General features: G+C 51.0%; 112 protein-coding genes, 1 tRNA gene and 1 pseudogene (1 of these 114 running past the window's edge). 40 read left to right on the top strand and 74 right to left on the bottom strand.

Annotated elements, in window-relative coordinates; genetic code table 11:
* Nucleotides 1-949 carry the 5' portion of a serine hydrolase gene (locus PSE_RS12985; RefSeq protein ID WP_208997932.1) on the bottom strand. 263 nt of this gene lie to the left of the window's left edge, so 949 of the gene's 1,212 nt are visible here — the first part of the coding sequence; it begins with the start codon at nt 947-949; its stop codon lies beyond the left edge, outside the window.
* Nucleotides 950-2,149: 1,200 nt separating this feature from the next.
* Nucleotides 2,150-2,617: a CreA family protein gene (locus tag PSE_RS12980; RefSeq protein WP_371260877.1), complete on the bottom strand. Its 468-nt coding sequence runs from the start codon at nt 2,615-2,617 to the stop codon at nt 2,150-2,152.
* A 262-nt stretch (nt 2,618-2,879) separates the two neighbouring features.
* Here PSE_RS12980 and PSE_RS12975 point away from each other — a divergent pair, with 262 nt between their 5' ends.
* Complete coding sequence (locus PSE_RS12975) at nt 2,880-3,935, top strand: DUF2865 domain-containing protein (protein ID WP_041768448.1); 1,056 nt, start codon at nt 2,880-2,882, stop codon at nt 3,933-3,935.
* Here the strand turns inward: PSE_RS12975 and gltX are convergent.
* The 9 genes from gltX to rpiA form a co-directional block, all read right to left on the bottom strand.
* Nucleotides 3,898-5,262, bottom strand: a complete 1,365-nt coding sequence (gene gltX / locus PSE_RS12970) for a glutamate--tRNA ligase (RefSeq protein ID WP_014285273.1) — start codon at nt 5,260-5,262, stop codon at nt 3,898-3,900. The genes PSE_RS12975 and gltX overlap by 38 nt on opposite strands.
* A 111-nt stretch (nt 5,263-5,373) precedes the next feature.
* Nucleotides 5,374-6,594, bottom strand: coding sequence for an MFS transporter (locus PSE_RS12965; protein WP_014285272.1), 1,221 nt, complete (start codon nt 6,592-6,594; stop codon nt 5,374-5,376).
* Nucleotides 6,595-6,711: 117 nt separating this feature from the next.
* Nucleotides 6,712-8,379 carry an NAD+ synthase gene (locus PSE_RS12960; protein WP_086003617.1) on the bottom strand — a complete coding sequence of 556 codons (1,668 nt, stop codon included), beginning with the start codon at nt 8,377-8,379 and terminating at the stop codon, nt 6,712-6,714.
* Between the two features lie 154 nt (nt 8,380-8,533).
* Nucleotides 8,534-9,058, bottom strand: a complete 525-nt coding sequence (locus PSE_RS12955) for a response regulator (RefSeq protein ID WP_208608700.1) — start codon at nt 9,056-9,058, stop codon at nt 8,534-8,536.
* A gap of 165 nt (nt 9,059-9,223) precedes the next feature.
* Nucleotides 9,224-10,594 (bottom strand): class II 3-deoxy-7-phosphoheptulonate synthase, encoded by a 1,371-nt coding sequence (locus PSE_RS12950; protein ID WP_008551873.1) that lies wholly within the window; start codon nt 10,592-10,594, stop codon nt 9,224-9,226.
* A gap of 353 nt (nt 10,595-10,947) precedes the next feature.
* The gene (locus tag PSE_RS12945) at nt 10,948-11,574 is read right to left on the bottom strand and encodes a gamma-glutamylcyclotransferase family protein (RefSeq protein WP_014285270.1); all 627 of its coding nucleotides are present in this window, start codon (nt 11,572-11,574) and stop codon (nt 10,948-10,950) included.
* A gap of 99 nt (nt 11,575-11,673) precedes the next feature.
* Nucleotides 11,674-13,053 (bottom strand): glutathione-disulfide reductase, encoded by a 1,380-nt coding sequence (gor, locus tag PSE_RS12940; RefSeq protein WP_008551890.1) that lies wholly within the window; start codon nt 13,051-13,053, stop codon nt 11,674-11,676.
* A 165-nt stretch (nt 13,054-13,218) separates the two neighbouring features.
* The gene (locus tag PSE_RS12935; RefSeq protein ID WP_008551909.1) at nt 13,219-13,734 is read right to left on the bottom strand and encodes a DUF2059 domain-containing protein; all 516 of its coding nucleotides are present in this window, start codon (nt 13,732-13,734) and stop codon (nt 13,219-13,221) included.
* Between the two features lie 54 nt (nt 13,735-13,788).
* Nucleotides 13,789-14,478, bottom strand: a complete 690-nt coding sequence (gene rpiA, locus PSE_RS12930; protein ID WP_008551913.1) for a ribose-5-phosphate isomerase RpiA — start codon at nt 14,476-14,478, stop codon at nt 13,789-13,791.
* A gap of 238 nt (nt 14,479-14,716) precedes the next feature.
* On the opposite strand from rpiA, the gene PSE_RS12925 reads away from it, so the two are divergent.
* The 4 genes from PSE_RS12925 to PSE_RS12910 all read left to right on the top strand — a co-directional run bounded on the left by PSE_RS12925 (nt 14,717) and on the right by PSE_RS12910 (nt 17,564).
* The gene (locus PSE_RS12925) at nt 14,717-15,400 is read left to right on the top strand and encodes an HAD-IA family hydrolase (protein ID WP_041768445.1); all 684 of its coding nucleotides are present in this window, start codon (nt 14,717-14,719) and stop codon (nt 15,398-15,400) included.
* A gap of 248 nt (nt 15,401-15,648) precedes the next feature.
* Nucleotides 15,649-16,926, top strand: coding sequence for an MFS transporter (locus PSE_RS12920; RefSeq protein ID WP_014285268.1), 1,278 nt, complete (start codon nt 15,649-15,651; stop codon nt 16,924-16,926).
* Nucleotides 16,927-17,072: 146 nt separating this feature from the next.
* A tRNA-Val gene (locus tag PSE_RS12915) sits at nt 17,073-17,148 on the top strand.
* Nucleotides 17,149-17,381: 233 nt separating this feature from the next.
* Nucleotides 17,382-17,564, top strand: a complete 183-nt coding sequence (locus PSE_RS12910; RefSeq protein ID WP_008551766.1) for a hypothetical protein — start codon at nt 17,382-17,384, stop codon at nt 17,562-17,564.
* Nucleotides 17,565-17,659: 95 nt separating this feature from the next.
* On the opposite strand, the gene trpB is transcribed toward PSE_RS12910, so the two are convergent.
* From trpB to PSE_RS12870, 8 genes are all read right to left on the bottom strand, one after another.
* Nucleotides 17,660-18,877: a tryptophan synthase subunit beta gene (gene trpB / locus PSE_RS12905; protein WP_014285267.1), complete on the bottom strand. Its 1,218-nt coding sequence runs from the start codon at nt 18,875-18,877 to the stop codon at nt 17,660-17,662.
* A gap of 705 nt (nt 18,878-19,582) precedes the next feature.
* A complete protein-coding gene (locus PSE_RS12900; protein ID WP_014285266.1) occupies nt 19,583-21,166 on the bottom strand; it encodes an ABC transporter substrate-binding protein in 1,584 nt (527 codons plus the stop codon).
* Between the two features lie 428 nt (nt 21,167-21,594).
* Entirely contained in the window at nt 21,595-22,422 is an 828-nt protein-coding gene (locus PSE_RS12895) for a dipeptide ABC transporter ATP-binding protein (protein ID WP_008551751.1), read from the bottom strand.
* Nucleotides 22,422-23,264 carry an ABC transporter ATP-binding protein gene (locus PSE_RS12890; protein WP_014285265.1) on the bottom strand — a complete coding sequence of 281 codons (843 nt, stop codon included), beginning with the start codon at nt 23,262-23,264 and terminating at the stop codon, nt 22,422-22,424. Before PSE_RS12890 ends, PSE_RS12895 begins: the two co-directional genes overlap by 1 nt.
* 2 nt (nt 23,265-23,266) lie before the next feature.
* On the bottom strand, nt 23,267-24,166 hold the full coding sequence (locus PSE_RS12885; protein WP_014285264.1) for an ABC transporter permease subunit: 900 nt from the start codon (nt 24,164-24,166) through the stop codon (nt 23,267-23,269).
* A 3-nt stretch (nt 24,167-24,169) separates the two neighbouring features.
* Nucleotides 24,170-25,180, bottom strand: a complete 1,011-nt coding sequence (locus PSE_RS12880; protein ID WP_014285263.1) for an ABC transporter permease subunit — start codon at nt 25,178-25,180, stop codon at nt 24,170-24,172.
* A 127-nt stretch (nt 25,181-25,307) separates the two neighbouring features.
* Nucleotides 25,308-26,897 carry an ABC transporter substrate-binding protein gene (locus PSE_RS12875; protein ID WP_305809550.1) on the bottom strand — a complete coding sequence of 530 codons (1,590 nt, stop codon included), beginning with the start codon at nt 26,895-26,897 and terminating at the stop codon, nt 25,308-25,310.
* A 586-nt stretch (nt 26,898-27,483) separates the two neighbouring features.
* A complete protein-coding gene (locus PSE_RS12870; protein WP_014285261.1) occupies nt 27,484-27,927 on the bottom strand; it encodes a MerR family DNA-binding transcriptional regulator in 444 nt (147 codons plus the stop codon).
* Nucleotides 27,928-28,378: 451 nt separating this feature from the next.
* Between PSE_RS12870 and PSE_RS12865 the strand changes: the two genes are divergently transcribed.
* A complete protein-coding gene (locus tag PSE_RS12865) occupies nt 28,379-28,591 on the top strand; it encodes a SlyX family protein (RefSeq protein WP_008551763.1) in 213 nt (70 codons plus the stop codon).
* A gap of 263 nt (nt 28,592-28,854) precedes the next feature.
* On the top strand, nt 28,855-29,535 hold the full coding sequence (locus tag PSE_RS12860; protein ID WP_008551859.1) for a GntR family transcriptional regulator: 681 nt from the start codon (nt 28,855-28,857) through the stop codon (nt 29,533-29,535).
* Between the two features lie 49 nt (nt 29,536-29,584).
* On the opposite strand, the gene PSE_RS12855 is transcribed toward PSE_RS12860, so the two are convergent.
* The 40 genes from PSE_RS12855 to motA form a co-directional block, all read right to left on the bottom strand.
* Nucleotides 29,585-29,920, bottom strand: coding sequence for a hypothetical protein (locus PSE_RS12855; protein WP_208997931.1), 336 nt, complete (start codon nt 29,918-29,920; stop codon nt 29,585-29,587).
* Between the two features lie 22 nt (nt 29,921-29,942).
* Nucleotides 29,943-30,434 carry a flagellar basal body-associated FliL family protein gene (locus tag PSE_RS12850; RefSeq protein ID WP_014285260.1) on the bottom strand — a complete coding sequence of 164 codons (492 nt, stop codon included), beginning with the start codon at nt 30,432-30,434 and terminating at the stop codon, nt 29,943-29,945.
* 6 nt (nt 30,435-30,440) lie between these two features.
* A complete protein-coding gene (locus PSE_RS26720; protein WP_014285259.1) occupies nt 30,441-30,893 on the bottom strand; it encodes a hypothetical protein in 453 nt (150 codons plus the stop codon).
* Nucleotides 30,894-31,376, bottom strand: coding sequence for a rod-binding protein (locus PSE_RS12840; protein ID WP_014285258.1), 483 nt, complete (start codon nt 31,374-31,376; stop codon nt 30,894-30,896).
* A gap of 61 nt (nt 31,377-31,437) precedes the next feature.
* The gene (locus PSE_RS12835; protein ID WP_014285257.1) at nt 31,438-31,842 is read right to left on the bottom strand and encodes a hypothetical protein; all 405 of its coding nucleotides are present in this window, start codon (nt 31,840-31,842) and stop codon (nt 31,438-31,440) included.
* Between the two features lie 3 nt (nt 31,843-31,845).
* A complete protein-coding gene (locus tag PSE_RS12830) occupies nt 31,846-32,601 on the bottom strand; it encodes a flagellar biosynthetic protein FliR (RefSeq protein WP_037037899.1) in 756 nt (251 codons plus the stop codon).
* Nucleotides 32,598-34,679 (bottom strand): flagellar biosynthesis protein FlhA, encoded by a 2,082-nt coding sequence (flhA, locus tag PSE_RS12825; protein WP_014285255.1) that lies wholly within the window; start codon nt 34,677-34,679, stop codon nt 32,598-32,600. The genes PSE_RS12830 and flhA overlap by 4 nt, the downstream gene beginning before the upstream one ends.
* Before the next feature lie 145 nt (nt 34,680-34,824).
* Nucleotides 34,825-35,091 (bottom strand): flagellar biosynthesis protein FliQ, encoded by a 267-nt coding sequence (gene fliQ, locus PSE_RS12820; protein WP_008552027.1) that lies wholly within the window; start codon nt 35,089-35,091, stop codon nt 34,825-34,827.
* Between the two features lie 23 nt (nt 35,092-35,114).
* Nucleotides 35,115-35,573 (bottom strand): flagellar hook assembly protein FlgD, encoded by a 459-nt coding sequence (gene flgD, locus PSE_RS12815; RefSeq protein WP_014285254.1) that lies wholly within the window; start codon nt 35,571-35,573, stop codon nt 35,115-35,117.
* Nucleotides 35,574-35,584: 11 nt separating this feature from the next.
* Complete coding sequence (locus tag PSE_RS12810) at nt 35,585-36,037, bottom strand: flagellar biosynthesis repressor FlbT (RefSeq protein WP_014285253.1); 453 nt, start codon at nt 36,035-36,037, stop codon at nt 35,585-35,587.
* A 15-nt stretch (nt 36,038-36,052) separates the two neighbouring features.
* Nucleotides 36,053-36,400: a flagellar biosynthesis regulator FlaF gene (gene flaF / locus PSE_RS12805; protein ID WP_014285252.1), complete on the bottom strand. Its 348-nt coding sequence runs from the start codon at nt 36,398-36,400 to the stop codon at nt 36,053-36,055.
* Between the two features lie 36 nt (nt 36,401-36,436).
* Entirely contained in the window at nt 36,437-37,522 is a 1,086-nt protein-coding gene (locus tag PSE_RS12800) for a flagellar hook-associated family protein (RefSeq protein ID WP_014285251.1), read from the bottom strand.
* Between the two features lie 2 nt (nt 37,523-37,524).
* A complete protein-coding gene (gene flgK, locus PSE_RS12795; protein WP_083841568.1) occupies nt 37,525-38,967 on the bottom strand; it encodes a flagellar hook-associated protein FlgK in 1,443 nt (480 codons plus the stop codon).
* A gap of 12 nt (nt 38,968-38,979) precedes the next feature.
* Nucleotides 38,980-40,182, bottom strand: coding sequence for a flagellar hook protein FlgE (locus PSE_RS12790; protein ID WP_041768441.1), 1,203 nt, complete (start codon nt 40,180-40,182; stop codon nt 38,980-38,982).
* Between the two features lie 89 nt (nt 40,183-40,271).
* A complete protein-coding gene (locus PSE_RS12785; protein WP_008552023.1) occupies nt 40,272-40,847 on the bottom strand; it encodes a transglycosylase SLT domain-containing protein in 576 nt (191 codons plus the stop codon).
* On the bottom strand, nt 40,804-42,186 hold the full coding sequence (locus PSE_RS12780; RefSeq protein ID WP_014285247.1) for a flagellar hook-length control protein FliK: 1,383 nt from the start codon (nt 42,184-42,186) through the stop codon (nt 40,804-40,806). Before PSE_RS12780 ends, PSE_RS12785 begins: the two co-directional genes overlap by 44 nt.
* Nucleotides 42,186-43,424, bottom strand: coding sequence for a hypothetical protein (locus tag PSE_RS12775; RefSeq protein ID WP_014285246.1), 1,239 nt, complete (start codon nt 43,422-43,424; stop codon nt 42,186-42,188). The genes PSE_RS12780 and PSE_RS12775 overlap by 1 nt, the downstream gene beginning before the upstream one ends.
* On the bottom strand, nt 43,424-45,145 hold the full coding sequence (locus PSE_RS12770; RefSeq protein WP_014285245.1) for a flagellar motor protein MotB: 1,722 nt from the start codon (nt 45,143-45,145) through the stop codon (nt 43,424-43,426). Before PSE_RS12770 ends, PSE_RS12775 begins: the two co-directional genes overlap by 1 nt.
* Nucleotides 45,146-45,150: 5 nt before the next feature.
* Nucleotides 45,151-45,783 (bottom strand): hypothetical protein, encoded by a 633-nt coding sequence (locus PSE_RS12765; RefSeq protein WP_014285244.1) that lies wholly within the window; start codon nt 45,781-45,783, stop codon nt 45,151-45,153.
* Nucleotides 45,780-47,468, bottom strand: coding sequence for a flagellar basal-body MS-ring/collar protein FliF (fliF, locus tag PSE_RS12760; RefSeq protein ID WP_041768439.1), 1,689 nt, complete (start codon nt 47,466-47,468; stop codon nt 45,780-45,782). Before fliF ends, PSE_RS12765 begins: the two co-directional genes overlap by 4 nt.
* A 135-nt stretch (nt 47,469-47,603) precedes the next feature.
* Complete coding sequence (locus tag PSE_RS12755; protein ID WP_014285242.1) at nt 47,604-47,939, bottom strand: hypothetical protein; 336 nt, start codon at nt 47,937-47,939, stop codon at nt 47,604-47,606.
* Between the two features lie 197 nt (nt 47,940-48,136).
* Nucleotides 48,137-49,324 (bottom strand): flagellin, encoded by a 1,188-nt coding sequence (locus tag PSE_RS12750; protein ID WP_014285241.1) that lies wholly within the window; start codon nt 49,322-49,324, stop codon nt 48,137-48,139.
* A 240-nt stretch (nt 49,325-49,564) separates the two neighbouring features.
* Nucleotides 49,565-50,764, bottom strand: coding sequence for a flagellin (locus tag PSE_RS12745; protein WP_014285240.1), 1,200 nt, complete (start codon nt 50,762-50,764; stop codon nt 49,565-49,567).
* A gap of 190 nt (nt 50,765-50,954) precedes the next feature.
* Entirely contained in the window at nt 50,955-51,710 is a 756-nt protein-coding gene (fliP, locus tag PSE_RS12740) for a flagellar type III secretion system pore protein FliP (protein WP_008551779.1), read from the bottom strand.
* A complete protein-coding gene (locus PSE_RS26715; RefSeq protein WP_014285239.1) occupies nt 51,710-52,219 on the bottom strand; it encodes a flagellar basal body-associated FliL family protein in 510 nt (169 codons plus the stop codon). Before PSE_RS26715 ends, fliP begins: the two co-directional genes overlap by 1 nt.
* An 11-nt stretch (nt 52,220-52,230) precedes the next feature.
* A complete protein-coding gene (gene flgH, locus PSE_RS12730) occupies nt 52,231-52,941 on the bottom strand; it encodes a flagellar basal body L-ring protein FlgH (RefSeq protein WP_014285238.1) in 711 nt (236 codons plus the stop codon).
* Nucleotides 52,938-53,417: a MotE family protein gene (locus PSE_RS12725; protein ID WP_208997930.1), complete on the bottom strand. Its 480-nt coding sequence runs from the start codon at nt 53,415-53,417 to the stop codon at nt 52,938-52,940. The genes flgH and PSE_RS12725 overlap by 4 nt, the downstream gene beginning before the upstream one ends.
* A 150-nt stretch (nt 53,418-53,567) precedes the next feature.
* On the bottom strand, nt 53,568-54,692 hold the full coding sequence (gene flgI / locus PSE_RS12720; RefSeq protein ID WP_014285236.1) for a flagellar basal body P-ring protein FlgI: 1,125 nt from the start codon (nt 54,690-54,692) through the stop codon (nt 53,568-53,570).
* A 4-nt stretch (nt 54,693-54,696) separates the two neighbouring features.
* On the bottom strand, nt 54,697-55,179 hold the full coding sequence (gene flgA / locus PSE_RS12715) for a flagellar basal body P-ring formation chaperone FlgA (protein WP_014285235.1): 483 nt from the start codon (nt 55,177-55,179) through the stop codon (nt 54,697-54,699).
* Nucleotides 55,180-55,188: 9 nt separating this feature from the next.
* Nucleotides 55,189-55,977 carry a flagellar basal-body rod protein FlgG gene (flgG, locus tag PSE_RS12710; RefSeq protein ID WP_014285234.1) on the bottom strand — a complete coding sequence of 263 codons (789 nt, stop codon included), beginning with the start codon at nt 55,975-55,977 and terminating at the stop codon, nt 55,189-55,191.
* Between the two features lie 23 nt (nt 55,978-56,000).
* Nucleotides 56,001-56,357: a flagellar hook-basal body complex protein FliE gene (locus PSE_RS12705; RefSeq protein WP_041768432.1), complete on the bottom strand. Its 357-nt coding sequence runs from the start codon at nt 56,355-56,357 to the stop codon at nt 56,001-56,003.
* On the bottom strand, nt 56,357-56,773 hold the full coding sequence (gene flgC, locus PSE_RS12700; protein ID WP_054785332.1) for a flagellar basal body rod protein FlgC: 417 nt from the start codon (nt 56,771-56,773) through the stop codon (nt 56,357-56,359). Before flgC ends, PSE_RS12705 begins: the two co-directional genes overlap by 1 nt.
* An 8-nt stretch (nt 56,774-56,781) precedes the next feature.
* Entirely contained in the window at nt 56,782-57,171 is a 390-nt protein-coding gene (gene flgB, locus PSE_RS26975; RefSeq protein ID WP_235861691.1) for a flagellar basal body rod protein FlgB, read from the bottom strand.
* 155 nt (nt 57,172-57,326) lie between these two features.
* A complete protein-coding gene (locus PSE_RS12690) occupies nt 57,327-57,776 on the bottom strand; it encodes a hypothetical protein (protein WP_208982429.1) in 450 nt (149 codons plus the stop codon).
* 40 nt (nt 57,777-57,816) lie between these two features.
* Complete coding sequence (gene flhB / locus PSE_RS12685) at nt 57,817-58,878, bottom strand: flagellar biosynthesis protein FlhB (protein WP_014285230.1); 1,062 nt, start codon at nt 58,876-58,878, stop codon at nt 57,817-57,819.
* A gap of 55 nt (nt 58,879-58,933) precedes the next feature.
* Entirely contained in the window at nt 58,934-59,965 is a 1,032-nt protein-coding gene (locus PSE_RS12680) for a flagellar motor switch protein FliG (RefSeq protein WP_008551790.1), read from the bottom strand.
* Between the two features lie 50 nt (nt 59,966-60,015).
* Complete coding sequence (gene fliN / locus PSE_RS12675) at nt 60,016-60,360, bottom strand: flagellar motor switch protein FliN (protein WP_371256390.1); 345 nt, start codon at nt 60,358-60,360, stop codon at nt 60,016-60,018.
* A 68-nt stretch (nt 60,361-60,428) separates the two neighbouring features.
* Complete coding sequence (locus PSE_RS26710) at nt 60,429-61,085, bottom strand: hypothetical protein (RefSeq protein ID WP_014285229.1); 657 nt, start codon at nt 61,083-61,085, stop codon at nt 60,429-60,431.
* Nucleotides 61,066-62,031 carry a flagellar motor switch protein FliM gene (locus tag PSE_RS12665; RefSeq protein WP_014285228.1) on the bottom strand — a complete coding sequence of 322 codons (966 nt, stop codon included), beginning with the start codon at nt 62,029-62,031 and terminating at the stop codon, nt 61,066-61,068. The genes PSE_RS26710 and PSE_RS12665 overlap by 20 nt, the downstream gene beginning before the upstream one ends.
* Nucleotides 62,031-62,915, bottom strand: a complete 885-nt coding sequence (gene motA / locus PSE_RS12660; RefSeq protein WP_008551824.1) for a flagellar motor stator protein MotA — start codon at nt 62,913-62,915, stop codon at nt 62,031-62,033. Before motA ends, PSE_RS12665 begins: the two co-directional genes overlap by 1 nt.
* 262 nt (nt 62,916-63,177) lie before the next feature.
* Between motA and flgF the strand changes: the two genes are divergently transcribed.
* Genes flgF through fliI form a run of 3 tightly spaced genes read left to right on the top strand, consistent with a single transcriptional unit; the run spans nt 63,178 to nt 65,924 of the window.
* Nucleotides 63,178-63,903, top strand: a complete 726-nt coding sequence (gene flgF, locus PSE_RS12655) for a flagellar basal-body rod protein FlgF (protein WP_008551866.1) — start codon at nt 63,178-63,180, stop codon at nt 63,901-63,903.
* Nucleotides 63,903-64,589, top strand: coding sequence for a hypothetical protein (locus tag PSE_RS12650; RefSeq protein ID WP_014285226.1), 687 nt, complete (start codon nt 63,903-63,905; stop codon nt 64,587-64,589). Before flgF ends, PSE_RS12650 begins: the two co-directional genes overlap by 1 nt.
* A gap of 18 nt (nt 64,590-64,607) precedes the next feature.
* On the top strand, nt 64,608-65,924 hold the full coding sequence (gene fliI / locus PSE_RS12645; protein WP_014285225.1) for a flagellar protein export ATPase FliI: 1,317 nt from the start codon (nt 64,608-64,610) through the stop codon (nt 65,922-65,924).
* A 57-nt stretch (nt 65,925-65,981) separates the two neighbouring features.
* On the opposite strand, the gene PSE_RS12640 is transcribed toward fliI, so the two are convergent.
* Nucleotides 65,982-66,656, bottom strand: coding sequence for a response regulator transcription factor (locus PSE_RS12640; protein ID WP_008551907.1), 675 nt, complete (start codon nt 66,654-66,656; stop codon nt 65,982-65,984).
* A gap of 756 nt (nt 66,657-67,412) precedes the next feature.
* Between PSE_RS12640 and PSE_RS12635 the strand changes: the two genes are divergently transcribed.
* The 3 genes from PSE_RS12635 (at nt 67,413) to PSE_RS12625 (ending at nt 75,393) form a co-directional block, all read left to right on the top strand.
* The gene (locus tag PSE_RS12635; RefSeq protein ID WP_041768429.1) at nt 67,413-68,729 is read left to right on the top strand and encodes a UDP-glucose/GDP-mannose dehydrogenase family protein; all 1,317 of its coding nucleotides are present in this window, start codon (nt 67,413-67,415) and stop codon (nt 68,727-68,729) included.
* 228 nt (nt 68,730-68,957) lie between these two features.
* Nucleotides 68,958-70,940, top strand: coding sequence for an autotransporter assembly complex family protein (locus PSE_RS12630; RefSeq protein ID WP_208997929.1), 1,983 nt, complete (start codon nt 68,958-68,960; stop codon nt 70,938-70,940).
* Nucleotides 70,941-70,989: 49 nt separating this feature from the next.
* Nucleotides 70,990-75,393: a translocation/assembly module TamB domain-containing protein gene (locus PSE_RS12625; protein ID WP_014285222.1), complete on the top strand. Its 4,404-nt coding sequence runs from the start codon at nt 70,990-70,992 to the stop codon at nt 75,391-75,393.
* Here the strand turns inward: PSE_RS12625 and PSE_RS12620 are convergent.
* Nucleotides 75,390-76,406, bottom strand: a complete 1,017-nt coding sequence (locus tag PSE_RS12620; RefSeq protein ID WP_014285221.1) for an Ldh family oxidoreductase — start codon at nt 76,404-76,406, stop codon at nt 75,390-75,392. The two genes, PSE_RS12625 and PSE_RS12620, sit on opposite strands and share 4 nt — an antisense overlap.
* Nucleotides 76,407-76,864: 458 nt before the next feature.
* On the opposite strand from PSE_RS12620, the gene PSE_RS12615 reads away from it, so the two are divergent.
* The 8 genes from PSE_RS12615 to PSE_RS12575 all read left to right on the top strand — a co-directional run bounded on the left by PSE_RS12615 (nt 76,865) and on the right by PSE_RS12575 (nt 84,485).
* Nucleotides 76,865-78,340, top strand: coding sequence for an NAD-dependent succinate-semialdehyde dehydrogenase (locus tag PSE_RS12615; protein WP_014285220.1), 1,476 nt, complete (start codon nt 76,865-76,867; stop codon nt 78,338-78,340).
* A 70-nt stretch (nt 78,341-78,410) separates the two neighbouring features.
* Nucleotides 78,411-78,959: a GNAT family N-acetyltransferase gene (locus PSE_RS12610; protein WP_014285219.1), complete on the top strand. Its 549-nt coding sequence runs from the start codon at nt 78,411-78,413 to the stop codon at nt 78,957-78,959.
* A gap of 93 nt (nt 78,960-79,052) precedes the next feature.
* A complete protein-coding gene (locus tag PSE_RS12605; protein ID WP_014285218.1) occupies nt 79,053-79,556 on the top strand; it encodes a class I SAM-dependent methyltransferase in 504 nt (167 codons plus the stop codon).
* A 318-nt stretch (nt 79,557-79,874) separates the two neighbouring features.
* Complete coding sequence (locus tag PSE_RS12600; RefSeq protein ID WP_014285217.1) at nt 79,875-80,453, top strand: YceI family protein; 579 nt, start codon at nt 79,875-79,877, stop codon at nt 80,451-80,453.
* 97 nt (nt 80,454-80,550) lie between these two features.
* Nucleotides 80,551-81,120, top strand: a complete 570-nt coding sequence (locus PSE_RS12595; RefSeq protein WP_014285216.1) for a cytochrome b — start codon at nt 80,551-80,553, stop codon at nt 81,118-81,120.
* Between the two features lie 21 nt (nt 81,121-81,141).
* Complete coding sequence (locus PSE_RS12590; protein ID WP_008552057.1) at nt 81,142-81,711, top strand: YceI family protein; 570 nt, start codon at nt 81,142-81,144, stop codon at nt 81,709-81,711.
* A gap of 183 nt (nt 81,712-81,894) precedes the next feature.
* Nucleotides 81,895-83,529, top strand: coding sequence for a fumarate hydratase (locus PSE_RS12585; protein WP_014285215.1), 1,635 nt, complete (start codon nt 81,895-81,897; stop codon nt 83,527-83,529).
* 359 nt (nt 83,530-83,888) lie between these two features.
* Nucleotides 83,889-84,485, top strand: a complete 597-nt coding sequence (locus PSE_RS12575; RefSeq protein ID WP_014285214.1) for a L,D-transpeptidase — start codon at nt 83,889-83,891, stop codon at nt 84,483-84,485.
* 31 nt (nt 84,486-84,516) lie between these two features.
* On the opposite strand, the gene PSE_RS12570 is transcribed toward PSE_RS12575, so the two are convergent.
* The gene (locus PSE_RS12570; protein ID WP_014285213.1) at nt 84,517-84,882 is read right to left on the bottom strand and encodes a gamma-butyrobetaine hydroxylase-like domain-containing protein; all 366 of its coding nucleotides are present in this window, start codon (nt 84,880-84,882) and stop codon (nt 84,517-84,519) included.
* A gap of 189 nt (nt 84,883-85,071) precedes the next feature.
* Between PSE_RS12570 and moaA the strand changes: the two genes are divergently transcribed.
* On the top strand, nt 85,072-86,106 hold the full coding sequence (gene moaA / locus PSE_RS12565; RefSeq protein WP_051125911.1) for a GTP 3',8-cyclase MoaA: 1,035 nt from the start codon (nt 85,072-85,074) through the stop codon (nt 86,104-86,106).
* Nucleotides 86,107-86,168: 62 nt separating this feature from the next.
* Here moaA and PSE_RS12560 read toward each other — a convergent pair whose 3' ends face one another.
* On the bottom strand, nt 86,169-86,351 hold the full coding sequence (locus tag PSE_RS12560; RefSeq protein WP_014285211.1) for a Flp family type IVb pilin: 183 nt from the start codon (nt 86,349-86,351) through the stop codon (nt 86,169-86,171).
* Between the two features lie 574 nt (nt 86,352-86,925).
* Here PSE_RS12560 and gcvA point away from each other — a divergent pair.
* Nucleotides 86,926-87,834 carry a transcriptional regulator GcvA gene (gene gcvA / locus PSE_RS12555; RefSeq protein WP_041768415.1) on the top strand — a complete coding sequence of 303 codons (909 nt, stop codon included), beginning with the start codon at nt 86,926-86,928 and terminating at the stop codon, nt 87,832-87,834.
* 184 nt (nt 87,835-88,018) lie between these two features.
* On the opposite strand, the gene apbC is transcribed toward gcvA, so the two are convergent.
* The gene (apbC, locus tag PSE_RS12550) at nt 88,019-89,152 is read right to left on the bottom strand and encodes an iron-sulfur cluster carrier protein ApbC (RefSeq protein WP_041768990.1); all 1,134 of its coding nucleotides are present in this window, start codon (nt 89,150-89,152) and stop codon (nt 88,019-88,021) included.
* Between the two features lie 654 nt (nt 89,153-89,806).
* On the opposite strand from apbC, the gene PSE_RS12545 reads away from it, so the two are divergent.
* The 10 genes from PSE_RS12545 (at nt 89,807) to PSE_RS12500 (ending at nt 100,523) form a co-directional block, all read left to right on the top strand.
* The gene (locus tag PSE_RS12545) at nt 89,807-91,741 is read left to right on the top strand and encodes a bifunctional 2',3'-cyclic-nucleotide 2'-phosphodiesterase/3'-nucleotidase (RefSeq protein ID WP_014285208.1); all 1,935 of its coding nucleotides are present in this window, start codon (nt 89,807-89,809) and stop codon (nt 91,739-91,741) included.
* Nucleotides 91,742-91,895: 154 nt separating this feature from the next.
* Nucleotides 91,896-92,354 carry a BLUF domain-containing protein gene (locus PSE_RS12540; RefSeq protein WP_041768412.1) on the top strand — a complete coding sequence of 153 codons (459 nt, stop codon included), beginning with the start codon at nt 91,896-91,898 and terminating at the stop codon, nt 92,352-92,354.
* Nucleotides 92,355-92,542: 188 nt separating this feature from the next.
* Complete coding sequence (gene mobA, locus PSE_RS12535; RefSeq protein WP_041768411.1) at nt 92,543-93,184, top strand: molybdenum cofactor guanylyltransferase MobA; 642 nt, start codon at nt 92,543-92,545, stop codon at nt 93,182-93,184.
* Nucleotides 93,185-93,290: 106 nt separating this feature from the next.
* Nucleotides 93,291-94,529, top strand: a complete 1,239-nt coding sequence (gene glp / locus PSE_RS12530; protein ID WP_041768410.1) for a gephyrin-like molybdotransferase Glp — start codon at nt 93,291-93,293, stop codon at nt 94,527-94,529.
* Nucleotides 94,530-94,791: 262 nt separating this feature from the next.
* The gene (locus tag PSE_RS12525) at nt 94,792-95,568 is read left to right on the top strand and encodes a transporter substrate-binding domain-containing protein (protein WP_008551960.1); all 777 of its coding nucleotides are present in this window, start codon (nt 94,792-94,794) and stop codon (nt 95,566-95,568) included.
* 417 nt (nt 95,569-95,985) lie between these two features.
* Nucleotides 95,986-96,762: a transporter substrate-binding domain-containing protein gene (locus PSE_RS12520; RefSeq protein ID WP_041768989.1), complete on the top strand. Its 777-nt coding sequence runs from the start codon at nt 95,986-95,988 to the stop codon at nt 96,760-96,762.
* 255 nt (nt 96,763-97,017) lie between these two features.
* Entirely contained in the window at nt 97,018-97,794 is a 777-nt protein-coding gene (locus tag PSE_RS12515) for a transporter substrate-binding domain-containing protein (RefSeq protein ID WP_014285201.1), read from the top strand.
* Between the two features lie 77 nt (nt 97,795-97,871).
* Entirely contained in the window at nt 97,872-98,582 is a 711-nt protein-coding gene (locus PSE_RS12510; RefSeq protein ID WP_014285200.1) for an ABC transporter permease, read from the top strand.
* Entirely contained in the window at nt 98,579-99,496 is a 918-nt protein-coding gene (locus tag PSE_RS12505; RefSeq protein ID WP_128647438.1) for an ABC transporter permease, read from the top strand. Before PSE_RS12510 ends, PSE_RS12505 begins: the two co-directional genes overlap by 4 nt.
* A gap of 145 nt (nt 99,497-99,641) precedes the next feature.
* Entirely contained in the window at nt 99,642-100,523 is an 882-nt protein-coding gene (locus PSE_RS12500) for an NAD(P)-dependent oxidoreductase (protein WP_014285198.1), read from the top strand.
* A gap of 62 nt (nt 100,524-100,585) precedes the next feature.
* On the opposite strand, the gene PSE_RS12495 is transcribed toward PSE_RS12500, so the two are convergent.
* The 3 genes from PSE_RS12495 to PSE_RS12485 form a co-directional block, all read right to left on the bottom strand.
* Nucleotides 100,586-101,077 (bottom strand): Lrp/AsnC family transcriptional regulator, encoded by a 492-nt coding sequence (locus PSE_RS12495; RefSeq protein WP_008551814.1) that lies wholly within the window; start codon nt 101,075-101,077, stop codon nt 100,586-100,588.
* Nucleotides 101,078-101,312: 235 nt separating this feature from the next.
* The gene (locus PSE_RS12490) at nt 101,313-101,846 is read right to left on the bottom strand and encodes a uracil-DNA glycosylase family protein (RefSeq protein ID WP_014285197.1); all 534 of its coding nucleotides are present in this window, start codon (nt 101,844-101,846) and stop codon (nt 101,313-101,315) included.
* 80 nt (nt 101,847-101,926) lie between these two features.
* Complete coding sequence (locus PSE_RS12485) at nt 101,927-102,571, bottom strand: glutathione S-transferase (RefSeq protein WP_083416517.1); 645 nt, start codon at nt 102,569-102,571, stop codon at nt 101,927-101,929.
* Between the two features lie 204 nt (nt 102,572-102,775).
* Between PSE_RS12485 and PSE_RS12480 the strand changes: the two genes are divergently transcribed.
* The 3 genes from PSE_RS12480 to PSE_RS27455 all read left to right on the top strand — a co-directional run bounded on the left by PSE_RS12480 (nt 102,776) and on the right by PSE_RS27455 (nt 105,173).
* Nucleotides 102,776-104,326 (top strand): HAMP domain-containing sensor histidine kinase, encoded by a 1,551-nt coding sequence (locus PSE_RS12480; RefSeq protein WP_148266140.1) that lies wholly within the window; start codon nt 102,776-102,778, stop codon nt 104,324-104,326.
* 47 nt (nt 104,327-104,373) lie between these two features.
* Complete coding sequence (locus tag PSE_RS27460) at nt 104,374-104,730, top strand: GFA family protein (RefSeq protein ID WP_208608708.1); 357 nt, start codon at nt 104,374-104,376, stop codon at nt 104,728-104,730.
* Between the two features lie 86 nt (nt 104,731-104,816).
* Nucleotides 104,817-105,173, top strand: coding sequence for a GFA family protein (locus PSE_RS27455; protein ID WP_208608709.1), 357 nt, complete (start codon nt 104,817-104,819; stop codon nt 105,171-105,173).
* A gap of 162 nt (nt 105,174-105,335) precedes the next feature.
* Here the strand turns inward: PSE_RS27455 and cobT are convergent, their stop codons facing one another.
* Complete coding sequence (cobT, locus tag PSE_RS12465; RefSeq protein ID WP_008551789.1) at nt 105,336-106,364, bottom strand: nicotinate-nucleotide--dimethylbenzimidazole phosphoribosyltransferase; 1,029 nt, start codon at nt 106,362-106,364, stop codon at nt 105,336-105,338.
* 199 nt (nt 106,365-106,563) lie between these two features.
* Here cobT and PSE_RS12460 point away from each other — a divergent pair, with 199 nt between their 5' ends.
* The 4 genes from PSE_RS12460 to PSE_RS12450 all read left to right on the top strand — a co-directional run bounded on the left by PSE_RS12460 (nt 106,564) and on the right by PSE_RS12450 (nt 109,772).
* Nucleotides 106,564-107,382 carry an adenosylcobinamide-GDP ribazoletransferase gene (locus PSE_RS12460; protein WP_014285194.1) on the top strand — a complete coding sequence of 273 codons (819 nt, stop codon included), beginning with the start codon at nt 106,564-106,566 and terminating at the stop codon, nt 107,380-107,382.
* Between the two features lie 172 nt (nt 107,383-107,554).
* Nucleotides 107,555-108,727: an alpha/beta hydrolase gene (locus tag PSE_RS12455; RefSeq protein WP_014285193.1), complete on the top strand. Its 1,173-nt coding sequence runs from the start codon at nt 107,555-107,557 to the stop codon at nt 108,725-108,727.
* 140 nt (nt 108,728-108,867) lie between these two features.
* Entirely contained in the window at nt 108,868-109,089 is a 222-nt protein-coding gene (locus PSE_RS26970; protein ID WP_256378187.1) for a DUF1289 domain-containing protein, read from the top strand.
* Nucleotides 109,074-109,772: a TIGR02281 family clan AA aspartic protease gene (locus tag PSE_RS12450; protein WP_014285191.1), complete on the top strand. Its 699-nt coding sequence runs from the start codon at nt 109,074-109,076 to the stop codon at nt 109,770-109,772. Before PSE_RS26970 ends, PSE_RS12450 begins: the two co-directional genes overlap by 16 nt.
* Nucleotides 109,773-109,851: 79 nt before the next feature.
* On the opposite strand, the gene PSE_RS12445 is transcribed toward PSE_RS12450, so the two are convergent.
* The 6 genes and pseudogenes from PSE_RS12445 to PSE_RS27845 all read right to left on the bottom strand — a co-directional run.
* Nucleotides 109,852-110,673: a sulfite exporter TauE/SafE family protein gene (locus PSE_RS12445; RefSeq protein ID WP_008552000.1), complete on the bottom strand. Its 822-nt coding sequence runs from the start codon at nt 110,671-110,673 to the stop codon at nt 109,852-109,854.
* 133 nt (nt 110,674-110,806) lie between these two features.
* Complete coding sequence (gene dusA / locus PSE_RS12440; RefSeq protein ID WP_041768408.1) at nt 110,807-111,853, bottom strand: tRNA dihydrouridine(20/20a) synthase DusA; 1,047 nt, start codon at nt 111,851-111,853, stop codon at nt 110,807-110,809.
* A 171-nt stretch (nt 111,854-112,024) separates the two neighbouring features.
* A complete protein-coding gene (locus PSE_RS12435; protein ID WP_008551868.1) occupies nt 112,025-112,891 on the bottom strand; it encodes a tetratricopeptide repeat protein in 867 nt (288 codons plus the stop codon).
* Between the two features lie 126 nt (nt 112,892-113,017).
* Nucleotides 113,018-114,049 carry a phytanoyl-CoA dioxygenase family protein gene (locus PSE_RS12430; protein ID WP_014285188.1) on the bottom strand — a complete coding sequence of 344 codons (1,032 nt, stop codon included), beginning with the start codon at nt 114,047-114,049 and terminating at the stop codon, nt 113,018-113,020.
* Between the two features lie 181 nt (nt 114,050-114,230).
* A complete protein-coding gene (locus tag PSE_RS27850) occupies nt 114,231-114,569 on the bottom strand; it encodes a hypothetical protein (RefSeq protein WP_371260876.1) in 339 nt (112 codons plus the stop codon).
* A pseudogene (locus tag PSE_RS27845) lies at nt 114,552-115,310 on the bottom strand (calcium-binding protein); the annotation flags it as partial. The gene PSE_RS27850 and the pseudogene PSE_RS27845, both read right to left, overlap by 18 nt.
* Nucleotides 115,311-115,343: the final 33 nt, after the last annotated feature.

The following is a 115,343-nucleotide window of genomic DNA, read 5'->3' as shown; positions in this document are numbered from 1 at the left end:
ATGCCCAGAAAGTCTCCTTAGGCAGACCAGTCTCCTTTGCAGGTATCCACCACAGATAGCCGTGCCCCATTCGCAGTCCGCCATAGCCTGTTTCAGCAAAGTCCTCTGTGATGAGACTTGTCCAGTTTTCTACAAGAATGCGTTGACCGTCTACAACTCCGTAATTGAGATAAAGGGTCCCAACACGGGCAAGGTCACGTGCAGACATTTTGAACATTGCTGCTCTATGTTCAGACTTCTGAGGATCAAAGACATACGATACTGCGGAACGATCAAAATCCTGCATTCCAACTGGTTTTGCTATCCCATCCTCGAAAGCTGCCCCAACCTCGGAGCCCGTTGCATTTTCGAAGACAGTCGTCAGAGTGTTGTAATCCCAGTTGTTGTAAGCCCAAATGGTACCAGGCTGGTTCTCTGTACGCCCCAAACGCTTGTCGATTTCCTCTCTCAGACTACCTGATGCAGCTGCCGGGTGATTAATGCCTGAAACACTTTGCAGTAAGTGGCGTACGGTTGTCTCTCGTTGCAAATCCGTCAGCGAAATCGGGGCATCATCAATGCCGACTTCCTTAAGCGTTGCATCCAGGCGCAAATGATTTTCAGGCAAAGCGAGGTGCTGGCCAATAACAGCACTCAAAAGAGATTTTCTGATTGAATGGACATTGTAGGGTTTTGAAAGTTCGCCAAATCTCCCAACCCTTTGGCCATTTGTGATAATCATAAAGGTGTCGGTGCTCAAGCTGGCAGCATAGTTGAAAACCGCATCCAATCCCTTCGGATCCCACCCCAAACTCTTGACCTCAGATGCGCCAAGTCGGGTCACATCTATATCGCGAGAGGGTTGAGCTTGACGCGCTAATCCACGTTCCCCGGTCTGGATGAGATAAGTCAGAAGGGATGCTGCTATCGTGACAAAGACCAGTGCACCCAAAAGATACCGGCGTTTCATGCGAAGTAGCCTCATAAAATTTCAGTTTTGAAAATGAAAAAATCCAGGAGAGCCCAAGAACCATAATCCTAAATATGAAGCACACTTATTCAAAATGAAAATTTATCAGTCACCGACACGACGCTCCATCACTCAAGGTTATGCTGGTTGCTGGGCTCAGGTTCCCGCATCGCGCTGTGCTTGTATGAGGTGGTGCGTCTTGCCGTCATACCGGACGGAGCAAAGCGGAGATCTAGTATCCGGTAGAGAGGTTCTAGTGTGTGGCTCTGGGTCCCGCATCGCGCTGCGCTTGTGCGGAATGACGGCTCGGGGTGGTGCTTTTGCCGTCATGCCGGGCGGAGCAAAGCGGAGATCCGGTATCCAGTAGAGAGGTTCTAGTGTGTGGCTCTGGGTCCCGCATCGCGCTGCGCTTGTGCGGCATGACGGCGTAGGGTGGTGCTTCTCGCCGTCATGCCGGACGGAGCAAAGCGGAGATCCGGTATCCAGCGGAGAGGTTCTAGTGTGTGGCTCTGGGTCCCGCATCGCGATGCGCTTGTGCGGGATGACGGCGCGGGCGAGCACCTCTTGCCGTCATGCCGGACGGAGCAAAGCGGAGATCCGGTATCCAGTGGAGAGGTTCTAGTGTGTGGCTCTGGGTCCCGCATCGCGCTGCACTTGTGCGGGATGACGGCGTGGGGTGGTGTGGTGCAGTGCCAAGAAACTTATCCCCCTCACCCAAAGCTTCCCCTATTCTAATTCTCGTGCCCACGCATTCGGGCAGGAGTGGACCGTCCGCTCCGTGGCGTGGGCGGGGTTGGGCTACCGGCATGAGGTAACGTATCGTGTCGGGAGGTCCGGTGAAGCGCCATACCCTATTGAGACCACAGTGGTAGTAGGGAGCTTGGGGTCGTTCCGGAGGGCGTCCGGTGGTGGCAGGAAACTGCCGATGGTACAAAAGCGTATCAATGATACGCAGATGTGCTAGTCGCGTCTGTCCGAGAGGGAGCCCGCGTGTTCATGATAAAAGGCCCGGGCGAGGCGAACAGCCAATGCCGAAGAAACATTTCTAACAAGTAGCGCAGGCAGAGCCTGTTCGCCTTGCTCCACCCGTTTAAACGGGATCTTCAAATGCAAACACCGCCGGGATATCCCAGCGGTGCTAAAACTGCTTGTGCAGCGGGTTCTAACAGGAAGAACGGCGTCGCTATTTCGGAACGCGATTTAATCGTCCAGATAGTCGGCGCATTTTTCCGGCACTTGGTCACCCCACGGCATGATTGGCACCGTAGACGTTGAGTTCTTAGGGCTGCCTTCGACCAGTTTGTCGGAGTACACCAAATAGACCAGCACGTTTCGTTTTGCGTCACAGCCACGCACGATGCGCATTTTCTTGAAGAACAGCGAGCGGCTCTGGCGGTAGACTTCGTCGCCCTGCTCAAACTTGCTCTTGAACTTGATTGGGCCGACCTGACGGCAGGCCAACGACACGTCAGAAGTTTCTTCTTCTAGTCCGAGCCAGCCTGAGAAACCGCCCTTTTCCGGCACGGTGAAGTGACAGGCAACGCCCTCTACTTCCGGGTCATCCAGCGCGTAGGTGGCCAGTTTGTGGTCCGGGCTCAGAAACTTCCAGACCGTGGATTTTTTGAAGATCAGGTCCGGGTCCTGTGCCTGCGCAGCTGTGCCGAGCATGCTCAGAGTTACACCAAGTGCCACAGTTACGGTGCCCACCATTTTCAGGACTGACTTGCCAAGCGCAGACATCTGCAAAGCTCCCCTCCATCACAAAAGATCAAATCAAATCACTCTCGATATAAGATGTTTTTCGGCAACTACCAGCAAGAGAAGAAGAGATTTTTGCAAAACCATCCGGAATCCGTTGGTTTTGCCCCAATAAGGCCATAGAATAGCTTATCTGTAGAAACCTCTCTGACTAAACGTAAAATTGCGGGCTATGACCATTTCCAAACTCCCCTTCGCTCACTCATGCGCAGTTGCGGCCCTCGCCCTTGGTGCGTCCTTTATCTGGACCCAGAGTGCGAGCGCGCGCCCCCAGGTCTGTGACCGATTGGAGACGGAGTTTATCGAGCTCTCAGAACAGGTCGAGGCCAATGGCAGCTCCAACAGCTGGCAGACGGCCTATGAAGAGCAGCAGGTGCACATCCGCAATGTTCAAAGTCAGATGTCCAGCTTTGGCTGTGACGGGTCTTTTGGTCCACCACAATGTCAGCAGCTCAGTTCTTCCCTGCAGCAGATGAATGAGAACCTGAGCTATCTTGATAGTCAGAGACAGCAGGAACTCTATTCCAGCGCTATGCAGGACCGTCTGAATGAAGTGAAGCAGGCACTGGTTGATCTGAACTGTTCTGATCGCTCTGATCAGCAGATCCAGCCACTGACACCGCCAGTGCAGGCCAACCAGCCTTTGCAGCTGGAGCCGCGCTCTACGGCAGGTTTCTCTTCCGGCGGCCAGCAATACGCCACCATGTGCGTGCGCAAGTGTGATGGCTACTACTTCCCGATCAACCCGAACTCCAGTGCGGGCGATCTGGCGGAAGATGAAGAGATCTGTCAGGCGCTGTGCCCAAGTCAGGATACGGAGCTTTACGTTTTCCAGGTTCCGCAAGAAACACCTGCGCAGATGCGCTCTCTTTCCGGCGCGCCTTATACCTCGCTTGCCAATGCCTATCTGTTCAGGCAGCAGAACAATCCGGCCTGTTCCTGTGATGCAGCAGCTGGCCAGCCGAACAACATTGAGCCAACACCCGCGATTCCATCTTTGGAGCAAGCCATTCCGGGCACGGAACTGGATGATCTGACACCGGGTGCAACTGCGACTTATCCGGCTATTCCGAACCAGAGTGAGCTGCGTCAGACCGTAGATGCAACAGAGGCCCAGAGTGATATCTCCGAGCCTCCGCTTGCTCAGAAGAAATTTGTGCCTCGCGAGGTTGAACCCCGCGAAGGGCCTATCAGGAAAGTCGGTCCAAAGTTTTTTCCCGACCGATAAGCGGTAGCATGTTCTTCAGGTCTGGTCCGTGGGCCAGACCTGTGATTGCCTTACGCAGTGGCATGAACAGACTTTTGCCTTTACGGCCTGTTTCGCCTTTCACAGCCTTGGTCCACTCACCCCAGGTCTCTTCGCTCCACGGCTCTTGCGGCAGCAGATCTTTGGCCTGAGTGATGAACTCTTTGTCTTCCTCGGCAATCTCCGGGGTGACTGATCCGATTACAAGCTCCCACCACTGTTTCGCATCGCTGACGGTGGAGCAGTTTTCCTTCACAGCAGACCAGAACGCTTCATCGCCTTTAACGCCGTCTGCCTTCAGACGATCTGCAACATCAGCGAAGCTCATGTCGTGCACCAGCTTTGCGGTCAGATGACCAACGTCTTCCGGGTCGAACTTTGCTGCGGACTTGGAGATGCCGGAGAAGTCGAGCATTTCTGCCAGAGCTTCCATGGACTTTGCTGGCTCTACAGCATGGCTGGTGCCGGTCAGAACTGCAAGTGAGCAGACTGCCATTGGCTCGTAGCCTTCCTCACGCAGGGAGCGGATGGACAGAGCGCCAGAGCGTTTGGAAAGCCCCTCACCTGAAGCTGTGGTCAGCAGATTGTGGTGACCGAACTCAGGAACTTGTGCCCCCAGTGCCTGGAATATGGCAATCTGGACACCGGTGTTCGCAATGTGGTCTTCCCCACGGATGACATGGGTGATGCCCATATCCGCGTCATCCACGATGGATGGCAGGGTATAGAGGTATGTGCCGTCTGCGCGCACCAGTACCGGGTCAGACAGGGAGGCAAGATCAACAGTCTGGCGACCGCGGATCACATCATCCCAGTGAACTTCTGTTCTGTTGAAGGAGAACGGATCGCCTTCTACGTGGTTTGGCAGTTTGAAGCGCCAGTGTGGTTTACGGCCTTCTGCCTCATACTCAGCGATCTGCTCGTCGGTGAGCTTCAGGCCAGCACGGTCGTAGACAGGAGGACGGCCCAGAGCGCGGGCACGGTTGCGGCGACGTTCCAGCTCTTCCGGTGTCTCGTAACAGGCGTAGAGCAGACCGGCGTCTTTCAGCTTGGCGGCAGCTGCATCATACAATGCAAAGCGCTCGGACTGTTTTTCGACGCGATCAGGGTTGATGCCCAGCCATTTCAGGTCTTCGGCGATGCCGACAGCATACTCTTCCTTAGAGCGCTGCACGTCGGTGTCGTCGTAACGCAGAACGAAGTTACCGCCCTGCTTTTTGGCAAAGAGATAGTTGAAAAGCGCCGGGCGCACATTGCCGATATGGATGTGACCAGTCGGAGATGGCGCGAAGCGAACCGTAACACTCATGGCTGAGCCTTCTCATCAATAAACAAGTTTGACACTCGGGTATCGCGTTGGCCGGTACGGGTCAACCAGCCAATCTTGAATACCTACGGAATATCTCGGGTTTTCCTGTTTTCAGGCTGGAGAGCGCACCAGCATCAGCTGCGGCTTTACAGCAAACAGAACCAAGCCCAGACCGAAGCAGTAGAGGCTGGAGAAAGCAAACTGTGTGTCGAGCTCAACTCCGTAGTCCAGCAGGACGCCCATAAGCCCCGGAGCCAGAGCAGAGGCGAAGACCATCATGGCGGAGTAGATGGCGCGGATGGACCCAAGGTGGGCTGTGCCATACAGCTCAGCCAGAACAGCGGAGGCAACAGCACCCCATGACCCGACAGTCATGGCCAGAATGATAAACGCCACAGGGACGAAGTACTCTTCGCCAGCAAAAGCAAACACGAGGACACTGACACCGAGCGGCACAACAGAAAGCGGAAGCAGAGAGACAGCGGAGAACCGGTCAATCAGCATGCCAGCCAGCATGGAGAATAGAGCACCAGCAGCAGCATAGAGCGGCAGATAAGACGGCATCACAGTGCGCTCCCATCCCTTGGCTTCCATGAAGTGGACCTGATGGAACATGAGGCCGGTGACCAGAAATGGCACAGCAAGCACTGCGGTCATCACAACCCAGAAGCGCCAGTCCGCCATCACCTGCTTTCTGGTCCAGCTGACAGCCGGGCCATTTGATCGGGATGACTCGAGCGGATTTTCCGGTGTGCGGTCTTTCTTCAGTGTCAGGTATGCGAGAGGGAGGAATACAAGCAGCAGAGTAACACCGGCAGCGGACCAGAGATCGCGCCAGGACATGGAGACCATGAGGGTAACAGCTGCCAATGGCAGCAGAGCTTCACCGGCCATATTGCCAAAGGAGGCAAGGCTCAGCGCTTTGCCTCGGGAGCCATGGAACCAGCGCGACATGGCCGTCTGTGAGGTATGGGGCAACATGCCCTGCCCGAACAAACGCAAGCCATAGAGACAAATACCCAGTAATATTATGGAGTTATGCCAGCTCATTAAGAAACTGAATCCGGCAAGGATCACAATTGCAGCGCAGCCCACGACGACCGGGCGGTAATAATCGACAATTTTGCCGAGATAGATAAGCGTTGCCGCGCTTGCCAGCGTGGCGAACATGTAGATTGAGCCGAAATCACCGTGAGACAGGCTATAAGTCTCACGGATCTGGGAGGAAAATTGGGCAATAAAGAACGTCTGGCCGAAGCTGGAGCCAAAGCCGAGCAGAAATCCGCCCGCGACCCAGCGCAGGTTGCGCTGGAGAAATTCAAACAAAGTCATAGACTTAACCTAAGAAGTGTAGAAAGTGATTCAGGCAAAGCCGGATGCCTGCCTGAACACGGGAGATCAAGCCTAGTGCGCCAGATCTTAAACTAAGATCTGAAGTCGCGTTTGTTTCTAGTTTCGATCCCGGAAACGGTTGGTGATTGGGTAGCGGCGATCGCGTCCGAAGTTCTTTAGTGTGATTTTGACGCCCGGAGCTGCCTGACGACGCTTGTACTCAGCGATGTAAAGAAGGTGTTCGACTCGATGGATGGTCTCAACAGAGTGACCGCGCTTTTCAATCTCGTCAAGGCTCAACTCTTGTTCCACGAGACAGTGCAGGATGTCGTCCAGAACATCATACTCTGGCAGGCTGTCCTGATCCGTCTGGTTTTCACGCAGCTCAGCCGTCGGTGCTTTGACGATGATGTTGTTCGGGATCACCTCACCTGCCGGGCCCATAACACCTGCCGGGTGGTGTTTGTTGCGCCAGTCAGACAAGCGGTAGACCTCGGTCTTGTACAGATCCTTAATCGGGTTAAAGCCGCCGTTCATATCGCCGTAAAGGGTCGCATAGCCAACAGACATTTCTGATTTGTTGCCCGTGGTGACAACCATAGCGCCAAACTTGTTGGAGACCGCCATGAGGATGACACCGCGAGAACGGGACTGGAGGTTTTCCTCTGTGATGCCGCTCTCAGTGCCAGCGAAAACGCCGGACAGCGTCTTCTGGAAGCCTTCTACAGGCTCAGCGATTGGAATGGTGTCGTACTTCACGCCGAGGGCATCAGCACACGCCTTGGCGTCCTTGATGCTTTCCTCGGAGGTGTAGCGGTATGGTAGCATAATGCAGTGAACACGATCAGCACCCAACGCATCCACCGCCATAGCTGCACAGATGGCACTGTCGATACCGCCGGAAAGACCGAGGACAACACCTGGGAAGCCGTTCTTGTTTACATAGTCTTTCAAGCCAAGCACGCAGGCGAGCCAGTCAGCTTCCTGAGTATCTGGCATCGGAACGACCCGCGCAGGCTCGATCAGCCAGTTCTCGTCAGCATCTTTTTTGAAGTTGAGGTAGCCAGTTTCTTCGGTGAACTGGCCCAGCTGCATTGCCAGCGACCGATCATGATTTAGTGCAAAGGAGGCACCATCAAAGACAAGCTCGTCCTGCCCACCGACCTGATTGCAGTAGACAAATGGCAGACCTGTCTCAACCACACGGGAGATCATGAGCTGCATGCGCTCTTCGGTCTTTTCCCGGTTGTAAGGCGAGGCATTTGGAACAAGGAGGATTTCAGCGCCAGTTTCTTCCAGACATTCGCAGACCTCATCAGTCCATGTGTCTTCACAGATTGGAACACCCAGACGAACACCGCGGAAGCTGATTGGGCCCGGGTTTGGTCCGGCATCGAAGACGCGCTTTTCATCGAACACGCCATAGTTTGGCAGATCGACCTTGTAGCGTAGGCCTTCCACCTTGCCGTTATCCAACAAGGCCACAGCGTTATAGAGCTTCTCTCCTTCGGCCCATGGCAGACCTACGAGAAGGCCCGGACCACCATCTGCGGTTTCTTTTGCCAAAGCTTCCAGCTCGCGCTTACAAGCTGCAACGAAGGAAGGCTTAAGCACCAGATCTTCCAGCGGATAACCGGCAAGAAAGAGTTCGGAATACAAGACCAGATCAGCGCCCTGCTCGGCAGCCAGCTTTCTGTGATGCCGAACTTTCTCAGCATTACCGGAAATATCACCTACACACGGATTGGCCTGCACGACGGCCAGACGGAACTGGTCTTTAATCATCATATGAACTTCAAAGGCTATAATGGGTTAACGGGATTGCCCTGATTGCTTCGAGCTTTCGTAGCTTTGCATCTCATGTACAGCGTTTTTATAGCTTAGAAAAGTCGATCCATCACATAGTTGATGGTTGGAGGAAAGGATTCACAGTCTCCGATCAGTCAGAGGACTTCTTCTTTAAGGTGCCGGAGTCTTTTGCTTTTGCCATCACATCCAGATGCTGCTGCAGGCGTGTTCCCATGGGCAGTTGCGCCATGTCTCTGGCCTGAACGCACTCATCCCCCTGCATGACAATCGCCTTCAGGCGGTCATACAGAATGGCTGGTGCGATTGGTTTGGCAAGAAAGTAGTTTACGCCCGCATTGCGCGCAGCAACGACCACGGAGCGTCGGGAATCTGCGGTGATGACGATCACCGGCGTTTTTGCAATTTCAGAATCCTGATCCTGCCGCAGGATACGGAGGAAGTCATTGCCATCGATGGGATGCATGATCCAGTCGCACAAAACGATGTCTGGTCGGCGATCAAGCAGGATAGCAATCGCGTCTGCTCCATCACCAGCTTCATAGATCGAGCGGACACCAAAGCCGGAGACCATGGTGCGCAAGATGGAACGCATGTAGTTGTTGTCATCTACAATGAGGATTGAATAGCCAGACAACAAAGAATCGCTCTGAAGCAACAAACTCTCCCTGAGGGCGAAAAAACCTAGAAATAAACCGAGCTGTTAAAGGCAGGAAGCACATAATTCCAATTTTCTATGTGCATCGCATATGAGTATTTATCAAAAAAAGAGGGGCTGCACAATGTGCAACCCCTGATCATCAATTGAATACTCTAGATAGAGTTAAGTGTTCACTGCAACGCGAGATTCAGATTCTTTTCTGAGGTTCTCAGCGATTGTAAACGCCAGTTCCAGAGCCTGATCCGCATTGAGGCGCGGGTCACAATGCGTGTGGTAACGATCACCGAGCTGTTCTGCGGACAGTGCGCGTGCACCACCGGTACATTCAGTCACGTTACGACCAGTCATTTCAACATGAACACCACCAGCGTGGGTGCCTTCAGCGCGGTGAACCGCGAAGAATGCTTCCACTTCACGCAGGATACGCTCGAATGGACGGGTCTTGTAGCCGTTTGCGGTGATGGTGTTGCCGTGCATCGGATCACAGGACCAGACGACTTTCTTACCTTCACGCTCAACAGCACGAACCATTGCTGGCAGATGTTCGAAGACCTTGTCATGACCGAAGCGGGTGATCAGTGTCAGACGACCAGCTTCGTTTTCAGGGTTCAGAACATCGATCAGCTTGATCAGATCTTCAGGATCAAGAGATGGACCACATTTCAGGCCAATCGGGTTCTTGATGCCACGGAAGAACTCAACGTGTGCATGATCCAGCTGACGGGTACGGTCACCAATCCAGAGCATATGGCCGGAGGTCGCGTAGCATTCGCCAGTGGTGGAATCGATACGGGTCAGAGCTTCTTCATAGCCCAGAAGCAGTGCCTCGTGGCTGGTGAAGAACTCAGTGGAACGCAGCTGAGGTGTGTTGTCCGGGTCAATGCCGCAAGCGCGCATGAAGGACAGCGCATCAGAGATACGGTCCGCCATTTCCTGATAGCGGTGCGCCTGCGGGCTGTCTTTTACGAAGCCGAGCATCCACTGGTGCACGTGGTCAAGGTTTGCAAAACCACCCTGCGCGAATGCACGCAGCAGGTTCAGGGTCGCAGCAGACTGACGGTATGCCTTCACCTGACGCTCAGGATCCGGAATACGAGACTCTTCGTTGAACTCGATACCGTTGATAATGTCACCACGGTAGCTTGGCAGCTCGATGCCATCTTTCTTCTCAATATTAGAAGAACGTGGCTTTGCGAACTGACCTGCAATACGGCCTACTTTCACAACCGGCTGCTGTGCACCATAGGTAAGGGCCACAGCCATCTGCAGGAATGCTCTAAAAAAGTCGCGGATGTGATCAGCGTGGTGCTCCGCAAAGCTCTCCGCACAATCACCACCTTGCAAGAGGAATCCACGCCCCTCGGCAACATCAGCGAGCTGCGCTTTCAACTTGCGCGCCTCACCTGCAAACACGAGCGGCGGATAAGATGCGAGGCGACTTTCAACGTCTGCCAATGCTTCCTTATCTGGATAGTCCGGCACCTGCACGATCGGTTTTGATCGCCAGGAATCCGGTGTCCATTTCTCCGCCATTTTAAAACTCCATCAATACGGAATGCTGCCAGCGCGCCCAATGCACTTGTCTTTGGCAGCTCTAATTCTTTCGAGCAGTTCTCATTTTCTGACAAAAGCCCAGAAAGGCTTATACACGCCGCCCGTTTGTCTGACTAGGGGTACGTATACGTTGTTTTATCGCTGTAGGTTGAGGATACCTCAAAAAATTCAGCTCTCACGAGAATCCATCAAACCAATCTTCTTTAGAGCTATTATGTTCCAAATAATCGAAACTTGGTAGAGAATTATTTCAAAGCACCCTTTGGGATCGCGGATGAACACTTGTGTAAAGATACATGAAGCGTTCACACTGCTGATCCTCAAGGCATATTTCAGCGATTTAAATATTGAGCATTCACAGATTTGAGCAGATCGTCAATAGTCGCAGCCAGCTCATTGGAGAGCACGATTGCCCGTGGATAGTACGGATCCTCGCGGTCCTTCAGGATCGGCACGCGGTCCCAACCATCGGTGGTTTCCACGAAGTGCTCCAGGCCCTCCTGCCCCCACAAGCGGTAGAAACCAGCCATGACGCAGTCTGCATAGCTCTGCAGGATTGGATGCTCTTCATTGCCCCAGTGGGCGTATTGGTCCTGAACCTGATAGAGGAACGTGTCCGCTGGCATTCGTCTGCCACAGTCTGGCACGAAGCTTCCTTCAGCAAGAGACTTGCGGGAATAGTGCCATTCGCGCTTATCAAGTGCAGGCAGGTTGGCTTTGGTATCGAGAACCATTGCACCGCGGATGACAGAGCCTTCTTCACGGCGAACGCCAAGTGCACAGACGCCGACACCGGACATGCGGCCATTGCCTTCTTTGCCCTTTGAGCAGCCACGCCATTCCCGTTTCCATCCACTCAGCTGGCCGGCAATCACAGTTGTGCCGGTTGGCAGGGTTTCTTCGTTTACAAGTGAGCCATAACCAAAATAGCAAATCTGGTCCTGTGTGAGGTCAGTCACGGGTATTCCTATCAAAACTTGAGAGATGCCCTGCTCCTGTCGCAAGGCAAAAAAGAACCGCTAGCAAGGACTAGCGGTTCTTTGAAAGTCGACTAAAGTTTAATTCTTGCGGATGCGCTCAGTTGGTTCGCGCATTGTCACCAACTCTTCCGCGGCAGTTGGATGAACCGCAATGGTGCGATCATAATCTGCCTTGGTGGCACCCATGGTCAGCGTGACGCCGATGATCTGGATAAGCTCACCAGAGTCCGGGCCCATGATGTGAATGCCAAGGATCTTATCGGTGTCTGCATCCACCAGCATCTTGAGGAACATCTTGCCCGGCTTGCCAGAAAGCGTGTTCTTCATTGGACGGAAGGAAGAGGTGTAGATATCAATGTTGTCAAAACGTGCTTCCGCTTCTTCCTGCGTCAGACCGGCAGTGCCGATTTCTGGCTGGGAGAAAACAGCGGTTGGGATCATCGAGTGATCCACGTGCCATTCCTTGCCACCATAAGTGCTGTCAGCGAACGCATGGCCTTCACGGATCGCTACTGGGGTCAGGTTGGCGCGGTTGGTTACGTCACCGACAGCAAAGATGCTTGGTACGGAGCTTTGGCTCTGCGGGGTCACGACGATCGCCCCTGCCTTGTCAAGCTCAACACCGGCTTCTTCAAGGCCGAGGCCTGCTGTGTTTGGACGACGACCAATTGCGTAAAGCACCTGATCTGCCTCGATTACTTCGCCAGCATGGGTGGTCACTGTCAGGCCGCCCTCATGCTTCTCGATGGAAGCGATGGTAGATTTGGTTTTGACGGTGATGCCTTTTTCTTCCATCTGCTCATGCAGGCCGGTGCGCAGGTCCATATCAAAGCCGCGCAGGATCTCTTCGCCACGGTAAACCAGCGTGGTTTCAGAGCCCATTCCGTTGAAGATACCAGCGAACTCGACCGCGATGTAGCCGCCACCGACAACAATGGTGCGTTTCGGGAACTCGGAGAGGTGGAACGCTTCGTTGGACGTGATGGTGTGCTCACAGCCAACAAGGCCAGCATCCACGTTTGGCGTTGCACCAACAGCAACGAGAATGCGTTCTGCTGTGATGACCTGATCGGTGGAGAGCAAGCGAACGGTGTTCGGACCTTCAATCACAGCACGGCTGTCGTGCAACTCAACACCGGACTTGTCGAGATTGCGGCGGTAAATGCCTTCGAGGCGGGTGATTTCCTTGTCTTTGTTTTCCACCAGCTTATCAAAGTCGAAAGTCGGCGTGCCGTTCAGGCTCCAGCCATACCCGTCAGCGTTGGCGAATTCTTCGGTGAATTTGGAGGCATATACAAAGAGTTTTTTTGGAACGCAGCCGCGGATTACGCAGGTACCGCCGTAGCGAAATTCTTCAGCAATACCAACACGGGCGCCATGGGTTGCTGCGATACGTGCTGCGCGCACACCGCCGGAACCAGCCCCAATAACAAAGAGATCGTAGTCGAAATTAGTCATTACAGCCCACTTTCGTTAGCAATAGAACCTTATGCAACGACGTTTCGTTTCGCTCTAAGGTCTTGTCTTATAAAAACGTAGGCTCAGACTTGGGCCAGATACGCCCAAATTTCAAGGGGCGTATCTGATCTAACTGTTCATTTTGGATGGCGATTTCGTGATCGCTTATTGAGCAGCCATCGCAGCAAGTTTCTGACGTGCAATCGCAACCATGTCGGTGCTGATTGCGTCGCCCCACTGCTTTGCTGCACCGATGGTCAGCGCGGACAGTGTACCGGACAGGTCAGCAAGACGCTTACCAGTGTCAGAGTTGTAGAAAGTAGCGATTTCGTTGAGCTGCTCTTCGGTGAAGCGGCGTGCCCAAACTTCATAGATCACGCGGTCAAGTTCCTGACGGCGTGGGATAAGTTCAACAGCAGCTTCGTTGACAGCAATGTCGATCTCAGCGCTCATTGCCGGATTGGAGCGGATGAACAGGGTGCGCGTGCGCTCGGCAACATCTGGAAGGATGTTGTCGAAGTTCTCGATGGACTTTGTTGCACGAACGGCTGCTTTTGCAGCTTCGATGTGGCTTTCAGAAATGGAATTGTCCTGAGCCATGACCGGGCTGGAAATCAGCACACCAGCAACAACCAGTGATGCGACACCTGCAATTGCTGCAGACTTGAACTTAGCGAGCATAAAATGGCTCCCCTATATTTTAATCAGCTGTCCTTAAATGACTGTCAGGATAGCTTAAGGTTCCAAGACACGAATTTCATCAGTACCGGCGACATAAGCCCGTACCGCCATATCAATAAACAACCCGTGTTCAACGACACCCGGAATAACTTCCAGGCGTTTTGCTAGTGACTTCGGATCGCTGATTGCCTTCAGATGGCAATCGAGAATGTAGTTGCCGTTATCGGTTACAAGTGGCTTATCACCTGCCATACGCAAGATCATCTCGCCTTGCAGCCCCTCAGCGTCCAAGCTGTTTTGCATCATCTGCCGGGTAGCCTCAAGCCCGAATGGGATAACCTCCACGGGAAGCGGGAACTTTCCGAGTGTATCAACAATTTTGCTCTCATCTGCGATGACAAGCATACGGCCAGATGCTGCCGCGATGATTTTTTCGCGAAGCAGTGCCGCACCGCCGCCTTTGATGAGATTCAGCTGCGGATCAATCTCATCCGCACCATCAATTACAAGGTCCAGCACCGGCGTTTCGTCCAATGTGGTCAGTGGAACTCCCAGTTCATCGCAAAGCGCCTGAGAGTAAGAGGAGGCTGGAACACCGATGATCTCGAAACCATCCTTGACCATATCTGCCAGAAGGCGGATCATTTCGTTGACTGTTGATCCAGAACCTATCCCCAGCTTCATGCCGGGCTTAACTTCCTTGAGTGCTGCAGCTGCGGCCTGCGCCTTCAAACTCATTGCCATCTGACTATTTTCTCTTCCCCGGACCCTAAGCTTCTTAGGAAACATTCACAATTCAGAACAATTTTGCCTAGTTATACCGCTTGGGTCTACTCTGACATAACTCCTGCTGATTACCATGAGGTGCCAGCCCCGCCAAGCAGCAATCCACCCAACACACTATAGGTTTTCCTCGCAAATTGACTTCACGGCGAATTTCGTTAGGGTGGCGCGGATTTTCTCAACAGAAACGAGCTTAAGTATGACAACACCAGTTCTGGTTTTCGACCTAGACGGTACTCTCCTGGAGACCATGGGAGACCTTACAGCGTCGATGAATCATGTTTTGGTAGAAGCCGGATTTGAAGCCATTGAACCTGAACGGGTCAGAAAAATGGTGGGTGCTGGCGTGAAAGTGCTGATGACCCGTGGGCTTGAGGCAAACAAGATTGAAGTGACAGACGAAGTTCTGGAACCGCTGCTTGCCAAGTTTATTCGTTATTACGAAACCCACATTGCCGATCACACTCACGCTTTTCCTCAGGCGCTGGAAACAATTGCGCGCTTGAGAGAAGCAGGCTGGAAAACCGCTATCTGCACAAACAAGCTGGAAAAACTGGCCAAGCCTCTGGTTCGGGCCATGGAAATGGAACATCTGTTTGACTCGGTAGTCGGTGGTGACACCTTCTCCAAGAACAAGCCGGATGCGATGCCAGTGTTTGGCGCAATCGACATTGCGGGCGGTTCCCGTGCCGGTTCCATTTTCGTAGGTGACTCCAAAGCTGACATTTCTGCTGCGCGCAACGCTGGCCTGCCAGTGATTGCAGTTGATTTCGGTTACACCGACATTCCGGTCCGCGAACTTGGCCCGGATGTGGTGATTTCTCATTACAATCAGCTGGAAGCAGCTGTTAAAGAGCTGAGTGAAGAGAACGCTCCTTCCTAACTCTTTGATACAGATAAAGATTAATCTGCCGCCCGTGCTTTTGCATTGGGCGGCAGTTTTGTTTGCAGCCGCAAATCCGACGTATTTCCCCCACGTAAATCCCATCATAAAATCACCGCTTGGTGCGAATTTTCGCTCAATGCAGTCACATTCCCCTGCGAAACATCCAGCATCGGAAAGCTCTGTTTTCCACTAAATGAAATCAACACAGGAACACCGCGTCAGGACAGGCGCTGGTCTATTGCTGCATGGTAAAAGCTTCACTTGTTTCGTTGTTTGCGATCATTCTTGCCAGTGCTCTTGCACAGTTGGCGAGCTCTGCTTTATTGACGAGCCTGCCGCTTCAGATCGCCAGTATCGGAGGTTCTGCCTCCCAGGCGGGCCTTGTGGCGGGTGCCTATTCGCTTGGCTTTATGGCTGGGTGCATGCGCGGTGTGCGGATGATCAACCGGATTGGCCATATCCGGGCTTTTGCTGGTGCGGCTGGTCTGACTGCCTTGTTGGTCCTCCTTTTCAAAAACTCTGAGAGCATTATCTTCTGGACTGTTCTGCGCTTCTTTATGGGCGCTGCCTTTGCCATGTTGTTTGCAACGGCGGATGCCTGGCTGAACGAAACCGTGAAAGATGAGGTTCGTGGACGTGTTCTTTCCGTGAACTCCATCGTGATCGGCGCAATGGCTATTCTCTCACAGATTTTCGTTGCCCATTACACTGAGGTTCCTTTGCAGATGCTGGAGCTGTTGAGTGCCATTTTGCTGGCCGCAGTGGTTCTGCTTTGCATGACGCGTTCTGTTCCTCCTCGGACCTACAAGTCCAAGCGTGTGAAGTTTCGGGAGATTTGGGCACAGTCTCCTGTTGCGGTGCTGGGTGCGTTTGCTTCCGGTGCGATTGTGACAAGCCTTTTGACCATTGTGCCGTTTTCCCTTTCCAAAGCTGGTGTTGGTGGCAGCACAACGGCTCTGATGATTGCTATGCTTTACATTGGGCGTCTGATGTTCCAATGGCCGTTTGGCTCCCTTGCTGACCGTATGGATCGCAGATGGCTGATCCTTGGTTCCTCTACGCTGATCGCTGCGATCATGGTGACATTCCTGCTTGCTGATCCGTTTACCGGTTGGAACTCTGGCTTCCTGCGCAATTATCACCTGCTGACCATGCTGGGTCTGGTGCTGGCTGTGCTTGGTGGCCTCGCCTTCCCGCTGCAATCGATTTGCGTGGCGCACGCATTTGAGCGGAAGCCGGAGAGCAGTGTTGCGCTGTCGACTTACCTGCTCTTTATCTGGGCAGCTGGCAGTGTGGCTGGTCCTACGCTCATCAGTATCCTTGCCCCTATTCTTGGTTCCAAGACGCCTGACTTCATCCTGATCAGCCTGAGTGGTTCTCTGGCGCTGTTCACGGCCTATCGGCTTTATGTAGCCAAGCTGTTCATGTTCCGCCGGCCATCCCGTAAGCCTTTGCTGATTGTGAGCAACATGCCTTATGCGAATTACCACCAAGCTCAACCCTCTGATAAATATAAGCAATAGGAGACCGGTCTGGATGCGCCGTACCCATCACGACGATATATCTGAGATATTTTGAATTCTTTTGGGAAAAGTTTCTGAGGGGGCTTGCAGGAACCCGGCAAAGGGCCTAAACACCTCCTCACGCCACACGGCGTACCACCCTACGGGGGCGATTAGCTCAGTTGGTAGAGCGCTTCGTTTACACCGAAGATGTCGGGAGTTCGAGTCTCTCATCGCCCACCATTCCTCTTCCAGAGGACTTCAAGTCTCCCGAATATTCGCGGAGGCTTTTTTATTTTCTCACAGCTTTTACCTTGTAGGATTAATCCCCTACCCCATATTGGCTCAATGGGAGTTAAAGCACTTTGCAAACACCTCATTGATTGCAAAGCGCTGTAACGCCTTGTTTTGAAGCAAGTCATCTTTCTAAAATGAGCTTCACTCCTTTGGGCAGTTATTCAGTCAGGATCACGCATATGAACCGGATTTTCTTGTTTATCGGCAAAACCTTTGCAGCCTCTGTGATGCTGTTCTTTTTCGTGGTTGTTTTCCAAACTGTCATGTATGGCGGTCCGGCACGGGATGTGGCAGCGTTTATCTCTGGCGCAGGTGGCGTTTCCTACACATCTTATATGGCGATCCGAAACAGGAATGTGTGACGGCACACCTTCGCTTTGAAAAAGGGAGCCTGAGCTCCCTTTATGTATCTTGTTCCTACACTTCATTCCCCTATCCCGAGGGGTAATGGCGTGCCTTACATCTTCAGGTCTTCGCCTGTGCCGAAGTTATCAGCCACATAATCCAGATCCTTATCACCACGACCGGACAGGTTCACGAGGATCGTTTCACCCGGACATTCCTTGGCCAGCTTGATGGCGTAGGCGACAGCGTGGGAGCTTTCCAGCGCTGGAATGATGCCCTCATAGCGGGATAGCACCCAGAACGCCTGCAGAGTTTCGTCGTCCGTTGCAGAGCCGTAGTGCACCTTGCCGATGTCGTGCAGGTAGGAATGCTCAGGGCCGACACCCGGATAATCCAGACCGGATGCGATTGAGTGAACTGGTGCCGGATTGCCTTCTGCATCTTCCAGAACGCGGCACTTGAAGCCATGAAGCATGCCTGGCTTACCGAATGTCATGGTTGCTGCATGCTGGCCTAGCTCTGGGCCTTTACCCATTGGCTCAACGCCATGGAGCTTAACAGACTTGTCCTGAATGAAGCCGGAGAACAGGCCCATGGCGTTAGACCCACCGCCGACACAGGCCACGGCGTGGTCTGGCAGGTTGCCGGTCATTTCTGTGAACTGCTCACGCGCCTCGATCCCGACGATCTGCTGGAAGTCGCGGACCATGCGTGGGAATGGATGCGGGCCAACCACAGAGCCGATTGCGAACAGAGCCTCATCTGCCTGCTCCAGATAGGAGGTGAAGGCTGAATCCACGGCCTCTTTCAGTGTACGGCCACCGAAACCAACCGGGACAAGCTTTGCACCGAGCAGCTGCATACGGACTACGTTTGGATGCTCTTTCTCAATATCCACTTCACCCATGTGGATTTCACATTCCAGCTCAAAATATGCGGCTGCGGTTGCCAGGGCCACGCCGTGCTGCCCTGCCCCGGTCTCCGCAATGAGCTTCTTTTTGCCCATGTGTTTGGCCAACAGAGCTTCTGCCATGCAGTGGTTGAGCTTGTGAGCGCCGGAGTGGTTGAGGTCTTCCCGCTTCAGATATATGTTCGCGCCGGACCCAATGCGATTGGATAGGTTGCGGGCGTGAGAAACTGGCGTTGGACGGCCCTGAAAGTGTTTGCGGATGTAACGCAGCTCATTGATGTAGGAAGCATCGCCTGAGATCTTGTCATAGGCTTTGGCAATCTCTTCGAACTGAGGTACCAGCTCAGGCGGCAGGAATGCACCACCGTATTCTCCGAAGTAGCCTTCTTTGTTTGGAAACTCTTTTAAGTAATTGTCCATCTGCTCACGCTCTCCCAGCCCATTGATTATATGTGTAGGAGTGATGCTACTTTAAGCTGCGCGGGCCGATCCATCTGGCAATTGGAACTAGTCACTGATTTCTTGACAAATAAACAAGCACTTAAAGCACCGCATGGCATACCATGCAGTGGTGAAGCTGGATTTCCCGATAAGCGGGATGAGCAAGGCAGCAGGCAATACCTGCGCTGTTTGTTAGTAATGAGTCTTCGGCATTGGCTACTCGCCTTGCCCGGGCTTTCTTTTGATGAACAACGTCGCCTCTTTTGCCTATAAGGCACGATAACCGGTTTCCCGGAAAGACAGTGGCTTATCCAGTCAGGTTTCCCTGCCCAAACAGTTCCTCCGTCTCTGACAAATACAGTCGCAAAAGCAAGTCTCCTTGCCGGTGCTCGTGTCTCCATCACCGCGTGATACCCTATATTCCTGGGCCCTTCCCCTCAAACCATGCGGCCACGTTTGAAGTTCGGTTCACCGGACCACCGAAAGCTGCGCTATCTCTCCCGATAGCCCCGCCCAGCCTACGACACACTGACGGTCGCTCCGCCAGCAGCCCGTTACGTAGGCATGGGTTTAGTATGGGCATGGCTTCAAGCGAGGGGAATAAGTTTTTCAACTCCCGTATACCCAAACAAAAAAAAGCCCCGGCACAAGGCCGGGGCTTTCCGTAGATCAGAGAGCTCTGAATTACTTCAGGCCAACACCGTAGAAGATGTGACCACCGAACGGGTCAATCTTGTAGTTGTCTACCTTTACGGAGACTGGCTCAGATACAACTGAGTGAGCGATGGTCGCCCATGGAGCTTCACGTTTGAAGACCACCTGTGCCTGTTCATAGAGCTTGGTACGCTCAGCGATATCTGAAGTCAGCTTCGCTTTAGAAATCAGGTCCTGGAACTCAGCATTACACCACTGAGCACGGTTGGAACCACCAACGCCTTCACAGCTCAAAAGAGCAGCAAGGAAGTTGTCTGGGTCACCATTGTCACCGGTCCAGCCGAGAAGAACAGCACCGTCACGATCTTCTTCCTTAGAGCGCTTCAGGTACTCACCCCACTCGTAGGAAACGATTTCAACTTCTACGCCAACCTCAGCAAAGTCAGACTGAATAACTTCAGCCATACGACGTGCGTTCGGGTTGTAAGGACGCTGAACTGGCATTGCCCAGATCTTCATCTTGAGATCTTTAACGCCTTCTGCTGCCAGAGCAGCTTTTGCAGCTTCCACGTCATACACATCATCTTCGATAGAATCGTTGTATGACCAGATTGTTGGTGGAAGTGGGTTCTTAGCAATCTTACCAGCACTCTGGAAGACTGCGTCGATGATCGCATCCTTGTTCATTGCTGCGTTCAGAGCACGGCGAACTTTTGGATTATCAAATGGCGCAACTTTGGTGTTGTAAGCCAGGTAACCAACGTTCAGGCCTTCCTGCTGCATCAGGTTGATCGCAGGATCTTCCTTCATTGCTTCAATATCAGCTGGGTTCGGGAATGGCATGACATGACATTCGCCTGCTTTCAGCTTCTGATAGCGAACAGATGCATCTGGAGTGATTGCGAAGACCAGATTGTCGATTGGCGCTTTGCCTGCCCAGTAGTCTGGGTGAGCTTTATAGCGGATCATCGCATCTTTCTGGTAACCAACCATCTGGAATGGACCGGTGCCGACAGGGTTCTGGTCGAATGCATCCTTGTTGTCCATCATGTTGTCTGCATATTCAGCAGAATGGATGGAAGCAAAGTCCATAGCCAGGTTTGCAAGCATTGGTGCTTCTGGACGCTTGAGAACGAACTTAACTGTGTAGTCGTCAACACGTTCGATTTTTTCGATCAGGTTCGCCAGATCCATGTAACCGAAGTACTCATAGGTACCGCCGGATACCAGATGGTATGGATGATCTTTTTTACCCTGACGCTCAAAGGAGAAGATCACATCGTCTGCATTGAAGTCGCGGGTTGGAGTGAAGTTCTTTGTGGTGTGGAACTTTACGCCTTTGCGAAGATAGAAGGTGTATTCCTTACCGTCTTCGGAAACTTCCCATTTTTCAGCCAGAGCTGGAACGATGTTGGTGCCGCCACGCTCAAATTCGATCAGACGGTTGAACATCTGACGGGAAGACGCGTCGAATGTTGTACCAGCTGTGTAGAGAGCTGGTGTGAAGCCCTCAGGAGAACCTTCTGAGCAGTATACAAGCGTCTTTGCCATGCTTGGTGCAGCAAACGCCAATGTCGCAGCAAACACACTGCCCATAAGAATTGATTTTTTCATTTCTCGTGTCCCCAATCACCTAAAGTGAATGCAAAAGCTTAGGCCTTTGATCATTTTGTCGAAGCTGCTTGATGCAGTTCTTCTCATAGGATTTTGCAGTGCCATGCCGCAGGCTCACCTCAAGCCTACGGACTTCCCCACCAGGAGAAAGCCGAGTTCAGAGTGTTATCGGGAAGAAATAGCGCGGATAGAGCACAACATTGAGCCTCCCCTCCGCTGCGTTGTGTCCTCCCCAGCACACCCCATACGCAACAGCTGCAAACGGGAGTACCTTATACGTAATTGTCGGTAAAATCTCCTCTTAATTGCGTATTTTTCAAAGAATTTGTTTCAACATTGCACTGAATGGGGAAAATCGTTAATGAAATGACAAAGCGGCGGCTCCCTCTTGGGAACCGCCGCTTTGTATATTAAATTGCTAATTTAGCTTACTGAGAAGCAGCCAGTCGCGCCTTGATGTGCGCGATGTCCGCCTGAGGCGTCGCGTTGAAGAGTGTACGGGTATACTCATGCTGAGGATTTCCAAACACTTCGTCGCGGGTGCCGTACTCAACAACCTCACCAAAGTACATCACCATTACCTTGTCTGCGATGTAGCGCACCACGGACAGATCGTGAGAAATGAACAGGTAAGTGAGGTTAAATTCGTCCTGCAGATCCGCCAGCAAGTTCAGGATTTGCGCCTGAACGGACAGGTCCAACGCTGAAACTGGCTCATCGAGGATGAGCAGTGACGGATTAAGCACCAGAGCGCGTCCAATGGCGACGCGCTGACGCTGACCACCGGAGAACATGTGCGGGTAGCGGCTGTAGTGCTCAGGACCAAGGCCAACCTTGACCAGCATCTCCATCGCTTTATCGCGACGCTCTGCCGGTGTCATGTCGGTGTTGATCATGAGCGGCTCAGTGAGCACGTCCCCAATGCGCTGACGCGGGTTCAAAGAACCGTATGGGTTCTGGAACACGATCTGCACTTTGGAGCGCATGTCCTTGGACAGCTTTTCCTTGGAAATATCGATTGGCTTGCCTTCGATGAGGAGCTCACCTTCGGTTGCCGGATCGATCAGAGTCAGGATACGGGCGAGTGTGGATTTACCACAGCCAGATTCCCCAACCACAGCAAGGGTCTTGCCGCGCTCCAGAGAGAAGCTGATGCCCTTCAGCGCACGGTTGACGTGCTCTTTGCCGAAGAGACCTTCTTTGGTCCGGTACTCACGCACCAGATTACGTGCTTCGAGGATGATATCGCCAGCCATTAGGATGCACCTCCATCACCAAGGTGGAAATCAGACACCGTTGGCAGACGATCTCCTGTCGCATTTTCCGGAAGCGCTGACAGCAGAGCTTTGGTGTATGCGTTTTTCGGGCTTTCGAAGAGAGATAAGACGTCAGCCTCTTCCATCTTCTTGCCCTTGTACTGCACAATCACGCGGTCCGCAGTTTCTGCCACTACGGCCATGTCGTGGGTGATCATGATCAGGCCCATGCCGCTTTCGTGCTGAAGGTCCAAAAGAAGATCAAGGATCTGCTTTTGAATGGTCACGTCGAGCGCAGTGGTTGGCTCATCCGCGATCAGCAGTTTTGGCTTACAGGCAATTGCCATGGCGATCATGACGCGCTGACACTGACCACCAGACATCTGGTGCGGATACTTTTTCAAAGCCTTTGCCGGCTCTGGCATCCCAACAGAGTCCAGAAGTTCGATCGCACGTGCTTTACGCTCGCCGCGGCTCATGCTGGTGTGCTCTTTCAGAGTCTCATCGATCTGAGAGCCCACGGTGAAGCATGGATTGAGGCTGGCAATTGGCTCCTGGAAGATCATGGAAATGTCTTTACCAATGATCTCACGGCGCTGTTTTGCAGACATGGTCAGAAGGTCGTAGCCTTCAAACTCCAGCTTATCGGCCCACAGGTGACCGTTGTTTGCCAGAAGCCCCATCACAGCAAGCATGGCGACGGACTTACCAGAGCCACTCTCGCCCACAACAGCAAGCACTTCGCCTGCTTCAATGGAATAACTCACACCATCCAGAGCACGAAAACGCCCATCGACTGTGTCGAATTCAACTGTGAGGTTTTCAATTTCAAGAAGGGCCATGATCAGCTCCTCTTCAGCTTAGGATCGAGTGCGTCACGCAGACCATCACCGATCAGGTTGATCGCCAGCACAGTGGACAGGATCGCAAGACCTGGGAAGGTCACGACCCATGGTGCACGCAGGATGAACTCACGGGATTCAGCAAGCATTGTGCCCCACTCCGGATCCGGAGCCTGCGCACCCATGCCGAGGAAGCCAAGAGCTGCAGCGTCAAGGATCGCGGTGGAGAAGGACAGTGCAGCCTGAACGATGAGCGGTGCCATACAGTTTGGCAGCACGGTCACGAACATCAGACGCAGAGTGCCAACACCAGACACGCGTGCGGCCATCACATACTCGCGGCTCATCTCGGACATCACAGATGCACGGGTCAGACGCACGTAGTATGGCTGCTGAACAATCGCAATCGCGATCATCGCATTGATGAGCGATGGACCCAAGATTGCAACAAGCACCAAGGCAAGCAGCAAGGATGGGAATGCCAGGATGATGTCCATGATGCGCATGATGATGGTATCAATCCAACCACCAAACGTACCAGCCACCAGACCGAGGCAGACGCCAACAACGAGCGCTACGGAAACAACCACCACACCGATGAACAGTGAGAACTGACTGCCGTAGATCAGACGGGACAGCAGGTCACGTCCAACAGCGTCGGTGCCGAGAATGTAGGACCAGTCCCCACCTTCCTGCCATGCAGGCGGCAACAGCAGCGCATCGCGATACTGCTCGATTGGTGAGTGTGGTGCGATGACCACAGCGCCAAGTGCGATAATCACAAGCGCGACAAAGAAGATCAGACCCGCAACAGCCCCTTTGTTGGTGCGGAAATGTCTCCAGAAGTTGACGATAAGTTCAAACCGGGTATCCGGCGCGGAATTTTGTGTCACGTCAGCCATGATTTACTCCGTATGCCGAATTTTCGGATTAATCAGACCATACATCAGGTCCACAATCAGGTTCACGATCATGACAATTGCAGCAATCATCAAGAGACCGCCCTGAACGACCGGGTAGTCACGGCGGAAAATACTATCAACCATCCACTTGCCGATGCCTGGCCATGAGAAGATGCTCTCAGTCAGGATCGCACCGGCGAACAGAACGCCGATCTGAAGGCCGATGATGGTGATGACAGGGATCAATGCATTACGCAGTGCATGAATGCCAATCACGCGGAGGTTGGACAGACCTTTTGCACGCGCGGTACGCACATAATCTTCATCCAGAACCTCCAGCATGGCAGATCGTGTCTGACGAGCGATCACAGCCAGTGGAATTGTGCCAAGAACGACTGTTGGAAGAATCAGGTGGCTCACCGCGGAGGCGAATGCACCTGGCTCATCAGCCAGCAACGTATCAATCAGCATGAAACCGGTGACCGGTTCAATCCAGTAGAGCAGCGAGATACGTCCTGATACCGGCGTCCATCCCAAAATACCGGAGAAGAAGATGATCAGCAGCAGGCCCCACCAGAAGATTGGCATGGAATACCCAACCAGAGCCGTTGTCATCACGGTGTGGTCCAAAGTCTTACCGCGTTTTACTGCCGCGATAATACCTGCAGGAAGACCAACAACCACGGCGAAGATAATCGCACAGATGGAGAGCTCTACGGTTGCCGGGAACAGGGTCATAAACTCCTGAAGAACCGGCTGTTTTGTGACGATAGATACGCCAAGGTCGCCCTGGAACAAATTACCCAGATAAGAAAGATACTGTTCCCAGACCGGTTTGTCATAACCGAACTGGACCATCAGCTCGTTGTAACGCTCAGGACTGACACCGCGCTCGCCAGCCAGAAGCAAAATTGGATCGCCCGGAAGCAGGCGAATGAAGAAGAACGAGGTCAATGTAACCCCGATAAAAGTCGGGACGAGCAAACCCAGTTTTTTAAATATGAGACGAAGCATACTTCAGTCACACCAATCAGAGGATTGTTTATCCGCAGGAAACCACCTGCGGTATGGAAGACTTTTCCAAAAAAGTATCCCGGCGAATACATCGCCGGGATACAAATTGTCCAGCGGAAAATTATTTCTACTTCAGATCTACACCATAGAAGTAATGACCGCCGAGGGGGTCAATCTTGTAGTTTTCAACACGAACACTAATAGGCTCAGAGACAAGAGAATGCGCAATAGTTGCCCAAGGCGCTTCACGCTTGAATACTACCTGAGCTTCTTCATAAAGTCTCGTGCGTTCATCTACGTCAGATACCTGTTTCGCTTTTTCAACGAGTTCATTAAATTCATCGTTACACCATTGTGCACGATTTGAGCCACCCACAGCGTCACAGGACAGAAGCACTGCGAGGAAGTTGTCCGGATCACCGTTGTCACCGGTCCAGCCCAACAGAACTGCGCCATCACGCTTCTCGTCAGCAGATCGCTTCAGATACTCACCCCATTCGTAGGTCACGATCTCAACATCAACACCGACCTTTGCGAAGTCAGCCTGAAGAAGTTCAGCCATGCGGCGTGCGTTCGGGTTGTAAGGACGCTGTACAGGCATTGCCCAGATCTTCATTTCAAGATCTGTGACACCTTCAGCTTCCAGCGCTGCTTTTGCAGCTTCCGGATCATATGGATCATCAACAACTTCATTGTTGTAGGACCACATGGTCGGCGGGATCGGGTTCTTCGCAACCTGCCCTACACCCTGTAACACTGCATCCAGAATGGCCTGCTTGTTAATCGCCATGTTCAGCGCCTTACGCACTTTTGGATTATCAAACGGTGCCTGCTGGGTGTTGTAGGCCAGATAACCAACATTCAGACCTTCCTGCTGCAGGAGGGTGATGTTTGGATCTTTGGACATTGCTTCCAGATCAGCCGGGTTTGGATAAGCCATCACATGGCATTCGCCAGCGGCAAGCTTCTGGTAGCGCACGGATGCGTCCGGAGTAATTGCAAACACCAGATTGTCCAGTGGGGCTTTGCCTCTCCAATAATCCGGGTTCGCTTTATAACGGATCAAAGCGTCTTTCTGATAAGCAACCAGCTGGAAAGGACCAGTACCAACAGGCTTCTGATCGAAGGTCTCCTTGCTGTTCAACATCGCGTCTGCGTACTCAGCTGACTGGATGGACGCAAAGCCCATCGCCAGGTTTGCGATCATCGGTGCTTCTGGACGGGTCAGCTTGAATTTGACGGTGTAGTCGTCAACTTTTTCGATGCTGTCGATCAGATCAGGCATGTCCATCGCGTTGAAGTACTCGTAAGTACCTCCGGACACATTGTGATACGGATTGTCTTTGTTGTCCTGACGGTCGAATGAAAAAATTACATCATCAGCGTTGAAGTCGCGTGTTGGTGTGAACCACTTTGTGGTGTGGAACTTGACACCTTTGCGTAGGTGGAAGGTGTACTCCTTGCCATCATCGGAGACTTCCCAGCTTTCTGCCAGTGCCGGAACAATTTCGGTTGTACCAGGCTTGAACTCTACCAGCTTGTTGTAGATCTGACGCGAGCTTGCATCAAATGTGGTCCCTGCGGTGTAGAGAGACGGTGTAAAGCCTTCCGGAGACCCTTCAGAGCAGTACACGAGAGTTTTTGCCATTACAGGACCAGCCACAACTGCTGCTGCGAACAGGCTACCACCAAGCAAGAGGCTTTTCTTCAAGGACATCAGTGTTCTCATTCCGTTATTTTTTGCTTGTTCCAGTTGATCTTCACTACTGCTTATTGCTGCAGTTTCTTCAGGGATCTTTGCCGTGAGGGACTATTCAGGCAGCGGGAGGATGGAAGACCGTCTTCTCAACGCAAAGGTGCACACGCATGACTGCAAGGACGAGCATCCTTCGGGCTTTTCGATTTCGGCTTGCACGTAATTCCGCGACGAGATTACTCACTCATAGCTCAAACCAAATCACCGACACCGCACAAGTATGTGCGATTAATTCTTCGACAGATGATTTTAGAGCATTAAGTTTCGTTTCTGACTTCGGAAATAATTAAAAATTTCAGAAGCACTGTCTAATCGGTACGACTACCTAGAACTGCATCTTCAGGTTGTTTTATTCCTTCTTACTTACCTGAAATTACATAGGTATTCTTACCACATATTCGCGAGGAGGTAATTATACTTTAGAATCGGAGACGAATATTTATACAGTTTTTACACAATACTATCAGGAGCTTATACGACTACGGGCCTGCAGACACACGTAAAGCGTGTCACACAAGCCTGTAATTCCAACAGTTTTGGGCTGAGTTTATTCTTCTGTAAGCTTGGCCATACACTCGTCATGTATGGATTGGATCTCAGAAATAGTCACTTCCAATGCATCTTTTCTTGCACTGAGCTCCTTGAGGACTTCCCCCGTTCGCGAAGCGAGGTATTCAAGCTGCTGACGGTGCCCTTCCCCGTGCTGACCATAGAGGTCGAGGAAGTGCTTGATCTCGGAGAGTGAGGAACCGATGGCTTTCCCGCGCAGGATTAGCGCCAGACGCGCCCTGTCCTTGCGGTTATAGATGCGTACGCCATTCACACGCTGAGGAGAGATGAGCCCCTTGCTCTCATAAAAGCGAATGGAGCGGGTTGAGATCTCGAATTCTTCAGCCAGATCACCAATACCGAACAGTTCCTGATCAGAGCGACCGCTGGCTTTTTCCGCTTCCTCAAGAGGGTTTCGCGTTTCTTCTCTTTTGACAGACATGCATCCCCCTTATCGAGAAAGTCCAATTGACGTTACCTAACGTCCTCGTAAAGCCTTACCAGTGTGATTACACTCTATCACTAAACTGTCAGCAGGTTTACCACTTCTCGTTATCTTCCTAATCTTTACCTATAGGATAACCATCAGAAATTACCATAAATTGCAATTAGCCGGATAGGTAATATTGCGAAAAATCGAAACCGCTTTGTAAAAAAGCACGGGATAAACCCACAGGAGATGCCATAGAACTTCATTAAGCTGCGCATTTTTGAATTTTAATTGCGCAGCCGCAATCGCTCCACTTGACAATTTTGGCCATTTGGAAGACCTCTGCCGCTACGACGCCTACTGAAGCTGCTTGCCTTTGGCTTAGGTTGTTTCAGTTACATGTATGTGTAGCCACCGTCTTAACGCGGATGACTGCAGGCGAAGGCACGTTCTAGGATAAGTTATGACTAAGAGTCTTGAGGAACGGATCGACGATCTGGAAGTGCATATCGCACATCAGAACGAGACGATCGAAACGCTCAATGATGTGGTTTCCAATCAGGCACAGGTGATCGACCGACTCGTTTCAGCAATGGGACAGATGAAAGACCACTTGCTTGATATTCAGGAGTTGGTTGAACAAGCACCAGCCAACCAGAAACCTCCACATTACTGAGCAAACAGGGCTTTCCTAAACCAAGAGGAAACTATTTTCCTGCTGAACATCAGCAAAGATAGGTATACTCAGGTAAGGGGAAACCTGATATTAAGAGATGACAGGTCTGCTGTTGCTTGAACGCAGGCCCTTTTTTCGTGGATCACTCAACGTTACGCGAGTGAAGAATACAATTTTCTGTTCCGCCGCCTATAAGGGCTGCCACTGCTGTACTTTTTGCGCAGCACCTGGGAACAAAAAAGCCTGGATGAGAAAGAAACCCAATGGCTATTGAGCAGATTCTGGCGACCCATAAAAAGGAGAGCCTTGCTGATAAAGCTTATCGTCTGATTGAAGAGTTGATCGTCAACCTTGACCTTGCTCCGGGCATGGCCCTGACTGAAGGCGACCTTTGCGAACGGACCGGAATTGGCCGGACCCCAGTGCGCGAAGCCATCAAGCGCCTTTCAACCGAGGGCCTGATCGTCATTCGTCCTCGTAAAGGGCTGTTCGTTTCAGAGATCGAAACCTCCGAGTACGTGCTGGTGCTGGAAACCAGAAAGCCTCTGGAGCAGCTTCTGGTGGCTTCTGCTGTTAAACGTGCGACACCGGAAGAGCGTGAAGCTCTGCACCAGTGCGCTGAGGAGATCCTCGCACAGGCACGTGCAGGCGACGTGAAGGGCTACCTGCGCGCTGACAAGGTGTTTGATGAAGTGCTCTGCGCTGTGTCCCGTAACCCGTTTACAGCACGCGCTGTGGCTCCTCTGCAGACCATGAGCCGCCGGGCATGGAGCGCCTTCCGCGGCGCTGAGAAGCTCGAAGATTCTGCTATTCGTCACCACAAGCTGGCAGAAGCATTGGCAAACAATGATGCTGAGAAGGCTGAGGCTGCAACTGTTGAAATGATGGATCACCTGACCAACTTTGCAGTGAAGCAGGCTGAAAAGGCTGGCGACAGCGTTTAATCAGGTCAGATGACTGAAAAGCAAAAAGCGGAGCACATGCTCCGCTTTTTTATTGCCCGCTCTTTGGGGGCGTAAACACATCAATCCGGGCGTTTCGCCCACTGGCTCCTAACAGGAGCAGATACGGTTGATCTCTTTGAATGACCGGTCGCTTTGCACCGTAGATCCCGGAAAGGCGTACACGGATCTCACCGTGTGGTGTCTTGCCCTCAAACATGCCCGTGGACACTTGAGAGAGCATGACAGGGGCATAAAGGATCTCATAGGAGGGCGGCGCTGCTGCAGGGCGCATGACCACTACAGCGTTGGCTCTGATATCACGCCCTTCATCCTGGGCATCAACGGCGCCAACGGCCCGGTGCAAAATCTTATATTGGCAACTCATCTGATCAATCGTCGTCGATACATCATGAAGCCGCTGCCTGCTGCGCAGCATTCTCCATGATGTTGTCCCTCAAACTCGCAGGCACGTGGAAGGTGAAGTCCTGAATGAGGACGTCCTGCACGATGTCGGTTGCGAAGCGCTCATTGACGCGATCACGAACCTCTTCCGTCAGCTGCTTCAGATCGGACTTCTTCAGCTGAGCGAATTCCTTGTCTGCCTTGCTGTAAATCAGGCGGAAGGCTTCATCGACAATAAATGCATGTGGTGGAACGGCGAGCTTGGCAAGCAGTTCACTATCAACGGTGAAAACAAACTGAGCTACGATGTAACCGTGGATCTTACCGTCTTCGAGCACCGGCACGTTGATTGTCGGGGTGCTTTGATAATCCAAGCCTTCCAGATGCGCATTCTTTTGCAGCATCGGATCAAAATCGGTCTTGTAGAGTGCAGTGAAATACGCTGCAACAACCGTTACAAGACAAATCCAAACTCCGGTTACGAGAACTTTCAACATACGCTCTTACCAGCTTCCAACCATTGATTCATAAGTGCCATCGGAATCGTGATCCTTCATGACCTGAGAAAGCAGGCCCGAGACCTCTTTCACAGCATTCAGCTGGGTGGACAGCAGCTTCATGTTGACTGACAATTTTTCCTGAAGATCCTGCAGGCGTACAACAATCTCGCTCGGTAGGTTCTCCGGGCCTACGGCTTTGCCAGCCATATCCAGATCGAGCATGGCGCGCCCTTTCAGGTAGGCGCTCTCTTCCAGATCAATATCCCCTTTGCCGACCAGCGCTTCGTTTTCTGCGTTCAGCAGATTGTCTACACGGTCGATGCTTTTGGACAGGGCGATGTAATCCTCAGGCAGGATGTAGGCATCCTTGTCCTCTGATTGCTCGGCATCCTGAACCACCGGCTTTTCTTCATGCAGAACCAGCTCGTTGCGTTCGCTGTCGATCACTTCAGACATTTATGCCTCTTCTTTAGGGAGAGTAGGACGAATGGTATCCGGCAGGAGCATCTCAGCCAGACCGATAGATCCGGATTTAGCCAGCTGGTTGGCAAGTTGCTCAGCCATCAGGCCCTTCCACATGGTTCCAGCTGTTCCACCGCCGTAAACGGTTTCCATTTCCTTCGGCAGCATGGACTTCACGAAGGTCTGGAGGATTGCGCTTTCAAGCTTTTCGCCAAGATCAGCGTTATCCAGCTTTTGGGAATAGCGATTGGCCATCGAGTTGAGTTGCTCAACACCCCCCTGCCCTTTCGTCTTTGCGCTTTCAGCTTCTGCCATAAATCTGGAGAAACTGCTGGATGCCCAGGACGGTTCAGACACCGGAAGATCTTTTGAAACAACGGCGGGAGCTTTGAGCGCACGGGTGGCAGCTCTCACTTCTGTAGGATCCGCTTGATTAATAACGTCCAGAACAAGGTCGCTGACAGGCTGAATGGCCATAAGCACTCCCATTAGTCACAAGAAGGGCATGTATAGTCGAAAAGACCCTAGTTTCTGAGACTTATCTGGACCTGACCTTACTGGTATCTGCGTGCAGCTCTGCAATCTCCTGAAGCAGCTTCTTTTCCTCGGTCCGATGATACGAGACCAGAGCTTTGTCGTGATGCTTCTCGGTCATGTTGGTTTGACGCTTCTGATCCAGCAGCTTTTCGAGCAACTCACCTTTTTGCTTTTGCTTCAGAGACTTGCTGCGGTTATTTGCATCAAGGCGCCTAGAGATCGCGCGGTTCATCACCTCACGAAGCTCCCCTTCGTGCTGCCCCCAGTGGCTAACCAGCTTGCCCTCTTCTTCATCACAGCGCTGAATTTCACTTTCCAGAACAGCAATGTCGTACTTGATTATTTGCTCTTTCTGTTCCTGAACCTTCATGATGCGACGAAGGCGTGTGACGCGTGCTTTATCCATGGGTTACTGCAATACCAACCAGTCTCCGAGACCAGCATAGAACAGGCGTAGAAGCTCTGTGATGATCTGCCAGAGAACAAAGAGACCACCCATCACCACAACAGGCAGTGCAACGAAGTAAACAGGCATCTGCGGCATAAGCCTGTTGGTGAGGCCGAGGGTCAGGTTTACAACGATGCCATAGATCAGGAACGGGCTGGTGATGCGCAATGCCAACAGCAGTCCTTGCATGAGCTTGGTTGAAAACTGATCAACAGCGGCAGACGGAACGAAGTCTCCCCCCACCGGGATCGCTTGATAGCTCTCCGCCAATCCAATGAAGACATCGGCATGAGCACCGGTGATAAACAGCATGGCCGTGGCTGTCAGAGTGATCAGACCTGCCATAGGTGGCAATTGCTGGAATTCTTCGACAATCGGCGCAGGCTGGTTGAAGCTTGAAGCGTTAGCCGCAGCTCCCGCCATCATTTGCAGCATGCCGAAGAAAGCACGCCCAAATGCAGCAATCAGAAAGCCGATCAACAACTCAACGAAGATGATGCGCAGCAGCTCATCCAGAGATGCAGCAGAAATGATTGGCTCAACCAGCACCAGAATGAGTGGAGAGATTGCCAGAGTTGCCGAGATGGCGATGAAGAGACGCACCTGCACCATGACACGTGGTGACGAGAACCCTGGCATAGCCATAAGGCAGGCTCCAACGCGGCAGAACACCACGAAGACGCTTAGGATCGCCTCTGGAGCATTTTCTAGGGTCACGAAATTGATCCTAATGCCTCGATATCTACGCCGCGCGCCACTTCCAGATGAGAAAGAATTGGCAGAGCTGGGAACATGCGTTCTGTGATCATGCGCACGTACTGGCGTGCTTCAGGTGCAACCACTACAGCAAAGCGCTGGCCGGAGGAAATGTGTTCACGAATAACCTCGGCACTGTCGCGAGCAAACTCTTCGACCTGCTGTGGCTCCATATCAAACTCGATCACTTCACCATTGGTATCGCGGCGCAGTGCCTGATGGAATGCTAGATCCCAGCGGTTGCCAAGGCGCAGAACTTTCAGGCTGCCATCGCCTGCGATATCACCACAGATCTGCGTAGCCATGCGGATGCGCACGTGGTCGGCAATCTGCTCTGGGCGCCGGGCATGCGGTGCAATCTCTGCAATTGCTTCCATGATCAGCGCCAGATTTCGGATGGAGATACGCTCCGCCAAAAGCAGTTTCAACACCGCCTGCAGGCCGGAGTAAGAGATGTGCTGCGGACAAATATCATCAATCAGACGGTTATACGCAGGATCGAGGCGATCCAGCAGTTTACGCATATCCCGATAGGAAAGCAGCTGAGACAGGTTGTTTCTGATCACCTCAGATAGGTGTGTCAGCACGACGGAAAGGTTATCGACTGTGGTGTAGCCCTGACGCTTTACTTCATGTTCAAACGCAGTCGGGATCCACATGGCCTGCATACCGAATGCTGGCTCACGTGTTTCTGTGCCCGGAAGTGCTGGTAGTTCACGATTGCCACCGATGACCATCAGCTCGCCAACCTTGATGTTCTCAGAGGCGACAATGGTGCCGTGGATGCGGAACTCGTAACTTTTTGGCTCCAGATTAAGGTTGTCGGTGACCTTGATCTCCGGAACCACGAAGCCGTATTGCTCAGCGAATTTCTTACGCATCTTGTTGATGCGGTTGCCGATCTCAGGCTTTGCTGCAAGAAGACGTGCAGTGAGCTGTTTGCCAAGGCGCATTTCAATTTCAGCAAGCTCGAGGCTGTCCTTGACGGACTCCTTCTTAACTTCCTTTTCCATCTCAACCTTCTGCAGCTCAGCTTTCGCCTGCTCAGCTTTCGCCTCTTCCACCCGCAGCGGAATGATATAGGCCGCAAAGCCGAGTGCGCCGCCGAGCAGAACAAACGGAAGGAATGGAAGGCCTGGCAGCAATGACAGCAGCATGAGCAGCAAAGCAGCAACCGCAAGCGCCCGCGGATAGCCCGCAAGCTGACCGAGAACAGCCTGCTCTGCTGAGCCTCTTGTGCCACCTTTGGAAACGAGCAGACCTGCAGCAAGTGAAACGATCAGTGCCGGGATCTGAGAAACGAGACCATCACCGACAGAGAGCTTAGTGAAGACATCAGCCGCTTCCCCAAGATCCATGCCGTAGCGGGTTACACCAATGATGATGCCACCCAGAACATTTACAACGGTGATGATGAGGCCAGCGACCGCATCACCGCGCACGAACTTGGACGCACCATCCATGGCACCGAAGAAAGAACTTTCTTCCTCCAGTTCAGCACGGCGGCGCTGCGCTTCTTTATCATCGATCATCCCTGCTGACAGGTCAGCATCAATCGCCATCTGCTTGCCCGGGATACCATCCAGAGTAAAGCGCGCACCAACCTCAGCGATACGGCTCGCACCTTTGGTGATCACGAGGAAGTTCACTGTTACGAGAATTGCAAAGACAATCAGACCAATCACAAAGTCGCCGCTCATGACGAACTGCGAGAAGCCGTTAATCACATAACCAGCCGCCAGTGGACCTTCGTGACCATTCGCCAGAATGACACGGGTTGTCGCAATATTCAGCGCCAACCGGAGCATGGTCGCAATCAATAGAATGGTCGGGAAAGAGGAGAACTCAAGCGGGCGCTGAATCCACAGCGACACCATCAGAATGAGAACGGAAAATGCGACTGAAATTGCAAGGCCGAAGTCGATCATGAACGTCGGCATGGGGAGAAACAGTACAGACAGAATGAAGATAATTCCGACTGCAAATCCAATATCACGTTTGCTGTTTGGAGCAGCAATCCCCGTCACGGTCTGAGACATTCGCACCCTTCAATTCGGCATAAGCATACTGCGGCTACTTAGGCCGAAACATTGAAGAAGGAAGCTTGTGTGAGGGTGGTCTGGAGGGGATCGTAGTTGACCTATCCCCTCCTCGCTTAAAGAGTAAAAGCTGAAACAGCCGGGATCAGAACCCGTGCTCAATGCGACCGTAGACCATCTCAGTCAGTGAGAAGATCTGTGAACCGATAAATGGTCCGGTCATAGCAATCAAAATAAAGATCACGACAATCTTGGGAATGAACGTAAGCGTCATTTCCTGAATTTGCGTGAGCGCTTGAAACAAGGCGATAATCAAACCAACGAACATGGCGCCCGCTACTGCGGGGCCTGTCGCTGTAATAACAGTCCAAATTGCTGTTCGCACAATATCGAGTGCATCTGCCTCATTCATCGCCGGATGGTCTCTCTTCCACCTTAAGCATCAGCTTCAGGCTGAGGATCTGCCTGAGGGCGAGAAATCTCAATACCTGGTACGAGAGCCACTTTTGTGCCGTCTTCCAGTGTCGCAATAGAGCCGTCAGTCAGGATCTGAACTGACTTGATCACACCGGTGGTGGTCTCAGTGCCATCTGCATTTGGGACTTCGACAGTCGCGCCAATCAGATTGTTCGCCTGATTGATAGAATGCTGCTGCAGCATCGCTGTCAGGTGGGTATTGGTCTTGGTGGACTGCTCCACTGCAGAGAACTGCGCCAACTGCCCCATATACTCAGCTGTATCAAGCGGATCTGTCGGATCCTGGCTCTTCAAAGATTCCATGAAAAGCATCAGGAACGCATTATAATCCAAATAGGCCTGCTCACTGCCCTGTGGCTTGAAAACAGGCTCGTTGGATGAAGCTCCATTAGCGGATCCTACCGGGTCAACACTCATCTCAATTTCCTTTAATTCTCGCCCACCGCGCGAGCAAATGGCATAACAACGTTTTCAGACTGTTCGCTTTCATCTTTCGACTGCTCATCAGACCAAATAGCCATCTCAACAGCGAAGAGCTTCTTCAGAGTACGAAGAGCGTCAAAATAGCGGCGTTTGTTGACTTTGGTTTCAACAACTTCGAGACCCGCCAAAATCTCTTCATTCTCTACCGCTTTACGTATAGATGACAGTAACAGTAAAGCGCGCTGAAGACTGTCCAGCTCAGTTTTTGGATCAATCAACGCACTCTGAATAAAGAAATACAACTGTCGAAGAGGTGTCGTAGTCTCTTCAAGCTGCATAACATAAGCCTCAAGAAGAAAACTGGCGTCATTTAAAAGCTTCACCGAGGTTTTCTGTTCGAACGACAGAACCGCCCCATTTATGAAAACCTTCTCACCTGCTTTAAGGTGCAAACGCATAAAAAATCTCCTTGATTAGCTCAGGCCATCACGGACAAGTTCATTGATCTCAATAAGCCCCTGAAAATCGTCAGAGCTACCTGTCCGGATTAAGTCGGCTTGCTTCACGCACCAAATTCCAATGGAGATCAAATCGGCGCGAAGCTCAGCCGGCAAACCATTTTCCGGATGTCCCAGATCATCGATCAAAATGCTCCATAACCTATGGACTGAAGTGAGTGCTTGCGCGGCTTCATTTGACCGGCTGCCATGTTCTTTTCCGGCATGAAGCTGTGCGATCACGAGCGCAAACAACTCGCGCTCCTGACCTCTTCTGTCTTCAGCAGAATCCTCAAGCGTTTCCGCATATGACATCTGATACATTCAGTACCCCCAAAAGTATTTTATCGGCCTATGCTCTTACAAATACTTCATAATATTGAGATTTTGGATTTTCGCTGTGATCGCATACGTTGTTTCAAGCTGCGTCTGTGCCATACTTAACTCAACTGCAGCACGATTAGGATCAACGTTTTCCAGATCATTGATGCGCAAATTAAGCACATCTCTCTTGGCTTCTATGTCTGTGTTGGTTCGTTCAACATTAGCCTTGATCGCACCAGTGTTCGCCTCCAAATCGATAACTTTGCCAGTAGCCTGATTGAGGTTATCAATCGCACGGTCAGCAATCAAAGCTTCAGCATCTTTCTGAATATCCAAACCGCCGAATACAGCAATCATAGAATAGCCTTTTGCCATACTCTTGAAAGCTTCTTCATTCGCAGAACCTGAACCAACTGTCGTGACGCCATTTCCGATCGTGGCGGTCATTTTCTCATCAGGATCGGTCGCAGAGGACCAAGTCGGAGACCAGTCAGCATCAAAAATATCGTTGAAATCACTGCTATCTAAGAACGCTTCCCAGTCAGCAGCAGACAATGCTTCTATAGCTGCCTCATCGGTATCCAAACCAATCGTCAGGCCAAAATGAGTGTTAAATGCATCCTTAATCGCTTCTTCAGGTCCAAGCGGATCTGTTGGGTCTGCCGGATCTGATTCATATTCAAAATTTCGGACCGGTGATGTTCCAGTATTGACACCACCAAAAACATAAACACCACCAACGTTTGAGTTCAGCGCGTTAGTAAGTTTCCCAAGTTCTGTTCGAGCAAGACCCGAAGCTGTTTTAAGAGACTCCGAGTTCTGCTTAAGCGCAATTAAATTCGACCGAAACTCTGACCCATTCGTATGGACATTATCCAAGGCGGTTTCCATGACGTCTAAACGAGCGACCAATTGATGGTTCGTATCAAGTTGGCTTACAAGCTGTGAATGCTCTGTACGGAACGACGTAGTTAAACCTGTCTGCGATCCGAGCGCCAAACCAATATCTGCGTGTTTTTCTGAGGCATTCTCGATCACAGCTTTATCTAATCTAGCGCGATGATCGATCAGATAATCCGTTAGACGAAGCGAACTTGAAAGTGTTGAAACAGAATAGACCATAACTATCTTACAGCTCCGAGAAGTTCCTTGAACATGTTGTCAACAGTAGACATCAAACGGGCGGAGGCCGAATAAGCTGTCTCAATCGTTAGCAAACGCTGCATTTCAGTATCTATATTGACGCCGGTTTTATTGGAAAGCATCTGCGCATTTGAGCTGAAAGCGGATGCATCAAGCGTAGACGTTTCTGTTGCCATTTTACGCTCAGCACTAAACCAGCTTACTGTATTAGCGGCGAAGTCCTGTAGCGTTGAGGTTGGGTTGACACCCGCAGAAGTAACAAACGTCCGCTCTTCATTTAACGCGTCTGTATAGCTTCTCAGTAAGCTTGAATACCCGGCATTGCCATCCGCGTTATGGACATATGAAGCGCCATTAATACCACCATCACGCAGCAGCTTCACATCACCACCCTGTGCGGGATCTACATCAGCGTGGACCTTCAGCCTACTCACCAAATCCCCGGCGCCCGTATCAAATGTAAAGAGGCCATCACCAGAACCTGTTCCAGGAGATGGCTCATGCTCCTGAAAAGCATCAACAAGAGCTTTAGCTGCCTCATCTAACTGGGTTTGCATTGTGACAAGAGTATCATCACGAATTTTGGCATAACCCGCTATGGCCCCACCAGATACAGGCATCGAGGCGCCAGGTCCCGCAACAGCAATCCCATCAACTAAAATGTTTCTTCCAACTTCACCTGAGCCAAGTGAAAGGGAAGTATCGAAAGAAACATCACGTGCAACTTTTTCAAAAAGAGTAACACCGCTATCGGTATAAACCGCCACACCGTTATCGTCTTGATCAAGAACAGTAATACCAATCTCTTCTGAAAGAACCCGCAGCATTTCATCACGCTGGTCCATTAGACTGTTTACATCCTGACCAGCATTGGAGCCAGTTACAATCTTTGCGTTTACATCTTCCAGATCCGACAAAATCTTATTGATATTGTCTACAGCGCGCCCCATAGCTGCATCAGCTTCAAGGCGAGTTTCTTTCAGTGTCTCCGAAGACTGCTTCATATTATCAACGAGCGAGTTCGCTGAGTTGATAACTGATTGCCCTAATACTTGGTTTGAAGGGTCATTGCTGTATGAAACCAGAGCTTCGCCCAAAGTACCTATCCCTGAAGCAACACCGGTACCAAAAGGAACCTGCCCCGACGGATTGAGCTGGTCCAACATATTTGCATACGAACCTGAAGCAATTGCAGCACTGCCAGTCTTCAGAGTTGCCTTAAACGCCGCCTGATTGACCATTCGCGATGCGTGCGAAACATAAACAACAGAGCCAGTGTCACTGACAATATTCTGAACCACCGCTTCTTGACGCGAGTAGCCTGGATTATTGACATTAGCGACGTTGCGCGACGCAATCGCCATCTCAGCAGAGCGTGCCGCGATGGAAGATTGAGCCGTAAGCATAGCGGAGGTAAGTGACATACTAAAGCGCCCCTAGCGAAGGTTATTCAGCTCTTGGAGCAGCTCAGAACTTGCGTTAAACACCTTGGTGTTCGCGCTGTAGGTACGTTGCGCCTGAACCATTTCCGTCAACTCAGCAGCGAGGTCTACGTTTGAGCCCTCTACTGCACCAGAGTAAAGCGTTCCAAAGCCGTTATCTCCCGGAAAGCCAACTGCTGGATCACCTGAGGCATCTGTTGCAGCATACACATTGCCGCTTTTTGCTTGCAGACCATCAGGATTGGAGAAATTCACGATCTGAATTTGGTCGAGTAGTTTTTCGGCACTACCCTCATACACCCCAAAAACACGACCGTCGGATTCAATACGAATATTTTTAATAGTAGACGGTCCGTAACCATCAATATCAACCTTATTGACGCTGAACTTATCTCCAGCGGTTACGGTTTTACTCAAGTCCAAAGTCAGGGTTTCACCATTAGGTACAGTAAATGCAAGCTCTGTTGGTGATGGCGTCGCCCCTCCCATCAAGTTACCTGAACCATCAAAGACTAAATCAACATCTGCCAACTCTACAGGTGGCGTAGCTGTACTATATGCTTGAACTTTCCAAGTGGAGTCATCCACCGTCGTACCAGTCATATTCTGACCAGTCTTCGAATAAACCAGATCAATTTTAACGACATTACCGTTCTGATCGTAGGCACTAACAGAGGTCTTGTAATCGAAGTTTGACGGCAGACCCACAGCACCGGTTCTTACCGGAGTACTAGATGCCAAATTCACACCAAGCTCACCTTCAGAGCTTGCCTGCCAGACAGGAGTATTAAGATCAACTGTAACAGGAGCACCATTTGCTGATAGCAGCTTGTACCCACCCGAGTTCACCATCTGTCCGTTTTTATCGAGGACGAAATCACCAGCGCGTGTGTAATACGTACTACCTTGTGAATCCTGAACCTGGAAAAAACCTTTACCGTTGATCGCCAGGTCTGTACCACGAGAAGTGAAGTTGAAGGCGCCTTGTTGGCGGACGGTTTGAACAACTGTTGTGTTCACAATGCCAGACTCGTGCCCTGAGCTACCACCAGAGCCAACGAGGGAAGAGAATGCTGTTTTGTAGCGTTTGTAGCCTACGGTATTGGCGTTGGAGATATTGTCCGCGACAGTTGAGAGTTTGTTCGACTGCGCGTTCATACCTGACACGCTGGTATTCATAATTCCGTAGAGGCCCATGATCTGCTCCTGGCTACATCAATTGCAAAATTAACTCATCGCAGTAAAGCTTGTTAATCTTGTCTGAGCCTGACCCGAAACCCGTTGAATTATTTACAAAATTTTAATGAGTTCGGCGTCCAGCGGCCATAGCCTGAAGCGACGATGTTCTTGATAACACGGCAAACATAGCGCTTTTGTGCGGGATTGTTGTTGGGCCCTGCATGGTATCTGGCGACTGCCATTGTCCAGCTTTTTTCACGCTGCTTCAGCTCGGAAAGGAACCTTGCTGCGTACCCCACATTCTGGGTGGGATCCAGCATTGCCTTGAGATCCTGAAACTTATCGAGGTGATAATAAATGTTGATCTGCATGCAGCCAACATCAATCAGCTTTACGCCACGATTGCGGGATCTCTTGATTGCTGCAAGCGCTTCAGTTGCACTATCAGCAAAATAGGCTTTCCCCGCGATGTTTAGGGCATAAGGATGCAGGGAATTTTTGCGGCCAGTCTCAGTCAGACCAACCGCATACAGGATGCCAAGCGGCACATCATATTTTTGTGCCGCGTGTTGCATTTGACGTTCGCAGAGCCGAATGGCAGTTTTCTTTCCGCTTGCATGAGCAGACACTGCCAGAAGGCTACAGATAGATGCCGCTGCGAAGATCTTGAGTGTTCGCTTCATTCTGCCCTGTTCCAGCAAACTCTGCCTGAGGTTGCTCGTCCCAGTTTTGCTGAGAACCGCCCTCACCTGCTTCATTGTCACTGTTGTTGCCTCGGCCAAAACGCTCCTGGTTTTGACCTGGCTGGCGCATCTGGTCGGACATCTCGTCTTTGAAGTTGACGGTGATGTTCTGTGTCTCAGTGCGATATCCAGCATCCTGAAGCACACGTGCCAAAGCCTGACGGTCACCTTTCAGCATATCAGCAGCTTCCTGAGTGCTGGTGATAAGGGAAATTTCCAGCTCGCCACCGCGCATCTGAATGTTCGCGCGGACGACACCAAGATTATCCGGGCGCAGTTGAATTTCGAGCGCCTTCATTGGCTTTGCAGCCTGTGCCTCTGCAGTTTGCGCCAGGACTTCCTGAGCCGCTTTGGCCGCTGATGCGGCAGCTGGAAGCTGCTTCGTCAGCACACTTGCAACCTGATGTGCGGGACGGCCCATATCAGCTGGTGGCAGATGCGTTTCAACACTGACAACCTTAACTTCACTACCTGCAGCCCTACCAGCGTTCTGGTTCGCAGAGACCTTAGGCTGAGCCGTTCCCTGCTTCAAAAGAAAATCAGCAGGTGTTTGCTTGTTGCCAACTGTGAGGCCGTCATTCTTTGGCAAGTTGATCGCACCACTGCTCTCCAACTTTGCAGAGGGTATGCCTGACTTGATATCGCTGTTGGCCGCTGCACCCTGTTTAACAGTCTCAGCGTCGGATTTAGGCGCGGAGGTTTGAACATCACCATTTAAAGCTTTTTGGTCGCGTGTCCCCAGTGCGTTCAACACCTGTGCCATCGCACTTGTTTTGTCTGCAGAGGCCGAACCTGAGGCATTCACAAGACCTGTGACCGCGCTCATCTGCAGACCGGCTTTTTGCTCAGCGGTCATGATTGCATTTGCCACAAGCTGTTTTGCTGCCAGCTCCTCAGTTGGATCCGGCAGATTTTCTCCGCCTTCGTTCTCAGCAACTGCTTTGCTAACAACATTTACATTATTCGTGGCCTTCGGCATTTCTGATGTACTCTGATCAGCAACGCCTAAACTCGCTTTCTTGATCAGCTCCTTCAGCGCATTAGAGGCTTCGGTCTCTTCAGAACCAGTTGATGCGCTTTTGTCGTCAGTGGTGCTTGCTTTCCGGTCATCAGCAGGATTGCGGCGCTCAGGAACTTTCCGGTCATCACGAACCTTATCGATGACCTTATCAAAACGATCCTTGCCGTTATCATTATCGTTGCGAGCTGCTTCCTTGCGCGCATCTGCTGCGTCTTTCACAGGTGCACTACGATCAATGTTTGGAAGAGTGGTATTCATCAAAACTCAGCCTCTTTCAGTGCCTCATCGGCATCATTCAGTGCATCTTCGAAAGGATTCAGTACGTCTACATTGTGAAGCTTGCTCTTCAGCCCAACCTTGGGGACATAAGGAACATATTCGGAAGCATCCGGCGTTTCTGGCTGAGGCCACTCCCGAATGGTGTTTGCCATTGCAATAGCGCTGATCTGAAGTAGTTGATTTTCGGGGCTTAGATCTGTCGATTTCACATCAACCAGACCTGTGATCGCCTCTTCCCAATCTTCACCAGAAGCTTTTGCAGCAGACAGATAGAGCTTCGCTTCATTAATCTGTTCAGCGTTCTCTGAGCCGTGCTCCAGAAAGGCTTCGCTGCCTTTGACCGCAAACGCAGTGTTGCCACTGATCAAGGCCGCTTTTGCCAAGCGAAGCAGGAGAATGTTCTGAGACTCAGCATCAAATTCAGAGACCAACTGAAAAACTCGGTCCCATTCGTCTTCCTTCTTCAGGTACTCCGATCCGCTGATCACATCGGCGACAGTATCGCGAAACTCAGATGCGAATACGGAAGTGCTGTACTGGAAGAGATAACGGCGAGACAGGCGCTCGAACTTTTGAGTATCTCCAAGCTCTGCCACCATTGGCGCTTGCCGGCGAAGCGCACTCTCTTCAACCAGAGTTCCTGGCATCATGAGGCGCGCAAGGTCAAAATAACGCTGCGCTCCAGCGGGGTCGTTGTTAGAGATTAGAATTGCTTGTGCCAGTGCTACTTGTCCTGCGACAGCAACTGGAAGCGTGAGCGGGTCCACCTTCAACAGCAGGTTCAGTGCCATCTCGCGGTTGCCCTGCGAGTAGGCCATCGCACCTGCAAACAGATTTGGATCTGCATTGAACACAACGCCCTGGACTGCAAGCTCCTGAAAGACAGATCCAGAACCACCACTGAGCATAAATGAGATCGCAGCGCGGGAGTTCTTCTCTTGCTTCCACAACTCGCGATCCAACCGAAGGAAACGGCGGCCGATGACAATAAGTGATGGCTGCAGGAGGTTGTACGCTTCAAGGTTCCCCTTGATGATCTCATCTTGAAGGATCTGCAGCTCCAAAACCATCAGATCTGGATCAGCCGTTGAAATCATCTGAGCCGATGCAGGCTGCGGTGCCATTGCGAGAGGACCGGCAGCCACAAGCAGGCCAGCAGAGAGCAAAGCTGATTTCAGGAGAGAAGTACCAGTACGGCTTGCAGTTCTCACTGGCATCAGGCCTGCCCTTTCATCAGCATAATTTCGATGCGACGGTTTTGCGGTGCGTATGGCTCTTCAACATCCTTCAATCGGCGATCAGCGTATCCTTCAATGCCAACGATACGATTTTCATCCAGCCCACCACGAACAAGCATGAAGTAAGCCATGTGTGCGCGCGCCGTCGATAAACGCCAGTTATCATTGCGTTTGGACTTGAATGGACGTGCATCTGTGTGTCCGCGAATGACGACCTCACCATTCTCTTCTTCCAGAACCTTGGCGATCTTTTCCATTGCCTTCACAACATCCGGATGCGGCTCTGAAGATCCAACTGCGAACATTCCGAAGTCATCATTGTCCATTATGCGGATCAGCACACCATCGCGGGAATGCGTAAACTCGATACTTGCGCCAGTTTTAAGGCCATCCAGCGCAGCCCCGACAGAGTTTGCGATAGAGACGAGCTGCTTATCACCATCGTCGTCTTCATCATCACCAGACTCCGCTCCCTGAGCTGCTTCTGTTGGTTTGGCTGCAGGGACCATTGGGAGAGTTTCAGGATCTGTCTGAGCAACTTCTATTGGTTCGGATACAGGCTCTGCCGGAGTTGGTTCTGCTTCGACAATCTCAATTTTCAGCGTTTCTTCGGTTTCTTCAACCAGCTCTGGAACGTCTTTTTCATCAACCTTCGCCGCAGCTTCACCTTTTTTCACCTCAGCAAAAACAAGGCGTGTCATCACGGCATCTTCACCTGCTTCATCAGCCTGGGTTTGAGCCAGCTGCTTCAGGATTTCTCCTTCAGCCAACTTCTCACCTTCGCCGTCAGGTGCATCACCAATCACGATAACTGAGCTCTCAGCAGATGCTTCACCTGCAACGGATGGCAGGACCTTACCGCCACGAGCTAGTTCAGAGGCTTCCTCAAGAACTTTAATCTGCTCAGCAGTCAGCTCATTCGCAGCTATACCCTCCTCCTTCTCGTGAAGGATGGGAATTTGCGCAAGAAGCGGAGCATTACCTGGCAGCTCATCTTCCTGCCAACCAGAAGGATCGAACGGATCTCGGAAACTAGTGCCATCCGCAAGGCCCTGACCGTCAGGGTCGCGGTTAGGAAGTGCGAAGAGAACTGGCGTCTTTGCCATCTTCAAAGCACCGATACCACCAGTGCCTGGAGACCCATCAGTCTCTACAGTTGCTTCCGCTTCAGCAGCAAGTGCTGCAAGAATAGCATATGGATTATCGAAGAGCTGCGCCTCGGTGTAGCGGGCTTCACGCTCATAATCACGATTGGACACACTGGTCGCTTTTGCACCGCCGTCTTCAGCATTGGCGCCAGCGAATGTGGAGTTCTCACCTGTATCGCGGTCTGAGATTGGCTCTGCTTTATCAGCTCCACCGCCGGAAGTCGGACCTTGTTTTTCAGTACCACCAGCACCGATTGGCTTACCGTTGTCGACACCCTCGTCACTATCAGTAGGAGATGGCGTTTCTTCCGGATCACGAATGCCTTTGGGGCTCGCGGTTGAATCAACCAGTTTGATCGGATTGAAGTAGCTTGCAATTCCGCGCTGAGAAGCCTCATCGGATGCATTGACCAACCACATGAGAAGAAAGAAGGCCATCATTGCTGTTGCAAAATCAGCGTATGCAATCTTCCAAACACCTGATTTAGGTGTGGTGATCATGTCGCTGTTACGCCTGCGAACGATAATCAGTTCTTGTGGTTCCAACGCCATGGCTACTACTCTCCCAGCGTATTACGAAGCTCCTCGCACCATTCCGTCAAACCGGTTGAAAGGGTCATGTCTGACACCTTCACCTCGAGATCAGTGCTGGAGTTTTCAGAAAATTTAATGGTGTTTGAAAGTTCACCAGTCTTCTTATTGAACAAATCAAAAAGGTGTTCCGGCCCTGACACATTGATCAGAATCTCCGGGGTCTCAGAAAGCTGCCGACGCAAAACCTGCACCAATGATGAGACCGCACGATTGCGCGCACTTTCTTCGATAAAGGGCACAAGAATTTCAGAGACAGTTTTTGAAAGACGATCTTCGATTTCTATGAGGGATTCCTGAAAAGCCAGTTTAAGCTTCTCACCCTCCCCCTCCTTAAAAGCCGTTTCGCGTGCAGCAAGCTCGACTTCCAGATCTTCTTTCATTTTCTTGATGCGCTCTTCGGCACCAGATTTTGCAGCCTCTTCGCCTTCAGAAAAGCCGTTTTCGTAGGCTTCAAATACGCGATTGACCCAGTCACCACCTTCTCCGTAACCCTTGGGCAACATGGAGATCACTTCCTGCATATCCTGCAGGTCTTTAGTGGTGACGCCCGTATCCGCGGTAAAATCAGCTAGGAAGTCATTGATGCCGCGTGTCATACGGCACGCTCCTGATCATACATCCATTGCTTCAGAATGATTGCTGCCTGCATATCATCCATTTCAACAGCGCGTTCCAGCTTGCGAAGATTATCACGGTTCACGACAGTAGCGTCTACACTTTCACCACTCAGACCATCTCCATTTGAGTAGTCTGGCAACTGTCCATCTTCACCTTCGATTTCACCATCACGAACAGCAGCACTGTTGGAGTTTGCACCAACTGGCAACCCTTCCTCGACGACCTCTGTTTTCGGAATAAGGAAAGCAACAGCTGGACGCAGACCGAACCAGATGATCATTAGCGTCACAATGAGGATAGCACCCGCGTTTACAACGGAACCCATATTGCGCATCAGCACATCCTGCCAGGTGCGTTCTGGGATAGCCGCCAACTGCTGACCGGCAAGAACGAAGTTTACTGCAGAAACGGAGACTTTATCTCCGCGCGCGGTATCAACACCAGCAGCTGTCGCGATGATTTCTTCGATCTCTTCAACCTTGGCAGTCAGATCAGCAGCTTCACCTTCAACAACCGCATCACCCTTCTGACCTTCAACGCGACGAGACATTTCCTCAACAAGGCGATCACGATTAACGAGAACCGCAATACTCATGCGCTCGATGCGGTAATCATCAAAAATGGTTTCGACGGTACGAGACGAAATCTCGTAGTTGGTCAACTCCTCGCGGCGCTCATTCTCTTCAGAAGATCGTTCACCAGACTGAGAAGACACAGCCTCTTCAGGCAAATTCTGCTCAACAGTTGTTGGATTTTCGAGGCTTGCATTTTGTGAGGTTGCGTTTTCACGAACAACACGGAAGGATCGCTCAACACGAGTTTCCGGATCATAGGAAGTCTCAGAAACACGCTGATTGTCTGTATTCACGGATGCGGAGACACTGACTTCGAAGTTGTTCACACCAAGATAAGGCGCCAAAGCCTGGCGGATCGCATTTTCCTTGCGCGACGCCAGATCAGATTCCAGCATAGCCTTCCGGCCAGTCGACGCACTTTGAGCATCCTCACCCGCCGCAAGCAGCTGACCTTCAGTATCAAGAACCGTTACAGCCTCTGCTGTCAGACCAGGAACCGCCGCTGCAACCAGATAGCGAATGGACTGCGCGATGGAGTTGGTTTGAATGCCTTCGGTACGAATAAGAACAGATGCAGTCGGCTTTTGATTTTCACGGCGGAACGTCGCCTTCTCAGGCAGAACCAAATGCACGCGAGCAGCTTTCACACCCTGCATACTTTGAACGGAACGCGCCACTTCACCTTCGAGGGCGCGGATCTTGGTTACACTTTGCATGAAAGATGTCAGACCCAGGGAGCCCATCTCGTCGAAGAGCTCATAACCTGCACCGGAACCACGCGGCAGACCTTTCTCTGCCAGCAACATACGAGCGCGCGCTGTCGCGCCAACACCTACAGAAATAGCTGAGCCATCTGCACTTACATCAAATGGAATACCACTGGCCTGAAGCGCCATACCGATTTGAGTAACATCATCCCGCTCAAGGTTTGCGTAGAGCACTTCCTGCTCTGGACGGGACAAGAGATATGCTGCTGCGCCAATCGCAACAAACGTAAATAACCCAATAAATGCGAGCACCATCAGGCGCTTTGCACCTAACTCTGCCAGATTACTATAGATTTTTTCGGCGTTTTCACGAGCTGCCATTGCGACCTCTGCAGGTGTATCAATGGCGCTACCTTCGCTTTTCAACCTTGCGCGAACGTGATCAGGATTTACATTGATTGAAAATCCACGGTTTCTCAGCGACCTAAGGCGCTTTCACTGCGAAACCAAAGCAGATTAGAGATAAACACCAGCATTCGAAATACGCTGAATGCTCGGCAGGCCTTTTACCGACAGACCACAACTCTGCTGTTTAAGGCGCTTACTCACACGATCCGCTGTTGCATTGATCGCTACAATAGTGTTGGCACCGCAGTCAATCTGGCGCAACTGGCCTTCTTGCTCAAAGAGAACATCGCGCGCAAGAGCAACGACAGAACTCCAGAAGCGCTCATTACCACGCAGAGCAAATGTCAAACCTTCGAGCTTCTTTTCTGACGCAAGCTCAGAGAGATCCAGATGCTCGACTTCCCGCTCCCCTACTCCGGGGATATTCAACTGATTACTCAACATCCGGCACCGCTTAACTCAAATCTACCCAACACGAGATAAAGCTTAAGAAAGCTTATCTCAAATACTGGTATATTTTATCGAACTTGCGCTAACCTGACTTATTATAATTTTATCTAAATTTTTATCATAAATATAAATAAAGGCCCCGGCGACTAACCGGGGCCTTAAAACTTCCAGGGTTCTCAGAGCTTTCCGACTTAACGGAACAGGCTGAGGATGTTCTGAGAAGCGTTGTTTGCGATGGACAGAGCCTGAATACCGAGCTGCTGCTGGGTCTGAAGCGCTTTCAGACGAGTAGACTCTTCATTCATGTCCGCATCAACAAGCTGACCGATACCACGATCAATCGCGTCAGACAGATCACTTGCGAACTGCTTCTGCATGTCAACACGCGCCTTAGCAGAACCAAGGTCGGTCGCAGCATCAGTCATGGTCTGAAGTGTTGCATCAACACGCTCGTAGATCGCATTCAGGATAGCTTTGTCGCTAACAGAGTCTGTCAGACCACCAACATCAAAAGTGAGAAGGTTGTCTTCAGCGAGTTCGGTATACTTGGTCTCAATCGCGCCAGCAGCTGTAGCCAAAGTACCTGTAAGCAATGCCTCAACAGCGGCACCATCAGCTGGATCAACACCTGAGGATGCGGCTTCAGCAATAACCAATGCCTCCAGCTCATCAATCTCAAGACCTTCATAGGCCGTAGCGCCATCAGTAAAGGTGATGGCCAAGTCACCACCAGCAGTGGAACCAGACACAGTAATGTTTGCAGCAACAAGATCAGCTGGATCGACATCATTTCCATCGATAGCGCCAAACTGCTGTGAGAGAATACCGCTGTTTGCAGCCGCATCAGTATTAGTATCAACCAGAACAATAGAACTTGTATCTACGTCAATGTTCTGAATTTCAACCTGACCATCCGCAGTACGGGTAAAGGAACCAACAATCTCTTTATTGAGGTTGTCAGTAGACTTGTCCTGCTGCAGCCAGTTTTCACCGGAGAAGTTTGCAGAAGAAGCGATCGTCTGAAGCTGCTCCTGAAGCTGTTCAATATCAGCCTGGATTTTGCCTTTATCGACGGTTCCGTCTTTAGCAGTGGTCAGCTTAGCTTTGATTTCGTCAACAACGTCAACTGCTTTGTCCATTGCGGTGAAGGCAACGTCAACAGTTGCAGCACCCAGACCCAGAGCATCCTGAACAGCACTCAGTGCTTTGTTGTCTGATTTCATGGTTGTTGCGATGGACCAGTAAGCTGCGTTATCAGACGCATCACTTACACGCATACCGGTAGAAATACGGTTCTGAGTTTCCGCCATATTGTTATTGATACCCTTCAGTGTCTGAAGAGCAACCATTGCGGAGGAGTTAGTCAAAAGAGAAGACATAATATTTGTCCCTTAATAGAAGAATTGGGACATTCCGGGTCCAAATGCCGGAGTTACAGAATTGCATCATGCTCTTTGAATAATCAAAGCCTGTAACAGAACCTAATAATGACTCACGTAACTTACGCGGAGCTGAACACTTACATAAAATATGACACAAAAGCCACCAAACTTACAAAACAAAGGCCCCGGCGGCAAACCGGGACCTTAAAGTTTCCAGGGTTCTCAGAGTTTTCCGGATTAACGGAACAGGCTGAGGATGTTCTGAGAAGCGTTGTTTGCAATGGACAGAGCCTGAATGCCGAGCTGCTGCTGAGTCTGAAGCGCTTTCAGACGAGTAGACTCTTCATTCATATCCGCATCAACAAGTTGACCGATACCGCGGTCAATTGCATCGGACAGATCACTTGCGAACTGCTTCTGCATGTCAACACGAGCCTTAGCGGAACCAAGGTCGGTTGCAGCATCAGTCATGGTCTGAAGCGTCGCATCAACGCGCTCGTAGATCGCATTCAGGATAGCTTTATCTTCAACTGAGTCTGTCAGACCGCCAACATCAAAAGTAAGAATGTTGTCTTCAGCAAGCTCGTTGAACTTAGTCTCAATTGCAGCGGCTTGTGTGTTCAAAGGACCACCTGCATCAAGCGCAGTAGCAATAGCAGCAGCGTTAGCAGGATCCGTACCAAGTCCGTTGTAGTAATCTACGACCAATGCCTCTAACGCATCTGCTTCAAGACCTTCGTATGTATTACCTGCACCATCTTCAAAGGTAACGGCGAAATCTCCACCTGCAACAGTACCGGAGATATTGATGTTACCACCAACAATAATGTGGGCCGGATCGACATCATTGCCGTCAATAGCGCCAAACTGCTGTGAAAGAATACCGCTGTTTGCAGCCGCATCAGTATTGGTATCAACCAGAACAATAGAACTTGTATCTACGTCAATGTTCTGAATTTCAACCTGACCATCAGCGGTACGGGTGAAGGAACCAACAATCTCTTTATTGAGGTTGTCAGCAGCCTTGTCCTGTTGCAGCCAGTTTTCACCGGAGAAGTTTGCAGAAGAAGCGATCGTCTGCAGCTGCTCCTGAAGCTGTTCAATATCAGCCTGGATTTTGCCTTTATCGACGGTTCCGTCTTTAGCAGTGGTCAGCTTAGCTTTGATTTCATCAACAACGTCAACTGCTTTGTCCATTGCAGTGAAGGCAACGTCTACAGTTGCAGCACCCAGACCCAGAGCATCCTGAACAGCGCTTAGGGCTTTGTTGTCTGATTTCATGGTTGTTGCGATGGACCAGTAAGCCGCGTTGTCAGACGCATCACTCACACGCATACCGGTGGAGATACGGTTCTGAGTTTCCGCCATGCTGCCGTTGATACCCTTCAGTGTCTGAAGAGCAACCATTGCGGAGGAGTTAGTCAAAAGAGAAGACATAATAATTGTCCCTTAATAGAAGAAATGGGACATTCCGGATCAAATTGCCGGAGTTACAGAATTGCATCATGCACTTTGAATAGTCAAAGCCTGTAACAGAAGCCAACGATGACTCACTTAACTTACGCGAAACTGACTCTTTTACGTAGGCAAGAAAAAAGCCCCTCATTGGGGCTCTTTATGCTTAACGTCATGTAAACGACCTTATTAGCCCGCCCGTTAGCAAGTACCATCCGTCGATCAGGACGAAGAACAGCACCTTGAAGGGGAGCGAGATAACAGTCGGTGGGAGCATCATCATGCCCATGGACATGGTGATTGTTGCTACGATCATGTCGATGACGACAAAAGGCAAGGCGATCAGGAAGCCTATTTCGAAACCGCGGCGGAGTTCGGAGATCATGAAGGCTGGAATGAGGACACGGAGGTCCAACTCTTCTACTGGCGCATCTTTTTCATAGTTAAATGCACTGACGGCCAGATCATCGAAAAGAACGAGATCTTTTTCACGCACGTTATCCAACATAAAGCGCCGGAAGGGCTTCGTCATTTCCTCGTAGGCAACTTCCTCAGAGATCTCTTCTTTGATGAGCGGCTGGAGGCCATTCTTCCAGGCGGCATCAAAAGTTGGTGCCATGACATAGAAAGTCATGAACAGAGCCAGCGAGATGAGAATAATGTTTGCTGGTGTCGTTTGAAGACCGATACCGGAACGCAAGAAAGACAGAGCCACTACGAAGCGGGTGAAGCTTGTTACCATGATCAGGATACCTGGCGCCAAAGATAGCACCGTCAGGATCATGACGTATTGGATAATGCGACCGCTTGCGGATGCCTGCCCTGCTGGGAGCAGGTCACTTAGGTTGATTTCCTGCGCAGAGGCCGGAGCCACCCAAAACAACGCAAATAAACTGAGAAAACCCGTAAAAAACGCAAGATAACGCATCACTGAATCACCACGGATTCAAGTACGAGTTCTTTCACGAATTTTCCGCCACGCATCTTAGCGCGTTCGTTGAGATCGTCTCTCAGACGCAGCAAGCCACGCGTACCCTCCAACTGACGAGGACCAAGCGTACGCGCGTAGAGTAACAGATCCTGCTCTACCTGCTTCACCAAAAGCGAATGATCCTGCTCCTCGATGCCACGCTGCATAAGTACAACAGATGCTTCGATGCGGATCCAGTTTTTGGAAGAAGAGAGCAAGTTGGTCACGATCGGTTTAAGAGAAACGATTTGACTGCTTTCGGTGTACTCTGGATTGATCAGAGCACCACTGTTGGCTTTCTGCTCTTCCAGATACTTGCTGTGAACCTGGTCAACGAGCGTTGAGCCGATCCCCATACCACCAGCACCTGCAACGACAGTAACAACTGTTGCAGCTATCGCGACACTCACCCAGGAGTTCTCGGAGGTTGGCAACTGCGGCTTTGGCAATTGAGCTTTAATAGCCATCGGAGCCTCTCTTAGAACGGGCTAATGATATCAATAACTTGCTGACCAACGCTCGGCTGCTGCACTTCTGTCATGCGGCCACGGCCACCGTAAGAAACGCGCGCCTCAGCGATTTTGTCGTACTGAATGGTATTACGACCTGTAATATCTTCAGGACGAACTATACCTGCAACTGAGAGAACGCGAACTTCATAGTTCACTCGCACTTCCTGCTGGCCAGAGATGATTAGATTTCCATTTCGAAGCACTTTGGTCACAACAGCAGCAATAGAAAGATCAATCTCTTCACTTCGATCGATTGCACCCTCGCCTTTGCTGGCGGTGGCACCTGTGCCAGAGACACTCACGTCTGCTTCGCCGGAATCTACGCCAGCCCAGGAAAATGCACCTTTAAGGCCAGTAGAGCGAGAGGAGTCACGTTTGCGCTCGCTTGAGTTATCAAGCTTTGCTTTGTCTTTGATCTTGATCGCGACAGTCAGCACATCGCCAACCTGTTTTGCACGCGGATCACGGAAGAAGTCTTGCTCGCCATCAGCCCAGAGGCCGTGATACGCTCGATTGCTGCGCCCACTGCTCTTTGCAGGAGTTGCCGGAAGGCTTGCAACACTTGGCTGAAGCCCCTGCCCTAACGGGGTCAGATGCGGCTCCTTGCCGACGTTCTTCATGGCATTACAGCCAGTGAGCGTAATTGCGGCGAGAATGCATACCAAGGTGCGCTTCACTGTGAAACTCCCATATTCAGTTTGCCGGCTTTACGAGCTGTAAGTTCTGCCATCATGTCAGTCAGGTAAGCCGCACGCTCAGAAGAGAGTTCAGCGAGAACTGAACTTGCTTTACGCGCTTTCATCTGAAGAAGAATAGAAACAGCAGTCTCATCATCCAAAGACGTCAGCTGAAGTGCAGCTGCGTCTGGGCGCATGTTTGCGTAAATATCGACGACATGTCCTTCAGCTCTCTGCAGGATTTCATCACGGCGCTGCACCCAACTGCGCAGTTCGGCAATTTTAGCATCGAGCTCCGTGATTTTAGCTTTCATCTGATGCTCAACATCAAAGAGCGCCCGCATCTGCCATGCAATCCGAGCATCCTTTGCCTGATCAGCGATCGCTTCACAGTAGTTCTTCGCTTGCTCAATTGCTGCGCTCAGATCTTCTGTTTTAGTTTCAGCTTTTTGTGCGCTTGCAGAGGCAAGTGACATGCACAAACCAAGAGACACCGCTGCACACTTAAGGGGAAAGAACGTCTTCTTAGAGAGCTTTAAGAGAGGCATTACAACTCAGTTCCAATAGGTTTAGCGGTACATTGAAGCCACAAGCTTGCCCGTGGCTTATCCAACTGCCGTGCTGTCTTACTTGACCACGAGAGTTGCCTGCAGAGCCCCTGCCTGCTTGATCGCTTGAAGGATTGCGATGATGCCGCTTGGTTTCAGGCCGATGCGGTTCAAACCACGCACCAAGGTCTGCAAGTCGGTACCACCGATCAGCTGCAACTGACCATCTTCCTGCTGAATGTCGATGTCTGTGCGTGGCACAACAGTCGTTTCACCCTGCTGCGCAAACGGATTCGGCTGAGAGACTTCCGGACGCTCAGAGACACGAACAGTCAGATTACCGTGTGTCACCGCAACTGTTGAAATCCGAACGTTCTGACCAATAACAACGGTGCCTGTACGTTCATCGACAACAACACGAGCGGGCGTATCAGGCTGAACCATCAGGCCTTCGATCTGAGAAATAAATCGCACTGAACTGATACCAGCCGGGCGTTGCACCTGGACAGATCTGTAGTCAAGCTCACTCGCAAGCTTCAGACCATAGCGGTTCAGAGAAAATGCATTGATTGCATCAGTCACGCGTACAGCGGTTTTGAAATCTGGATTTTTAAGTTCCAGAACCAATTGCGGCATAGAGGAGAAATAGTCCGGCAGCGTTTTCTCAATGAGAGCTCCGTTTGGAACGTTACCAGCGGTTGGCACGCCTTGCGTCAAACTACCCGCATCACCTTCTGCAGCGAAGCCAGAAACTGAAACAGAGCCTTGCGCTACTGCATACACATTACCATCAGCACCCATCAAAGGTGTCACGAGCAATGTACCGCCCTGAAGCGATTTTGCATCTCCCAAGGAACCAACAGAAACATCAATACGCGCACCGTTGCCAATGAATGGAGGCAGCTCAGCCGTTACAACAACTGCTGCTACATTTCGTGAACTCAAGTTCGCTTCACGAACATTCACGCCCATACGCTCCAACATGGATTGCAGGGATTGTTCAGTAAAAGGAGAGTTACGCATGGTATCGCCAGAGCCGTTCAGGCCGATCACAATACCATAGCCAACAAGCTGGTTTGAACGCATGCCGCGCAGGTCAGCTATATCCTTGATACGAACGAGCGCGGATGCGCTATCAAATGACAAAAACAATGCAAGAAAAGCAAGGTACATTGCTCCCAGAGAACGGCCTACAGAACGCACGATTTTATTCTCCTTCAGCCAGCAAAGATCCGTCTTCCTGCACTTTGCCCAAAACACTTAAACCAGTATCAGGGTTACGCGCCCTGATGTTTGCACCAATTGCCCCGGATTCCTGCGCCTCAACAATGGCGCGAATCTCCAGCCCCTCTTCCTTAAACACAAGCAGAACAGAGGAACCGCGTTTCACAACAACCGGATCCTGAACTGCGTTTTTTGGGATAGGCTTTCCAGGGAAAAGAGTACGTCGCGCCTCCAGACCAACTACGTCCTGCATCCGATTGACAATCGAAAGCTGCGCAACAGACTTTTTGAAGAACCCGTGCTCGCGAAGCATTCCTTCTTCGATTTTATCGCCCGGGTAGATCATCATGGCCGGCACAGGAAGCTTTACAACTTCGCGCCGACTTGCTGCTGATGCCGCTGTAATTACCAGCGGCACGCAGCATAATAGCAATGCCAGTTTAGGGAGGCGCTTTGAGGCAATCATGCTCAGGCCCTAGCGAATGCCCTTAGATACGGTTCCAGCCATATCATCGGCAGCCTGAATAACTTTGGAGTTCATCTCATAGCCGCGCTGTGCGCTGATTAGGCTGGTGATTTCCTTCACTGGATCAACGTTGGCACCTTCAAGGTAACCCTGACGAATTACGCCAAGAGGCCCCTCACCTGCGATGCCGGTATTTGGCGCACCAGAGGCTTCAGTTTCACGGAACAGATTGCCGCCGATTGCTTTCAAACCAGCATCATTCACAAAACTTGTCAGGCTCAGCTGACCAATATTTGTTGCTGGATTACCATCAGCGTAAGTTGCGAAAACTTCGCCACTTTCATTGACAGTCACCTTAACAGCTTCAATCGGAACCGTAATACCAGGCTGGACTTCGTAACCATCGAGCGTGACAAGAGCACCCTCACCATTCACGTTAAAAGCACCTGCACGAGTGAAAAGTGCCTCTCCATCAGGACCTGTAATCTCAAACCAACCCTGACCGTCAATCGCAAGATCGAAAGCGTTATTGGTTTGCTGTAGAGCACCTTGTGCATGCAACTTACGGACAGCTGCAGTCTTCACACCCAAGCCCTGCTGAATGCCTTCTGGAACTGGAGCTGCGCCGCCGCGATTAGAAACACCAGCTGCACGATCCATTTGATAAAGAAGATCAGAAAATTCTGCACGGGATGCTTTAAACGCAGTCGTGTTCATGTTTGCGATGTTGTTGGAAATAACTTCGAGGTTTTTCTGCTGAGCAGACATACCCGTCGCAGCAATAGCAAGAGCTTTCATGAGTAAAACCTTTTCTCAAACAATCAGATGCTCATACGAGAGAATTCTTGATAGGCCTCAACAACCTTGTCACGCACAGCAACTGCACTCTTCAAGGAAAGCTCTGCCTTCATTACGGCTTCAACCACCTTTTGAGCAGAAACTTCGCCACGCACAGCAGCGACAGAAGTTGCTTCAGCAGCTTTCAGATCGCCTGCGGTTTCACGAACCACGCCCGCCATTGTATCGGCAAAACTACCCTGAACGCCTTGTGTCGCCTGAGCATCCTGAGGACCACCAACCAGGTATTGACGGGTGCGAGCAGTAGAAGAAACGTCATTTACGCCACTGGTAAACATCGATACGCGAGATACTGTGCTCAACGCCGAAAGATCCGCCATTACCTACTCCTCAGCAAATCAATTGTACGGGTAATCATTTCTCTGGATTTCACCATCATCTGCAGACCGGCCTCATAAGAACGGGAGGCTTCACGCATATCTGCAAGCTCAATCAGAGTATTAACGTTTGGATATTTTACGTTGCCGTTTTCATCTGCAGCCGGGTGCGATGGATCAAACTCAACACGGTAATCACCTTTGTCTGAGCCAATATTTTTTACAGCAACAAGATTAGCTCCAAGCGCACGATCTACCTCACTTTTAAAAGTGATGGTCTTGCGCTGGTATGGGTTTGCACCAGGGGTATCACCAGTCGACTGAACGTTCGCCAAGTTCTCAGAAACAATGCGCATGCGTTGCGACTGAACCCTCAAACCCGAGGAGGAAATTTTCAGAGAAGCTACAAGTGGATCAATCATAAAACTTATCTCCCTAAGCTGGACTTCATCAAACCGTAGAAGGACCCAACCAATTGGGTGTTAAGCGAGTGCTGCCTAGCGACCTCACCTGACTTAATCAGCTCTTGCTCAAGGGAAACGGAATTGTCGGAAACCGTCACCTGCCACGCTTCACCATCATTCACGCGAACACGACGAGAGTTCGTTCCATCTTCGCTAATGTGACCGGCTTGCGTTGCAGCCATCTGCATACTGGTTTTGTCCAGGACATCCTTAAAAGGCTCGACATCCCTACTCGCAAAACCAGGAGTATCAACGTTCGCGATATTTTCGGAAATTGTTGACTGACGAACTGACAGCCAAGAATTTTGCCGCGAAACCAAACTAAAAAGATATACGGGCTCCAAAAATTCCACTCCACTACAAAAACTGCTCAAAGTGGATAGCAGCGCAATCTTGTCCGTAGCTGGTGGAATCAATATTTCCGAGAAAAGCAAAAAAGATATACTTAGTTAGTCAAGTATATCTTTTTATCTTAAAATTTTAACTTAATAAAACGTAAAAATTATATTTAGGAGTTTAGGCGCGCATCTGAAAGCGCAGTTTCCAGCCGTTTTGTGTTCTCCTGTGGATCATCAGAAGGCTGATCAAAAGCGATAAATTTCACATCAACAGCTGAATTTAATGCCAACAAGAACAGGTGGAACATAACGCTCACACCCTCATTGGTGAACTTCATATGCAGACAAACCGTCACGTCCCCGTTCCAATTCAAATCAATGGAGGACGTCCCCGCATACATCAGTGTTTCTGGCTTGAAATAAAGCTCCGTTGAGGACTCCAGCAAATCAGTGAGATTTGCAGATTCATTGGAAAGGATATGACGAGCAAGCGATGACAAGTCACAAAGCCGCAGTTCAGCGGCAATCGGCTTCATCGCGTTTGCAATTAAGGCTTCCCGCAGGACATCTTCAGACTTTGCTGGCAAGTCATTATTCTTCAAAGTGGTCTTAATCGACAAAGTTACCCTCGCAAGGCGAAAATGCGCTTCACCTAAGTGTTTAGCGCTTTAAATAAACATATGAAATAATTTCTGCTACCGCGCGATAATATTCTTCTGGAATACTCTGATCTATCTCTACGGCGGCATACAGTGAACGTGCCAATTGTCGATCCTCAACAACCGGAACATCATGAATATAGGCAAGCTCCTTGATTTTCAGGGCGATAATATCCTGCCCTTTTGCAACAACCCGCGGAGCTTGGTCACCGTCACGCTCGTAATACAGCGCAACGGCGAAATGGGTTGGGTTTGCAACAACGACTGTCGCATCCTGCACGGATGACATCATACGCTTACGCGCTCTGTCACGCGCAAGAGAACGCAACCGGGCTTTGATCAGCGGATCACCTTCCGCCTGCTTAAACTCATCCTTGAGCTCCTGATGCGACATACGCAGGTTCTTACGCCACTGGAACCGGGCGAGAACCAAATCGAAGCCAACCAGGAAAATGGTGGCTACACAGATACCGGAGAGCAACGTCATCGCAACAGACAAAATAAGCTGCGGCAGCTGAGTTGGATCGCTGTACATGGAAGTTAGCGCGACTGCTTGCTGCGATTTCAAAACCAACGCAGCAACAACGATGACTGTCACTAATTTAAAGAGAGACTTCACGAACTCCATAGCGCCGTTGACGCTGAAAAGCCTGCCAAATCCCTTCTTCAATGAGATTTTGCTGAGCTTTGGCTCAATCCGATCAAGCACAAGTCGCGGCGTGTTCTGCATAAAAGATGAAGCCAAACCAAAGAAAATCAGAAGGGCCACGATCGGACCAAGAAACCAGACCAACTCAAACGCCACAGCAGACATCAACTGAAGAGGCTCCGCCGCGCTGACAAAACTGATTTCACCAGGGTTATCGAGAAACCATTTCAGAAACTGCACGAGCCCTTGCGCCTTATCGACAGCTATAAAGGACAGGATCAGCAGAAGCCCCAGCATTGAGGCAAGCACAGAAGCTTCCTTGGAGACTGGGATGTTACCCTTCTCCAAGGCATCACGGACCTTTTTCTCCGTGGGTTCCTGGGTCTTGCTATCGGGATCCTGATCTTCAGACATGAAACCTGCCGCTTCTCAAGGTGGTCTGACAAACTTAGAAAGTCATGCCGAAGCTTTAGACGTAGACCTCTTCTCCACGTCCGATCTCAAGATCGATCTCACCCGCATTGGCTTTTTCCAGAGCAAGGTCGGTGATCGCTCTACGCGCATCCATAACTTCGCGCTGTGTCATAGGCTCACCGGAAGCCAGATCGTTCTCAACGATACGGCGTGCACGGGAGGCCATACTTGCAAGGATAGCCTGACGGAACTCTGGATTGGTGCCTTTAAGAGCTGCTGTGATAACTTCACTGGTAACATCATCAAAGATGGCAGTTCTGGTACGCAGATCCAGATTTTGGATATCGTCGAAGGTGAAGAGCAGTGCATCGAGCTGTTCTGCGGATTTTGGCAGAGCCTCTCGCAGATTGCCCAATGTATCTTCAAGATCGTCACGCTCCATCTTGTTGAGGATGTCAGCCATACGAACGTGAGCATCTGTACCCACGGTTCTTGCGAAGTTCACCATGAAGTCCTCGTGCAGCGTCTTCTGCACCTCCTCCATGACATCTTCCACGATTGGCTTCAGCGTCAACATACGGCGGACAATCTGGTTACGCTTTCTACGCGGGATCTGGGAAATCACACGCGCTGCGCCGCTGGCAGAGATTTTGGAAAGAATAACTGCTGCCGTTTGCGGGTGCTCTTTCTGAAGATAAGTAGAAAGAACATGCTCCGAGATTTGTGAGACCTTGTCCCAAATCGAACGCTTGGAATAGCCCATAACGTCCGACATAATTTCTGCGACCTGGTCTTCTGGCAAAATGCCCTTCAGAAGGCTTTCCGCACCTTCTGCTGTGCCGAACAGGTTGACCCCGCCTGAGAACAACTCGATGAATTCTTCAATTAACTCATCGAGTTCACTGGCAGGAACTGTGCCCAGATCAGCTGCAGCCCGGATGATCATCCGCATTTCATCATTATCGAAATGCTTCAGAACACGAGTTGCCTTGTCACTTCCCATAGCCAACAGCAAAGCTGCTGCTTTCTGATGGCCATTCTTTTTGGAAATGACGCTTCCCATTTCAGCTGGAACAACACTGTTCATTCTCTACGCGCCTCGGATACACATATAAATCAAGCACAGCTCAGGTGAGATTAGGCGTAGTTGCCTTTTGCACCTACGATCTCGGTCAGCGAAACGCCAAATCGGGAGTTATCATCTTCAACTACCACGATCTCGCCACGCGCCACGGTACGACCATTCACAACGATATCGACCGGCTCACCAACACGGTGATCTAGCGGGATTACCGCACCACGACCCAGCTTCAGCAAGCTTGCCACTGGCATGGTCGCAGAGCCAAGAACTACCTGCATATCGACAGGAATACCGAGAACTGCATCAAGGTTACGATCAACGTTTTCATCGCTGACGCCCTTCTCTGGCGCAGAAGCCGCGGGCTGGGCAGACGCAGCCGGAGCTGCCATATCCATGTCCATCTCGGCCTCAGAAGCAGCTGCTTCCCACTGCAGTGCGAGGGCTTCATCACTCATTTCATTTGAGCTGCTCATTGCGGATCATTCTCCTTCTCAGGACTTTCGTCGTCCTTTACATTTACAGATCGGAATGTGGCGCTCTGGCCGAAAGAAACTTTTCTTACTCTGACGTTCTGATTATCAATTGCCGACACCGCAGTGTTCTCAGCCTTCTCTTCCGCTGCAGGCTTACCTAACCCACCAGCAAGAAGCAGAGCTGCCGCATTTGAGGACGCGCTTGAAACCGGCTTTTGCTTCTGCTTAGCGCGCGTGGCAGCTGGTTTTGCAGCGCGACCAGACCTACGCCCCCTGTCTCCACCTGGACGCGGTGGCGCATCATCCATACTGATACCGACTTCGTCACTCTTCTTGCTCAACCACTCAATGTGTTCCTGAAGCGCCTTCATTTCAGTCTGCGCCTGAAGGATCACACCAGAGATATCGACGGTCGCCTCCCGCGCTTCATCGATACGTTGACCAAGATTACTCAAGATCTCTTCGCCACGAACGCGGATTTCCTGCAAAGACAGACCGATGTTATCCATCGCCTCAGAGGTCTGATCAAAAATCCGCTGATACTCCTCATGATAACTCGAAAGCCTTTTCAGCTGACGGTACATCACAACGACGCGCCAAGTGGTGATCAAAAGAGCAAAAAGTAAAAATCCATCAATTAGATAAGATATCATCGAGAAGTTCCCCTTCCTGCTCGATCAACTCTTCAACGCGCACAGTGTAAGATCCTGCAACCTGCCCAAGGCGACAGTTAAACAATGGCTGACTATTACATTCGAGCTGAACGGCAGTTTTCGGCGTAGCATTAAGCTCAAGAACAAGTCCGACCTCGAACTGCGCAACCTCTTCCAGCGTCATACGCTGCTCTTCAAGGATAGCAGTGAGCTTGACTTCAGTCCGCTGTACTTCCTGCTGGAACTGCTTGGTCCAGCGTGTATCGCGACCAGCTACCTCACCAGAAAGAACCTGCGTCAGATTTTCACGAAGCGGATTAAGGACTGACTGCGGAATAATGATGAAGATTTCGCCTTCACGACCAATGATCTCAGCCGTCATTTTTGCCAGTACGCAAGGATTACTCTTACGACCTGTCTGCGCAAACTCCATACGATTTTCGAGACGCTCGACTTTCAAAGACGTATCCGCGATTGCCTCGAAAGCTGTCTCAAGCGCAGTCGCTGCTTCTTCAAACATGCGATAGGCGAGACGCTGCTCCACGTTAGTCAGAGAGCGATCTTCAAGAAACGGCTCCTCCTCCCCATCTCCGCCAAGCAGGACTTCGACCATGGAGAAGATAAAGGTGCGATCAAAGCCAAGCAGAATGCGTGCATCCCACTCCTGAGCATGAAGAACAGCAACTACCGCACGATCTTCGTACTGCTCAAGCGCATCTCCAATTCGCTCATTTGAAACAGACTGAACAGCCAAGTAAGGAGCGGTTGCCGCCATTTGGCGAAGCGTATCGATGTACTGTCGCGCCATACGGTCGAAGACCACATGAAGCATTGGAAGACGATCGACACCCAAACCTGCTGCATCCAGCAAACGCGAAGGCAAATCAACTTTGGCGTTTTGAGGACTAATAACCTCATCACCTACTTCCAGATCTTGCGGCTCCATCAACCTTCACTCCCAGCTGCGGACGTCACAGGACCAGCATTCATAGTTTCAGCTTCAACTTCATCAATTGTCGGACGATCATCAGCACCGATTGTCTTACGACCATGCTCAAGTGCGATCTGAGGCGCCGCACCATTCATGAATGCGAGAAGCGTCTGCTTAACCTCAATGTAAAGCCGGTAGCGCTGCTCACGGATTGATTTGATCTTCACCGCGATCGGACTAACGATGCCGTAGGAAAGAAAAATACCCAGGAATGTGCCCACCAGAGCCGCACCAATCAGACTACCAAGAATCTCCGGCTCCTGATCAATAGCGCCCATCGCCTTCACAATACCTAACACCGCTGCAACAATACCGAGCGCTGGAAGAGTTTCAGCAGCAATACTGAGAGCCTGGTAAGGCTTCATCTCTTCACGACCAAGAGTATGCAGCTCTTCATCCATCAGAGCTTCGATCTCATGCGGACGCACATTACCAATGATAATAAGACGGAAGTAATCGCAGATAAAACTTGTCAGAGAGACGTTAGCAAGAACCCGCGGAAAACGCTGAAACAGCTCAGATTCCGCCGGATTATCAATGATTTGCTCAACATCATTACGACCCTTTGCACGAAGGGTTCGCATAAGCCCGTAAAGCACACTCAGCGTATCCAGATGATCACGCTTTTTCGGCTTTGCATTCATCAAAGCCTCATGAATACCGCGGCCGGTATCCTTAATCGTCTTAAAGGTATTAGCCACCACAAAGGTACCGAAGGCAGCTCCACCAACAATCAGCAGCTCAAAAGGTTGCCAAAGCACCTTCATATAGCCACCCATAGCAACATAACCACCAATTATTGATCCAATAACGATCACGAGGCCAACTAGAATATTCAATTTGCGCTCCACACACTTACCGGACAAGCACTTTTCTTAGTTTGTGGTAGCGAGGCTTACTTGTCCGAAGCTGGCGTGCAGAAAAACAAACCTGCGCAATCCGTCATACAGCTTCAGACAAGCCATCTGACGCATTCTCTACGCGTATTTGAGTGCAGATAGGTTTGCTTTGATCGCCTCTGTACATGCTTTATGCATAGCAGCAGCGATCCAAGCTTGCAGAATTCTGCGGATTTTATCGTTTGGATCTGGAGACTTAACTATGGTCGTCCCTTCTCTTTATGTTTCCCTTTCCGGCCAAATGGCTCTTGAGCGGAGGCTGGAAACCGTTGCGCGTAATGTGGCCAACATGGAAACTGCGGGATATCGGGCGGACGAAGTTAAGTTCGACAGCCTCGTTAAACGCCCTGGCAAAGATCCTGTTACCTTCGCTTCTACTGGTGAGAATTACATCTCCAGACAGGCTGGTGCCATTAAGCAGACAGGGAACTCTCTGGATGTTGCAATCGAAGGATCTGGCTGGCTCGGCATTCAGACCGGCAATGGCGTAGCGTATACCCGGGATGGCCGTTTCCAGATAGGCGTAGACGGCATCCTGCGTAGCATTGAGGGCAACCCAGTTCTTGATAGCGGCAATGCACCTATTATTCTTGACCCACTGGGCGGCCCACCAGAGATCTCCAAGGATGGAACGATCTATCAGGAAGGCCGTCAGGTTGGTGTTCTTGGCCTCTTCTCTATACCCGAAGATGCAAAACTGAGCAGAACCGGGAACTCTGGCGTCATTCCAGATGCGATTGCAGAACCTGTTCTGGACTTTGCTGAGAATGGATTTGCTCAGGGTTTTGTGGAAGGTGCCAACATCAATCCTATCTCCGAGATCACAAAGCTCATCACCATCACCCGTGCATTTGAAAGCACTAACTCGATGATGCAGAGCGTTGAAAGCATCCGGCAACAGACTATTCGTAAGCTGGGAGAAGGCTAATGGCGATAAATCCAGTACAGTCAATCAACGCCTCATCCGGCGATGATCGAACCAACCCGCCTGAAGTCAATCAGAAGTCATCTTCTGAGCCCTTTAGCCTTGGAGAGCTACTGGATATTATCAATCCCCTGCAGCATATTCCCGGTGTCAACACGCTTTATCGAGAGATAACTGGTGACGAAGCGTCTGTTCGCTCACGCGTCGCGGGCAGCTCTCTTTATGGCATGATTGCTGGTCCACTTGGTATGGCTGGTCTTGTTGCTGGCAATATCGCTGAAATGAAGATCACTGGTGTACTGGACGCTGAAAATGCTAAGACTGAAAAAGCCACAGCTTTGAATGTCATTGAGCAGAAGATCAGTACTCCTCCACCTATGCCACAACCTGCACCGGATATGACCTCCTCTTTGCAACGAGGGACACCCATTCTTCCGGTTCAGTCAAAAGAAATACCACCACTGTTTGGCGATATCGCATCGGCTGAAGCAATTTCTATGGGAAGCGAAGATAAACTGATTGAAGCGCTTGCCGGTAAATCAGAGGTGAATGAAGCCTCTGAGGATCCAAGTGGCTCCTCAACACTCCCGACTGTAGAGAAGCTCTCTCAGGATGCTCGAAATTTACTCCCTGAAGATCTGCTTAAGCAGTTGCAGGAACGACATCGCAATACGATTGCACACAGCTAACACTTCAATAGGTTGTTTATGACCGCCCTTGCGCGCATTCAGGAACTTACCGCTCAGATTCCATCAAGTTCATGGAATATTGAGATAAGTGGGACCCTCTGTGAGGTCACCCCTAATCACCTCAGAGTTAAAGGCCTTTCCGGCGGTGTCAACTTAGGAGATCAGGTCTCCTATATGAGCAACAACGGTGAAGAATTTGGCGAAGTCATCCGAATTGAACCGGATAGCGTGCTCGTAAAGCCTTATGCGTCCAGATCAGATCTTGGACTGGGCATCAAAGTCAAACGCTGCGGTGAACTCAGCTTCTACCCCGACAACAGCTGGAGAGGGCGCATCATCAATGCGTTTGGGCATCCTATCGATGGTCTGGGATCAATGGCTGAAGGACCTACGCTTGCGTCTTTCAACAATCTCCCCCCTCCCCCGGTTCATAGAGCGCGTGTAAAAGACGCTGCACTGACTGGCGTGAGGGTCCTCGATCTCTTTACGCCAATTTGCCATGGACAGCGCCTTGGTATCTTTGCAGGCTCTGGAGTCGGTAAATCTACGCTGCTTTCCATGATTGCCCGAAGCAACTCCTTCGATACGGTTGTGATCGGCCTGATTGGTGAACGCGGTCGTGAAGTGCGTGAATTTGTCGAAGAGACCCTTGGGGATCAACTCTCAAAGTCCGTCGTCGTTGTTGCCACGGGCGACGAGAGCCCGATGATGAGGCGCCTTGCTCCAAAGACTGCGATGACTGTTGCAGAACACTTCAGAGATCAAGGGCAGTCCGTTCTTCTTATTGTCGACAGCGTGACACGCTATGCGCATGCATTGCGTGATGTGGCGCTTGCAGCAGGTGAACCGGCTCTTTCGCGAGGATACCCTCCAAGCGTCTTTTCCGAGCTCCCTCTCCTCCTAGAACGCGCAGGACCTGGAATTGAAGGTAGCGGCATGATGACTGCGATCTTCTCCGTTCTCGTGGACGGCGATGATCACAACGATCCAGTTGCCGACAACATTCGTGGCCTGTTGGATGGTCACGTGGTTCTGGACAGGCATATTGCTGAGGAAGGCCGCTATCCAGCTGTTAACGTACTTGGCTCCATTTCACGCCTTGCACAGAGTTGCTGGTCTCCTCAAGAGCGAGAACTTATCACGAAGCTCAAGGCTATGATCGCCAAGTTCGAGGATACAAAAGATTTACGCATGATGGGCGGCTATAAAGAGGGCGTAGACCCGCTCTTAGATCAGGCTATTGAGATCGCCCCTAAAATCTATAGCGCGCTTGTGCAGGGCTTAGACGCACCCTCAAGCCAGGATGCTTTCAACGAACTGGCACAATTACTATAAGAGTTGCTGAGTTACTCTGAACAACAAAAAAGGCTGCAAATGCAGCCTTTTTTGTTGTTACAGCGAATTGATAATGTAGCCAAGATAGCGTTTTGAATCGATGGGATCGTATCCCATCTGACTGCGCAGCTTTTTGCGAAGCTTACTGATATGGCTTTCGATCACGTTCTCGTCTACTTCACTTTCAAAGATTCCATAAACGAAGTTGTAGATCTGAGTTTTTGTCAGACGGCGACCATTGTTTTGCGCAAGGTATTCCAGGATACGACGCTCTCTGCGTGGCAATGCAAGCGTGTTGCCTTTGATCTCTGGATCCCTTCCATCGAAGTAGACTGTCAGATCACCCAGTTCAACATTGATGCTCTGGTTTGTTGTTCGACGCTTGATCGCATTTACACGCGCAAGGATTTCCTGCGGATGGACCGGCTTGCGGACAACATCATCAACACCAGCAGCAAACAGTTTCAAGGTCTGCTCAAGTACTGGACTGCTATTTAGAACCAAAACCGGCTTTTGTGAGCATCTACGGCGAATAATCTGAGAAAACTTATCTCGCTCACCAATCTCACCAATCAAAATGGCCTCGACGGCCTCAAACTCTGTATCAGGCGCAGTATTTAGCCAATCCCGAAAGTCGTCCGGACTAAAGCCGCTTGTCGAGATGCCTTCGCGCTCAAATCCAGATGCATACCCATCGGTTACAAGCTGTTGTTCATCAACAATTAAATACATAACCCCAACCCATTCATTCCCAAATGAATATATCGCTGGTAAATCAGAGAAACACATTCTGTCAATTTCTCTTGAAGATTTTTTACCTTCAAAACCAAGTAAAACCCTACAGAAAACTATAGTAATTATAATAGAAAATAAGAATAAACTTTATTTACAATTTTATCTTAATTCAATTTACAGGTGCTGTTTTCTGCCGTTTCTCGGAAAATGATGCATTTCACCCTCAAATTTTTATACCTTTAAATTTTGTAGGACAAAAAGCAGAGAGGCATATTTTTGCCACATCCTCTCCATATTTGAGTTCCCGTTTAACGCGAAAAATCCTTGGGATAAACTATTAGCAATTTTAAGTTAGCATCTGCATATGCAAGGAGTAGAATCAAAATAAGCTTCGAAATATGAGAAAAACGGGCGTACTTATACTTATTACAGTAATTGAGTTGACTAATGTAATTTTATCTAAATTGACATATTAACCATTCAATTCTTAGTAGGCATTATTTTCCTACTTATAAAAGAAATGTATTCTCCTAGAAGTTTAGATAAATCAGGGTGCATTACTCTCTTATACTCGTCACAATTCGACTACAATTTTACCACAATGTCATTCTTTTTTCAGGCAAGGATACCTCTTTATCAGGGGGCTATACCTAACTGTGGGATGTGTTTCATCTCAGGTTATGTACTATTGCGTTTCAACTCTAACAAACCTATTTGCACACCCAAAAGCGGTCGGCTCGTGCAGGAGACACAATGATAATTACAGTAATAGGCAGCGGATACGTGGGGTTGGTGTCAGGCACCTGTTTCGCTGATTTTGGTCACGAAGTCATTTGCGTAGATAAAGCAGAAGACAAGATTGAAAAACTGAAGAACGGTGAGATCCCAATTTACGAGCCGGGACTGGAAGAACTTGTTGCAAGCAATGTTAAGGCTGGGCGCCTGAGCTTCACTACAGAGCTTGCAGAACCTGTGCGTAAAGCAGACGTTGTTTTCATTGCCGTTGGCACCCCTTCCCGCCGTGGTGATGGACACGCTGATCTCAGCTATGTTTATGCCGCAGCAGAAGAGATCGCATCTTCACTGGATGGCTTCACCGTTGTTGTGACAAAGTCCACTGTTCCTGTTGGAACTGGTGATGAAGTTGAGCGTATTATTCGCCAGACAAATCCAGATGCGGACTTCGAAGTGGTCTCCAATCCAGAGTTCCTGCGTGAAGGAGCTGCGATCAGTGACTTTAAACGCCCGGACCGTATTGTGGTTGGTCTTTCCGGCGAGCGCGCAAAAGCGGTTATGACTGAAGTCTATCGCCCGCTTTATCTCAATCACTCTCCGCTGCTATTTACCGGCCGCCGTACTTCAGAGTTGATCAAGTACGCTGGTAACGCCTTCCTGGCGATGAAGATCACCTTCATCAATGAGATTGCGGATCTGAGTGAAGCAGTTGGTGCCAATGTTCAGGATGTGGCACGTGGTATTGGCCTTGATAACCGCATTGGTTCCAAATTCCTGAATGCCGGTCCTGGCTATGGTGGCTCCTGCTTCCCGAAAGATACGCTCGCTCTCGTTAAAACCGCACAGGACAACTCCAGCCCTGTTCGTCTGATTGAGACCACTTGTTCTATCAATGACCAGCGCAAACGCTCCATGTCCAAGAAAGTGGCTGCAGCTGTTGGCGGTGATGTGCGTGGCAAGAAGATCGCTATTCTTGGTCTTACGTTTAAGCCAAACACAGATGACATGCGTGACAGCCCTGCCCTTTCTATTGTGCAGGCGCTGCAGGACAAAGGCGCTGACATTCACGCTTACGACCCAGAAGGCATGGAAGCTGCGGTTGAGCTCATGGATGATGTGACTTTCGGAAGCAACGCTTATGAGATTGCAAAGGATGCGCATGCCCTCGTGATTGTAACTGAATGGGATGCATTCCGCGTTCTTGATTTTGGTCGCCTGAAAGAAGAGATGGCTTCACCGGTCCTTGTCGACCTTCGGAATATCTATGGTAAAGAAGAAGTTGAAAAACACGGCTTCTCCTACACCTGTATTGGTCGTCCTGACGAAGAAATCTGATCGATTTGTCCCGGTGAAGCACTTTTTCACCGGGATCTTTCCAACTCTCCAAATCCTTGCCCCATTTTTCAGTGCTGTTACCACAGAGGTGACAATTGCGGTTTGCTTTCAAAGGGCAAGTCATGCGAATTTTAATTATCGCGTGCGCAGATTCTCTCAGAGCTAATCCCAAGAGCTTTTGAGCTGAGAATAATCTGCATATTTGAAGGTTGTGGGAGCTTTTCCTAGTTGCTTTACAAGCAAACAAGTAAGCGAGGCAGTTTTGCCTCTGGTTTGGCGTGGCCTTTTAAGGTGCCGCGGCTTTTTGTGCTGTTTGCGTGCCTGTTCCTTGCTCTGAGTTCCGCCTCTCCCACTCATGCCTTTGAGCTTTTTGGATACCATTTATGGGGCGAAAAAGCCGAGAGTGATGAAGATCAGAATGTGGGCGTTCCAGACCCAACCCCCTACACTGTAGAGTTTCGCGTCAATGGTGAGGATGAGGAAGCACCAAGTGACGTGCAAGAAGAGCTGCAATCCGTTAGCCTTCTGGTTCAGGACGTCAAAAAACTGCCTTCTGGTGCAAGTGGTGTTCTTGCTCGTGCGACAAAGGACTTTGAGCGCCTGATCGGTAAGCTTTATGAAGACGGCTATTATGGTGCGCTTGTTGAGATCGAAGTTGCAGGTATGCCCCTTAATCAGGCGATCTTGCATCCTGAAAAGATAACTGAGCGCCCCATCCCTGTTCTCGTGGCTGTTAATCGCGGACCGCAGTTCCACTTTGGCTCGGCTGAAGTCTCTTACGAAGGACCCGCCACGAAAAACGGCCTCGATTTGCCAGATGCACAGACACTTGGCTTGGTAGAGGGGACACCAGCACTTTCTGCCAAGGTGCTTACTGCAGAAAGTCAGGCCGTCAGTTTCCTGAAAGATGAGGGCTATCCGTTTGCGAAGGTTGCTGACCGGCAGCTGCTGGCCAATCATGCCAATCGTGCACTCAAGGTCAAACTGCATGTTAACAGCGGTCCCTATGCCAAGTTTGGTCCGGTTTCAGTCACTGGTACAGTCAATATGGATCCGGAGTTCGTTCGCACGTATGCAAACCTTCCTCAGGGAGCGCAGTGGGACGCTAACGTCATATCGAAAGCGCAACGCCGGTTGCGCGATCTGGAAGTCTTTTCCAGCATACGTTTTGAACCTGCCGATCAGCTCGATCCAAATGGAGAGTTACCAGTCACGATCGTTGTCGCTGAACGCCCTCGAAAGGTCTTCGGGCTTGGTGCAAATTACTCCAGCAACGAAGGTGTTGGCGTTGAAGGATACTGGCGTCATCGCAACTTATTTGGCAAAGCCGAGAGGCTTTCAGTTACTGGCGCTGTCGGGCAATTGCTTGCTGTTAACAATGAGCAGATTGAATATGCGGCTCGCATCACCTTCGAAAAACCGGGTGCAATTGGGCCTTTAACAGCGTTTTCAACGAGCGTGGCAGCAGTACAGGAAAACCCAGACAACTACCGCAGTACATCATTCGCTTATGACGCTTATCTCTCACGCGACTTCACCCCGGCCTTGAGTGGACGGATTGGAGCCGAGGTTTACTTTGCCAATGAACGGGATGTGTTTGGCAACAACGATTACTTCCTGCTCGGTATCCCCGCAGATCTGACCTTTGATACGCGCAATGACACGCTGAACCCAACCCACGGCATTGAAGCTAAGCTGTTCTTTGAACCGGCCTATGACGTACTTGGCGATACTGAGAACCTATATTCTCAAGGCTCCATTGCAAGCTATCTGCCGATTGTTGGCACAGATCGTGTTGTTTTAGCTGGCCGGGTTTCAGCTGGTGCAATCATTGCGCCAGCCGTTCAGGAAGTGCCTGCTGCACGACGCTTCTTCCTTGGTGGTGGTGGCACCATTCGCGGCTATGCTTATAAAAACGTTGGCCCTCGCATCAATGATGAAGTCACCGGGGGCCGCAGCTTTGTGTTGTTCAATGGTGAAGTCAGAACACGCATTACTGAAACCGTTGGGCTGGTTGGGTTTGTTGATGCAGGTGCGGCTTACTCAACCCAGTTCCCAAACTTTGATGAGCCGCTGAGTGTCGGCGTGGGTGGTGGTGTGCGTTACTTCACGCCTGTTGGTCCGCTGCGGCTGGATGTGGGCGTTCCGTTGGAGCCTCAACGCAATGACCCGCCCTTTGCGGTCTATATTGGTTTAAGTCAGGCCTTCTGATAGGTGCGCCTGTGTCTGGCGCGAACAATAAAGAAAGATCAAAGAACGAATGCAACTGGTTCGACGCATCACTGCCCTGTTTGGCAAACTGCTGGCTCTTCTTCTTGTGCTGGTACTGGTGATTTATGCCGGACTTGTGGTGACGACTAGTTTTAGTGCCGGACGACAGTTTCTTGGATCAACACTCAGTTCGTTTTTGCCTGACATTACAATCGATCAACCTCAGCTGACAGCAGAAGGCAACATCTATGCTGAACGCGTGATAATTGAAGATATGAAGGGCGAGTGGCTGGTGGTACAGCGAGCTTCTGTACACTGGTCCCCTCTAGCTCTTTTGGTTGGATCACTCGATGTGCAAGAGATTGCAGCGCAGCAGGTGATGCTTGCTCGTCTTCCTGAAGCTACAGAAACAACCACTGAAAAGCCCCCCGCTTCAGAAGAGACAGGTATCTCCCTTCCCTTCAGCTCTATTGAGTTTAAGCAGCTTAAGATCTCAGAGGTTACACTTCCAGCAGAGATTGCCGGGATGCCTGCGAAGTTTATGATCGATGGTTCAGCAGCCTATTCCAGCACTCCAGAAAAAGTTAAAGGCCAGATCAGCATCACTCGTTTTGGAGAGATACAGGGTTCGGCAAACCTAGATGTAGACTTTGCTCCCGCTGATAGCATCTTCAATTTCAAGGCGACTGTTTCAGAGGCAGCAAACGGTTTGGCCGCACATCTCCTCGACCTTCAAGGAGCACCTAGTTTCGCTCTTCGTATGGAAGGTGGCGGACCGTTGTCAGATTGGACCTCCTCCCTTCAGGTCGATCTGAACAATGCCCGTGCAGTTGAGGGAGATGTTTCGCTAACGCAAAGCGGCATGCAAAAAACGCTGACCACAAACCTATCAGGAGAACTGGCTCAGTTTCTCCCAGCAACAGCCTCCAGCCTCTTTGCAGGACAAACGTCGTGGTTTGCAACAGCTACGCTGAATGAGAGTTATCTGCCTCTGTCGGCTCAAGCTAAGCTTTCGACCGGAACCATTGTGTTGCAGGTGGAAAATGACTACTCGGCTGATGGCGGCGCCTTAATCGCGAAGGTTCAGGCTCAGACTATTGAAGGCAGCAACCGTCCTTTGCAGTTTGTCACTGATGGGCAAGTTGTTGGTCTAGGATCCTTCGCTCTTAATGCTTCCGCTTCCGGGCCTCTGGAGAACCTGAACTGGGATTTGTTTGCAAACGCAAATCAGTTGACCACACAAGATGTCGATGTAGACCAGATTACTCTTAGAGCAAAAGGCGATAGAGCGAAGATATCTGAACAGCTGATCTCCATTCCTTTGGAAGCCGACCTTCAGGTCAACGGGTCTCACTTTGCGGCAGCACAAAATAAAGTGCTTGAGAGCTTTACGGTTTCCATGAAAGGAACCGCTCTTCCCAACCAGCAAAAACTGGAGCTGAGCGAGCTTCATGCGGAGACAGCTGGAGCGACTGCACGGTTTAACTTGGTCGAAGTTACTCCAAGCAACGGGCAGGCACAGGGAAGTATCTCAATTTCAGATCTCGGATTTATCTCGAGCTTTGTGCAGCAAGAGTTTGCTGGTTCTGTGGAAGCTCAACTCGCAGTTCTGGCAGATTTCACTAAGCAATCAGGTGATATAAATCTAGAAGGCACCAGCAGCCGGGTGCGCCTGCAAAATGAGAGTTTGGACCGTGTTCTTGTTTCTCCAAGCCGGTTTGCAGCTAAGCTTTCAGCCACACTCAATAGCAATGATTTGCTGGCGTCTTATGGACAGTTGGAGACACTCCGCTTTGAGAATGCCTTTGGCCAGATTGAAGCCCATGGCAGCTTACAAGATAGGCAAACAGAAGGTGCCTTCTCTGCTCTAATCCGCGAACTTGAGCTTCTGGAGCCACGTGTCCGAGGTATGCTCTCTGCAAACGGCACAATATCAGGCAGTGCCAATGCACCAAATGTTACGTTACAGGTTCAGTCTGAGCGGATTGAAATGGATGGCGTGCCTCTTGAGCAGTTGAAGCTATCCGCAGACGCTAAACTCTCTGAGACCTCCCCCAATGCGGACATCAATCTGAGCGGGCGCTTCAAGGGAGAAGAACTGGCCGGTCAGTTCAAGCTGGTGAGTGAAGATAGCAAACTCTCAGTTCCAACACTTGAGTTCGATCTGGGTGGTAACAAGGTTTCCGGTAATGCGCATGCGGATGATCTTGCCCAGCTTCCATTGGGATTGGTGGGGCACTTCTCAATTGCAGCAAATGATCTGAGCACACTTTCCCCGCTGGCCTTGACTGAGATGGAAGGCCGGGCCCAAGGGGAGATCGATATCCAGCAAAAAGATGGCCACACTCAGGTTGAGTTTGATCTTAGCAGCGAAGGCCTTCGTTTTGCTGAAAGCTCCGTTGGCTCTTTCATGGCCAAGGGATGGATCGACAAAGCTTTCACACGCCCTTCTGCCAATGCCAGTATCAAGCTGGAAGGCGTTGAGGTTGAAGGTGTGGCTTTGAATGCTCTCACTGTTGAGGCAACGCCGGTTGAAGGTTCAACCAGCTCAGCCATTGCTACTGGTTTCACGATTGATGCGGCTTTTGCGGAAAACAATGACAATTTTAAAAGCAGCGGTGTACTGCAGGCTGTACCTAACGGACTTCAGATCAAAGTCAGCAAATTGCAAGGACTTTACAAAGGCATTCAAGCCAATCTCAAGCAGCCTACCACCATCTCGTTGTTGGAAGATCGGCGTACTGTCACGTCCTTTGAACTAGAACTCGGTAGCGGATCACTGCAAGTTTCGGGCACCGACAGCACTGAGCTGAACATTACCGCCAGGATGAACCAACTGCCGCTTTCGCTGGCCAATGCATTTGTTCCGTCTCTGGAACTGGACGGTACGCTCAACGGAGAAGCACGGGCTTTTGGCAAGGTGGATACGCCAGAAGTCAGCTGGAACCTTGCACTGAATGACTTCTCTGCAAAACCGCTCAAAGATAACAGAATTTTGCCGCTGCAAATCACGAGCACAGGCTCTTTTGCGGGAAACGAGGTCAATCAAAAAACAGCGGTTACAAATGGCGCCGGACTGAACCTTCAAGCGAACGGAAAAGTCGGCATTGCCGGCGCTCAGAATGTTTCACTGACTGCAAACGGCAACATCCCGCTAGACGTTGTTGGAGCAAAACTGATCGAACTGGGCTTTGGCGGTAGCGGCGGTTTCCAGTTGAACGGCTCGGTTACCGGAAGTCTGCGAGATCCGCAGATTGCGATGGAGATTCGGCCAAATCAGCTGGAAACAACGCAGCTCTCAACTGGCATGACGCTGAATGACTATAGCGGTGCCATTCATATAACTCGGCAAGAAGTTATCATCAATGCTCTAGGCGCCAAGTTCATCAATGGCGGAACGCTCAAACTGGATGGCAAGCTAGGTCTGGGTGAAGCACTTCCTGCGCAGATCGATCTGGTCATTGATGGTGGTCGGTATGTTGATGGAACGTTTGTCAGCGCCTTGATTAACGCAGACCTGTCGCTTCGAGGTTCTCTTGGGGATACGGGATCACCACCTGCAATTGGCGGTAAAGTGGTTATTGAGCAAGCTGATATTGAGATCCCAAGTTCCTTTAGTTCAAGCATCAATCCGGTCATTGTTCGGCATTTGAATGCACCGAAGCCTGTTTTAGCTCAATCAAAGGCACTTGCTCAGGATGAAGGTCGTGAGAACCCGAAGAAAGGCAATGAGAGCAGCCCAATAGAGAAAGCCACATTGAATGTGGATGTTGAAGCTCCGGGTAAGATCTTTATTCGCGGGCGCGGTGTGAATGCTGAAGCAGGTGGCTCCCTCAACATTGGCGGTACGGTGAGCAATATTCAGACCGTGGGAGCCTTCTCGCTGGTTCGCGGACGGATCGACATCCTCTCCAAGAGACTCACCCTCAGCCGCGGAAATGTAACTTTCAGTGGGTCTCTGGTGCCGTTTCTTGATTTTGCCGCTACAACAACCTCTGGCTCAACTGAGGTGACTGTTTTGGTTAGTGGCCCTGCGAACGTTCCTGTGATTGACTTCACATCTGTTCCAAGCCTGCCGAAAGATGAGATCGTCTCTCAGCTGCTCTTTGGTGAATCTGTCAATGATCTGTCGCCAGTTGAGTTGGCTCGGCTTGCGAGCGCCATTGCTACGCTTACAGGTGGTAGTGGAGCAGAAGGACCTTTGGGTACATTGCGCAATCTACTGGGCGTCAGTGATATCGACATCAACTTTGATGCTGAAGGTAATCCAGAACTGGCCGTGGGTGGTTATATCAACGAGCGCATTTATCTAGGCGTCACGCAAGAACCAACCACAGGTGATAATGCGGCGACGGTAGATATCGATGTGACCAAGTTCCTGAAGCTGCGCGGGGAAGCCAGCTCAGACGGGGATGCAAAAGCTGGCTTCTATTATGAGCGGGAGTACGACTAGGCTGAGTGCCCAGCGAGCCGGACAGCTTCCTCATAAATTGGCTTTGGCAAATTGATACCGTTCAGACGGGCCTTCTCACGTGCTGCCAGACGTGAGGTTCCCGGCAATCGAGCCCCCTGCTCTGCCTCAATAGCTGCCACCATTGTTTGCATGCGTTCTGCGAATGCGCCGTCTGAGACAAGATCTGCGTTGATTGTGAGGATGACTTGCCCAAGGTTTGGCGCATCGCCTTCTCCTGAGAACAGGCTGGAGGCCTCAAACCCAAATGCTGTTCCGCACAAGCCTGCTGCGAGGATTTCAATCATCATTGCCAACGCGGCCCCCTTCGCCTCTCCAATCGGGATCATGGTTCCGGCCAGTGCTGCGTCCGGATCCGTGGTTGGCTGACCTTCTGCATCCAGTGCCCAGCCTTCTGGGATGGTTTTGCCAGTGCGCTGTGCAGCCATAATTTTTCCGCGAGCTACACGAGACAGCGCCAGATCGATGACAAGTGGCTCGCCGTCTGCATTTGGTGCAGCAAATGCAATTGGGTTGGTGCCAAACATGGGGTTCTTGCCACCATAGGCAGCGATTGCTTTTGGTCCATTGCCAAAGATGAACGCAACCATTCCGTCCCGAGCCAGCCGCTCACAATGCGCGCCTGCCTGTCCGAAGTGATGGGAATGGCGGATTGCGCTTAATGCAAGACCGTTTTTTGCTGAGGCTTCTTTCAGGAAAGGCAATGCAACTTCGATGGCTGGGTAGGCAAAACCAAACTTGGCATCGATCCGTTGCACGACAGGCGTGATCAGTTCGGCTTCCGGTTTGGCATAGCCATCTACTTTTCCGGTGCGGGTTTGTGCTGTGTAGGATGGTATTCTGGAAAGGCCATGACCTCCCTGTCCATCAACCTCAGCATTCACCAGCGCTTGCCCAACAATCTCAGCAACTGCTGGATCTGTTTTATTCGCAGACAGAGCATCGATGGTAAGTTTGCGTGCTTCTTGTAATGTGAGATTGACCGTGTCTGACATGAGGCGCCTTTAAACTATTTGCGTTCTTAACAAATCGCTCGTGACATATTTTGCGCCGGAGCACAATTGAAGCCTGCTCTCGATTGGTGTGCAAACCTCGATGCATTGAGGCATGCAAGAAACGAGGATGACAAAACAGCAGAAACATACTGGATAACGGGATTTTGGGAATGATATCATTCCAGATTTTTCCGGCAGGCTCTGTCCGAAGGACTGTGCCGTAACGGCTTATAACTGCGTGAGTTTTGGATCTATCCGCAATCCATTGAGAAAGAGACAGTGGTTTGAACCACGGATTTGCATTGCAGAATGGATCATTCTTTGCAAATCCTAGGGGAACTAGGTGTTTTTCCTAGATCTACCACTTATATGTGTAGTCGGGTTACGCCATTAGCCGATCTTACCTCTCTGTCTCTTCCCCAGTTCTGCCGGGATATGACTTCATTCAGGAGATACTCATGAGTTCAACACTCTCACTCACCAAAGAAATTCCGCTCCTTCGTGAAGCCTGTCTCATAGGGGGCAAATGGGTTAGCGGAGATGAAAGCAACTCCATCTCAGTGAACAATCCAGCAACCGGTGAAATCATTGGCCGTGTGCCTCGATTTGGTCGCTCTGAAACGGTTGAAGCCATCGATGCAGCACAGGCAGCATTTGCGGTCTGGTCTAAGATGACTGCGGTTGAGCGTTGCAATCTTATGCTGCGTTGGGCTGATGTGATTACTGAGAACCAGAAAGAACTTGCCGAACTGCTGACTATTGAGATGGGTAAGCCTCTTGCAGAGGCGACAGGTGAAGTTGCTATCACGGCCAATTACATTCGTTTCTTCGCTGAGGAAGGCAAGCGCGTTTATGGTGATGTGATCCCTTCTCCATGGAAAGACCGCCGCATCATGGTGACCAAAGAGCCAGTAGGTGTTGTTGGTGCCATTACACCATGGAACTTCCCGAGCTCCATGTTGGGTCGCAAGTTGGCTGCGGCTCTTGGTTCCGGCTGTACGGTTGTTGCCAAGCCTGCAAGCCAGACCCCTTATTCCGCTTTGATCCTTGGTGAGCTTGCTGAGAAGGCTGGCATCCCTGCTGGTGTCATCAACATCATCACAGGCTCTGCAGCTCAGATTGCAGATGAGCTTTGCGAGAACGAGAAGGTTCGCAAGATCACCTTCACCGGCTCCACTCCAATTGGAAAGCAACTGGCTTCCAAAGCACTAGCAAACATGAAGAAAGTTTCCATGGAACTTGGCGGCAATGCGCCGTTTATCGTGTTTGACTCCGCTGATCTGGATAAGGCTGTTGAGGGTGCGATTGCCTCTAAGTTCAGAAACTCTGGCCAGACCTGCGTATGTGCCAACCGTATCTATGCTCAGGCGGGCATTTATGAAGAATTCTCTGCCAAGCTGAAGGCAGCGATTGAAGATCAGCTGCGTGTAGGTGATGGCTTGAAACCAGGTGTGAACCAGGGTCCTCTGATTGATGGTGGTGCAGTTGCCAAAGTTGAAGAACTCATCGCAGATGCCGTTGAGAAAGGTGGAACCGTCATCACCGGCGGCAAGCTGGATGCACAGGGCGGGACTTTCTTTGAACCGACTTTGCTGCTCAACGCGACACCTGACATGAAGGTTGCAAAAGAAGAGACATTCGGTCCGTTTGCACCTGTCTTCAAGTTCGAGAGCGAAGAAGATGTCATCGCGATGGCCAATGACACTGAGTACGGCCTGGCTTGTTACTTCTACACACAGGATCTGGGGCAGACTTTCCGCGTGATGGAAGCTCTTGAGTACGGTCTCGTGGGTGTAAACGAAGGCGTGATCACCACAGAGTATGCGCCGTTTGGTGGTTACAAAGACAGCGGCATGGGCAATGAGGGTTCCAAATACGGAATCGATGACTACATCAACATCAAATACTCTTGCATTGGTGGGCTTGGCCTTTAAAGCTCATTGTTAATTTTGTGGGGAGCCGGAGTGTTCATCACTCCGGCTTTTTCTTTTGGGGACTGCTTTCGTGATTATAGAACAAGAACGTTGTACGGCTGCGCCAACACTCAAAGGTGAGCGCATCATTATGCGTGCGCACCAAGCCTCTGATTTTGACGCCTGCTGTGCTTTGTGGGCTGATCCTGATGTGGTGCGTTACATTTCCGGTAAGCCTTCCAGCCCTACAGACACATGGGGGCGTATTCTCAAATACGCCGGGCACTGGAGCCTTTCTGGCTTTGGGTACTGGGCCGTCATTGAGAAAGATACGGGCGAGTTGATTGGCGATGTTGGGTTTTCTGACTTCAAACGCGATATCACTCCAAGCCTTGATGGCTTGGCTGAAGCCGGTTGGGTGATTTCTCCCAAGTTCCACGGCAAAGGTTATGCGCGTGAAGCGGTTGAGCTTGGTCTTTCATGGTTGAAGGACTCCCGTTTATTTCCTGAAGCACATTGTATTATTGCGCCAGAAAACAAAGCCAGCGTCACCCTTGCTGAGCGAGTTGGCTTTGAGAAGTATACAGATGGAACTTATATGGGTAGTCCGACAGTTTTCATGAAGCAAAGCTTTACTTAAAGCGATAAGCCCAGCTGGCAACTCACTGGTTGGGCTTGTTCATTTTCTGCGATCCTGTATATGCTTTCTTTAAAGATCCATGCAGGCTGAGTTATGCAGAAATACGATAAGATTTACGCCAAGGACGAAAGTTACTTCGGCCATACCTCCAAGCAATTTACGACATTGTTTTCCAATCTGGATTTCGATAGCGGGACTATTCTTGATCTGGGTGCCGGACAGGGACGTGATGCGATTTTTCTCGCCAAGCGCGGTTACAACGTCATTGCGGTCGATAGCTCCAAAGTTGGCCTGAACCAGTTACAGGAACGTGCTGAAGCTGAGAACCTGCCGATTGAGATCGTCCATGCTGATGCGCTTGGTTACACCCCGCCTCAAGACCTTGATGCGATTGTGGCTGACCGCTTTTTCCACGAGCTGCCAAACAATGCGCGCGTCAAACTTCTGCAGCGTATGCTTGGGTACCTTCGTGTTGGTGGTTATATGCTTATCGCAGATGATAAGAGTGTTCTGCCAAATCTGCGTGATGCGCTGAAGAAAGAGAAATTTGAAGTTCTGCGTGACAAGAACGGAATTCTCTTCACTTACAAGCCTTAGAGGCTATTTCAGGAGGCGCCTTGGCGTGCCTCCTTTTCTGCTGTTACCAAACAGCCAGCAACTGATAGATCACACACGAAAATGTGATGTAAAACCCTTATATTTTTGCAGTTGTATCAGCTGGTTTTACAATCTCCATTATGTTGCCACAGTGACAACTCATTTCCGTAACAATGTTTGCAAAAATCGGCGTTATTGCTGACTTTTCCGTGATTGTGCACTCAGGCTGAACAATGCGTTTAATTGCAATTCCCGAAACATGTGCCAATTGTATGCCCAAGCTTGACGTTCACAGTTCAACAGAAATTGGAGATTACAATGAAATCAGTTCGCTTCGGAATGCTCACAGTTGCAGCTTCTTTCCTCGCAACAGCAGCAGTTGCTGAACCAGTTGCATACGACGTTGATATGTCCCACGCAAATCTGGCGTTCGACTACAACCACCTGGGTTACTCCACCACTGATGGTCGCTTTGGCACCTGGACCCCTACCCTGATCATCGATGAAGAAAACCCTGCGAACTCCAAAGTTGATGTTGAGATTGACGTTAACTCCCTCGACACCTTCTGGGCAAAACGCGATGAGCACCTGAAGAGCGCTGATTTCTTCGACGTTGCAAAATTCCCATCCGCAACATTCAAGTCCACCAAGGTTGAGCAGGTTGGTGAAAAGAATCTGGAAGTGACTGGTGACCTGACTATCCGCGGCGTTACCAAGCCAACCGTTCTTGAAGTGGTTGTAAACCAGATCGCTGAACACCCAATGGCTAAGAAGAAAGCTGTTGGCCTTGATGCAACAACAACCATCAAGCGCTCCGACTTCGGCATGGCAATGGCTGTTCCTTACGTTTCTGACGAAGTGAACATCAAAATCAGCTTCGAAGCGACCATTAAGTAATGGTTCTGGCCTGCATGCGGAAGCAAATGTCCCAGCAGACCATATAACCTTGGCGAAGGGGCTGTAACGTCCCTTCCCTTGATCAAAGGATTTCTCCATGATCAGAAATACACGATCAGCCTATGGCATTGTTGCGATCACGTTGCACTGGACCATAGCCACGCTCATTATTGGTATGCTTGGGTTTGGTCTCTACATGGTGACCCTGCCAATTTTTGAGCCAGCAACCTACTCTCTTTATCAGCTTCACAAATCCATTGGCTTTGTCGTTCTTGCGCTTGTTGCGCTGCGCATTCTCTGGAAGATTACAAGCATCACCCCAGATCTGCCTGCTGAGATGCCTGGCTGGGAGAAGCTGGCTGCGCATCTGGGACACATCAGCCTTTATGCTTTAATGCTGATTATGCCACTGACAGGATGGCTTCTGGTTTCATCCAGCCCGCTGGGTCTTCCGTCAGTGTTCTTTAACCTCTTTGAGATTCCGCACCTACCAACACCTGAGTTTTTGGGGCAAAAAGCGGATGTGTCTGCGTTCTTCACCGCAGTGCATGGCTGGGCTGCGTATGCGTTTATCGCAGTGATCCTCGCTCATGTTGGAGCTGCCCTTAAGCACTACTTCATATCCAAGGATAAAGTCTTACAGCGTATGTTGTCCTCAAAGGCTTAATTTGAGGATCCGGAGAAAACTATGAAACGATTGACCGATTTGTTCTTTAAAGCCAGCGCAATTTTGGCATTCATTCTGGTAGCAGCAGCTTCTACAGCCTCTGCTGAAGAATGGTACGTAGATCGCAACAAAAGTACGCTTGGCTTTGAAGTCATCAATAACGGAAATACCGTTACCGGTACATTTGCAACCTGGAATGCAAAGATCATCTTCGACAAAGCTGATCTTGAGAATGCTCAGATTCAGGCCACCATCATCACCGGAAGCGTGAAGACAGAAGACGCTCAGGCTGCGGGTGCAATCACCACAGCACAGTGGTTGGACATTTCCAGCTACCCAGATGCCATCTTCCGCGTTGACAATGTGGTTCCAGCTGGCGGTGATCTTTATGAAGCAGCTGGCACTTTGGAGCTTAAAGGCGCCAAGATTGCTGTGTTCCTTCCCTTCACTTTGACCATTGAAGGTGACACGGCTCACGCTGTTGGTGAAGCCACACTTTCACGCGGTGACTTCAAGATTGGTGATGGCGTGCCAGACAGCACCGTCAGCAACAAAGTTACTGTGAAGCTGGATCTTTACGCGACACGTTAATGACCTGCCCGTGAGAGAGGCTTGCATTTTCCACCACGTCTCTCGTCAATTCGGCGTAATCTAGTAAATTTGACGAATTTTGAAGGCTGAGGGGCTTTGCCCCTCGGCTTTTTCTCTATAAAACGGCGCTCAGCAAATTCAACAGTGTACAGCTGTACACCAAAATAGCCAGAGAGTGCCAAGATGTCTGAAACACTTGCTCCCGAGTACGTTCACACCTCTCTTTTTCCATTGGGTAAGGACAAGACCCCGTATCGCAAGCTGACTTCCGAGTTTGTTAGCGAAGTTGAGTTTGACGGAGAAAAAGTCCTGAAGGTGGAGCAAGAGGGCTTGCGCCTGCTTGCTGAAGAAGCATTTAAAGACATCAACCACTTCCTGCGCCCTTCTCACCTTGAGCAGCTGCGGAAAATTCTGGATGATCCTGAAGCAACTGCAAACGACAAGTTTGTTGCTTTTGATCTCATGAAAAACGCGAATATTGCAGCAGCTGGCGTTCTGCCTATGTGTCAGGACACCGGCACAGCAATCGTGATGGGTAAGAAAGGCCGCAAGGTCTGGACCAATGGCAACGATGAAGCGGCACTTGGCGAAGGTGCTCGTGACGCTTACTTCAAGAAGAACCTGCGCTACTCCCAGCTGGCACCTCTCTCCATGTTCGAAGAGAAGAACACCAAGAACAACATGCCAGCTCAGATTGAGCTGTATGCTGAGGGGGATGATGCCTACAAGTTTTTGTTCATGGCAAAAGGCGGCGGCTCTGCAAACAAGACTTTCCTGTTTCAGGGCACTCCAAGCCTGTTGACCCGTGATCGTATGATTGAGTTCCTAAAAGAGAAGATCCTTACTCTGGGAACTGCAGCCTGTCCTCCTTACCATCTGGCAATTGTTATTGGTGGTACCTCTGCTGAACTGAACCTAAAATCCGTGAAGCTTGCGTCTGCCCGTTATCTGGACGAGTTGCCAACTGAAGGCTCAGAAGGCGGCCACGCTTTCCGTGATCTGGAGATGGAAACTGAAATTCACAAGCTGACCCAGTCCAGCGGTGTTGGCGCTCAGTTTGGCGGCAAGTACTTCTGTCACGATGTGCGTGTTATCCGCCTGCCACGCCACGGCGCATCTCTACCAATCGGCATTGGTGTTTCCTGCTCTGCTGACCGTCAGGCGACCGGTAAGATCACCAAGGAAGGCATTTTCCTTGAAGATCTGGAGCGGAACCCTGAAGTTTATATGCCAGAAGTCACTGATAGCGATCTTTCTGATGATGTCGTGAAGATCGACCTGACACGCCCGATGAGCGAAATTCTCGGCGAGCTTACAAAGCACCCAACCAAGACCCGTCTGTCGCTGACTGGCCCGTTAATCGTGGCCCGCGACCTTGCGCACTCGAAACTGCGTGATCGCCTTGAGGCCGGTGAACCGCTTCCTGATTACATCAAGAACCACCCTGTCTATTACGCAGGCCCTGCAAAAACACCTGAAGGCATGCCATCCGGTTCCTTCGGCCCGACAACAGCGGGCCGCATGGACGCATATGTCGATCAGTTCCAGGCTGCTGGCGGTTCCATGGTCATGCTGGCAAAAGGTAACCGCTCTGCGGGCGTACGTCGTGCCTGTCAGGCTCATGGTGGTTTTTATCTAGGTTCCATCGGCGGCCCAGCTGCACGATTGGCTCAGGACTGCATCAAGAGCGTTGAAGTGGTTGAATACGAAGAGCTTGGTATGGAAGCTGTCTGGAAGATCGAAGTGGAAGATTTCCCTGCCTTCATCGTGGTTGACGACAAAGGGAATGACTTCTTTAAAGAGCTGAACCTGAGCTAACTACTCGGTCTCAGGATTTACTGAATTAGGGCGCTTTTCGAAGTGCCCTTTTTTGTGCCCAAAGTTCGTGACAATTTCAATCAATCAAACATCAAATTAGCATTATTCATTCTTACTTTTGTCGATTAATTAGTGTTTTAGCTAGATGCAATTTAAGCTCGAGACGAATGTAAATCAGCTTCGAATGGATCATTAGTAAAATCCTTTGCCATAAGAAGCATATAGCGGCAGTTGTAGTCTGTATTACTTCAACAATTAATAGATTTGACATTCTAAGCTGCGAGCGTCTCCCTACTCGCTGCATAAATTCCCTCATGCAAACGAGATAAAACAAACAACAATATCCCAGGGGGTATTCAATGCGCATACTTATCGCGAGTGTTGCACTTTGCTTTGCAGCACTGTTTACCGGAACACAGGCAGACGCTGCGGCTTCTGGAAAGTTCTTTGATCACGCATCCAAGAAGTGGGTGACTTATGGCTCCGCTCAACACGGCAAGTCTCCCATCAAACGCAAGCAAGTCCGCTACAATGGCTCTTACGGCCCGAACACGATTGTAATCAGCACGAAAGATCGTCGTCTTTATCATATCCGTGGCAATGGTACGGCCATGGTTTATGGTGTTGGCGTCGGGCGCGAAGGCTTCCAGTGGGCAGGTACACACCGCATCACCCGCAAGGCGGAATGGCCAAGCTGGACACCACCGAAGGTCATGATCGAACGTGAGCGCCGCAAAGGCCGCATCCTGCCTTCCTTCATGAAAGGTGGTCCGAACAACCCACTTGGTGCACGCGCCATGTATATCGGCAGCACGATCTATCGTATTCACGGCTCCAATGAGCCATGGACTATCGGTTCTGCTGTATCTTCAGGCTGCATCAGAATGGCAAACGAAGACGTCATTCACCTCTATGACAACGTCAACGTTGGCACGAAGGTTGTTGTTCTACGCTAAAATGCATGGGGCTGGTTGCTCGCCAGCCCTTTTAGCCAAGCTCTCTTGAGAGCCCACGTTCTTCCAGTTCTTTCAGATAACGATTCCACAAAAAATCTCGTTGCTCTTCCATCTCCTGGAAGTACGCCCAGGTAAAAATGCCGGTATCGTGCAGATCATCAAATGTCAGTTTAACTGCGTAATTTCCGACCGGATCAACACCGATTATCGAGACATCCTTCTTTCCCGCGATCACTTTTCTTTGATCTGGTGTATGGCCCTGAACCTCTGCTGAGGGCGACATCACCCGCAGAAACTCCGAGGTAAACGAAACTTCGAAGCCATCATCAAAAGTAATTTCAAGATTTTTTCCATTGTTTTTTAAGTGAATTTGCGTAGGCCAACGTGTATCTGACATATTTTTTTGTCCTTGCCCAAGTTCACGGAACTCAGTATTGATGATCTAGGAATTATACCTGTGGTTCTAAGATATTTTCCTAGGTAAATCCACTGGAACTCCTTACTGATGGATTGACGCTAACTCATTGCGTACTACATTAGAATTGTTAAATTCGACGGTTTCAGAGAGACGGAAGTGGAGGTTTCCATGGGGCAGTATGCCGAGGACAAACAGCAGGGTGCGCACCCAGCATTGATTGACCCGTTCGGCCGCGCCGTGACGTATCTTCGCGTCTCTGTGACTGATCGCTGTGACTTGCGTTGCGTGTATTGCATGTCAGAGCACATGACCTTCCTGCCAAAGAAAGACGTTCTTTCGTTGGAAGAACTGGATCGCCTCTGCACCGTTTTCATCGAAAAAGGCGTTCGTAAAATTCGCCTGACAGGTGGTGAGCCGCTCGTCCGTAAAAACATTATGAGCTTTATCCGTGGCCTCAAGCGCCATCTAGACAGCGGAGCTCTTGATGAACTTACGATTACAACGAACGGCACACAACTTGAGCGATATGCCGAAGAGCTGTTTGAAGCAGGGGTTCGCCGCATCAACGTTTCTCTCGACACATTGAACGCTGAGAAGTTCAAGGACGTTACGCGTTGGGGTGATATCCAGAAAGTGTTTAGCGGGATTGAGGCTGCTCAGAAGGCAGGGCTCAAAATCAAGCTTAACGCCGTTGCTCTGAAGAACTTCAACGAAGATGAGCTTGTTCCAATGCTGGAGTGGGCGCACGAACGTGGTCACGACCTCACCTTCATTGAAACAATGCCTCTGGGTGAGATTGATGGCGACCGAAACGAACAGTATTTGCCTTTGAGCGATGTGCGCAAAGCTCTCTCAGCCAAGTACACTCTAACGGACATTCCGTACAAGACTGGCGGTCCTGCTCGTTACATGCGGATTGAGGAAACTGGTGGGCGTCTCGGCTTTATTACGCCAATGACCCATAACTTCTGCGAAAGCTGCAACCGCGTTCGAGTGACATGTACCGGCCAGCTGTTCATGTGCCTGGGTCAGGAAGACCAGAAAGATCTTCGTGCTGCACTGCGCGCATCTGAAGGAAATGAAGTACTTTCGGAAGCGATTGAATCAGCGATTGCCCGAAAGCCGAAAGGCCATGACTTTATTATTGATAGGGATAATAAGTCCGGATCTGTTTCTCGTCACATGAGTATGACGGGTGGATAAATGCAAAACAAACCAAAATTCGTGATAAAACCCAGCTGAATGACAGCTGGGTTTTATATGTTTTAAGTGTTCGGCGCAGCAGTTTTCGCACCTTGAAGCTGAGTAGAAATATTCTTGAATACTGCTGTCAAATCATCACCAAGCAATGTAACTGCAGTAATGATTGCTACTGCAATGAATGCTGCCAAAATACCATATTCAATTGCGGTTGCGCCTGAATCGTCCTTAAGAAACTTAGCGAACATTGTTTTAAACTCCGTTTTGAACCCTAGAAGCCCCACTCCTCATCGGGACTACCGGCAAACTAGGCCTTCATTTCTTGCCAATTTATGAATCAAATTCTCGGTGTAATTAAGGATTGTTGGAATTACGCAGAGAGTGCAACATCAACTCAAAACGCATTCAAATTCAACATACATAAATTCTATATAAATTATTGTTTTTGTTGAACTTTCACTTAGATAAAACTTATACTAATAAATTTACCATTTATTAACTCTATCATTTAATCATCAAATTTCTCGGTGCAAAGTTCCACTGTGTAAACTGCTAGTATCTACTCACGACTTAAACTTAATTTGCTTCCCCCAAAGCACGCGCCATAAAGCGTGAAATGCTCGGGATCGTTCAAAGCGGCCTCTCATCATAAGAGAGTGCATTGGTGCAGTGCGTCGTCGTTTTTGCTCTGCGCAGCTCATAGTCTCAAGAAAATTCGACAAAACAGTCTCCATTTATCGCCTGGATGGGACAATAGTCTTGTGGTGGAGGCCTCGACAAACGAGTAATTTCAAGCAATCAGATCAAATTATTTGAGGTGATATGCGTTACTCGCTTCCTCCACTCAACTCTTTCAGGGCATTTGAGTGTGTTGCCAGACATATGAGTTTTGCGAAGGCCGCTCATGAGCTTGGGCTTACGCCGTCTGCGTTGAGTTATCAGATCAAAATGCTGGAAGAGCAGTTGCAGGTACAGTTGTTTGTGCGACTCAACAGAGCCATCGAGCTTACGCCAGCAGGGCATCGGTTGTTACCGGGAGTGGAAGCTGGCTTAGAAAATTTCAGTGAAGCAGTGGCCCGGGTTAAAGGGATGGACGAGGATAATGTACTGGTCATCTCAACAGGTCCCGGCACAGCCTCAAAGGTGATAGCGCCGCGTATTTACCGCTTCATGGAAGCTTATCCGGAGATTGAACTGCGTATCTCTGCCAATCTGAAATTGGTGGATTTCTATAAGGATGACGTTGATCTTGGGCTACGCTTTGGACGGGGCCCCTATCCGGGATTGCATGTCGACTTTCTTATGGAAGATTATCTGACACCAATGTGCGCGCCGCGATTGGCGGAGCAGGTGCGGCAACCGGAAGACTTAAAGAACTTTACGCTGCTTCACGAAGACAGCATGGCGACTTTTTTGAATGCGCCAAGCTGGAAAGATTGGCTAAGATCGGCTGGTGTTTCTCGCACGGCCTGGGCAGATAAAGGCATGCACTTTTCGCAGATTGATCATGCTCAGGATGCGGCGATTGAAGGGGCCGGAGTAATCCTGGGACGAAAGGTTCTTTGTGCTTATGATGCGCGACTTGGCTTGCTGACAAACCCGTTCGATCTGAAGATCCCTGCAACCGCTCATTACATGTTGGTTGGCTTGGAGAACTCCTTTCAAAAGCACAAATGCAAGGTTTTCATTGATTGGATCAAGTCTGAACTTGAAGAACTTTGTCCAGCTTAGCCAAGCAAGTTTTCCGCGCGCCCTGCCAAGCGCAAATGAAGAAAGAGCCAAATGTATTGAAAACTGAAATCAGTTGTCCGTCTGAGCAGAAGGCATCTTAGCCTCACGACAAATAAAAACGGCAGAGGTCGGATTTAAGACCCTGCCGTTTCACACTTAACTTTATCAATTAGAAGCCAGCTTATCAGCCCATAACAATTTTGGGAGCTGACCTTGCTGCGTCTCCGGTAGGCTGCATTACGCCTTGCCAGAGGCCTGCTGCAATCACGCCATAAGCTTTCGCGATCGGGCTATCAGGATTGCTCACAGTGATTGGCACGCCGGTATCGGATTGCTGGCGGATCTCCATGGTCAGTGGAACCTCACCAAGGAATGGAACCTTCATCTTCTCGGCTTCTGCTTTTGCTCCGCCATGTCCAAAGATCTCATGTGTTCCGCCACAATCCGGGCAGATGAAGTGGCTCATATTTTCGACAACGCCGAGCACAGGGATTGCCACTTTTTCAAACATTGCGATACCACGGCGAGCATCCAAGAGCGCCAGATCCTGAGGCGTAGAAACAACAAGCGCACCTGTCAGAGGTACCTTCTGAGCCATGGTGAGCTGCACGTCTCCGGTTCCTGGTGGCAGGTCAACGATGAGCGCATCCAACTCGCCCCAGTCCACTTCACGAAGCATCTGATTGAGAGCAGAGACAACCATTGGACCACGCCAGATCATGGCGGTATCTTCTTCCACTAGGAAGCCGATGGACATCAATTTGATTCCATGCGCTTCAAGCGGCTTCATAATTCTGTTTTCAGTGACTTCAGGCTGCCCTGATGCGCCCATGAGTTTCGGGATGGATGGGCCGTAGATGTCAGCATCTAACAAACCGACCTTCAATCCCATTGCGGACAAGGCCAGTGCCAGGTTTGCGGAGGTCGTGGATTTGCCGACGCCGCCTTTACCGGAAGCTACTGCGATGATGTGCTTTACGCCCGGAACATCCTGTTTCGCCGGCAGCGGGGCGCCTTTGGGTGGCGCTTTACGTGCAGCTGGAGGAGGTGTTGATGGTGAACCCGGCTGTTTTTCAGCCGTCAAAGCAACCAACACAGTTTCTGCACCGGGGAGAACACTGACAACCTTTTCAGCTGCCTGTCGCAGACCTTCGAGTTCTGTGGCTCGCTCTGCAGGCACCTTGATTGAAAAGACGACACGGCCATCTGCGACAAACAGGTCTGCGACCAGATCCTGATCAACAATGTTGCTTTTGCCATCAGGAGATTTCACCTGTTTGAGCACCTCAAGAACGCGCTCTTGCGTCAATCCAGCCATAGCCTTTTCGGTATCCTTATGGTTTTTGCCTGATGTGAACCCGCCTTTCAGGCGTCCCCACAATCCTTTTGGTTTGTCGTTGTCCATCGTGCACACCCTTTAAAGCCTCTGCCAAGCAGAGAGGGATAAATATGATCTTGCTGGTAAATATGCCTGTCAGCTGAAACTGCAAGCTTTTGCCATTGGTTCTTTGGTATCTTGGTATACTTCTCAAGAAGAATTGAGCAATACAGAATTCATGAAAGATACACCTTGTCCTTTGCGCATTCGCAATCTGTTTTGCTAAACCACGCCGCTATCAGTTGAGCGGAGTTCACGCAAAGTTGAGGTCACCAACACAAATTCACAGATATTTGCGCATTCCGCAAATTCTTTCATTGAAGATAAAACCCAGCGTCTTCTGAGGATTAGAGTGCACGCTAGGGGATCTACCTTACGTTTTGGAGAGCTCGTTTCATGCTCCTGATACAATCACTCAACAAACTGAGAGTAATGCGTGATATTTAGGAAGCTAAGAACCCTCTTGCTGCTGCGCACGGGAGCGGGAGGATCGGGCGAAATTCATGCTGACAATTCTGTTCTGCATTTTCCACGGGCTAGGAGGCAATCGTGTCTAATCCTATTTTGATGAATCGTCGTAGCGTGCTGGGAGGTATGGCCGCTACCGGTGCAATTGCAATGGTGCATCCGTATTCTGTTCTTGCAAAAGAGAACACTGCGCACCTGCGTTTGATGGAAACAACCGACCTTCACGTCCACGTCGCTCCATATGATTATTATGCAGACCGTCCAATGGACACAGCTGGTCTTGCTCGCACGGCTACCATCATCAAAAAGCTGCGCTCTGAAGCAACCAACTCCATGCTGGTAGACAACGGTGACTTCCTGCAGGGTAACCCAATGGGCGATTACATTGCCTATGAGCGCGGCATGCGTGAAGGTGATGTGCACCCAGTCATCAAAGGCATGAACGTTCTGGGTTATGATGCCGGCACTCTGGGTAACCACGAGTTCAACTACGGGCTGGACTTTATGATGAAGGTTCTTTCCGGCGCGAACTTCCCGGTTGTTTCTTCCAACGTATCCAAAGGCACGTCCCTAGGCTCCAACGGCCGTAAGGATGATCTGTTCCTGAAGCCATACACAATCGTTGAGAAGAAGATCAAAGACGGTGCTGGTACTGAGCACACCATTAAAGTGGGCTTCATCGGTTTCGTTCCTCCAATGATCATGAACTGGGATTCCCGTCATCTGGTTGGCAAAGCAAACAGCCGTGACATGGTTGATGCAGCTCGCGCATGGGTTCCGGAAATGAAGGAACAGGGCTGTGACCTGATCATCGCTCTGGTTCACGGCGGTATTGCTGGTGGCGCGCACGAAGAAGGTGCTGCAAACACCGCGCTACACATTGCAGGCGTTGAAGGTATCGATGCCCTGTTTACAGGTCACCAGCACGATGTCTTCCCAGGTCCTAACTATGAAGGCATCCCAGGTGTTGATGCAGAAAAAGGCACGCTGCAGGGCAAGCCGGCTGCTATGGGCGGTTTCTGGGGTTCGCACCTTGGTGTGATTGACCTGATGCTTGAGCGTGATGGGAACAACGGCTGGCGCATTGCTAACTTCACTACTGACGTACCGTCTATCTACAAGAAAGAAGGCCGTAAGCGTATTCCTCTTGTTGCAAGTGATGAAGAAGTGCTGGCAGCGGTTGAGGACGATCACAACAAGACACTGTCTTACGTTCGCCGCGCTGTTGGTAAGACCTCTGCTCCGCTGCATTCCTACTTCGCTCTGGTGGCGGATGATCCGTCCGTACAGATCGTGTCCAAGGCGCAGACCTGGTACACCAAGGAAATGCTCAAAGACACTGAATGGGCTGGCCTGCCTGTTCTTTCTGCTGCTGCTCCGTTTAAAGCTGGTGGCCGCGGTGGTGCTGACTACTATACTGACGTTGCTGCGGGCGATATCGCAATCAAGAATGTTGCTGACCTTTACCTTTATCCGAACACCACTCGTGCAGTGCTGATCACCGGTAAAGACGTGAAGGAATGGCTTGAGCGTTCTGCTGGTATGTTCAACCAGATCGAAGCAGGCAAGAAAGATCAGGTTCTTCTGGACGCTGAGTTCCGTTCTTACAACTTCGATGTGATTGATGGCGTCACCTACGAGATCGATCTGACCCAGCCTTCCAAGTACGATGGCAAAGGCAATGTGGCCCATCCTGATGCAAACCGTATTGTGAACCTTCAGTTTGAAGGCAAGCCAATCGATATGGATCAGAAGTTTGTTGTGGCAACCAACAACTACCGCGCTGGCGGTGGCGGCAACTTCCCAGGCATCAATGATGATGTGATCATCTTTGTTGGTCCGGATACAAACCGTGACGTGATCGTTCGCTACATCGTGGAACAGGGTACAATCAACCCATCCGCTGATGCGAACTGGAAGTTCAAGCCTGTTGCAGACACGACTGTTCTATTCGAAACCGGCCCTGCAGCTGAGAAACACATGAAAAACGTGGAAGGCGTGCAGATTGAGGCAGCAGGTGAAGGCAAAGACGGTTTTGCGATGTACCGCATTACGCTCTAAGTCTGAATGACTTACATGATTTGAGAAAGGCGGGGCCATGTGCTCCGCCTTTTCCTTTTTCGCAAAAAGCAAGACATTTCAGCGTTTTAAACACTGTATTTTACATTTTTAGAAGAATTTGCTGTCAGGCTTTCATGAACTGGAGGATCTGACAATGAGTGTTACGCAGTTATGTTATAGAAGTCGCATTCATTGGCCTGCGCTTCGCCATAGCCTTGATGAGGAAGTTGAACGGTCGCTGACACGTATCCGGCGTATCAACTCCATGGCAGGCGTAACAGGCGCACTGATCCTGACGGACAATCATGTATTCCAGTTGCTGGAAGGGCCCTGGCCGTCAGTCAAACGGACATTTGAGTGTGTGCTTGAAGACAGGCGACATTCCGACCTAACCGTACTTTCTAATGAAGAGCAGGATTTCAGGCTCTTCCATAATTGCTGGATGCACTTCTGCGATTTGCGCGAGGAAGTAGACAGCCATTATCCCAAGTTTTTCGGCAATCTCCTTGCCCATCCAGACCGCACCTGCAGTGAAGAGGTGATGGAACTGTTGCTTCTGCTTTCCATGAACATGAGTGAAAGCCAGCTGACCAGCAGAATTGCGCTGATGTAGCTCATACCTATGCTCCCCACGGTGGCATGACCACCGCTCCACGACGCTCTTAAAGGCACCTCTCCTCCCACTGCCTTTAGGAGCGTTTTTTTGTGGTTTGCGACGGAATGAAGCTTTGCACCCAGCGCTCGCCTGCTTCACAAGTAAGTCTGGTGATTTGCATGCTTGTTGGAAGTGGGAACTCAAGAATGTCTGATGCTTTGAGCAATCAAAACCTGACAGTGGGCTGTGTGCTCTGCGGTGGGAAGTCCCGGCGTATGGGTGGAGCAGATAAGGCACTGTTGGACTTAGATGGCATTCCTCTCCTTAAACACATCACGTCTCGTTTGCAGGAACAGGTTGAGCAGATTGTTTTGAGCGTGAATGAGCCGGGCGTGCTTCATGAGAGCCTTGGGGTGCCTTTGCTTGCAGATGAGCTAACTGGGCATTTAGGTCCGTTGGCGGGTATACATGCTGCGCTGAGCTGGGCAGAGAAGCACACACCTGACGCACGAGACGTGGTGAGCGTTGCTGTAGATACACCATTTTTTCCCATGGATATGGTGGAGGTGCTGGTATCCCATCGCGAAGCAAACGCTGATTGTCCGGTGATTTGCTCCAGTGGCGACCGAGACCACTTTGCGTTTGGCCTGTGGCCGGTTGCACTGGCGGATCCATTGAAGGAGTATCTTTTAAATGGCGGGCGCAGCATCAAAGGGTTCTTTAAAGAACATCCTCCTGTCATCGTGAAGTTCGAGGCTCACAATGGCGTGGATCCATTTTTCAACATCAATACGCCGGAGGATGTGCCGATCGCATTGGGGCATCTTGCCAAATTACGCGTGCAATAGTCGTGAAATCGACCAGATCACTGTGAGAACTTTGATTTTTGCCAAATCCTAAGGCGTTCCTCTGGTAAATAAAGGGAACACCACTAGCAAATCTTCTGGAATAAGCATGAGTACGAAAACGCCTTTTCTGAGCTTTGACGAAGCCCTCAATCACTTGCGTGGATTAGGTCACTGTAAAGTCGTTGCAGAGGAAACGTCACTTTATGAGGCATATGGGCGTGTACTCGCAGAGGATATCATCGCCACGTGTGATCTACCTCCGCTTGATAACTCGGCGATGGACGGCTACGCGATTGCACAAGCTGGGTTAGGGCAGACATCCTTTCCGGTGGTGATGGAGATCTTTGCTGGTTCCATGCCAGAAACACCGCTGAAGCCGGGAGAAGCTGCGCGGATCTTTACCGGAGCACCCGTTCCGGAAGGCGCAGATTTCGTGGCACCACAGGAAGATTGCTCTGAGAGCGAAGCAGATAGTGAGCGCCGCGTTGACCTCTCCCGCAGCTATCCAGCGGGATGTAACATCCGTCGCAAGGGCGAGGATCAGACCAAAGGTGCGCCTATTGTTAAGGCAGGCACCCTGCTCCGCCCACAAGAGATTGCTGCTGCTGCCTCTATTGGCCTTGGTCAGCTCAAGACATATCGGCGTCTTAAGGTTGGTGTGTTCTCGACTGGCAATGAGTTGATCCGCCCGGGCACTGAGCGCCAAGATGGGCAGATCTTTGACGCAAACCACTTCCTGCTGCGTGGGATGCTTGCCAATTTGCCGGTTGAACTGATTGATCTTGGCATTTTGGCAGATCAGCGTGAGATTGTGGAGAGCGCTTTGGAAGCTGCATCCAAGCAATGCGATGTCATCCTGACTTCTGGCGGCGCTGGTGGTGGCGATAAGGATTTTGTTTCAGCCACCCTTTCTAAACTCGGCAAAACCACCTTCTGGCATCTGGCCGTCAAGCCGGGCCGTCCTTTCATGGTCGGTGAGTTGCCTGATTGCGTCTTTATCGGTCTGCCGGGCAATCCGGTGGCCGCGACTGTTGCATTTGCATTCCTTGCGCGACCGCTGATTGAGGCTCTTGCCGGGTCCGGTTTTGGTGAAGCCCCACGCCAATATATTGCCGCAGATTTTGAGATTACCAATCGCAAGACCGGTCGCCGTGAGTTCCTGCGAGGCCGCCGGGTGGTCAGTGGCGAAGGCGTTAAACTGACCAAGTATCACAGTGATGGTTCCGCCCTTTTGTCCTCTTTGACGTTTGCGGATGGGTTCATTGAACTGAAGGAAGATGTGTCTTCTGTTCAGAAAGGTGATCTGCTGCCATTTGTCAGTTTTGATGAAATTGGCCTTAGGTAACTCTGCTGGCTCGCATTTTCAGAATCGCGTGCGAGCCTTTTTTCCACGTTTAGATCAGCAGTTGCAATTTTAACAAATTTACCCTCAAAGCTGCGAAAAATTGCAAGATATTACCGCGAAGTATCGTCAGTTTGCTATTAATTAGCCTAATATGCCCACCATATAGGTTGATCTACGGATGCTTTTAGTGAAACATAAGGCCCGGTTATGCAGGGGCCTACCTAAAGAAGCCCTGCCAAGATAATTAATTCGGGGACATAATATGCGTATTATGCGTTTGGCAGCAGTAGCAGCAATTGCGTTGGCAGCAGTTTCTGGCGCGGAAGCAAAAGAATGGACAAAGGTTCGCATGGGCACTGAGGGTGCTTACCCTCCATTCAACTACACCACCGCTGACGGAACACTGACCGGCTTCGATATTGAAATTGGTAACGCTCTTTGTGAAGAGCTGAAGCTTGAGTGTACATGGGTTACTCAGGACTGGGACGGCATCATCCCTGGTCTGGTTGCAGGTAAGTACGACACCATCCTTGCTTCCATGTCCATCACTCCAGAGCGTATGGAAAAGATCTCCTTCTCTGAGAAGTACTACAACACTCCTCCAGGCATTGCTGTTCGCAAGGACTCCGAGCTGACCGAAGCAACTCCTGAAGGCCTGAAAGGCGTTCGTCTTGGCGCACAGGGCAGCACCACGCACTCTCAGTTCGCTGAAGAGATCCTGAACGGTTCTGACGTTGCTCTGTACCCTACTTCTGAAGAGTACAAGCTGGATCTGGAAAACGGCCGTGTTGACGCTGTTGTTGACGACGTGATGGCTCTGGAACAGTGGATCAGCTCTGACAAGGGTTCTTGCTGTAAGATCCTCGGCACCATGCAGTCTGTCGAAGAGATCCACGGTAAAGGCGCAGGCATCGGCGTTCGTAAGGGCGACGAAGACCTTGCAGCTCTGTTCACCAAAGGCATCGCAGCTCTGCGCGCTAACGGTAAATACAAAGAAATCAACGACAAGTACTTCAAGTTCGACGTTTACGGCGAATAAGAATAACTTGTCGATCAGCTGACCTTTCAGCTGTCAGTTTCAGAACCCTCGGGTGTTTGTTCGCCCGGGGGTTTGTTTTGCCAATTTGGTCAGTCCACATTGCCAGTTTGGCAAAATGGCAGCTGATGGCCTTCATTTTGGAAAATACGGTTTGATTCCGCTTAGTCCCTCCTCAGAGCTTTGCGGGACGATCAGGCATAGTTTTCTCACTAACCCAGTCAGATGAGAGAAATATTTCCTCCACACAACCCGTTATTATAACGGATATCACTTCACAATAACGGCACTTGGCACATTTTTCTTCCGATATCTCCGTTATTTCAGTTGAAGTCCGGCATATTTTTTATAGTGTCCTTGGCAACAAATGCAGAGCACAACCAAAACGACCACTCTGCCAAAAAGAACAAGGATGCACGGATGTCTTTTCCCCGCATGGCGCTTGCCACACTTATGAGCTTCACTGCTGCTTCAGCACTTCAGGCGGACGAGATCACCAAACTGCGCGTTGCCACGGAGGGCGCTTACCCTCCATTCAACTTCACCGGTTCAGATGGCGTTCTGACTGGTTTTGACGTTGAGATCGGCAATGCACTGTGCGCAGAGATGAAGGTTGAATGTGAGTGGGGCACACAGGAATGGGACGGTATGATCCCGGGTCTGGTTGCTGGCAAATACGACGCGATCATCGCGAGCATGTCCATCACAGAAGAGCGCCTTGAGCGCATCTCCTTCTCCCGCAGCTACTACAACACCCCTTCAACCATCGCAGTTCCTAGGGACTCTCCGGTAACTGAGATTACGCCAGAAGCTCTGGAAGGCCTGCTGATTGGCGCACAGGGTGGTACGACACACTCAGTTGTGGCGGAGGAAGTTTACGCTGATGCTGATGTGGCGCTGTATCCGACCTCTGAGGAATACAAGCTGGACATTGAGAACGGTCGTTTAGATGCTGTCATCGATGATCTGGGCGTTCTGCAGAGCTGGGTGGATTCTGAAGCAGGTTCCTGCTGCAAGATCATCGGTTCTCTGCCAATCCAGCCTGAGCTTCATGGTCAGGGTATTGGTGTTGGAGTTCGCAAAGGACAGGAAGAGCTGGCAGATCGCTTCTCTCAGGCCATTGTCGCCATTCGTGAAAACGGCACCTACAAGAAGATCAACGACAAGTACTTCTCTCAGGACGCTTTTGGAGAATAAGGGCTGAAAAGAAGCAGGAAAGATTCGAAGCTGGGGAAAGTTTCTGTGATGCATCACCGTTTTGCAGAATATGAATGCGCAAAACTGGTCAAAATGGAAACTTAGCCCTCTCAAGATGGATTAAATTGGCTATTTTCTGCCGACACACCTACTCAAATAGGTTGAAATATAATTTCTTCCATTTAAACATGCGCCCCGGCTGTGCAGGGAGCCATCGTGATGACCCCTGCCAAGAATTTACAAAGGGGAATACAAATGGGCTTCATGCGCTTTGCCACTGTTGCAACACTCGCACTTCTTGCTTCCACTCAGGTTCAGGCAAAGGAATGGACGAAAGTCCGAATTGGCACTGAAGCTTCCTACCCTCCGTTTGCTTACACCACTGCAGACGGCAAGCTGGTTGGTTTTGAAATTGAACTGGGCAACGCGCTTTGCGCCGAACTGAAAGTTGAATGTGAATGGATGCCAGTTGACTGGGACGGTCTGATCCCTGGTCTGGTTGCAGGCAAGTACGACACCATCATGGCATCCATGTCCATCACACCAGAGCGGAAGCAGCGCATTCAGTTCTCTGACAAGTATTACCAGACCCCTCCAGGTGTGGCGGTACCAAAAGACAGCAAGATCACCGAGGCCTCTGTTGAGGGAATGGACGGTGCTCTTGTCGGCGCGCAGGTTGGTGCGACGCACGCAGTGTTTGCTGAAGACATTTTGACTAAATCAGAAGTGTCTCTGTACCCTACTGCTGATGAATATAAACTCGATTTGGAAAGTGGTAGACTTGATGCTGTAGTTGATGACGTAGTTGTTCTTTCTGACTGGCTGAAGTCAGAGGACGGCAACTGCTGTAAACTGCTCGGCACTATGTCACCTATTCCAGAGATACATGGTGTAGGCGTTGGTGTAGGCGTTCGTAAGAGCGACCAAGACTTGGCTGACCTATTCTCCAAAGCGGTTATTGCTTTACGGAAGAATGGAAAGTACAAAGAGATCAACGACAAATATTTCGACTTTGACGCCTACGGAGAGTGATGGCGTCAAGCTGCAAAACACTCTGACGGCGGGACTTGTTTCCCGCCGTTCTAAAAAGAATAGGGGCAATCCCCGTAATGAATGAAATTTTCACACTCTTGTCCTTTGGGGACATGGGCTGGGGCGACGAGATAGCACTTGGCATTGTTATGACCGTCTCCCTTGCGTTGGCAAGCCTTCCCTTCGGCTTGCTTTTAGGCTTTCTGCTGGCGCTTGCGAAGAAGTCTCAAGAACCTTCTCTGCGCGCTGCGGCCAACGTTTACACAACAATTTTCCGGGGGCTTCCAGAGCTCCTTACGCTCTTTCTCGTCTATTACGGCGGTCAGATCCTCATTCAGCAAGTACTCTCGCTGTTTGGGGATATCTACTTTGAGGTGAACGCCTTTATCGCAGGTATGATTGCCCTGTCGCTGGTGTTCTCGTCCTACGCTTCTGAAGCGTTTCTTTCTGCGTTCCGCGCGATTAAGCAAGGCCAGTATGAAGGTGCTGCTGCGCTTGGTCTAGGCTATGCGCATACCATGCGTCTTGTCATTCTTCCGCAGCTTGTTCGTCTGGCGTTGCCAGCGCTGAGCAATCTATGGCTCATCCTCTTGAAGGAGACCTCTCTGGTTTCCATCATTGGTCTGGCAGACATCATCCGTTACTCCAACATGGCAGCGCGCACCACCAAAGAGCCGTTCCTGTTCTTTGCCGTCGCCTGTGCGATCTACCTTGTTCTGGCCGTGATTTCTTCCGGTGGCATTTCCCGCCTTGATGCCTGGGCTAAGCGTGGGGAGGCTTCCAGATGAGTGATGTTACTATGGGCGCTTCGGCGAGCTACGTTCAGTCTGAGACTATTGCAGCGAAAGCACCTCCTCCTGCACCAAAGCACCGTCCGTGGACGCCTGCCCGCGTTGTGGGCACCACTTGGCTGACCCTTTGGATTGCAGGTGGTCTTGGCATTTTGTGGTTCCTGCTGAACTCCAACAGTGTTGCAGTGGTGTTTGGTGGTGACGGCCTTCTGCCTGTTTCCATTACGCACAATGCGAAGTTCCTCATCAAGTATGGTGAGAAGTTCGTTTCAGGTTTCATCATCACGCTGAAGCTTGTTGCCGTCTCCATGCTGCTGGGCGTTCTGCTCTCCATTCCGATGACCTTTATGCGGATGAGCAAGAACCGCATTCTTGGCGGTATTGCATATGGTTACGTCTACTTCTTCCGCGGCACGCCGCTGTTGGCTCAGGTATTCCTGATCTACTACGGTGCGGGCACATTCCGCGAGCCGCTGCAGTCCGTAGATATGTGGTGGTTCTTCCGTGATGCGTGGAACTGTGCGGTTCTGGCATTTACTCTGAACACCGCAGCTTATCAGGTTGAGATCCTGCGTGGCTCTATTGAGAGCATCGCGAAAGGCCAGTGGGAAGCAGCGTCTGCACTGGGTCTGCCGAAGTGGCTGACCTTCTGGAAAATTATTCTCCCGCAGGCTCTGATCGTGTCTCTGCGTCCATATGGTAACGAGATCATCCTGATGATCAAAGGCTCTGCGATCGTGGCGATCATCACCATCTACGATCTGATGGGTGAGACACGTCGTGCGTTCTCACGGACCTATGATTTCCAGGCGTATGTCTGGGCGGCGATTGCCTATCTGGTGATGGTGGAAACACTGCGCCGGGCATGGGATCGCATTGAGGCTCGTTTGACGCGTCACTTGCACAGATAAGCCAGCTGGCATTGATGAATACTTGAAAGCGCAGGTCCAAAAGCCTGCGCTTTTTTCATTGTTAGAACCAGTGAATTTACGTGGTATCTGCCGATGAAACTGATAGTGTTGCTGCGCTCTGATTCAAGTTTATAAGGATAGTCCGATGGCAAAGGTCGCGTTTATTGGTTTGGGCGTAATGGGATACCCAATGGCGGGTTTTCTGGCCTCTCGCGGGGGGCATGACGTTACCGTTTACAACCGGACAACAGCTAAAGCAGAGGCATGGGCCAAAGAGTATGGCGGATCATTCGCTCTGACGCCTCAGGAGGCCGCTGAGGGTTGCGACGTTGTTTTTGCTTGTGTTGGCAACGACAACGACCTGCGCTCTGTCACGACCGGCGAGAATGGCGCATTCCACGGCATGAAGGCTGGCGCCATTTTCGTGGACCACACAACAGCGTCTGCGCAGGTTGCGCGTGAGCTGGATGAAGCGGCGCGCGCAGGGGGATTTTCTTTCCTTGATGCGCCGGTTTCTGGTGGACAGGCTGGTGCTGAAAATGGCGTTCTGACCGTGATGATCGGCGGTGAGCAGGAGGTCTTTGATCGTGCAAAGCCGTTCATCGATTGCTTCTCCAAGTTCGCCGGCCTTATGGGCCCTGTGGGTGCGGGACAGCAGACCAAGATGGTGAACCAGATTTGTATTGCTGGTCTGGTGCAGGGTCTTTCTGAAGCGATCCACTTTGCGCAGAAGTCTGGCCTTGATGTTGAGAAAGCTATTTCAGCAGTGCGCGGTGGTGCGGCTCAGTCCTGGCAGATGGAAAATCGCTGGGAAACCATGCGTGATGGCGAGTTTGAGCACGGCTTTGCGGTGGACTGGATGCGCAAGGATCTGAAGATCTGTCTAGAAGCTGCTGACGAGGTTGGTGCGCGCCTTCCGGTGACTGCTCTGGTTGATCAGTTCTATGCAGAAGTTCAGGCCATGGGTGGTAACCGCTGGGATACATCCAGTCTGATTGCCCGACTGAACAACGCGGATAAGAAATAATAAAGCAAAAAGCCCCGATCACATGACCGGGGCTTTTTCATAGTGCGTAACGCTTCAAACTCTTAGGACATGTTCGCTTTTGGCTTTTCAGCGACAATGTAAGAGAGTGGCAGCTCGGTGGTGTATTTGATCTGCTCCATCGCGAAGGACGTGGACACGTCTGCGATGTTTACCTTTGCAATCAAACGCTTGTAGAAATCGTCGTAGGCATCGATATCCGGCACGGCGACGCGCAGCAGGTAGTCCACCTGCCCGGCCATGCGGTAGAATTCTACCACTTCTGGGAACTCGCGGATCACATCGGCAAATTTGCGGAGCCAGTCATCGGTGTGTTCATTGGTGGTGATAGCCACGAATGCGGTGACTTTGGCGTTGACCTTCTTTGGATCAAGCACGGCAACGCGGCGGGTGATGACACCGTCCTCTTCCATCTTCTGGATGCGGCGCCAGCAAGGGGTGGTGGACAGGCCAACACGGCGGCCGATTTCAGCTACAGGAACGGTGCTGTCTTCTTGTAGAATGGACAGAATGCGACGGTCGATCCTATCGATCATATTATACCCCTATCTCCCACCGGAATTATTGTTTGGCGCAAAATCATTGCAGGAAGCATAAGGTCATGGGAAATGTTATTCCAGCTTCAAACGCCAAGATATTCGCAGGAATATAGGTTTTCATTCTACATCACCTTAAATCGGTGAAATTTATTTTCATCAACATAGAATTTGGCAAGAGCTAAAGGAATGCGTTGCCATATTCATGGGTGGATTGAAAAAAGAATCTCTCAAATCACATGAGTAAGCGGCTGACTTCTTCTTTCAGGAGCGGAAGGAGCTCTTTTTCGAACCAGGGATGCTTTTTTATGTGGGCGTTGTTGCGCCAGGAGGGATGTGGGAGAGGGAGAACTCTTGGGCCGAGGCCTTTGGCGTGGCGATCGCAGGTGGTTTCCCAGACTGATCTGAACTCAGCGATGGTTTCCCAGAGGCGGGGTTTGGTGAGTTCGGGCATGTGATAGGCCTGCGCGTAGCCACCTATTGCAAGCAATGTTTCGATTTGCGGCATATTGCTGAATATTTCTTGATGCCACGTTTTCTTGCATTCTGGCCTTGGGGGCTTGTCGCCACCTTTGGAGTCCAACCCCGGAAAACAGAAGCCCATGGGGATAATTGCAAGTTTGGCGGGGTCGTAGAAGACCTCTTCGCCAATGCCCATCCAGTCGCGCAGGCGATCTCCAGAAGGGTCTGTAAACGGCTTACCAGAGGCGTGGACGCGGGTTCCCGGTGCCTGACCGCATATGGCAATGCGCGCCGTAGACGACAGCACAACAACTGGCCTTGGCTCATGAGGCAATGGCTGACGGATGGGCTGCTCAACACAGACCCGACACGCGGCTATGCGCTCTTTTAAGCGCTGGAGGTTTCCTTCATCACCTGAAGCGCTGCCTGCACTCCCGGACGCTCTATCATCTTTGCATACCATCGGCGCAGATTACCAAGTTCTTCAGGGACTTGCAGCTTAATTACGCGGGCAAAGTTGATTGCTGCGAACAATGTGATGTCAGCAATGGAGTATCGGTCTCCAGCTACATAGCGATTGTTGGCAAGCTGCGCGTCGAAGATGGCGAGTGTTTCGAGAATTTTGGGGCGATTGGCCTCCCCCCACTCTTTCACCTGCGGTTGCTCCAGCGGAGCCATGGCCGGGTTGGTGTGGCGGAATACCTGAGAAACCTGATTTAACAAGCCCAGATCAGCGCGCCGGTTCCACATCTCGATCAGCGCTCTTTCCTTGGCCGTCTGGCCCAGCAAAGGCTTGAGAGGGTTCATTTCTTCAATGTAACGACAGATGGCGCAGCTTTCGGAAATTGCCGTTCCATCATCCAGCACGAGCACGGGCAATCGCTGACAAGGATTGATCGCTTTAAACTCTTCTGCCTTCAATTCGCCATGCATGAAATCTACGTAGGCAGTGTTAACCTTAACGCCCTTCTCCGCAAGGAACAAGGTGACGCGAAAGGGGTTAGGTGCTTGCCTATGGCTATAAAGTTTCAATGGTGCCTCCCAACAACCACGAGCTGTTGCCCTCACAATCTACAGGAGAAACTGTCCCAAAATGGGGCGATAATCTACCATTTTGTGGTCCCCGTAAACTCGACGTTAACCCTATGAATCAGAGCAATCTTAAGAGATCATGTTCATTCTGGTCAAAAGGGCAAGTATCCCGTCAATCTATTGGCACACAGAGGCCGAGAATACATGAACAACGGATCGTCGCAGAATAGTAAGGACAAAACAACTATTAATCGCGCCCGAGCAAATCGCCGGCGCGAAGTTGCACGTACCGTAAAGGATGCTCGCGAACGTCTTGGCACGGTCGAGGGGGTCCGCCCCAGCTTTGAAGCTGATCTTATTTTGATGTTCGTGAAGAACAGATTGTCGGTGGCCTATGCCATGCCGATGATCGCCATTGTGGCCGCGACCATCTCCAGCGTCTGGCTTCCCGTGGAGGTGGCTGGCGGCTGGCTTGTAGCCATGCTGCTCGCGCACTCCATCATTATTCTCTCTACAAAACGCATGGAAAAGAGCCTTAGTCAGGAAGGTAATCTGCGTTCAATCCGCAGGGAACTTTTTGCAGGCGATATGCTCTATGGCATTGTTTGGGCTATCTTTTTCATCAGCAACCTGCAATTCAACACGGACTATGGGTTCGGTGTTTTCCAGTTTGCGACTATGCTGATCGTCATTGCTATGGCGACCATGTTGTCCTCTCCCCTGCCCGGTGCTTTGCTGGCTGCCACAGCCCCGATTACAGGTGCCCTGATCTTCAGTTTCTGGCAGTATGACAGCATGCCTCACTACGCGATGGGGCTGATGGCCATTGGGGCACAAGTGTTCTTTTACATCCTCAGCAAGCAGCTCCATACCTCAGCTTTGACCCTGCTTGAGTACCGCGCCGAGAAGGATCATCTGATTTCAGAAATGGAACAGGTGAATGCAATTTCTCAGGAAGCGCGGCGCCGTGCGGAGGAAGCAAACCTGGCCAAGACGCGTTTTCTTGCGACAATGAGTCACGAATTACGCACACCTCTGAATGCGATTCTCGGCTTTTCAGAGGTGATGAAGGACGAAGTTCTTGGCCCTATGCATAATCAAACATACTTGGATTACTCCAAGGATATCAATCAGTCGGGCCAACATCTGCTCAATCTGATCAACGAGATTCTGGATCTGTCGCGCATTGAAGCTGGTCGTTATGAGCTGCAGGAAGAACCTGTCTGTCTGCGTGATGTGGCAGCGGCCTGTAAGCATATGATGCATATGCGGGCGGCGGCGAAGAACATCGAGATCCACGAAGTCTATGAGAAGGGCCTGAGCAAGGTCTGGGCGGATGAGAAAGCACTGCGCCAGATGGTGCTGAACTTGCTCACCAACGCCGTGAAGTTTACTCCACCTGAGGGGGAAATCTCCATTCACGTGGGCATTGATGGTGCTGGAGGACAGTATATCAGCGTCAGTGACACGGGTGCCGGTATTCCTGAGGAAGAGATCCCAGTGGTGTTGCAGGCCTTTGGGCAGGGCACGCAGGCTATTCAGGATGCAGAGCAAGGCACTGGCCTTGGCCTTTCCATTGTGCAGGCTTTGGCGCATATGCATGAGGGCGAGTTTAAGCTGGCCTCCAAGCTGCGTGAAGGAACGCAGGCGACCATCTCCCTGCCCGCCAAGCGCGTGTTGAGCCATATCGATCCTATCCCGACGCCAGACCCAACCACAGGCAAAGACAGAGAGCCCTTGCTTCGGGCCGGATAAGGATATACGTTCCTTATTTGTTCCAGATGCATCTGTTGGGGGATTGTATGCTTCGAGGGTCGTGCCACTGCGGCGCAGTCAAGTTTGAATTCCGTGAAGAACCAGAATGGCTTACAGAGTGCAACTGCTCTGCATGCCGTCGTTACGGCACCATCTGGGCGCATGGTTCACCCAAGAACGTGACCATTGAGAAAGCGCCGGATGCGACGTTCACCTACATCTGGGGTGATAAGATGATCGCGTTTCACACCTGCAAAACCTGCGGAAACACCACTCACTGGTCAGATCTGGACGAGGACTATGATCGCATGGCGGTCAACACGCGGCTTGTTCCGTTTGAGGATGTGAAAGACATTCCCATTCGCCATTTTGATGGTGCGGATACAGGGCAGTTTCTGGATTAAATCACTTTCTTTTTCTGCGTGATCCTTTGAGCCGTCTGGCTTTGCTTTTGCGGATCGTGCTTCAATTCATTATCAGGGAGAAACACATGCTACGTGGCTCATGCCATTGCGGTGCAGTTAAGTTTGAATATCGGGAAAACCCAGAGTGGCTGACGGAGTGTAACTGCTCTGCCTGTCGCCGTTTTGGAACTGTCTGGGCTCATGGCTCGCCGAAGAACGTAACCATCGAGAAAGAGCCGGACGCGACTTTTGCGTATGTGTGGGGCGACAAGGAATTGGAGTTCCATACCTGCAAGACATGCGGAAACACTACGCATTGGGCGCCGGTTGACCCTGAGGGGGATAGAATGGCGGTGAACACGCGCCTGGTGCCTGCTGAGGACGTCAAAGACATCCGTGTTCGCCATTTTGATGGCGCTGATACCTGGCGCTTTGTCGATTAACGCAGCTCATCAAACCGCGTTTGCGTTGAAATGTGCGTTGGTTTGAAAGAAATGCGTTTTTTCTGCGTTCTTTACTGAGATGAGAAAAGGCCGCCTCAACTCGTGCGAGTGAGGCGGCCTTTTCAATTTATCCCCCTCCTCAGCGGAGGGGTTATTCTCAAATTAGTCCTGAGCTGCAACGCCTGCATCAGCGAAGGTCGCCATGCCGGAGTGGGTTGCTGCTGCTGCTTTGATGATGCCTGCCGCGATTGCTGCGCCAGAGCCTTCACCAAGACGCATGCCCAGATCCAGAAGTGGCTTGCCGCCCATTTCAGTCAGAGCGCGGCGGTGCGCTGGTTCAGCGGAGGCATGAGAGAACACACAGTGCTCCAATGCGGTCTTGTCCATCTTGTAGAGGATGGCAGCTGCTGCGGAGGTGACGAAGCCATCAATCACAACAGGAACCTGCTGCATGCGTGCTGCCAGAATAACACCTGCCATTGCTGCGATTTCGCGGCCACCAATCCGGCGCAGAACTTCCAGAGGCTCAACTTTGCCCGGACCACCGATCCGCTGTACAGCCTGCTCAACTACGGTAATCTTGTTTTTCAGCGCGTCGCCCTGAACACCAGTGCCCGGACCGACCCACTCTTCTGCTGTGCCGCCAAACAGGGCGTAGAAGATGGCTGCTGCAACGGTGGTGTTTGCGATGCCCATTTCGCCAAGGCAGAGCAGATCTGTGCCACCAGAGATTGCTTCCATGCCAAAGGCCATGGTTGCTGCGCATTCGGATTCTTCAAAGGCGTCTTCCTCGGAGATGTCCGGGGTTGGCATTTCCAGCGCCAGTTCAAACACTTTGAGGCCGAGGTCATAGGCAATGCAGAGCTGGTTCACGGCGGCGCCGCCAGCTGCAAAGTTGGAGACCATCTGCGCGGTCACTTCTTTCGGGAAAGCAGAGACGCCTTTGTCAGCAACGCCGTGGTTGGCTGCAAACACAGCTACGAGCGGACGGGTGACTTTTGGCATTGGCAGGCCCTGCCAGGCAGCCAGCCATTCCACCAGCTCTTCCAGACGGCCCAGAGACCCCAGAGGCTTCGTCAGCTGCGCATCACGTTTTTTCACCGCCTCGACCGCTTCAAGGCTTGGACCCGGCATTGCGCCGACCAGGTTTCTGATATCATCGAATGGCAGTGCAGACGTTGCAAGAGACATACGCTTCTCCGAACTTTGGTAACCCGCAAAATGAGTTTTTGCGCTTTGTTGTTTGCGCAGATCTATAAGCCACCGGAAGCAGAATACAAATGAGACTTATCAACTATTTGTGGTTTCCACGGCTTTGCAAACTACAAATTGTTGCTCTAACTGATTTCGGTGGCCGTTCTGGTCTGATTTATTTCTGTGAGAAACCATCATGTCCGACGATCAACGCAACGAAGATTCTCTTCCTTCCTCTTCCCATATTCTGGCGGAGGTGGCTGAGCTGGTGCGCTTTTTCTCCCGTATTCCTCTACCAAAACTGGGAAGATGGGATGATCTGAACACAGCTCCGGATTTTCGTTTGCGCTCCCGCAGTATTCCGCTGGCCGGTGTGGTGATCTCCCTGCCCAGCATGCTAGTATTGTGGCTGCTTTCACAAAGCGCCCTGCCCGCCGCTGTTGTGGCGTTGATTGCGGTTGGCGTAGCGGCTGCTGTTCAGGGCTGCCTGCATGAGGACGGCCTTTCTGATGTGGTAGACGGGTTCTTTGGTGGTCATACGGCTGAGCGGCGGCTTGAGATCATGAAGGACAGCCGGATTGGTGCGTTTGGCACTGTGGCGCTTGTGCTCTCGTTAAGCCTGCGCTGGCTGCTGCTGGCCACCTTGCTGGAGGCGTTTGGCGGCTTTGGGACAGCTCTTGGCTATCTGGCAGCGGAGACGATTGGCCGGGTTGGCATGGTCTGGATCTGGCACACTATGCCGGCGGCGTATCAGGGCGGTCTTTCCACGCGCTTTGGCGTGCCTGAGAACATCGCGGTTTACTGGGCTGGTTGCTTTGCGCTGCCGTTGATTGCTGTCAGCCTGTTTTTCTTGAGCTTCTGGCAGGTGGTGATTGGGGCTGGTGTGAGCTTTGTGCTGGTGTGGGCGCTGGCGAAGCTGTCCCTCACCAAAGTCAAAGGCATTACGGGTGATGTTTTGGGGGCTGCGCAACAAATCGGTTCACTGGGCTTCCTGCTGGGCGTCCTTTCTCTTTAGAAGCTGTGTTCGCCCCCTTAAAAACCAGAGGCATTCCTCTGCTTTTGTGGGTAAGGCGCTGCAAGAAACCATTTTTGTGCAATCATTTGCTAGCATTTTAGCTTTAATCTACGCGCATTGTTTGCCTACAAGCGCGTGAAACCCTTTTTACAGTTCTCGGGCCGGAGACATTATGAAGCTATCCTTTGCTTGTGCACTTTCAGCATTCAAACGAGCTGCTGCCCTTGGGCTGGCCGCTGCCGTCCTTGCCGGTTGTGCCTCCAGGCCTGGACCGGATTCACTTGAGATTTCGCTTGAAGAAGCCGAAGGGACCAAGGATGTTCATATCCTTGTGGCGACCACGCGGGCGCGTGCTGAACATCCCCCTGCCCTTTACACCTCCAAGCGGTCTGAAGAGCTAGACTTTGCTTCGGCCACCATTTCCATTCCGCCGACCCACAAGCCCGGCAGGATTGAGTGGGCCTCTTCGCCTCCGGGCAACCCGAACACCGACTTCGTGGTGCGGCAGGCGGCTTACATTGACGGCAATGCGGCTTTCCGCCAGCAGGTCAACCAAGCGATTGCAAAACGTGCTGGCCGCGAGCGCGAGGCTGTGCTGTTCATTCATGGCTACAACACCCGCTTTTCTGAGGGCGTGTTCCGCCTTGCGCAGATGGCAGCAGATGCCAAGATCAACCGGGTGCCGATCCTGTTCACCTGGGCGTCCGCTGGTAATCTGACCGACTACATTTACGACACCAACAGCGTCACCGTTGCCCGCGACGGGCTAGAGCAGGTGTTGCGGGAGCTGGTGAACTCTGATGCAGAGCGGGTGACCATTCTGGCGCACTCGCTTGGCAACCTGTTGCTGCTGGAGACCTTGCGGCAGATGGAGCTCAAAGGTCACGGGCTTTTGAAGAACAAGAAAGTCACCATTGTGATGGCTTCACCGGACATCGATATTGATGTTTTCAAAACAATGATTACCTCTCTTGGATACAGAGCAAACCCTGTGTTTGTGCTGGTTTCGCGTGATGACCGCGCGCTGCGCTTCTCCCGCCGCATTGCCGGTGGCAAGGCACGTGTGGGCGGTATCGAGAATGATGCAGAGCTGACAAGTCTGGGCGTTGTGGTCATTGACCTGACGGATGTGCAGGGTCAGGATAGCGTCAACCACGACAAGTTCGCGCAACTTGCTCAGTTTGGACCGCAGCTGGTCAATGCCCTTGAACAAGGCACGATGAGCCGCAGCCAGCAGAGCATTGGCGGACGTCTTGGAAACGCTGGACGCAGTTTCACCGAGTTTTTGGGGAACACTGCGAAGATCGTGATCAGCACGCCTGGATCCGTTGGCGCAACGCGCTAAAGCAGTTCGCATTTAAGGTGAACACTTGAACTGCTTTAATCGTTATTTTCGCGTATCTTTATCCGAAAACCGGTTTCCACTTTTCGGAGATACGCGCTGAACACAGCGGTTTGAACCCGATGATTTTGTAGGACAGTATTTTGTCAGGTACTTTAGAAAGACCAGCCAGCCCGTGTTTAAAACTGTGCCAGCTGGATGAAGAACGGAAGATGTGTGTGAGTTGCTGGAGATTGCTCAGCGAGATTGCCGGATGGGGTTCCCTTTCTGCGCAGGCTCAGCACACCATTCTTGCCAAGCTTCCTGCGCGAAAAGCTGAGTTTCTGGCTATGAAACAGGAGGATGTGCAATGCGCTGGACGATAGGCCTTGTCATTCTCATCGGCGCCATGTTGATTGGCGTTGCCACCGGATATCTTGGAACACCTGAGTTTCTTGGCGACAAGTTTCAGGAGGACGGCCCTCGGCTGGTCGCCCTTGCGGCCATGGGCATCGTGATCATGATGGGCGTATTCATTCGTCGCCCGCAAATCCGCGAAGTGTTTGGTGCCGTGGTGTTTTGGGGTGGTCTGGCGCTGCTGTTGGTGATTGGATACTCATTCCGTTATGAGCTGATGACCGTGCGCGACCGGGTGATGTCCGAGCTGTTTCCCGGCTCCATCTCTCAATCTGCAGATGGCGAGATGGTGATCTCCCGCGGGATCAACCATCAGTTCTTCATTGATGTGCAAGTGGATGGTGTTTCTGTCGACATGCTGGTGGACACCGGTGCTTCTCACATCACCTTGTCTCACGGAGACGCACGCCGGGTTGGCATCGACACCAATAGTCTTTCCTACAGCATCCCTGTTTCTACCGCCAACGGCATGGGCTTTGTGGCCCGCGTGCGTTTGCAGGACATGCAGATTGGTGACTGGCGCCTGAACGAAGTGCCCGCATTTGTGGCGCAGGAAGAAATGCTCTCAACCAGCCTGCTCGGCATGAGCGCCCTCAACACCTTCGCCAGCTGGCGCGTAGAAGGCAACCAGTTGATCCTGAAGGCGCGTTAAAAGAAATCGCAGTATTTAGAGAAAAGAAAAGCCGCGGACAGGGATGTCAGCGGCTTTTGTGTTTCTTATGGCTTGCAGCTTACAGCAGGCTGTATGCAAACCTTGCGCAAGCGATCAACAGGAACACGCCAAATGCCAGCTCCAGCTTGCGCTTTGGCAGGTTGTGGGCGAAGTGTGCGCCCAAAGGAGCCACGTAGATGGTGATCGGGATGATCAGCGCGATAGCCAGCAGGTTGATGTAGCCCACGGAGAATGGCGGCAGGTTGGGAGCGCCCCACCCGGCTGCAACCATGCCAAAGACTGCCGGAATGGAAATCAGCACACCAACCCCAGAAGATGTGGCAACGGCCTGATGGATCGGGCGGCCAAACAGGGTCATGAAGGTGTTGTTCATGACGCCGCCACCGATGCCCATGAGCGTTGAGAAAAAGCCGATCATCACGCCTATCAGCGCCCGCACCGGGTTGCCTGGAATGTCTGATCCCAGTTTCCAGCTTTCACGATTGAACAGCATGCGCATAGCGACCACAAACGCGATCACCGCAAAGATGCCTTTGAGCGTATCACCTGAAACGAGCGCCGCCACGTATGAGGCCAGCAGCACGCCAATCGGCACCGGGATGATCCAGCTTTTCAGCAAGGACAGGTCAACGGCGCCTTTCTTCTTGTGTGCGAAGAAGGAGCGCAAAGAGGTTGGTACGATGACGCCCAGAGAAGAGGCCACTGAGATATGAACCACAGCGTCCGGATCAACACCCACCTCTGTCAGAATGGTTACAAGGATCGGCACGAGGATCGCGCCGCCTCCAATACCAAACAGCCCTGCCAGAAAACCTGCTAGTGCACCAGAAGCAATCAATGCTGCTCCGAACCCCAGCATAGACGCAGAAATCATGTCCATGCTGTCCCCTCCTCAATTCCAATTGCATTTCATGCGCGTACTCTTATCCGAAAACCGGTGACCACTTTTTGGGAGTACGCATTCTTTTCGCGTACTCTCGTCCGAAAACCGGAAGCCACTTTTCGGGAGTACGCTAAATCAGCGCTGCCTCTTTCTGCTCACGTGCTTCAAGCGCAACGCTTTGATGATGTGAAACCGCAGCCAGCGCGTCCTCCAGCACCTCAATGCCAGCGCCAACCTTGTTGGCTTCCACCGTCATGATACGGCGGAAATGGCGAGCGCCCGGAACACCTTGGTATGTTCCCAAAATGTGGCGGGTGATGGATGCCAGCTTGGTTCCGGCAGTCAGTTCGTTTTCGATGTAGCCGCGGTAGGCATCCATTGCTTCAACCGGCGTGATCGCAGTGCCGTCCTCACCGTAAACCACACGGTCAACCTCTGCCAGCAACATTGGGTTCTGATAGGCTGCGCGGCCCATCATAACGCCGTCCAGCTTTTCCAGATGTGCTGAGGTTTCTTCCAGTGTTGCCACACCGCCGTTGATGCCGATGAACACATCCGGCAGGCGCTGCTTCAGGCGGTAAACAAGGTCATAATCCAGCGGCGGCACATCACGGTTTTCCTTTGGGCTAAGGCCCTTCAGCCATGCCTTGCGGGCATGCACCCACAGCGCGTCTGTACCAGCGGCGATGACTTTATCTGCCAGTGCGTTGAGTGCTTCTTCCGGCTCCTGATCATCCACGCCGATGCGGCATTTGGTGGTGACCGGGATGGAAACAACATCCTTCATGGCCGCGATGCATTCTGCTACCAGATCCGGCTCCAGCATGAGGCAGGCACCGAACTTGCCAGACTGTACGCGGTCAGACGGGCACCCAACGTTGAGGTTGACTTCATCGTAGCCCCAGTCCTCCACCATTTTGGCGCACTCAGCCAATACTTTGGGATCAGACCCACCCAGCTGGCAGGCAACCGGCTGTTCCTGTCTGGAGAAGTTCAGATGACGGTCCCTGTCGCCATGAATCAAGGCGCCAGTGGTGACCATCTCAGTATAGAGCAGCGAATTCTTGGAAAGGACCCGGTGAAATGCACGGCAATGCCTATCCGTCCAGTCAAGCATCGGCGCGACCGCGAAGACGGGGCTATTGATATTATAGAGTTTTTTTGTTGCTTCAGTCATTCACGACGGTCTCAAACAGTCTCAAGTCGCAGTCTTTTGCCCTTTCTGCACAAAATTGGCAAGTCACAGCACTGAGAAACCTATGAGCGGGATGGAATGGTGAGGTGCATGGTTAAGGTGGAGAGGTGGGAGTAAACAGCTGGCCCACTAAAGACATCAGAGAACTCAGGCCTACTTACTCGCTGGAGCTGTTTCAGATTTTTCCAAGAAATCAAGCAACTCTCTTGCCGGTTCTTGGCCACGCCGCTCAGCCTGTTTCGCCCATTTTTTTGCTACTTTGTTATTCTGAGGCAGACCACGTCCCCTGTGATAATTTAATGCAGTCATAAACTGGCAGGCAGAGTTCTGCTTCTTGGCACACTGCAAAAAGAGTTTCGCAGAGTGTTCTTCATCTTTCTCGACGAGTTCACCTTTCAGATATAGCTCCCCCAGCATCAAAAGTGACTTGTCGTTGCCGAGATCCGCAGCCTGTTTCAGATATTGGAGAGCCTTTGGCTTATTCTGTTTGACAAATTCTCCATTAAAGTAGGTCATAGCCAGTTTATGCGTAGCATCACTCTGACCAAGTTGCCGAGCCTCTTCCAAAAGAGCTAAAGCTTTTGATTTATCTTGCTCAATCCCAGATCCATTCCAATAGCAAATCGCCAAATTAAGTTTTGCGTCAGCGTTGCCGCCTTGAGATGATTCCTCAAAGAGATTAGCCGCTTGCTCAAAATCTTGCTTAACCCCACGGCCATTCATGTAAAAGAAACCTAAGAGGTTCTGTGCACCAGCATGGCTCTGAACCGCAGCTTTAGATGCCCATTCAAAAGCAATTTCATCATCCTGCTTGAAAATTGTACCTTTGTGGCGAAGTACAGCCAGACTAAACTGCGCATCAGCATCTCCTGCATGCGCTTTATTCTGTAAGTCCGCAGGTGTCTGAAGAGGTTCGGAGCTTGTAGTCAGATTTGAGATGTATGGTAATGCAAATAGTATTCCCCCGAGAAGAAGAACAGCACAAAAAAACAATATCGAAACTTTTAGGGGAGCACGCATTTGGAAATCCAAAAATCGAAAACAATAGCTGAATCAATGTCGATAATGCTCAATGTTGCTAAACATGTACACTAGGAAGTTGGGTGCTCTAAAAAGAAAATAATTGAAGAACTACATGCCTTTGCTTTATCGCACCCGCGGTGCCATCGCTTTGACTTTGCCAACATCTAAATGAGATACGCCGTGCCCTCTTTTGCTGCGCCAATCAAGGTAGGCGCCGAAGATTTCGGTCTGGCGGCCCTTGATGCCGGGGAGTGATCGAACATCTCCCCCTGCCCATGGGGAGAATGGAGAGCGACGGACAGAGCCGTACAGACCAACCCGAAGGCCCTGGCGTGTTGCGATGCCCCGGGCATGGAAGCCGTGTGTATCTGCTATGACGAGTGTATTGGCAGGAACAGCAAAAGACACAGGCTTGCTGAAGCCCATCTCCTGCAGTTGATCTTCTGTTACACGGAACGATCCGACAGCATGATTGCCATCTTTATGTGTTGCTGCGGTGAGGCTTTGCTCATACTCCCATTTTCTGCGCGCTTCATTCAGTCTGTGTGAGCCGGGCACGTAATGGAATGGGCCATCTGCCACCTCAACATCTTTCAGGAACAGCCAGGCTTTGGCTGTGGGATGGAATGTATCTGAATGAAAGTTGGTCTGCGGGTCTTTGCGCTTTTCATCCAAATCCCACAGAACGGTATGCAGATAGACAAGCGGATCTGCATTGTTGGATGCTACATAGCGCAGGCCTTTTTGGAAGATATCGGCCCCCACAGCGGCTTGCAGGCCGGGTAGTTGTTTCAATATAGCAGGCGTCAAGCCAATGAAACGGGTGACCGTTCGTCCCTGCTTCATCTCCCGCGCCGCAAATTCTGTCTGCTCCAGCTCATCCTGCACTGCTTTGAAGACATCCTCCGGCAACACATTATGCCGCACCACATATCCATTTTCATGAAAGAACTGCCGGTCTTCAGCTGGCAGAAAGTGCTCCATCTGTCTGCGTCGCATCTGCGCCATCCGCTCCGCCAGTGCCATGCGCCACACATGAAACCCGCGCTCGTTCAGATATCTGCTCCCAATAATCGGATTGCCCCGAAATGACTTCCCCCCCAACGCAATATCAGCAATCCAGAGCGGGCTTTTGAGTATCTTCAGAGGTGACATTGGGAAGCCTGTAATACAAAATCAAATGACAGCAACCATAGGTTTATATCAGTTATCTAGCACTAAGAAGCAAGAATCTTATGCTGAGAAGCAGATTTACCAACTTCCAGTTGATATAAGATAGAGGCAGTTAGTTTACACTAACTGCCTCTGCTACCGTTCGGCATTTTATGAACACCGTTTAGATCAGGAACTCAAAGTTCGTTGCCTGAAGGTCTTCTGTCCGGACACCATTCATTGTAATGGAGTTGTCGTCATCTAGTTGGATAACAACCGCATTCCCAACGTTACTTGCCAATTCAAGAACATCTTCGAAATTTGCAAATACATTTTCATCCACCTGAATAGTATCAGAATTTACATTAAAGTCTGAAATAGTATCCTTACCAAAGGAATTTCCATCAAACCTAAAGACATCGGCTCCGTTGTCTCCACGCAGGCGATCATTTCCAACTCCGCCATTTAGCGTGTCGTTGTCATTGCCGCCATAAAGACTGTCATTGCCTTCACCACCATTCAGGACATCATCATGACTTCCTCCTGAGAGGCTATCATTCCCGGCATCGCCATTAAGCGTATCATTACCATTGGCACCAGAGATGATGTCATCGCCACCAAGCCCTGAAATGACATCATCCTGATTGCCACCATAAAGCTTGTCGGCCTCTTCAGTAGCATCTTCATATGTGGCCTGGATGATACCATAAGCATCAAGAACCGTGCCGTCAGCAAACTCGATGAACTCAACACCGTAGTTGCTGCTGAACTGCTTACTGATGAGCAAGGTGTGACCATCTTTGAACGTCAACTGAAGATCAACATTACTACCGGTTGTAACACGGGTGAACTGGACTTCATCCAACTCAATACCCGCACCAAGGATCAAACGGTCGGTATCTGAGTTAGTGTACCGATACTCTGCCAGCGTGTCGTTGCCATCACCCAGATTGTAATGGTAGGTGTCATTGCCAAGTCCACCTTCAAGTGTGTCATCACCGAGACCACCAGTTAGAGTGTCGGCTCCGTTGTCTCCACGCAGGCGATCATTTCCAACTCCGCCATTTAGCGTGTCGTTGTCATTGCCGCCATAAAGACTGTCATTGCCTTCACCACCATTCAGGACATCATCATGACTTCCTCCTGAGAGGCTATCATTCCCGGCATCGCCATTAAGCGTATCATTACCATTGGCACCAGAGATGATGTCATCGCCACCAAGCCCTGAAATGACATCATCCTGATTGCCACCATAAAGCTTGTCGGCCTCTTCAGTAGCATCTTCATATGTGGCCTG

The organism is Pseudovibrio sp. FO-BEG1 (genome assembly GCF_000236645.1).
GTDB lineage: Bacteria > Pseudomonadota > Alphaproteobacteria > Rhizobiales > Stappiaceae > Pseudovibrio.
The sequence above is the reverse complement of the archived record's forward strand: the minus strand, read 5'-3'. Positions and strand labels throughout refer to the sequence as shown.

What these genes read in the sequence shown, in the direction of transcription:
- PSE_RS12460 (WP_014285194.1), top strand. Translation starts at nt 106,564, where the DNA reads ATGTCCGACGATCAACGCAACGAAGATTCTCTTCCTTCCTCTTCCCAT.
- PSE_RS12545 (WP_014285208.1), top strand. Translation starts at nt 89,807, where the DNA reads ATGGCCGCTACCGGTGCAATTGCAATGGTGCATCCGTATTCTGTTCTT.
- PSE_RS12785 (WP_008552023.1), bottom strand. Translation starts at nt 40,847, where the DNA reads ATGAAGCGAACACTCAAGATCTTCGCAGCGGCATCTATCTGTAGCCTT.
- moaA (WP_051125911.1), top strand. Translation starts at nt 85,072, where the DNA reads ATGGGGCAGTATGCCGAGGACAAACAGCAGGGTGCGCACCCAGCATTG.
- PSE_RS12910 (WP_008551766.1), top strand. Translation starts at nt 17,382, where the DNA reads ATGAACCGGATTTTCTTGTTTATCGGCAAAACCTTTGCAGCCTCTGTG.
- PSE_RS12635 (WP_041768429.1), top strand. Translation starts at nt 67,413, where the DNA reads ATGATAATTACAGTAATAGGCAGCGGATACGTGGGGTTGGTGTCAGGC.
- PSE_RS12860 (WP_008551859.1), top strand. Translation starts at nt 28,855, where the DNA reads ATGGCTATTGAGCAGATTCTGGCGACCCATAAAAAGGAGAGCCTTGCT.
- PSE_RS12885 (WP_014285264.1), bottom strand. Translation starts at nt 24,166, where the DNA reads ATGGCTGACGTGACACAAAATTCCGCGCCGGATACCCGGTTTGAACTT.
- PSE_RS12725 (WP_208997930.1), bottom strand. Translation starts at nt 53,417, where the DNA reads ATGTCACTTGCCTCTGCAAGCGCACAAAAAGCTGAAACTAAAACAGAA.
- PSE_RS12575 (WP_014285214.1), top strand. Translation starts at nt 83,889, where the DNA reads ATGCGCATACTTATCGCGAGTGTTGCACTTTGCTTTGCAGCACTGTTT.
- PSE_RS12450 (WP_014285191.1), top strand. Translation starts at nt 109,074, where the DNA reads ATGCGCTGGACGATAGGCCTTGTCATTCTCATCGGCGCCATGTTGATT.
- PSE_RS12605 (WP_014285218.1), top strand. Translation starts at nt 79,053, where the DNA reads ATGCAGAAATACGATAAGATTTACGCCAAGGACGAAAGTTACTTCGGC.
- fliP (WP_008551779.1), bottom strand. Translation starts at nt 51,710, where the DNA reads ATGCGTTATCTTGCGTTTTTTACGGGTTTTCTCAGTTTATTTGCGTTG.
- PSE_RS12865 (WP_008551763.1), top strand. Translation starts at nt 28,379, where the DNA reads ATGACTAAGAGTCTTGAGGAACGGATCGACGATCTGGAAGTGCATATC.
- gor (WP_008551890.1), bottom strand. Translation starts at nt 13,053, where the DNA reads ATGACTAATTTCGACTACGATCTCTTTGTTATTGGGGCTGGTTCCGGC.
- PSE_RS12755 (WP_014285242.1), bottom strand. Translation starts at nt 47,939, where the DNA reads ATGTTGAGTAATCAGTTGAATATCCCCGGAGTAGGGGAGCGGGAAGTC.
- PSE_RS26720 (WP_014285259.1), bottom strand. Translation starts at nt 30,893, where the DNA reads ATGTCTGAAGTGATCGACAGCGAACGCAACGAGCTGGTTCTGCATGAA.
- PSE_RS12850 (WP_014285260.1), bottom strand. Translation starts at nt 30,434, where the DNA reads ATGTTGAAAGTTCTCGTAACCGGAGTTTGGATTTGTCTTGTAACGGTT.
- flgA (WP_014285235.1), bottom strand. Translation starts at nt 55,179, where the DNA reads ATGATTGCCTCAAAGCGCCTCCCTAAACTGGCATTGCTATTATGCTGC.
- PSE_RS27460 (WP_208608708.1), top strand. Translation starts at nt 104,374, where the DNA reads ATGCTTCGAGGGTCGTGCCACTGCGGCGCAGTCAAGTTTGAATTCCGT.
- flhB (WP_014285230.1), bottom strand. Translation starts at nt 58,878, where the DNA reads ATGTCTGAAGATCAGGATCCCGATAGCAAGACCCAGGAACCCACGGAG.
- PSE_RS12965 (WP_014285272.1), bottom strand. Translation starts at nt 6,594, where the DNA reads ATGACTTTGTTTGAATTTCTCCAGCGCAACCTGCGCTGGGTCGCGGGC.
- cobT (WP_008551789.1), bottom strand. Translation starts at nt 106,364, where the DNA reads ATGTCTCTTGCAACGTCTGCACTGCCATTCGATGATATCAGAAACCTG.
- PSE_RS12880 (WP_014285263.1), bottom strand. Translation starts at nt 25,180, where the DNA reads ATGCTTCGTCTCATATTTAAAAAACTGGGTTTGCTCGTCCCGACTTTT.
- PSE_RS12525 (WP_008551960.1), top strand. Translation starts at nt 94,792, where the DNA reads ATGCGTATTATGCGTTTGGCAGCAGTAGCAGCAATTGCGTTGGCAGCA.
- fliN (WP_371256390.1), bottom strand. Translation starts at nt 60,360, where the DNA reads ATGGACATGGATATGGCAGCTCCGGCTGCGTCTGCCCAGCCCGCGGCT.
- fliI (WP_014285225.1), top strand. Translation starts at nt 64,608, where the DNA reads ATGACCGCCCTTGCGCGCATTCAGGAACTTACCGCTCAGATTCCATCA.
- PSE_RS12900 (WP_014285266.1), bottom strand. Translation starts at nt 21,166, where the DNA reads ATGAAAAAATCAATTCTTATGGGCAGTGTGTTTGCTGCGACATTGGCG.
- PSE_RS12890 (WP_014285265.1), bottom strand. Translation starts at nt 23,264, where the DNA reads ATGGCCCTTCTTGAAATTGAAAACCTCACAGTTGAATTCGACACAGTC.
- PSE_RS12835 (WP_014285257.1), bottom strand. Translation starts at nt 31,842, where the DNA reads ATGGATAAAGCACGCGTCACACGCCTTCGTCGCATCATGAAGGTTCAG.
- PSE_RS12855 (WP_208997931.1), bottom strand. Translation starts at nt 29,920, where the DNA reads ATGAGTTGCCAATATAAGATTTTGCACCGGGCCGTTGGCGCCGTTGAT.
- mobA (WP_041768411.1), top strand. Translation starts at nt 92,543, where the DNA reads ATGTCTGATGCTTTGAGCAATCAAAACCTGACAGTGGGCTGTGTGCTC.
- PSE_RS12840 (WP_014285258.1), bottom strand. Translation starts at nt 31,376, where the DNA reads ATGGCCATTCAGCCTGTCAGCGACCTTGTTCTGGACGTTATTAATCAA.
- PSE_RS12515 (WP_014285201.1), top strand. Translation starts at nt 97,018, where the DNA reads ATGGGCTTCATGCGCTTTGCCACTGTTGCAACACTCGCACTTCTTGCT.
- PSE_RS26710 (WP_014285229.1), bottom strand. Translation starts at nt 61,085, where the DNA reads ATGATATCTTATCTAATTGATGGATTTTTACTTTTTGCTCTTTTGATC.
- PSE_RS12650 (WP_014285226.1), top strand. Translation starts at nt 63,903, where the DNA reads ATGGCGATAAATCCAGTACAGTCAATCAACGCCTCATCCGGCGATGAT.
- fliQ (WP_008552027.1), bottom strand. Translation starts at nt 35,091, where the DNA reads ATGAATGAGGCAGATGCACTCGATATTGTGCGAACAGCAATTTGGACT.
- PSE_RS12790 (WP_041768441.1), bottom strand. Translation starts at nt 40,182, where the DNA reads ATGGGCCTCTACGGAATTATGAATACCAGCGTGTCAGGTATGAACGCG.
- PSE_RS12500 (WP_014285198.1), top strand. Translation starts at nt 99,642, where the DNA reads ATGGCAAAGGTCGCGTTTATTGGTTTGGGCGTAATGGGATACCCAATG.
- PSE_RS12770 (WP_014285245.1), bottom strand. Translation starts at nt 45,145, where the DNA reads ATGGCGTTGGAACCACAAGAACTGATTATCGTTCGCAGGCGTAACAGC.
- PSE_RS12585 (WP_014285215.1), top strand. Translation starts at nt 81,895, where the DNA reads ATGTCTGAAACACTTGCTCCCGAGTACGTTCACACCTCTCTTTTTCCA.
- glp (WP_041768410.1), top strand. Translation starts at nt 93,291, where the DNA reads ATGAGTACGAAAACGCCTTTTCTGAGCTTTGACGAAGCCCTCAATCAC.
- rpiA (WP_008551913.1), bottom strand. Translation starts at nt 14,478, where the DNA reads ATGGCAATGAGTTTGAAGGCGCAGGCCGCAGCTGCAGCACTCAAGGAA.
- PSE_RS12950 (WP_008551873.1), bottom strand. Translation starts at nt 10,594, where the DNA reads ATGGCGGAGAAATGGACACCGGATTCCTGGCGATCAAAACCGATCGTG.
- PSE_RS12615 (WP_014285220.1), top strand. Translation starts at nt 76,865, where the DNA reads ATGAGTTCAACACTCTCACTCACCAAAGAAATTCCGCTCCTTCGTGAA.
- PSE_RS12775 (WP_014285246.1), bottom strand. Translation starts at nt 43,424, where the DNA reads ATGCCAGTGAGAACTGCAAGCCGTACTGGTACTTCTCTCCTGAAATCA.
- PSE_RS12745 (WP_014285240.1), bottom strand. Translation starts at nt 50,764, where the DNA reads ATGTCTTCTCTTTTGACTAACTCCTCCGCAATGGTTGCTCTTCAGACA.
- PSE_RS12800 (WP_014285251.1), bottom strand. Translation starts at nt 37,522, where the DNA reads ATGGTCTATTCTGTTTCAACACTTTCAAGTTCGCTTCGTCTAACGGAT.
- gltX (WP_014285273.1), bottom strand. Translation starts at nt 5,262, where the DNA reads ATGAGTGTTACGGTTCGCTTCGCGCCATCTCCGACTGGTCACATCCAT.
- trpB (WP_014285267.1), bottom strand. Translation starts at nt 18,877, where the DNA reads ATGGACAATTACTTAAAAGAGTTTCCAAACAAAGAAGGCTACTTCGGA.
- dusA (WP_041768408.1), bottom strand. Translation starts at nt 111,853, where the DNA reads ATGACTGAAGCAACAAAAAAACTCTATAATATCAATAGCCCCGTCTTC.
- PSE_RS12925 (WP_041768445.1), top strand. Translation starts at nt 14,717, where the DNA reads ATGACAACACCAGTTCTGGTTTTCGACCTAGACGGTACTCTCCTGGAG.
- apbC (WP_041768990.1), bottom strand. Translation starts at nt 89,152, where the DNA reads ATGGCTGGATTGACGCAAGAGCGCGTTCTTGAGGTGCTCAAACAGGTG.
- PSE_RS12935 (WP_008551909.1), bottom strand. Translation starts at nt 13,734, where the DNA reads ATGCTCGCTAAGTTCAAGTCTGCAGCAATTGCAGGTGTCGCATCACTG.
- fliF (WP_041768439.1), bottom strand. Translation starts at nt 47,468, where the DNA reads ATGGCAGCTCGTGAAAACGCCGAAAAAATCTATAGTAATCTGGCAGAG.
- PSE_RS12495 (WP_008551814.1), bottom strand. Translation starts at nt 101,077, where the DNA reads ATGATCGATAGGATCGACCGTCGCATTCTGTCCATTCTACAAGAAGAC.
- flgK (WP_083841568.1), bottom strand. Translation starts at nt 38,967, where the DNA reads ATGTCACTTACCTCCGCTATGCTTACGGCTCAATCTTCCATCGCGGCA.
- PSE_RS12750 (WP_014285241.1), bottom strand. Translation starts at nt 49,324, where the DNA reads ATGTCTTCTCTTTTGACTAACTCCTCCGCAATGGTTGCTCTTCAGACA.
- PSE_RS12590 (WP_008552057.1), top strand. Translation starts at nt 81,142, where the DNA reads ATGAAACGATTGACCGATTTGTTCTTTAAAGCCAGCGCAATTTTGGCA.
- flgD (WP_014285254.1), bottom strand. Translation starts at nt 35,573, where the DNA reads ATGAGTGTTGACCCGGTAGGATCCGCTAATGGAGCTTCATCCAACGAG.
- PSE_RS12765 (WP_014285244.1), bottom strand. Translation starts at nt 45,783, where the DNA reads ATGACACGCGGCATCAATGACTTCCTAGCTGATTTTACCGCGGATACG.
- PSE_RS12975 (WP_041768448.1), top strand. Translation starts at nt 2,880, where the DNA reads ATGACCATTTCCAAACTCCCCTTCGCTCACTCATGCGCAGTTGCGGCC.
- PSE_RS12560 (WP_014285211.1), bottom strand. Translation starts at nt 86,351, where the DNA reads ATGTTCGCTAAGTTTCTTAAGGACGATTCAGGCGCAACCGCAATTGAA.
- PSE_RS12705 (WP_041768432.1), bottom strand. Translation starts at nt 56,357, where the DNA reads ATGGCGGATCTTTCGGCGTTGAGCACAGTATCTCGCGTATCGATGTTT.
- PSE_RS12625 (WP_014285222.1), top strand. Translation starts at nt 70,990, where the DNA reads ATGCAACTGGTTCGACGCATCACTGCCCTGTTTGGCAAACTGCTGGCT.
- PSE_RS12665 (WP_014285228.1), bottom strand. Translation starts at nt 62,031, where the DNA reads ATGGAGCCGCAAGATCTGGAAGTAGGTGATGAGGTTATTAGTCCTCAA.
- PSE_RS12520 (WP_041768989.1), top strand. Translation starts at nt 95,986, where the DNA reads ATGTCTTTTCCCCGCATGGCGCTTGCCACACTTATGAGCTTCACTGCT.
- gcvA (WP_041768415.1), top strand. Translation starts at nt 86,926, where the DNA reads ATGCGTTACTCGCTTCCTCCACTCAACTCTTTCAGGGCATTTGAGTGT.
- PSE_RS12510 (WP_014285200.1), top strand. Translation starts at nt 97,872, where the DNA reads ATGAATGAAATTTTCACACTCTTGTCCTTTGGGGACATGGGCTGGGGC.
- flgF (WP_008551866.1), top strand. Translation starts at nt 63,178, where the DNA reads ATGGTCGTCCCTTCTCTTTATGTTTCCCTTTCCGGCCAAATGGCTCTT.
- PSE_RS12920 (WP_014285268.1), top strand. Translation starts at nt 15,649, where the DNA reads ATGGTAAAAGCTTCACTTGTTTCGTTGTTTGCGATCATTCTTGCCAGT.
- PSE_RS12980 (WP_371260877.1), bottom strand. Translation starts at nt 2,617, where the DNA reads ATGCTCGGCACAGCTGCGCAGGCACAGGACCCGGACCTGATCTTCAAA.
- PSE_RS27455 (WP_208608709.1), top strand. Translation starts at nt 104,817, where the DNA reads ATGCTACGTGGCTCATGCCATTGCGGTGCAGTTAAGTTTGAATATCGG.
- flhA (WP_014285255.1), bottom strand. Translation starts at nt 34,679, where the DNA reads ATGTCTCAGACCGTGACGGGGATTGCTGCTCCAAACAGCAAACGTGAT.
- PSE_RS12960 (WP_086003617.1), bottom strand. Translation starts at nt 8,379, where the DNA reads ATGATTAAAGACCAGTTCCGTCTGGCCGTCGTGCAGGCCAATCCGTGT.
- PSE_RS12480 (WP_148266140.1), top strand. Translation starts at nt 102,776, where the DNA reads ATGAACAACGGATCGTCGCAGAATAGTAAGGACAAAACAACTATTAAT.
- PSE_RS12445 (WP_008552000.1), bottom strand. Translation starts at nt 110,673, where the DNA reads ATGGACATGATTTCTGCGTCTATGCTGGGGTTCGGAGCAGCATTGATT.
- PSE_RS12540 (WP_041768412.1), top strand. Translation starts at nt 91,896, where the DNA reads ATGAGTGTTACGCAGTTATGTTATAGAAGTCGCATTCATTGGCCTGCG.
- PSE_RS12600 (WP_014285217.1), top strand. Translation starts at nt 79,875, where the DNA reads ATGAAATCAGTTCGCTTCGGAATGCTCACAGTTGCAGCTTCTTTCCTC.
- PSE_RS12620 (WP_014285221.1), bottom strand. Translation starts at nt 76,406, where the DNA reads ATGTCAGACACGGTCAATCTCACATTACAAGAAGCACGCAAACTTACC.
- PSE_RS12455 (WP_014285193.1), top strand. Translation starts at nt 107,555, where the DNA reads ATGAAGCTATCCTTTGCTTGTGCACTTTCAGCATTCAAACGAGCTGCT.
- PSE_RS12870 (WP_014285261.1), bottom strand. Translation starts at nt 27,927, where the DNA reads ATGTCTGTCAAAAGAGAAGAAACGCGAAACCCTCTTGAGGAAGCGGAA.
- PSE_RS12430 (WP_014285188.1), bottom strand. Translation starts at nt 114,049, where the DNA reads ATGTCACCTCTGAAGATACTCAAAAGCCCGCTCTGGATTGCTGATATT.
- PSE_RS12435 (WP_008551868.1), bottom strand. Translation starts at nt 112,891, where the DNA reads ATGCGTGCTCCCCTAAAAGTTTCGATATTGTTTTTTTGTGCTGTTCTT.
- PSE_RS26715 (WP_014285239.1), bottom strand. Translation starts at nt 52,219, where the DNA reads ATGGCTATTAAAGCTCAATTGCCAAAGCCGCAGTTGCCAACCTCCGAG.
- PSE_RS12505 (WP_128647438.1), top strand. Translation starts at nt 98,579, where the DNA reads ATGAGTGATGTTACTATGGGCGCTTCGGCGAGCTACGTTCAGTCTGAG.
- PSE_RS12810 (WP_014285253.1), bottom strand. Translation starts at nt 36,037, where the DNA reads ATGCGTTTGCACCTTAAAGCAGGTGAGAAGGTTTTCATAAATGGGGCG.
- flgG (WP_014285234.1), bottom strand. Translation starts at nt 55,977, where the DNA reads ATGAAAGCTCTTGCTATTGCTGCGACGGGTATGTCTGCTCAGCAGAAA.
- PSE_RS12595 (WP_014285216.1), top strand. Translation starts at nt 80,551, where the DNA reads ATGATCAGAAATACACGATCAGCCTATGGCATTGTTGCGATCACGTTG.
- flaF (WP_014285252.1), bottom strand. Translation starts at nt 36,400, where the DNA reads ATGTATCAGATGTCATATGCGGAAACGCTTGAGGATTCTGCTGAAGAC.
- PSE_RS12640 (WP_008551907.1), bottom strand. Translation starts at nt 66,656, where the DNA reads ATGTATTTAATTGTTGATGAACAACAGCTTGTAACCGATGGGTATGCA.
- PSE_RS12680 (WP_008551790.1), bottom strand. Translation starts at nt 59,965, where the DNA reads ATGAACAGTGTTGTTCCAGCTGAAATGGGAAGCGTCATTTCCAAAAAG.
- PSE_RS12780 (WP_014285247.1), bottom strand. Translation starts at nt 42,186, where the DNA reads ATGAATACCACTCTTCCAAACATTGATCGTAGTGCACCTGTGAAAGAC.
- PSE_RS12895 (WP_008551751.1), bottom strand. Translation starts at nt 22,422, where the DNA reads ATGGCTGGCGATATCATCCTCGAAGCACGTAATCTGGTGCGTGAGTAC.
- PSE_RS12875 (WP_305809550.1), bottom strand. Translation starts at nt 26,897, where the DNA reads ATGTCCTTGAAGAAAAGCCTCTTGCTTGGTGGTAGCCTGTTCGCAGCA.
- PSE_RS12570 (WP_014285213.1), bottom strand. Translation starts at nt 84,882, where the DNA reads ATGTCAGATACACGTTGGCCTACGCAAATTCACTTAAAAAACAATGGA.